We start from the raw sequence: 113264 nt of genomic DNA on the forward strand, positions 1-113264 counted from the left end.
CCCTATGAACCTTTACTATAACTTTGCAGTGGTATTAGAGATCGTTTGTGTAGCATAGGTGGGACGCTTTGAAGTCTGGGCGCTAGCTCGGATGGAGCGATTAGTGAAATACCACCCTAATAATCTTTGATATCTAACCACGCTCGCTGAACCGCGGGCTGGGACCCTGCATGGTGGGTAGTTTGACTGGGGCGGTCGCCTCCCAAAGAGTAACGGAGGCGCGCGATGGTGGGCTCAGGCTGGTCGGAAACCAGCCGTCGAGTGCAATGGCATAAGCCCGCCTGACTGCAAGACGTACATGTCAAGCAGAGACGAAAGTCGGCCATAGTGATCCGGTGGTTTCCATGTGGAAGGGCCATCGCTCAACGGATAAAAGGTACTCTAGGGATAACAGGCTGATGACCCCCAAGCGTCCATAGCGACGGGGTCGTTTGGCACCTCGATGTCGACTCATCACATCCTGGGGCTGGAGCAGGTCCCAAGGGTTTGGCTGTTCGCCAATTAAAGTGGTACGTGAGTTGGGTTCAGAACGTCGTGAGACAGTTTGGTCCCTATCTGCTGTGGGTGTTGGAGTATTGAGAGGATCTGTCCTTAGTACGAGAGGACCAGGATGGATATACCTCTGGTGTACCAGTTATGACGCCAGTCGTAGCGCTGGGTAGCTAAAGTATGGACGGGATAAACGCTGAAAGCATCTAAGCGTGAAACCCACCTCGAAACAATTACTCCCTGAAGAACCGTCGTAGACCACGACGTTGATAGGCTGGATGTGGAAGGGCCGTAAGGTCTGTAGCTAACCAGTACTAATCGTTCGTTCGGCTTGATCCTTATCAGAGGCCAGATACCATCTGGCACTTAAACTCCTGATCTATACTAGACAATGTTTCTGCCGCGACGACCTGGTGGCTTTGGCGGAGGGTGAACACCCGTTCCCATCCCGAACACGGACGTGAAAACCTCCAGCGCCGATGGTACTATGGCTTAAGTCCTGGGAGAGTAGGTCGCCGCCAGGTCTTCACGGCAGAAACAAATCACAACCGTATTACAGTCATAAAAAGCCCCGCCTTATGGCGGGGCTTTTTACTTCCAGAACTGCTAAACTTGCCAAATGGTTAGTTGGGTAGTATGAAGTGCCCTCTTATCTTTCGGGTCGCCAAATCGGCCCTCTGAATTGTCGCGGGATGGAGCAGCCCGCCACAGCAAAGGCCGCAAGGCCGGAGCGTCTATATTAGGCTACCGGGCTCCATACGGTAGCATCGTGTCGCGGGATGGAGCAGCCCGCCACAGCAAAGGCCGCAAGGCCGGAGCGTCTATATTAGGCTACCGGGCTCCATACGGTAGCATCGTGTCGCGGGATGGAGCAGCCCGGTAGCTCGTCAGGCTCATAACCTGAAGGTCGTTGGTTCAAATCCAACTCCCGCAACCAATCTTGCAAGGCAGCGCCTATGCCTGGTTACAAGACGATCCAAGCCAACGAAATTACAAGCCTGAAGCCATGCGATGGTGTCATTCTTGATGTCCGCACAAGCATGGAGCATGACGAAAAACAGCTTGGCTGCCGCCACGCCCACATACCACTCGATCAGCTCAATCCAACCGATTTCATGCTGCGGCATGGGCTAGACAAAGATGCACACGTTTACATTCTTTGCCGCACCGGCAAAAGAGCCGCTCAGGCGGCCGAGCAATTTGCCGCCAAGGGATATGGCAACACGCATGTTATCGAAGGCGGCATCGTCGCTTGCGAAGACTGCGGGCAAAGGGTGGCGGGCCATGCGGTCAGCGCTACAGCCGGGCCGCGACACAAAAGCCGCATTTCTCTGGAACGACAAGTGCGCATCGCAGCCGGGTTCCTTGCGTTTACAGGCGCCCTCCTCGCCCTGACGATTAACCCGCTCCTTGCGCTTGTTCCCCTGTTCGTTGGCGGAGGGCTGGTATTTGCCGGCGTTACGGATATTTGCGGCATGGCTCTTATTCTAACCAAAGCCCCGTGGAATAAAGTGGACGAAGATAAATGACCACACAGAAGCCCGACGTAAGAGGATTCTACGATACCACGACCGCGACCTGGACTTATGTGGTCTGGGCCGATGGAAACGCCGACAAACGCTGCGCCGTGATCGATAGCGTGCTGGACTACGATATCCATTCCGGCCGCAGCACGACCGTTTCCGCCGACCGCGTCATTGATTTCATCAAGGGCAAAGGACTTGAGGTTCAGTGGATCCTCGAAACCCACGTGCATGCCGACCATCTGACGGCCGCAGCCTATATCAAGGAAAAGCTCGGCGGCACAACCGGCATCAGCCGCCACATCCTTAAAGTTCTCGAGACATGGCAACCGATTTTCCATAACGAGGATGATACGCCGATCGATGGCAGCCAGTTCGGCCACCTGTTCGCCGATGACGAAGCCTTCTCCATCGGCCCGGTCGAAGCACAGATCATCCATACGCCCGGCCATACGCCGGCGGATACAACATATATTATCGGCGATGCTGCGTTTGTAGGTGATGCCATGTTCCTGCCGGATATCGGAACGGGCCGCTGTGATTTTCCCGGCGGCAGCGCGGAAGATTCGTTCCGGTCCACACGCAAACTGCTTGCCTTGCCCGGCGCCGTTCGCATGTATGTGGGGCATGATTATCCGCCCGAAGGCAAGCGCGATGCCGCATGCATGGCAACAGTGGCGGAGCAAAAGAAAGCGAACATGCGCGTGCATGAAGGTATAAGCCGGGAAGATTTCGTCGCCAGACGCAAACGCGATGATGATGGCAAGCCGGTGCCTAAACTCCTTCTCCCCTCGCTGCAGGTCAATTTGCGCGCCGGCAGTTTTGGCAAGGCTTTGCACGGAGTTCAGTACATCAAAATCCCCCTTAACAAGATCTGATTTTCACCAAAGATTTATTTGATAATCATTCTTATTGGCTATTGACATACCTTATAACTAGTTATAAATACTTGCCTCCTATTGAGAATAATTCTTATTAGAGGAAATACCATGACGAAGCTGCTCTATCTCGCCCTGCCCGCCGGCATTGTGCTTGCCGCCAATCCCGCCCTTGCTGAAGAGCCGGTTTCATACCCGCAATTCTCGGGCGAAGCAGTCTTTGAACTGCAAAGCGAAAGCGGCGTCAGCTCCGACGACCCGGATAACGAACGTCACAATATTTTCATGCGATCGGAAGTCGCTCCGCGCTTGCAATTCAACGAGAACTTTTTCATCGATGGCGTAGCGGTGCTGGAACCGACCCGCACCAGCAGCCCGGGTGATGACACATTTTTCGAAAACGAGGGCGTCTTCATCGAGGAAATCAAACTAAACTATGAAAACGGCCCGTTCGCGGCGTTCGGCGGCAAGTTCAACCCGGGCTTTGGCATAGCATGGGATTACGGCCGCGGTATCTGGAGCGAAGAATTTGCGGAAGATTATGAAATCACCGAGAAAATCGGCTTCGGTCTTGCCTACACCCTGGAAACCGAAAGTTTCGGCAGCTACACCCTGACCGGCAGCACGTTCTTTGCCGACACCAGCTTCCTTGCCGAATCCGGCATCACCGGGCGTGACCAGCTGCATTTGTCGGACGGCGGCGCAAGCAATACGGAAGATCTTTCTTCCTTCGTTCTCTCGTTGGACAGCGAAAGCCTGGCTGGTATCGAAAACCTTTCATACCATTTCGCTTTCCGCCATCTGGCCGAAGGCAGTGCGAGTTCGGGCGGCGCGGATGAACAGGGTTTTGCCACCAACCTGCGCTATGTCATACCGTTCAGCGATGCGCTGCAAAGCGATGTGTTGCTCGAATATGCCGGCCTGTGCAATGTCGATGGCGGCACAGAAGATTCACGCTATTACACGGCAAGCGTGGTCAACAAGATCTATGAAAACTGGAACCTAACAGTCGGCTTCACCAACCGGATCATGACGATGGCGGGCTCACCGGACATCGACGATCATCTGCTGCAACTGACCGCAGGCTATGATTTTGGCAACGGCCTGACGCTGGAAGCCGGGTGGCGCAACAGCAACGAAGCCGGCACCGCCAACAACATCCTTGGCGGGCTGGCCCGTTATACCTTCGAATTCTAGGCGTTTTGGGGCATATGTTTGACGGAAATGGCCGCCTACCCTATACAGGCGGCTCTTTTCCTGCGGCGGTCGGGGCAGCACCGGTCGCCCCAAACATGCCGGCCCGCTCATGCCCATTTCCATCCCCGACAAAAGCTTTTGGTCGCAGCGTGAAATAACTTTTGTCACCCTGTTCGGAATGCTCGCATCGGCAATTTTTTCCCTCGTTCTCGGGGAAGATTTTGGCCCGGATTTTTTAAATTATCACAGCTATAGCGGCTACTTGGCCTTCAATCCTGATCGCCTCGTCACCGATATTTTCCCCTCGAACATTCAAGGCTATCTCAACCCCTACGCCTACGCACCGCAATATATTTTGAACAAACATTTACCTTCCATGGCCGCAGGCTTCATCATTGGTGCAGTACATGGCCTTTGCCTACTGGCGGCCTATATTCCTTCCCGGCTGCTGTTGGCACACTGGCCGGCAAATTTATCGCGGCGAGCAGCTTTCGCCTGTGCTCTGTTCGGCACGATTAGCCCATTCTTTTTGTCCGGCGTTGGCTCTTCATTCTCCGATAACCTAACGCCAATCCTCGTGCTACTGCCAGTTGCGATCATTATGGCATTGCGTTTCCGTGACACAGCCACACCACCCGCAAACGCCGTCGCTTATTACGGCTTGCTGTTGCTAGCTGGTGCGCTTCTGGGCGCGAGCATCGGTCTAAAGCTAACCAACCTGCTGTTTTTTATAGGGACGGGCGTAGCTTGGTTCTGGCGCCCCGGCTTTAGCTGGCGGTTTTTCCTTGGCGGCTTTGCGGTTTTTCTTGGCATTGTGCTTGGGTTTTTGGTTGTCGATGGCTGGTGGGCATGGCGATTGTGGATCGAATTCCATAACCCGACATTCCCGTTCCATAATGAACTTTTTAAGTCGGAAATGATCGGCCCCATTTTCACGAACATGCCGGCATGGGCGGCAGCCGACAATTTGTGGGAGGTCATAGCCTACCCATTCCGCTGGATGCGCGGCATTCCGCCGGAAACCGAATGGCATTTCCGCGATTATCGCTATGCGTATCTTTATATCCTTGCCGCTGCGTTGGTTGCTCAACAGCTCTATCTTCTGCTTTCCTCGAAAGTCAGAGCCCTGCCCCGGCTCCCCACCCCGCAAACTCCAACGCCTGGCTACATCCGGGATCGTTTGTGGTTCGTTTCCGTCTGGGTGCTGGTATCCTACGCACTATGGATCGGCGTGTTTGGCGCCATGCGTTACATCATCCCTCTCACGCTTCTCACGGGTATTCTGGGACTATGTTATGCGCTTGTTCTTGTGCCGAAGCGCCGGGCCGTTTTTGTTGCCACAGGCATGATGGCTATTGTGGCACTGGTCACGCTCCAGCGCCCACCTTTTGCCCGCGAAAAATGGGAAAAAAGCTGGAACCCCGTTACGGTACCCGAAGCGCTGAAGCAACCCAACACACTTTATATGATCGAAGGCCTGTCATTCGTGGAACCGTTCTTTGCCGATGACGCGCGCTTCATCGGCTTTCCCTATGTGGCGGGGCCGAGCGGGCTGCATGACCGGGCACAAAAAGTCATCAAGGACCACACAGGACCGATCAGAACGCTCAGCATGGTTCCCTGGAGCGAGGCAACCAAGGGCACGTTGGCGATTTTTGGCCTGCGCCGAAACCCGGCAGATTGTATACTCTTTCCTGTTGTTTACTACACATTCCAAAGCTGCAAGGCGGAACGCATTACTGAAAACAACGAACCAGGACCGTTGCAACTTCCGGTGATGCTTGATTTCAGAACGGTAGATAACCCCGCGCTTGATTTCACCAATGGCTTCAACCCTCCGGAAACCTATGGTTCATGGACAAATGGACAAGATGCGAAGATGACCTTGTTTGGTACGTTGCCACAAAAATTCGTACTGAAGATTACCGCCTACGCTTTCGGACCTAATGTTGAGCAACTGGTAGAGATTACAATCGGCGGCACGGAACGCAAGACCTCCTTCTCCGATCAAATGCAAACCATGCTCCTGCCCTTCGATTTTCCGCACGAAGGTGCGGCTGGTCAAACCATAAAAATCCATATTCCACAGCCCACGAGCCCGCACGATCTTGATCCAAGCTCGGGCGATTTACGCAAGCTCGGCCTGCATATACAATCAATCGAAATCGAACCTGCGGCAGGGGAATAACGCGGCCATGACGGCACCGGCTTATCTAAAGGGTAAATTCTCCATCATCACCGGAGCTTCTAGTGGCATCGGCTATGCTATCGCCGAACGTATGGCACCGCATGTCGCCACCCTTGTTATGCTCAGCCATGATAGCGACAGACTTTTGCCGGCAGCTAAAAAAATCAGGGAACTTGCACCGCAAACAACGATAGAACCAATCACCGCTGACATCACCGATAATGACGGGCTAACCCAGATCGCCAAGATTCTGACCGGAAAATACGGCGCGCCCGATATCATCGTGAACAATGCCGGTTATGCGCATTACAATATGTTTCATGAAATGACATTGGCCGAGGTCGTGCGCCACGCCAATGTCAACCTTATCGGCGCAATGCGCGTCGCGCATGTGTTCCTGCCTTCCATGCGAGCGGCAAAGTGCGGACAGATCGTGAATGTCGCCTCGGTCGCCGGAGAGTTCCTGATCACTCCCAACCTGGTTTATAGCGCGGCAAAGCACGGTATGGTTGCATGGAGCGAAGGGCTCGCACTTGAGCTGGAGCCCGATAATATTGCCGTGCAGGTTATCTCTCCCGGCCGGGTAGAAACCGATTTCTTCCGCCACCATACTTTCACAGAACGCTTGGCTGGTGCCGAAACCCGCATGACCGTGCCGTTGGGCCGGGTAGCCGATGCCTGCGTCACAGCCATTATAAAACGCAAAAAATATCTCGTGATTCCAGCATATTGGGCGGTCTTTGCATGGGCCTTGCGTGCTTGCCCTTGGCTTTTTAAGCCCCTATATTACGGCATCTTGCGTAGCCGGTTGCGCCGCTTGCGCTAAATTTTACTTTTAGTTCAACGTGTTAATATGAATCACGCAAGCCCAAAGCACGCCCCTGTCGCTTGCCCCGTTACGGGCCAAAGCGCCGATTTCTATTGCCGCAAGGAGCAGGCTGACTATTTCGTAAACCGCCAGGACGGGATCATCTTCCTCGGCACCATGCCCGACATCAAGGCGATGTCTGAATACGCCAACAGCAATTACGAGGCCGGCGCCTACCGCGATTATGTGCAGGCAAAACCCCTCAAGCTTCTGACCGCGAACATACGTCTTGACCAAATTGCATGGCTCAACCCGGGCAAGACCTTGCTCGATGTCGGTTGTTCCGCCGGCTTCTTCCTTGAAGCCGCACAAAAACGCCAATATGAAGTTCAGGGTGTCGAATTCGCTGCCGCCGCCATCGCGCAAGCCGATCCCTCGGTACGCGCAAAGATTATTCATGGTGACGTGCATAAAGAAATCAGCCGCTGGGAAAACAACTTCGATGTCGTAAGCGCATTTGACATCATCGAACACACGCACGACCCGGCTAAGTTCGTCGCCGATATCAAGAATATGTTGAAACCTGACGGTCTTCTGGTAATGAGCACACCTGATACAGGCCATTTCCTGCGCCACCTGATGGGTGCGCGCTGGTCGATGCTGCAACCGTTGCAGCATACCGTGTTGTTTTCGCGCAAGGCTATGCGCGACATGCTGGAAAAGTCGGGCTTTAAAAATATTGAGATCAGTGCGACCTACAAATATCTAACCTTCGAATATTTAGCAGTGCAGTTGAAAGAAACCAACCGCCTTATGGCAAACATCATGGGTAATATTCTGAAGATTATGCCAAAAAAACTGGCGCAGCACCCCTTCCGCATCAATATCGGCGAGTTCATCGTCTTCGCAAGGAAGGCCTGATGCCACAGGCGGCCAAGGAACCCACGCCCGGCTGTCTGGCGGATTTTCCGGCCGCTTGCCCTGTATGCCAGAACGCGCAACGCGCCTATGCCTTCACGGTCGGCAAGCGCGCTTTCACCCGATGCCAAAATTGCCGCGCCATCATGCCGGCGAACCTGCCTGTCGATCCGTTCCGTGAAAACGATGAAGCCGGTTATGTTGATCGCAACCTTCACAGTCTGTTTGATGCACTGCTCAATACCGTGCGGGAACGCAAGACAGATGGCCCCTATCTTATCATCGCCAGCGAAGATGACCCGATCGCCGGGCAAATCCGGCAAACCATGCAACCAGGCACCGCACGCAAAACCATGCGGGAATTTCTCTCCACACAAGATCATGGACAACACTTCGGCACCATTATGCTACTCACGCCAATTTCTTTTGCACCGAATACAAGAAAATGCCTGCAGCATCTTGTAAACGCGCTGAAGCCAAACGGACATCTAATTTTCATGCAGCCCATGATGGACAGCTGGCGCGCAAAGCTTTTGCGGCAAGAATGGCCGGAATGGCAAGCCCCGCACAGCTTCTACCCGACGCGGGATTCACTTCACATCACACTGCTCAATAGCGGGCTCGACCGGGTCTGGTTCTGCCGCGCACATCATTATTGCAGTCTCGAATATCTGCATCATCGTCTGAAACAGCTTCGCGTAGGCGCCATTCTACGTACGCTCGCTACCGTCACATCATGGTTGCCACGCTTTGCGCGCCAAATGCGGCTCAAGCTGCCAGCAGGGCACGTTATCTGTTCCTGCCAGCCTGCGGTACCGCGGTTACAGCCCATACTTTCTGTCATCGTGCCAGTCTATAATGAAAAAAATACCTTCAAGGAAGCAATGGATGCTCTGCTGGCCAAGCAAGTACCGGGGCTGCGCAAGCAAATCGTGATCATTGAAAGCAATTCGACGGACGGAACGCGCGACCTTGTGCGCGCCTATGAAAGCCATGCGGACGTTAAGGTGATCTACCAACCTATACCGCGTGGCAAGGGCGCCGCGGTGCGCGAAGGGCTTGAAGCGGCCACGGGCGACTACATCCTGATACAGGATGCCGATCTTGAATATGATCTTGATGATTACGATGCGCTGCTCGAGCCGCTACGTAACAATCAGGCGATGTTCGTGCTCGGCTCACGCCATCGTGGCAACTGGAAGATGCGTGAATTCAACGATGCGCCGGTTGCGGCCGCCGTATTCAACTTCGGCCATCTGTTCTTCACGTGGTTCATCAATCTGCTGCCCAGCCAGAGCATGAGCGACCCCTTCACCATGTTCAAAGTTCTGCGCCGCGATGCCTTCTTCGGTATCGAATTTATCTGTCGGCGCTTCGATTTTGATCATGAAATGGTTATCAAACTGGTGCGCAAAGGCTATCAGCCGCTGGAACTTCCGGTCAATTACAAGGCTCGCTCGTTCGCCGAAGGCAAGAAGGTCAGCTTCGTCAAGGACGGCCTTACGTGGGTCACGACTGATCTGAAGCTGCGCTATGGCCGGCTTGGTGCGTGGCGTGACTAAGGCAACGCTCGAAACGCCCAGCGGACCCACCTCATCCGTCGCCACAACCTTTTTCAAACGCTGCCTGTCCCTGCTCATCAGCGCCGGTCTGCTTGGGCTTCTGGCCGCCGGTGTCTTCAGCGCCATCGATTGGAGCCATGTGCAAGCCAAACTGATGACGGCCGAACCAGCCTGGCTCGCGGCCACTTTTGCTCTTTTACTGCTTGGCTACCCGCTTAACACCTATCGCTTTGCCGTCATTGTGGAATGGCTGACCGGCAAGCCCCCGGCCTTCATGCAAGCCATGCGCATCACATGGCTCGGCAGCTTCCTGACCCTCAGTGCGCCTTTCGCGGCGCTCGGTGACATGGCGCGCGCGGGCCTTGTCAAATGGCTGATGAAACTGCCGCTTGGCCAGGCCGTGCAAAGCATTCTGTTTGATCGCGGCCTTAGCATGCTGTGCCTGATCGTGCTCGCGCTTTTTGGCGCGGTGGGAGAATTCAATCGCGCGCTTCCGGAAAACTTTATGCTGGTGCAGGTTGCCGTTCTGATCGGCTGTCTTGCCGTTATGGCGCTTGTACTTGGCGGCTACCGCCATGTGCCGTGGCCGCAAAACCGCATCGGCCTCTTTATCCATGGCACGTTGCAAAGCCTGTCTGCCATCGTGCTTGAACCGCGGCGCTTTCTTGTGCAAATGGCGATCAGCTTCGTGAACGTTATCGGCTATGTCCTTGCCATGACCTGCCTCGCGCGCGCGTTCGATTTCTCGTTCGATATACTCAACCTTATTCTGTTCGCACCGCTGATCCTGCTCGCGATCAACCTGCCGATTTTCTATTACGGCTGGGGCGGGCGCGAAACCGTGATGCTTATGCTGCTTGCGGTGCTGGCCCCCACGGCAACCAGCGAGGCGGTCCTTGCCGCTTCCTTTGCCTACGGGATATTATTGATCTTCTGCGCCCTGCCGGGCGGGCTTTTCCTGTTCGGCGTCAGCCCCAAGATCCGGAAAGACATAGGAACATCATGAGTACCATGTTTATCACCGGCGCCGCCGGCTTTATCGGCAGCAACCTTGCCGATCGCCTTTTGCGCGATGGGCATAGGGTTGTCGGCTACGATAACCTTTCGACCGGCATGCCAGAATTCATCGCCCAAGCGCGCAAGCACCCGCATTTCACGCTTGTGGAAGGCGACGTACTCGATTTGCCGAAACTGACGCAGGCCATGGCGGGGGCGGAAGCCGTGTTCCATCTCGCGGCCAATGCTGATGTGCGCTTCGGCACGGAACACCCAAAAAAAGACCTCGAACAAAACACCATAGCGACCTTCAACGTGCTCGAAGCCATGCGCGCGAACGATATCAAGCGTATCGGCTTTTCCTCCACCGGATCGGTCTATGGCGAAGCGGCCGTTATCCCCACGCCCGAAGATGCCCCCTTCCCGGTCCAAACCTCGCTTTACGGCGCATCGAAGGTCGCGGGCGAAAGCATGATCGCAGCCTATTGCGAAGGCTTCGGCTTCCGGGCTTGCATCTTCCGCTTCGTATCCATCCTCGGCCCGCGCTATAGTCACGGCCATGTGTTCGATTTTTACAAGCAGCTGCGCGAACACCCCGGCCACCTCGATGTGCTCGGCAACGGCAAGCAGCGCAAATCATACCTGCATGTCGATGATTGCATCTCCGCGATACTTACCGCCATGGAAAAGGCGCCGGGTAAAGTGAACATCTACAATCTCGGCACCGACGAATATTGCCAGGTGACGGATTCAATCGGCTGGATAGCGGATGAACTGAAGATCGCCCCCAAGCTGAACTTTACCGGCGGGGACCGCGGCTGGATCGGCGACAACCCTTTTATTTTCCTCGATTGCAGCCGCATCAAAAGTCTCGGCTGGAAAGCGAGCCACACAATTCAATCCGGCGTCCGCAACACTCTGCGCTGGATGGCCGCCAACCCGTGGGTATTGGAGAAGCGCCCGTGAAGCTTTGCGTTTACGGTCTTTGGCATCTCGGTAGCGTTACCGCCGCCTGCTGCGCCGGCGCGGGCGTGGAAACCGTCGGCCTCGACCCGGATACAGCCGTGATCGCCAATCTCGCGAAGGGCAAACCCCCGCTGCTTGAACCCGGCCTGCGGGAACTGGTGCAAAAAGGCCTGAAGGCCGGGAAGCTTTCCTTCACGGCCGATACTGCGGCGGCTGTCAGCAAAGCCGATATCATCTGGGTCGCGTTCGATACGCCGGTCGATAGCAACGACAAGGCCGATGTCGATTACGTCGCGAACGCGGTCCGCGCCATCTTCCCCCATCTGCAGAACGGGGCGGCCGTGCTTGTGTCGTCGCAGATGCCTGTGGGAAGTGTGCGCAAGCTGGCGGCTGAATTTGCAGCACAAGCAAAAGGCAGGGTTGTCGATTTTGCCTGTAGCCCGGAAAATCTACGGCTCGGCAAGGCGATCAACGTTTTTACGCAACCCGAACGTATCGTTGTGGGCACCGACAGCGCAAGCGCGCGGCAAAAACTTGAACCGTTGCTCGGAAAGTTTTGCAAAAACCTTATCTGGGTTTCGGTCCCGGCGGCGGAAATGACGAAACATGCCGTCAATGCCTTTTTGGCCACCAGCGTCACCTTCGCCAACGAAATCGCCAATCTGTGCGAACTTGTGGGCGCCGACGCGCGGGAAGTTGAACGTGGCTTGCGCTCCGAACCGCGCATCGGCGAAAAGGCCTATATCCGGCCCGGCGCTGCCTTCGCGGGCGGCACGCTTGCGCGCGATGTGCAATTCCTCCAAGCCGTCGCGGCGGGCCGCGATCTTTCCACGCCGCTTCTACAAAGCATCATCAACAGCAACCACGCTCACAAACAATGGCCGCTGCGGCAGCTTGCCCGCATCTTCGGGCCTGACTGGAACAACCTGAAAATTGCCCTGCTGGGCCTTACCTATAAACCCGGCACCGATACGCTGCGCCGTTCGCAGGCGGTCGAAATCGGCGTTGCCATCGCACAAAAGGGCGCGAAAGTCATTGCCTTCGATCCCGGCCTGCGCGCGGCCCCGGCCGATCTGCCGCACGCAATCACACTCGGCGGCGACATTGAAGCAACCCTGAAAGGCAGCGATGCCGTTATCCTTGCGACCGAATGGCCAGAATTCAGGGCGGTTTCGCCCGACATGCTGGCGCAAGGCATGGCAAAGCCACGCCTGATTGACGCGAACGGCATGCTGGCCGAAACTTGCAAGGCCGATCCCCGTATCGCCTATTATATGGTTGGAACCGCAGCATGAGCGATAAACCCCTTTCAGGCCGCAACGCCATCATCACGGGCGCCAGCCAGGGCCTTGGCGCCGAAATCGCGCGGCATTATGTGCGCACGGGCGCCTCCGTCATGCTGTGCGCGCGCACCGCGCAAGACCTTGCGGCGATGCATGAACGGCTCGCACCGTTCTGCAGCGGCACGCAGCGCGTTCTTACCATGGCCGCCGACGTGGCCGATACCAAGGCGGTTGACCGGCTCGTGGCCGATACGCTGGCACAACTCGGCAGCATCGATATCCTTGTAAACAACGCGGGCGTTTATGGCCCCATGGGCCGGCTGGAAGAGCTGGATTGGCAAGCATGGGCCGATGCGGTTTCCATCAACCTGATCGGCACGGTCTATCCCTGCCGCGCGGTGCTGCCGCATATGCGTTCAAACAAACGCGGCAAGATCGTGAACCTTTCAGGCGGCGGCGCGACCAACCCCCTGCCCCGCATTACATCCTATGCCGCCACCAAGGCCGCCGTGGTCCGCTTCACCGAAAGCCTCGCGCTTGAAGTGAAGGCGGATGGGATCGATGTCAACGCCATCGCCCCCGGCGCGCTGGCAACCCGTTTGCTCGATGAAGTGCTGGCGGCGGGGCCTGCAGCGGTGGGCGAGGCGTTCCATAAGAAAATGATCGAAACCAAAGCAAAAGGCGGCACGCCGCTGAATGTAGGGGCGGAACTCGCGGTCTTTCTCGGTTCCGCCGCAAGCGATGGCGTCACCGGCAAGCTGATCAGCGCGGTCTGGGACCCGTGGCGCAAATTCGATGACCATAAAAAGGATCTCGAGGAAACCGATATCTACACGCTGCGCCGCATTGTCCCCGCCGACCGCGGCAAGGATTGGGGCTAACCCATGAAGGTCGGCATTATCGGCTGCGGCCTGATCGGCAAGAAGCGCGCGCAAGCGTTGCAGACGCTTGGCGCGGAAATCGCTTGCGTACACGATATTTCCGGCGACGCCGCGCAGGCGCTGGCGGCAAGAACGGGCGCGAAGGTTGCCAAAAACGCGCAGGAAGCATTCGGCAAGGGCGTTGATGCCGTCATCGTCGCGACCCGTCACGGCGATCTCGCGCCGCTTTCGCTCGAAGCCGTCAGGGCGGGCAAACATGTTCTGGTGGAAAAGCCCGCCGGCAAAAGCGGGCATGAAATCGCCGCGCTCGCGGCTGCGGCGCGCGAACACAAGCGCGTCGTGAAGGTGGGCTACAACCACCGCTTCCATCCCGGGCTTCAGGCTGCACAAAACATCCTGCGCGCGGGCACCGTCGGGCCAATTATGTTCATTCGCGGGCGCTATGGTCATGGCGCGCGGCTTGGGTACGAAAAGGAATGGCGCTGCCAAAAGGCCGTTTCGGGCGGCGGGGAGCTGATCGATCAAGGCTCCCACCTTATCGATCTCGCGCAATGGCTGATGGGCCCGCTCCGGCTCGATTACGCGGCAACGCCCGCCATGTTCTGGCAAGCGGATGTGGAAGACAATTGCTTTATCGCGCTGAAGGGCGAGGCGCAGCAAATGGCGTGGCTACACGCATCATGGACGGAATGGAAGAACCTGTTCTGTTTCGAAATCATGGGCCGTGACGGCAAGCTGACGATCGACGGCCTCGGCGGCAGCTATGGCACGGAGCGCCTCACATTGCACCGCATGCTGCCGCAATTCGGCCCGCCCGAAACCAGCGTATGGGAATATCCGGGCCCCGACCGTTCGTGGGAACTGGAATTGCAGGATTTTTTTGCCGCCATAGCGCAGGGCAGCCGCGCTTGTGGCGATATCGAAGACGCGCTATGTAATGCAACACTGATTGATGAAATCTACCGAAAGACAGGCCGATGATCATTGCCCGCGCACCCCTTCGCATCACATTCGGCGGCGGCGGCACCGACCTCCCCTCCTACTACAACGATCACGAAGGTTTTCTGATCTCGGCCGCGATCGATAAATACGTCTATATCACCATCCACGAAACCTTCGTGCCCGATTTTATCCTGAAATATTCGGAGATCGAGCGTGTGGACAAGGCCGATAACGTCCGCCACCCGCTCGTGCGCGAAGCCCTGAAGCTTCTGGATATAGAAATCGGCGGGCTTGAGATCGCCAGCATGGCCGATATTCATGCCGGGACGGGGCTCGGTTCAAGTGGCAGCTTCACGGTCGCGCTGCTGCGCGCGCTGCACGCCCACAAGCATCAGACCGTGACGCCGGAAAAGCTGGCCGAAGAAGCCTGCCATATCGAGATCGATCTTCTGAAGGAGCCGGTGGGCAAGCAGGATCAATATATCGCGGCCTTCGGCGGCATCAGCTGCATGAAATTCAACAAGGGCGGCAAGGTCGATGTCAGCCCGCTGAACATCGATAGGGACACGCGCCACAATCTTGAAGACAACCTCATCCTTTTCTTCACCGGCTACAGCCGCAGCGCTGGCGCGGTCCTGAAGGACCAGGACCAGAAAACCAGGCAATCCGATCGCGCGATGATCGAGAATTTGCACCAGGTCAAGCAGCTTGGTTTGCGCAGCAAGGCCGCGCTCGAGCTGGGCGATCTGCGCGCCTTCGCCGCGCTGATGCACGAACAATGGGAGCAGAAAAAGCAGCGCTCGGGCGGCATGTCCAACCCCGATATCGACAAATGGTACAATATGGCGCGCGAAAACGGCGCCCTTGGCGGCAAGCTGATCGGCGCAGGCGGCGGCGGCTTCCTGCTGTTCTATACCGAAGACAAGGTGCGCCTTCGCTACGCCATGATGGAAGCGGGCCTGCGCGAGGTGCGCTGGCGCTTCGATTTCGAAGGCTGCAAAATCGTTCATTCATGACAGCCTCCCTCCCCCCCGTCGCGATCCTTGCGGGCGGGCTCGCGACCCGCATGAGGCCGCTGACGGAAACCGTGCCCAAGGCCATGCTGGAGGTGGGGGGAGAGCCCTTTATCGCTCACCAGCTTCGCCTTTTGGCCGCACAGGGCATCCCCAAGGCGGTTATCTGCGCCGGGTTCCTGGCCGAACAAATTCAGGGCTTTGTTGGAAATGGCGAGAAATTCGGCCTGCAGGTGGAATTCGTGCTCGATGGGCCGGTGCTGCTCGGCACCGGTGGCGCCATTCGTAACGCCCTACCCCATCTGGGTAACCGCTTCTATATAACTTATGGCGATGCCTACCTCGATGACGATTACCGCGCCTTCGATACTGCGTGGCGGGAAAGCGGGCGTGAAGCGCTGATGGTGGTTTACCGCAACTTCGGCAAGGGCGATACCAGCAACGCACGCTTTGATGGCAAGTTGGTGCAATACGATAAAAAGATCGCCGACCCCGATATCGATTATATCGATTGGGGCGTCAGCATGTTGCAGGCAAGCGCGTTCAACGGTCGCAAGGAAGGTGAAAAGTTTGATATATCCGAAGTGCTGGCGGGTCTTTCGCGGCGCGGCGAACTGGCCGGGTTTGAAACCAAGAACAGATTTTATGAAATCGGCTCCCCGCAAGGGCTGGCCGACACCGAAGCAGTCCTAGCGGCTATGCGCAATCAAATTCGATGAAAGCCAGCCAAGCCCAAGGCCAACGGCCCGCATCTTGAACGGGTGATCTTCGGGCATCAGTGCTGCAAACTGCCATGGAAACATAAGGTGCAGGTTTTGCATGCTCGCCCAATAATCCCATTTCGTGCCCTTCAAAAGCCGCCACATCACCGGCATCGGCAGGTAATGCACAAAAGGCAGTGCCGTATGATGTTCGACCGGGAAAAGCCGGTTGGGAATGACAACAAAAACGCGTTTCGAAACGCGGCAAAGCTCACGCAAAAAATCACGCTGTTGTTCGCGCGTTCCTACATGCTCAAGCACCGCATTGCTGTAGCCAACATCGAAGGCCTTGTCGGCAAACGGCAACCGCGCATGCGGCTCGATCCGCACATAGCGTGTGCCCTGGAATGCCGCTTCGAAACCCGGGCATTCCTCGATACCGGCGCAGGTCATCTGCGCGGGGTGCGGATATAACCGCTCGAACATGTTGGATAAGGCGGAGGAATTTTCAAGCGAAACGCCGAGATCCAGAACCTTATCAGCGGCCACCGGCTGCATAACTTTCATGAAATAATCGAAAACGCTTGTGCGGGCGCGATGCGCCACGCGCGGAACCAGCGGAAGATTGTGGGAATAGGCATAATACTGCTGGTCAGCGGTCATGACGGGTGCGGCAACCATACGGAGCAAAGCACGTCAGGCAACGCCAAGCTTGAAGCCCGCCGCGGTCGCATCGTCATAGAACATCTTGACGGTCTCGAGCGAGTATTGATCGAGATCCTTGCCGATCAAAGCCAGCTTTTTCAGAATGTCGTTGGTGACCGTAATCACCTGGCATCCAATATCATCGGCCTGGAAGATGTTCAAAAGCTCGCGCGGGCTGGCCCAAATCAGCTCGGCCTTCGGCGCGGCCTTCAGCATCTCCACCGCCGCCGCCATCAGCGGAACGGGGTCAATACCGGTATCGGCGATACGCCCGGCAAAAACAGAAATATAGCATTCCGCCCCGCCGCGCACGCCGTTCACCGTGCTTTTCACCTGTTCAAGCGTGGTCAGCGCCGTAATGTTCAGCTTCACGCCTTCTTGCGAAAGCTTGCGCACAAGCGCGGTCGCGGTTTCGCCCTTGGTATTGGTGATCGGAATTTTCACATAAACGTTTTCACCCCAACCTGCGATCAGGCGGGCCTGATGTTCCATATCGCCAAAATCGTCCGAGAAAACCTCAAACGAGATCGGACGGTCGGGGATCGCTTCCAGAATTTCCTTGGCGAAAGCGGCATAATTCGAAATGCCGGCCTTGCGCATCAGCGTCGGGTTGGTGGTAAAGCCCTTGATGTAGGGCTTGGCGTACATGTCCAGCATGCCCGCCTTGTCGGCTCCGTCTGCGAAAATCTTGGTCTGCAGGCGTGCGAGGCGCGGGTGCATGCCGCCATCGCTTGCGGGTTTGCCTTGCTGCTTGCCGGTGGCGTCGTGGGCGACAACGAGATGGGGCTTGGCCATGGTTCGTTCCTTAAGCTGTTGATTATCGTGCTCATTACACAGGAAGGTGAATAATCGCTTCCGCCGCTTCAGCGAGCGAAGAATAACGGAAATCGGGTTCGGATCGCAAGCCCTCTTTGTACCCGGGGCCCACGAGGATCGTCCTGCAACCCGCTGCAATTCCTGCATCTATATCGCGCCAGCGGTCGCCCACCATAAAACTGGCGGCAAGGTTAACGTTAAAACGGGCGGCGGCGTTACGAATCATGCCCGGCCTGGGCTTACGGCAAGCACAGCCGTCGGCGTCGTCATGAATACAGGCCTCAATGGCATCGAGCGATAAAAGACGGCGCATTTCGGCATGGATGCTTTCAAGCACCTCGTTCTTCAAAATGCCGCGCGCGACATCCGGCTGGTTGGTTGTAACGATAAGCTTGAAGCCCGCAGCGCGCAGTTTCTCAAGCGCTTCGGGCACGCCATCAATGATTTTAAGGTCGGCAAGGCTGCGCGGCGGTACCGGCGTTTCGCCTTCAAGCCGCGCCACGTTCAGCACGCCATCGCGGTCGAGGAAAACGGCGCGGGCCGTGCTCCCGCTCATGCGGCACTAGCTGGCAGCGGCAACAGATTCCCACTTCGTCTGCTGCGCCTTGAGCTTGGGGTGCGAAACCAGCAAATGCCACACCACACACTGGAACGCTTCCGTATGCGGCGTAATGGTATCGCCATTCACGGTCGGCACCACGACGCAGGCATCGGCCACCTGCGCTGTAAAGCCGCCGTCGCGGCCGATAACACCGACGATGCTGGCATCCACCGCCTTCGCGAGCTGGAGCGCCGTCACGAGGTTCGGGCTGACATTCTTTTCAAGGCTGCCGCCGCCGACCGAGAAGATAAAAAGCGCATCCTTCGCGTTCAGCCTGCTGGTTTTCAGCCATTCCACGAAAACGGTTTGCCAGCCTTCATCGTTGGTGCGGGCGGTCAGCTCGGAAACATTGTCGCTCGGGGCATAGCATTCCATGTGGCACAGCTTGCGAAAATCGCACACGGCGTGTGAACTGTTGCCCGCACCGCCACCGACGCCGAGAAAGAAAACCCGCCCGCCGCGCGAACGGACGGAAGCCAGAATATCGGCCATCTTTTCGATCGCGGCGGTATCGATGCTCTCGCAAATCTTGGTCGCGTCCGCCATATGCTGGCTGGCATAGCTGCTTGTGCCGGCATCGAGTTTCGCGGCGGTGGCTGTCGGCATTGGCTGACTCCCTGAAATGATTAGGTATATGGCATAGGGATAGCACATCCGCGCTACGCGTGGGAAGTGTGCGGTGCGGGTTTTCCTTATGGTTTTTCAGCTATTTATGCCACCAAGCAGCGCCAGCACATCGTCCGGGTTATCGGTGATGGTTAAAAGATCGAGGTCTTTTTCCTCGTTCAAAAGATGGGCCCGCTTGTGGTCCGCAATGAACAGCCAATTACGCAGCCCGTTCCAGTAATCGCTGCCCACGCACACAACCGGCACACGGTCCGTGATATTGGTCTGGATCAACGTGATATATTCGAACAGCTCGCTCAGCGTGCCATAGCCGCCGGGGTAGAACACCAAGGCCCTGCTCTTGATCGCAAGCAAAAAGCGCCGCACGAAAATGAACGAGAGATCGAGCTTGTGGCTGTAAATCCTGTCCTCCACCTTCTCCTGCTCGAGGAGGCTGGCCCACAGACCGAGCGAAATGCCGCCTGCATCGAATGCACCTTTGTTGGCGGCATGCATGATCCCGGTGCCGCCGCCCGTCAAAACGGCACAACCGCGAGCCGCCACCTTGGCGGCAAGCGCGTGGCAACTTTTGTAATCCGCGCTTTCCGGCAGCGCGGAATGGGATCCGAAGAAACTGATGATGGGTTGCGTAACGCCGCCCAGCAGCGCAAGCCCGCTTTCGATCTCGGTCGCCACCTGCCCGGCGGTCCAGTCGCGGTTGCCGAAATACTGCTGGTTACGGAGAAACGCCTTTATTTTGTCGGGGGCTTCCTGCATGTTCCTGCACTGGTTATTGGCATGGCCTCATGCCATAATATCCGCAATATACAAGGTCCGTTGCATCCGGAAAAGGCAAGCCATGAAGGCCCAGAAAACAGCGCCGCAAGCGGCCAAAGACACGCTCGCAACCGCCCGCACCGTACTGGGAGCGGAAGCCGATGCGCTGCGCGCGCTGGCTGAAACGCTTGGCGATAATTTCCGCAACGCAGTCGATATCCTGCTCGGCGTGAAGGGCCGCGTGGTCGTCTCCGGCATGGGAAAAAGCGGCCATATCGCGCGCAAGATCGCGGCCACGCTCGCGTCAACAGGCACGCCCGCGCTGTTCGTGCATCCGGGCGAAGCCAGCCATGGCGATCTGGGCATGATCGTGAAGGAAGATGCCGTGCTCGCGCTTTCCAATTCCGGCGAAACGGCGGAACTAAGCGATCTGATTGCCTACACCCGCCGCTTCGGCATTCCGCTGATCGGCATCACACGCGGCGGCGCCAGCACGCTGGCCGAGCAAGCCGATTGCGCACTGATCCTCCCGCCGGTGCCCGAAGTGTGCCCCATGGGCCTTGCGCCCACCACATCCACAACCATGTCGCTGGCCTTGGGCGATGCGCTGGCGGTCGCGGTGATGGAATGCAAGGGTTTCAAGGCGGACGATTACCGCAACTTCCACCCCGGCGGCAAGCTGGGCGACAGCCTGAAGCGCGTGGAAGATATCATGCACAAAGGCGCGGCGCTGCCGCTTGCGAAGCCGCAAGATACGATGGCCGAGGTTATGGTCACGATCACGGAAAAGCGTTTCGGCTGCGTCGGTGTCGTCGGCAACGATGGCAAGCTGGCCGGTATCATCACCGACGGCGATTTGCGACGCCATATGAGCCCCGATCTGCTCGCGCGCAAGGCGGAAACGATCATGACGCGGGATCCCATGACCATCGGCCCGCGCATGCTGGCCGTGGAAGCGCTGAATGTTTTGAACGAACACAAGCGCACCAACGTCTTCGTGGTGGATGACGGCGGCAAGCCGCTCGGCATCATCCACATCCACGATCTTCTCAGGATCGGCGTGGCTTAACAACCAACCCGATTTATTGTTTGGCTTTTGCAACCCTATCAAACGCCATCAGCGTTTCGAGCAAAGCGGGCAACTGTTTCAACGGCACCATGTTGGGGCCGTCGGACGGCGCCTTGTCCGGGTTTTCGTGAGTTTCGATGAACACCGCGGCGACGCCAACGGCCACGGCCGCGCGCGCCAGCACGGGCACGAATTCGCGCTGCCCGCCGCTTGTGGTTCCCTGCCCGCCCGGCTGCTGCACCGAATGGGTAGCGTCGAACACGATGGGATAGCCCGTTTCTGCCATGATCGGCAGCGAACGCATGTCCGATACAAGCGTGTTGTAGCCAAAGCTCGCGCCACGCTCGGTCAGCAAAATGTTTTCGTTGCCGGTGGATGCCAGCTTGGCGGCTACGTTCTTCATGTCCCACGGCGCCAGAAACTGTCCCTTCTTCACGTTCACGACCTTGCCCGTATTCGCTGCCGCGATCAGCAAATCGGTCTGCCGGCAAAGAAAGGCGGGAATTTGCAGAACGTCCACCGCCTCGGCGGCTTCGGCGCATTGCGGAATTTCGTGCACGTCGGTCAAAACCGGCAAGCCTCTTTTTTCCCGCACCTCGGCCAGAATGGGCAGCGCGGCTTCAAGCCCGATGCCGCGCGCGCTGTTGCTTGATGTGCGGTTGGCCTTGTCGAACGAAGTTTTATAAATCAGGTTGATACCGAGTTTGGCGGCAAGCTCGGCCAGCGCCGCGCTCATTTCCAATGCATGCGCGCGCGATTCAAGCGCGCAAGGGCCTGCGATGACGGTCAGCGGCAAATCGTTGCCGATCGTGATCGCCCCGCCCGGTTTCGGCACCTTCACATGAATGGGCTTGGTCATAGCTTTTCCTGCTGCGCGTCTTCGGTCTGGCGGTATTGCCACCAGCTTACCGGCAAACTTACGGCATAGGCAATGCCGAGCAGCCCGAGCGTCACCCACGTGTTGCTGACAAGCGCGGCCGCCACCAGCGCGGCGGCGAACATAATGGGCACGATCCAGCTGCGCGGCACCCGTCTGCCCTTCAGCGCATAGGTCGGCAAGCGGCTTACCATCAGCCCGCCGATCAGTATGGTCCAGGCCGCAATAACGATGGGCGCATGCATCCATTCATCGCCCAGCACGAAGCTCCAGGCCAGCGGCAAAAGCGCAAGCGAAGCGCCCGCCGGCGTCGGCACGCCCACGAAATAGGCTTTCTTCCACACCTCGGTTTCCTTGTCTTCCAGCATGGTGTTGAAGCGCGCGAGCCGCATGGCGGCGCAAACGACGAAAATCAGCACGGCGATCCAGCCGAGCCCGCCGCTTGGCTCCAGCGCCCATAAATACATGATCAGCGCGGGCGCGATGCCAAAGCTTACAAGATCGGAAAGGCTGTCCAGCTCGGCGCCGAACTTGCTTGAAGTATTGAGCATGCGCGCGACCCGGCCATCGAGCACATCGAAAATAGCCGCGATAACCACGGCGATGATCGCCGCCTGCCAGCGTTCGTTCAACGCAAAGCGTATCGCGCTTAGCCCCGCGCAAAGCGAAAGCAAAGTCAGAATGTTCGGGATCAGCCGCGTTAACGGCAATTCCGGCAACGGCTTGCGCGGCGGTTTCTGAAATGAATCGGACATCAGCGTTCCTCTGCCATGCGGGCCGGTTCCGTGCCAGCGCAATCGGCCAATACGGTTTCGCCGCCCAACACATATTGCCCCACCGCAACCAGCGGCGCCATCCCTTGCGGCAGGTATAAATCGACCCGGCTGCCGAAACGGATAAGGCCGTAACGCTCCCCCGCCTTCACCGCCTGCCCCACCTTCACGTCACATACGATGCGGCGCGCGATGTAACCGGCGATCTGCACGACCGCGATATCGCGGCCCGCCCCGGCATGGTCGCCCGCAAGCGTGATACGCAGCGCGTTGCGTTCGTTATCTTCGCTGGCTTTATCATGCGCGGCATGCAGGAACTTGCCGAAATGATAATCCTCCGCCTCCACCGTGCCATCGGCGGGGATGCGGTTGATATGGACGTCGAAAACGCTCAGAAAAATGCTGATCCGCGCCCGCTCCCCCTCCATGCCAAGCGCAGCGGGTGGCCTGGCGGGTTCGATCTTCACCACGCGGCCATCGCCGGGGCTGACAAGCAGCCCCGCGCGCACAGGCGTATGCCGCGCCGGGTCGCGGAAGAAATATGCACACCACAGCGTGAACACGCTGCCGAACACGAAGAACGGCCAGCCCAGAAATGAAATCAAGCCGGTAGCCGCCGCGAATCCGGCGATAAAAACCCAGCCCGCGCGATGGATCGGAGGTATAGGAAAAAAGCTGTTCATCAAGAAAGCGCTCCAATGCTTTGATTTATAAGAATATTGGTTAAAATGTCCAGCGGCAAATAACCTTAATTTAAACAAGAAATCTTATAGTTACCTGTAGGCAACCTCATTCCGTATCCGTTTAGTCATGCAGCAGATCGATCTCAAAGCCATCGACCAGTTTATCGAAGCCTTCCCGCCGGGCATCCAGCTGCGCGACGGCATGTTCGAAATCGAAGGCGTTTATTTCCACTTCACGCGCGAAGCTGTGGGCGAAGACACGGCACTGTGTTTTACCGCCACGCTCGGCTACCTGCCCTTCACGATTGAATCGCTAAGCAAGCGCATGGAGCTGCAAGCCATTTTTCTGGCCGCCAATCTGCTGGAGCGCGCCCGTTTCTGGATCGATACGCAACAATTCCTGCAAGTTGAATACAAGGTCACCACGCAGCAACCGGCGGATAACGAAGAGATCCTTTATCAGTTCCTTACATTCTATCAACAGGCGCAGCCATTCTTGCGGCTGGTCGGTGAGCGCCTGTAGCCCCGAGCGTCCCGACATCCGGCAGCATCTGCCCCGGTAACAATTTTTCCGTCGCGCCCTCATAATATTTCAAGCCCTGCATCGCTTCCAGCACATGCGCCGCCGTCCCGTCCGTGAAATGCACGGCATAATTTCCGCGGTCACCCGTGATGCCGCCGGTGATACGTGGCGGCATCATCACCTTAACGCCTTTCGGCGGTGCGAGCCGCAACCCGAAATGATCACGCATCACCAGCTTGGCCCCGTCATCCAGAAGATCGATCCGCGCCTCCTTTCCCTTTTCCCACGCATCCAGCGCGGGCGCGATATGCCAATAACCTTCCCTGTCCACGGCGGCGGCACCGGCAAGCTGCCCTTCCACATAAAATTGCACCCAGCGTCCCAGCGGCGCGCGTCCGAAAACATCGCGCACTTTACCGCCCGCGACATGAATGAAATCGATGACCGGGCGTTCGGCCTGCTTCGCGTTGCCGCGCACGCCGCGCAGCCCGTGGCCACGGTCATGGATAAAACAGGTGGGCACCGCCTCCGTCTTCAGGCAAATCAAATGCTGCTCATACGGCACGGCCGCGGCTTCGCCCGCATCGCGCCATTGCAACGAAAGCAAAAACGGCCATTCCTTTGGCGCATCCACATGCAAGCTCCAATGGCTGCTGTAAATGACGTTGACGGAAGCCAGAACATCTTTGCCGCGTTGCAACGTAACCACGGTGCCGGGGGAAGATGTGCCGGAAAGCGCCATCCCTTCAGCCGTCAGCGCAATGCGTGTCAGGGCGTTGGCGGCGGCGGGGCCATCCTCGCCCTCATCTGGCCGGGCAAACAGGATCAGGGCGGCCAAAAGCGCAACCAAAGCGGCGGCGGCAAGCAGGAATTTCGGTTCAGGTGTTTTCATGCGGTATCCAAAGATCTGGCCGGACGATAGAATATTTTAACTTTTTTTGACATATCCTTTATGATCGTCCCGTTTCCATCCCATTAGGCCAGCGCTGTGTCCGTTCTGAATCTTTGCGTCTATTGCGGGTCCGCCAACCGCATCGCCGAAAAATACAAGCTCGGCGTGGCCGATGTCGGTAAGCTGCTCGCGGAACAGAATATTCGCGTTATCTATGGCGGCGCGCGCACCGGGCTTATGGGCATCCTTGCGGATTCGGTGCTCGAAGCCGGCGGAAAGGTCATGGGCATCATCCCGCAAGCGGTGGCCGAACATGAAATGCAGCACACCGGCCTGACCGAACTTGAAGTGGTCGATACGCTTCACACACGCAAGCAAGCGATGTTCGACCGCAGCGATGCATTCCTGATCCTGCCAGGCGGGCTCGGCACGCTCGATGAGCTGTTCGAAATCATGACGTGGAAGCAGCTCGGTATGCACAACAAGCATATCATCATCTACAACATGCACGGTTTCTGGAAACCGCTGCAGGCGATGGTCGATCATATCGTCGCCCACAACTTCGCGCCCGTCAGCCACCGCACGCTGTACTGCATGGTCAGCAGCATGGGCGAACTGTTAACGGAACTGGGGCGCGATCGCGACCCGTTCCTTGACCCGAACAAGAAGTGGTTGTAGCTCATTAAGTCCGTCCTGCGCCCGCCCAACACCACCCCCGGAAGGATGCTCCCATGGCCAAGATCAAGGTAAAGAACCCGCTTGTCGAGATCGACGGTGATGAAATGACCCGCATCATCTGGCAGATGATCAAGGATTGGCTGATCCTCCCCTACCTCGATATCGACCTGAAGTATTTCGATCTCGGCATCGAAAAGCGCGATGCAACCGACGACAAAATCACGATCGAAGCGGCGGAAGCCATCAAGCAGCACGGTGTCGGCGTCAAATGCGCCACCATTACGCCGGACGAAGGGCGGGTGAAGGAATTCGGCCTTAAAAAGATGTGGAAATCGCCCAACGGCACGATCCGCAACATCCTCAACGGCACCGTGTTCCGCGAACCTATCCTCGCCAAGAACGTGCCGCATTACGTGCCGGGCTGGACCAAGCCCATCGTCATCGCCCGCCACGCCTTCGGCGATCAATACAAGGCCACCGATTTCAAGGTTCCCGGCCCCGGCACGCTGACCATGACCTACGCGCCCGATGGCGGCGGTGAAGCCGTGACGTACGATGTGCATACATTCAAATCCGGCGGCGGCGTCGCGCTCGGCATGTACAACGAAGATGCGTCAATCCGCGGCTTCGCCAGTTCCTGCTTCACCTACGGGCTCATGCGCGGCCTGTCTGTCTATCTTTCCACCAAAAACACCATCCTTAAGGCCTATGACGGCCGCTTCAAGGATCTGTTCGCGGAAGTCTATGAAAAAGACTTCAAGGCAAAATACGAAGCCGCCGGGCTGGCCTATGAACATCGCCTGATCGACGATATGGTGGCGCAGGCGCTGCGCGGCGATGGCGGCTATCTATGGGCCTGCAAGAACTACGACGGCGACGTGCAATCGGATTCCGTGGCGCAGGGTTTCGGCTCGCTCGGCCTCATGACCTCCGTGCTGCTCTCGCCCGATGGCAAATATGTGGAAACCGAAGCGGCGCACGGCACCGTCACCCGCCATTTCCGCGAACATCAGAAGGGCAACGAAACATCGACCAACCCGATCGCATCCATCTTCGCATGGACACAGGGCCTGATCTATCGCGGCCGGTTCGATAACACGCCTGATTTGGTAAAGTTCGCGGAAACGCTGGAACGCGTCTGCATCGAAACCGTTGAAGCCGGCTTCATGACCAAGGATCTCGCGCTGCTGGTCGGCCCCGGCCAAAAGTGGATGAACACCAAGGCTTTCCTTGAGAAAATCAGCACAAACCTGAAGGCCGCGCTCTAAGCCCGGCGCCGCGAAGCCGCCTTACGTGCCTTGAGGGCGGAGTAAGCCTATGCGTCCGTTTCTTCGCCGTCACGGCGGCGCAGACGGCTGAAATTCTGGTAGGCGGCACGGGCATGGTCCGTGCAGTAAGGCAACCCTTCATAGGCGGCGCAGCCGCAAAAACGAAAATCGGGCGAACGCGGGTCGCCGATCGGCCAGCGGCACTGCCGCTCCCCGGATTTCAGCGGCGTCACGGATGTCGCCGGGCGCTTTTCCTGATCGATCGAAACCCGGTTGATGGCGGAAGGCTGGTTCGCCTTGTTCGGCGGCGCGGGCGGCATCGGCAGCGCGCGCAGCATCACCTTTTTCGGCATGGTGCGGGCAGCGGGCGATTTGGCATTTACGGCCTTGTCGTCACGCTTGATGGGCGAAGGGCGGCCGGAAAGCTTTAGGCGGTGCGCCTTGCCGATCACGGCGTTGCGCGTCAGGCCACCAAGGCGCTTGGCAATTTCGCTGGCGCTATAGCCGTTGCCCCACATGTCTTTGAGCATCTGAATCTTTTGCTCGGTCCATGTCATCGAATACGCTCCCCCAGAAATAGGCCCCAAGGATATGGGGCATGATGGCTTGCCGGAACCGGCTGTGAAAGGTACGAAAACGGCGCCCGTCATAACCGGATATGCCGAATCGTAGCGATTCTATTCATTTCGAGCCCAAGATGTTGTGCCCGAAGCCAAGGTTAATACCAGATGAGCGGAAGACGTTCCAGTCCCGTTTCGAAGTTATCCACTGAAATTATTGGGTCTTTTGTGACACTTTCCGACGCAGCGGCAACGCAGATCATCCAGCTGCATTCATGGTTAAGCATAGCCACAGAAATACATGGAAAATCTGGAAGTTTTTTGCCGGAAACATTGCTTTCACCCCGGCTATATGAGAGTTTCCGCGCGCAAAACATTTTATTGATTCATAAGAAAAATGCGTATTGGCATCAAAAGTCTTTTCAAAATTTATAGCAACTGGGTGACCGGTTGCCGCATCAGCAAAGCCATCGATGATGCCAATCTCGATGGCGATCAAAGCTGGTTGCAGTACCCTGAAAACAAAATCCTGCTCAATCTGTTGATTGTCGGCTTCGGCGACAAGCGCAGAAAGTTCAGGCCCAGCGAACATGTCGTCACGCACATGATCGTTGTCGCCAACCGTGTATGGAACAGCAATTACCCTGAGAATATCAGCCCGATAGAACGGCGTATGATGGTTTTTGCCGCACTCGCGCATGATGCAGCGGAAGATTCGAAAAGGCTTCTGGAAAGGGGCACGCCCAATGATACGCAAAAAGAAACCTTGCAACTTTTGGCCGATTATAAAAGAACCACCAATATTTTCGTGGAAACGCTTTTACCGAATTTAACACCGTCAGATATTGTCGAATATGAAAGAAAGCTCCCAATTCTTCTGGAAAATCTGGATAATCCGGCAGACCTCAATAACATAGCGCATCTGCAATACAAAATTGAACAGATGGCCAATCTGAATCCGCACAAAAAGGATACGTGGATTTTTGCGGCCATCAAATGGGCCGATAAAATGGCCAACCTCGTCGACTCCGATCTGAGGGACATTCTGGCGGACAGGCAGATTTTCGACAGCATGGACCCGGCCGATATCCGTGAACGGGTACAAAAAATCATGCTCAACCGCCAGATCATCGACCTGGCCCCGATCCCACAGGCCATGAAGGATGAATTTTTCTATTTTTCCCATGTTCTGGATACCAAAATTCGCGAGCAGTACGGACAGGAACTGCGCAAAGCCTACGCCACGGATGCTGAATATCGTGCCGAAATATGCCCCAAACCCGTGGTGTCCGATACTGACCGTGCCAAGTGGGATGCCCGGCTGATGTCCACCAAGCGCAACAGCCCGCGGCGCTCCTGCTGGCTTTGCAAACTACCCATCTTTTCAAACCGCATATGAATCATGCTATAAGCCCGCTCCGTAAGGAGTGAGCCCGCATGGCCGATCTGTTCGCCGCCCGCAAGAAAGACAAGAAGGAATACAGCGCCCGCGATATCGAGGTGCTGGAAGGGCTTGAGCCCGTGCGCCGCCGTCCCGGCATGTATATCGGCGGCACCGACGAACGCGCGATGCACCACCTCGTCGCCGAAGTACTCGATAACGCGATGGACGAAGCGGTCGCCGGCCACGCCAGCAAGATCGAGCTGCATCTCGGGAAAGACGATACCGTCACGGTCCGCGATAACGGACGCGGTATTCCCGTCGATAAGCATCCGAAGTATCCGGGCAAAAGCGCGCTCGAGGTCATTCTTACAACCCTGCATTCCGGCGGCAAGTTTTCCGGAAAGGTCTATGAAACGTCCGGCGGGCTGCACGGCGTTGGCATTTCCGTCGTCAACGCGCTGGCCGAGGAATTGACGGTCGAGGTCGCACGCGACAAACAGCTTTATGTGCAAAGCTACAGCCGCGGCACGCCAACGACCAAACTAAAAGCCGCCGGCAAGGCCAACTGGCGCGGCACCAGCGTCACGTTCCGGCCCGATGTGAACATCTTCAGCAGCAAGGCGCATTTCAGCCCGGAAACGCTTTATCGTTTGGCGCGCTCAAAGGCTTATCTTTTCAGCGGCGTTGAAATCCGCTGGTCATGCGAACCGGGCTTGCTGAAAAAAGATGACGAAACCCCTGCGGAAGCGGTTTTGCATTTCCCCGGCGGCCTCGGTGATTTTCTGGCCGGTGCGCTGGAAGGGCGCGATATGCTGACCGCCAAAATGTTCGCCGAAGGCGCCGAGTTGCCGGGCAAGGCCGGCAAGCTCGAATGGGCGATCGCTTGGCCCGAAGATGGCGAAGGCTTTTGCAATTCATACTGCAACACCATCCCGACGCCGCAAGGCGGCACGCACGAAGCGGGGCTGCGCAGCGCGCTGCTCAAGGGCCTGCGCGCCTATGGGGATATGGTCGGCAACAAGCGTGCAAGCGCCGTCACGGGCGACGAAGCGTTTTCCGATGCCGCCATCATGCTTTCCCTTTTCATCCGCGACCCGCAATTTCAGGGCCAGACCAAGGAAAAGCTGGCGACCGCCGAAGCCACGCGCCTGGTCGAACAGGTTGTAAAGGATCATTTCGATCACTGGCTTTCCGCCGATAAGGCAGCGGGCGCGCAATTGCTCGAAACGCTGATCGCGCGCGCCGAAGATCGCGCGCGCACGGCGCAACAAAAAGATTTCGCGCGCAAGACCGCGACCCGCAAACTGCGGCTGCCCGGCAAGCTTGCCGATTGTTCGCGCAGCACGCCGGAAGGCACCGAACTTTTCCTGGTCGAAGGTGATTCCGCCGGCGGTTCGGCCAAACAGGCGCGCAACCGTGAAACGCAGGCGATTTTGCCGCTGCGCGGTAAAATCCTGAACGTCGCCAGCGCCACCGCCGACAAAATGCGCGCCAATCAGGAAATCAGCGATCTGTTGCTCGCACTCGGTTGCGGCACCGGCCCTGCCTTCATGCCCGACAAATTGCGCTATGAACGCATCATCATCATGACGGACGCGGATGTGGACGGCGCGCATATCGCTTCCCTGCTCATGACGTTCTTTTACAAGGAAATTCCCGGCCTGATTCAGGCGGGCAAGCTCTATCTGGCGCAGCCGCCGCTCTATCGCCTCAGCCACGGCGGCAAGACCTTTTATGCGCGCGACGATGCGCACCGCGACGAGCTGGTTAAATCCGAATTCGGCGGGCGCAAGGTGGAAACCAGCCGCTTCAAGGGGCTTGGTGAAATGCTGCCCGCGCAGTTGCGCGAAACCACGATGGACCCGTCGAAGCGCAACCTGCTGCGTGTCGTCGTACCGCAAACCGGCACGCCCGAAGGCACGAAGGAAGGCAAGGCAACCGACAAGCTTGTCGAAAGCCTGATGGGCCGCAAGGCGGAATTACGCTTCCAGTTTATTCAGGATAACGCCCAGTTCGTGCGCGAGCTGGACGTCTAAGAAATCAGGCAAACGCCGCATCGGCAATCTGCAGCTGTACGCGCTCCACGCCCTGCCATTCATCCAGCTTCAGCGTACCGGCAAGGTGCATCATGCGGCCGCGTGATTCCAGCAAGGCCTTGCCGAGCGGGTTATCGAGCGCGCGGAACGCGATCCCGCCCAGCCGCGCGGGCCCGGCCATGATGATGCAGCGCACATGGTTTTCCCCAACCACGTCGGCCTTCACGATTTTGCAATCGGGCACGGCAAAGCGCGGCTCCGGGTTGCCGGTGCCGAAGGGCTCGAGCACGCCGAGGCGCTGCGCGAACCCGGCGCTCGCGCCCGGCCCGGCCAGCAGCCCGTCGATTGTCAGCGACGGCACCAGTGGTGACGCCTCGATCAGCTTTTTAACCCTATCGGTCAGAAATTGCTTCAGCTTTTCCAATGTTTCACGTGAAACAGTAAAGCCCGCCGCCATCGCGTGCCCGCCGCCGTTAAGCAAAAGCCCTTCCTGCCGCGCGGCGATAACCACGGAACCGAGATCGAGCCCGCGTACCGAGCGGCCCGAAGCCTTGCCGGTATCGCCGTCAAGCGCCACGACGATGGTCGGGCGGTGATAACGTTCCTTCAGGCGCGCGGCAACGATGCCGATCACGCCCGGGTGCCACCCTTCCCCGGCCGCGAACACCAGCGGCGCATCCGCATCGTGCTGCAAACTGTGTTCGGCCGCACCCAGCACTTCCTGTTCCAGGCGCTTGCGTTCGGTATTGAATTGATCGAGCCGTAACGCAAGCGCGTTCGCTTCCGCCACATCGTCGGTCGCCAGCAGCCGCGCGCCGAGATCGGATTGCCCGACACGTCCGCCCGCATTGACGCGCGGTCCGAACACGAAACCGGCGGAAAACGTATCGGGCGGCCTGTTCATACGCGCCGACTGCCGCATCGCGCGCAGGCCCGCATTTTCCCCGCGCGCCATCACACGCAGCCCCTGCGCCACATAGGCACGATTGAGCCCGGTGAGCGGCACGACATCGCACACGGTGCCGAGCGCAACGAGATCGAGCCATTGCATCAGATCCGGTTCCGTCCGTTCAGCCGTAAACCAGCCCGCCTGCCGCAGCGCACGGTTAACGGCGACGACAAAAAGGAACGTCACGCCCACGGCGGCAAGGTTGCCATAGGGGTTGTCTTCGTCCAGCCTGTTGGGGTTCACGAGCGCAACGCAGGGCGGCAGCGCGGGTTCGGCCGTATGATGATCGATCACAATTACATCAAGCCCGGCATCCCGCGCCGCCGCGAGCGGTTCATGCGCAGTGGTACCGCAATCGACGCAAACGGCAAGCTTGAAGCCTTCCGCTGCCAGCTTCCGCATGGCCGCAACGTTGGGCCCATAGCCTTCGGTAGAACGATCGGGGATATACAGGCGCAACGTAACGCCAAGTGCGCGCGTGAAGCGCAGCAGAAGCGCGGAGGATGTGCCGCCATCGACATCGTAATCGCCGAACACCGCCGCCGCTTCGCCTTGCATAACGGCCTGCGCGAACCGCGCGGCGGCCTTGTCCATATCCCGGAAACGGGACGGATCGGGCATCAGTGCGCGCAAGGTGGGGTTGAGATAATCTTCGGCTTCGTCCGCGCCGATACCACGGGCGGAAAGACAACGCGCGATCAGATCGGGCAGCTCAAACCGCTGCTGCAAGGTTTGCGCGACGCGATCATCATGCACGCGCGGCAGCCATACCTTGCCGGTGACGGATTCCGTGACGCCGAGAACGGCTTCAGGCATGGCGACCCCTTCACTTTGTTGCGCCGCTGCCCGCACCGCCATCAGAACAGCATCGGTTTGCGGCGGAAGTTATGATGCGCTTCGATGAAGCGTACGGTGCCGGTTTTGGCGCGCATCACCACCGTGTGGGTTTGCGCGCCGCCGGCAAAGCGCCGCACGCCGCGCAGCATAGCGCCGTTGGTCACGCCCGTGGCGGCAAACATCACATCGCCGTGCGCGAGATCGTCCATCGTATATTTGCGCTTCAGATCCGTAATGCCGAGGCGCTTGGCGCGCGCAACCTCGTCGTCATTGCGGAAAACCAGCCTGCCCTGCATCTGGCCATCGATACATTGCAGCGCCGCGGCCGCGAGCACGCCTTCGGGCGCGCCACCGGTGCCGATATACATATCGACGCCGGTTTCGGGCTGCGACGTCGCCATCACGCCGGAAACGTCGCCGTCCGCGATCAACATAATGCGCGCGCCGGTTTCGCGCACCTTGGCGATCAGCTCTTCATGGCGCGGACGGTCGAGAATACAGACCAGCAGATCGGATATCTCGGCCTTCTTGGCCTTGGCGAGGTTTTTAAGGTTCACCGAAACCGCGTAATCGAGATCGACCACATCGTGGGGCAACCCGCCGCCGACGGCGATTTTTTCCATGTAGGTATCGGGCGCGTTGAGGAAGCCGCCCGCCTGCGCCATCGCGATCACGGCCAGCGCATTGCTGCCGCCCTTGGCGGTAATGGTGGTGCCTTCAAGGGGGTCGAGCGCGATATCGACCTTCGGTCCCTTGGTGGTGCCGACTTTTTCGCCGATGTACAGCATCGGCGCTTCATCGCGTTCGCCCTCGCCGATTACAACCGTGCCGTCGATATCCAGACCGCCGAGCGACTGGCGCATGGCGTTGACGGCCGCCTGATCAGCCTGCTTCTCATCGCCCCTGCCGACAAGCAGCGAGGCGGAAAGCGCTGCCGCTTCGGTGACGCGCGCCATTTCCAGCGCGAGGTTACGGTCCATGGTTTTGTCTGGCATTGTCTTCTCCGGGTTTTGTTAGCCTTGTTCTATACGCATGACGCAGGGCGGTTCAAGCACAATAGGAAGCGCCGCAATGCCCGCCATGGCGGTTTGCATTTCCGCCAGCGTGGTTTCGTGGGTCGCGATCGCAATCGGCACCGCATCGCCCGAAGGGCTGCCGTGCTGCACCATGGATTCCATGGAAACCGCATGATCGCGCAAAATGGCGGCAATATCGGCCACCACGCCCGGTTTATCCTTAACGGTAAGACGGATGTAAAAGCAGCCGCGCGATTTTTCCGCCCCCATCGGCTGCGGCTTTTCGAGCGTGCCGACGGGCCGCCCAAGCGGCAGCGCCGTGCGCGCGGCGGCTAAATCGATCAGATCGGCAACCACGGCCGAGGCCGTTGCTTCCGCGCCCGCGCCCGCGCCCACAAGCATCATTTTGCCCGCATAATCGCCATGCAGCTGGATACCGTTCAGGACATCTTCGATGCCCGCAAGCGGCTTGCCCAGCGGCACCATGCAGGGCCCGACGCGCTGTTCGATGCCGTCCCCCGTCATACGCGCGACGCCAAGCAGCTTGATGCGGTAGCCAAGTTCGTCGGCATAGCCGATATCGGCAAGCGTCACATGGCGGATACCTTCGGTGACGATATGCGCCATCCGCAATTCCGTACCGAAGGCGATGCAGGAAAGAATGCCAAGCTTATGCGCGCTATCGTGGCCATCGACATCGGCGGCCGGATCGGCTTCCGCATAGCCGCGCGCCTGCGCTTCTTCCAGAACCTGTTCAAAGGATACGCGGCGCAGCCGCATTTGCGTCAGGATATAATTGCAGGTGCCGTTGAGGATGCCGTGAATTTCCGTGACCCGGTTGGCCGCCAGCGCTTCGCGCACCGTCTTGATGATGGGAATGCCGCCCGCCACCGCCGCTTCATACGCGAAAACCGTCTTGGCGCGTTCGGCTATGCCTGCAAGCGCCATGCCGTGTGCGGCAATCAACGCCTTGTTGGCGGTCACAACCGGCCTGCCCGCGCCAAGCGCCGCTTCAGCCAGCTTGCGCGCGGCGCCTTCGGCCCCGCCCATCAATTCGGCCACCACATCGATATCCGGGTGCCCGGCCAGACTGACGGGGTCATCGACCCAAACGGCATCGCCGGTATCGACCTTGCGCTTCTTGCTTTTGTCGCGCGCCGAAACGGCGACGACCTTGAGAGCCCGGCCGCAACGCGTTTCGATCAGGTTCGCGTTTTGCGCAAGCAAGCGCAGAACGCCCGACCCTACGGTGCCGAGACCGGCAACGCCTATACGGAGGGGTTTCACGCTCATTCTACGCCGGCGCCCGTGTTTTGCTTTTGCATGCGCTGCTGCAGATCAATGTAACGCTGCTGGATTTCCTTGGCATTGTCGTAATTCGCCTCAAGCGCCTGCTTTTCATCATCAAACGAGCCGGGGGGCGGGATATTGCCGGGCCGCTCCGGCACCATGCCCAGATGGGGCCATTCTTCGCCCTGCTGGCCGATGCGTTCGATGCCCGGATAGCTGGCCGCATCGCCGGTCACATCCTCGTCCGGCTCACCGGTCAGCCAGCTCGCTTCGACATCCGCACATGCCGTTAAACCAATACAGGCATAAAGCACCATAATTACTTGCAGAACAAGGTGTTTTTGCCGTAGTTTCATGGGGACGTTTCCTGGGCTATAGCAAGGGGCGGCTGGCCCCTGGGATCACTTCATCCCGCAAGCTAGCCGCAGAATCTGGCCGGTACAAGCAGGCATGGCAAAAGCATCTTCACCACCACCGGACGACAAGACCGCCGCCCATCTTGAGGCGATCCGGGCCTATGTCACACGGCAGGCGGGTAAGGACAAACCGCCGGAGCCGGAACCGCCACAGGCGGCACATGCCGCGCCGCAGCAACCGGAACAGCACACCGAACAGCCGGACCCCGCCGCCAAGCCGCGCGTACGCGTGAAGGCGCAAAGCGCGCCGCCGCACGCACAGGATGGCGCAAAAATGAAAGCGCGAGCGGACGACGTAAAAGTTCCGGACCCCGTCGCGATCACGCAGGCGCTTTTGCACCTGGCCGAGCGCAGCCAGCCGATCATCAAGGATTTCATGGATCGCGTGAAGCTCAAACCGCCCGAGCTGGACACCGTCGATCCAAGTTATTACGGCACCATGTGGCTCGAGATGATGACCAACATGTTTTCGCAGCCCAAGAAGATGGCCGAGGCACAGATAAATTTCTGGCAGGATTACGCCAAGCTGGTCGAGAACACATCCCGCCGCATGCTGGGCAAGACCTATGAGCAGGTGATCAACACTCCGGCGCACGACCGGCGCTTCCATGATCCGGCGTGGAACGAAAACACGCTTTTCGATTACCTCAAGCAATCTTACCTGCTCGCATCGAAATGGACCCAAAGCACGGTGCATGACGTGCAGGGCATGGACCCGAAAACCAAGCAGAAGATCGATTTCTACACCAAGCAATTCGTGGATGCGATTTCGCCAAGCAACTACCTGATGACCAACCCCGAAGTGTTGCGCCGCACCGCGGAAACCGGCGGCGAGAACCTTGTGAAAGGCCTGCAGAACCTTGTGCAGGACCTCGAGCGCGGCCAAGGCGAGCTGCGCATCAGCATGACGGACATGGGCGCCTTCCGCCTCGGCGACAATGTGGCGACCACGCCGGGCAAGGTGATTTACCAGAACGATTTGATCCAGCTTATTCAGTATGCGCCCGTCACCGAAACCGTGCGCAAAACGCCGCTTCTGATCATCCCGCCATGGATCAACAAATATTACGTGCTCGATCTGCGGCCGGGCAATTCGCTCGTGCGCTATTGCGTCGAACAGGGCCATACCGTTTTCATGATTTCATGGGTCAACCCGGACGAACGCCACCGCGACAAGAATTTCGATGATTACATGACGGAAGGCGCGCTCGCGGCCATGGCACAAGCCAAGCGCGCGACCGGCGAGGCAGATATCAACGTGATCGGCTATTGCCTTGGCGGCACGCTGCTGGCGGGCACGCTGGCCTACCTTGCCCGCGCGCCGCAACCGCAGCTGCCGCGCGTAAAATCCGCGACCTATTTCGTTGCGCTGGTCGATTTCAGCAACCCGGGCGATATCGGCGTCTTTATCGACGAAGAGCAAGTCGAAGTGATGGAAGCGGGCATGGCCAAAAAGGGTTATATGGACGCGCACGCCATGGCCACCACCTTCAACATGCTGCGCGCCAACGACCTGATCTGGAATTTCGTAGTCAACAACTACCTGCTTGGCAAGGAACCGTTCCCGTTCGACCTGCTTTACTGGAATTCCGATTCGACCCGCATGGCGGCGGCCATGCACAGCTTCTATCTGCGCAAGATGTATCTTGAGAACAAAATGATCGAGCCGGACGGGATCAGCTTCAAAGGCGTACCGCTTGATATGCGCATGATCGATACGCCCAGCTTTATCCTCGGCACCCGCGACGACCACATCACCCCGTGGCGCACCGTATATAGCGCCACCCAGCTTTACAAGGGGCCGGTGCGGTTCGTGCTTTCCGGTTCGGGCCATATCGCCGGCGTCATCAACCCGCCCGAAGCGAAGAAGTACGATTACATGGTCAACGACAATTTGCCGCCCGACCCGGAAAAATGGCTTGAAGGCACGGAACACCGCCCCGGTTCATGGTGGCCGGAATGGAACGCATGGATGGAACAGTATCGCGGCGGGGAAGCACCCGCGCGCCAGCCCGGTGAAAACACGGAAATTATCGAAGACGCGCCCGGAAGTTACGTGAAGGTGCGGGCGATTTAGGAACGCACACGCTAGTTCAATGCATTTCTTATAATGCTTGCCGGAAAAACGACCGTACTTTTTGTCGATCTGGGATTGAGATCCCAAGATCCAATGTGAGTTCCTCTCTCATTTCTTACGTAGTACAGATCAACCCCGTAAGTGCCGAGATTGTAGGCCAGGGTAATCGTGCATACATCCTTCAACGTCAGGTTACCTGCCTTGTATTCTTTGTGATAAACAACAAACGACATATCGCCCTTCACGCTGGCGACAACTTCATTTGCTGCATTTTTATAATTCGCTAATATATGGCCTTCCATTATACCCGCTCTTCTATACCCACTCTTCAGCCGCTAAAAATTCTATCTTTTTAAAACAATGCAGCCAACATGAGCGCCACGTCGAATTGCAAGGCCGGCCGCCTTGTTAACCATGAGTATGGATTATGCCGGGAAGTTATGTGAAAACGCGGGCGCTTCAGGGGGCCTACGCGGCCAAATATTCCTGCGCCAACGCGACATATTGCGCAGCACGCACCGTAAATTCTTTTTGGTCGTTCGGCGTAATATCGCGCAAATGCTTGGCCGGGCTGCCCGCCCATATCTGCCCCGGCGGCACGATTTTACCGCGCGTCAGCATCGCACCAGACCCAAGCATCGCGCCGCTGCTTACCTTCGCGCCATCGAAGGCGCTGGCGCGCATGCCGACAAAGCTGTCATCTTCAAGCGTACAGGCATGCAGCAAGGCGCAATGGCCTATCGTGCAATTCGCGCCGATGAAAGTGCCCTGCCCTTCGGACGCGACATGGACGATGGTCCCGTCCTGCAGATTGCTGCGCGGGCCTACGCGGATCACGTTCACGTCGCCGCGCAGCACGCAACCGAACCAGACCGAGGCTTCGGCCGCGATTTCGACATCCCCGATCACGACAGCCCCCGGCGCGATGAAGGCGCGCGGATCGATTTTCGGCAGCATGCCGCGATAGGGAAGAATGATGGGGCCGGGTTTCGCGCTCATGGGAACAGCGGCGGCTGTTCCAGCGCCGTGGTTTCGGGCCAGCCGAACATGGCATTCATGTTCTGCACCGCCTGCCCCGACGCGCCCTTCACCAGATTATCGATCACCGAAATAATGATCGCCCGGCCGGGCACGCGATCGGCGAACACGCCGATAACGCAATGGTTTGAGCCGCGCAGATTGCGCGTGGACGCGCTCGCGCCCGCAGGAAGCACATGCACGAAGGGTTCTTTCGCATAGGCCGCATTCAGCGTGTCGCGCAACCCGTTCGCGCTCGTGCCATCCGCATGCTTGACATAAATGCTGGCAAGAATGCCCCGGCTCATGGGCACGAGGTGAGGCGTGAAGTTAATGGTGACCGGCTTGCCGAAGGCTTCGGACAGGCCTTGCTCGATTTCCGGCGTATGGCGGTGGGATGCAACGCCATAGGCGCGCATGCCGTCGGTCACTTCGCAATACTGATAATCCGGCTTTGCATCGCGGCCTGCGCCGGAAACGCCGGATTTTGCATCGACAATAATATCGCCGGGCTCGATCTGCTTTTTCCGCAAAAGCGGGATCAGCGGCAATTGCGCCGCCGTGGGGTAACAGCCAGGGTTCGCGACCAGCCGCGCAGCCCGAACGGCATCGCGGTTGATTTCCGTCAAACCATACACGGCGGTTTTCTGCAGATCCGGCGCGTGATGTTCATGGCCATACCACTGGGCATAGGCGGCGGTATCCTTCAGGCGGAAATCGGCGGAAAGATCGATCACCTTCAGGTTAGCGGGCAAAGCGGCAATGACCTTTTGCGTCGTGGCATGCGGCAGACAGCAGAACACAAGATCAATCTTGCTGAAATCGATCGCATCGATCTTCACCATATCGGGCAGCGCGACGCCCGCAAGATGCGGATAGACAGCCCAAACCGGCTGTCCCGCGCTGCGTTCCGCCGCCAGCGCGGTGATGGCAACATGCGGATGCAGCGCGAGCAGGCGCATCAGCTCCGCGCCCGTATAGCCGCTGGCGCCCAATATCGCGATTTTCTTTTTGTCGGTCATGGTTTTGCTCCGTCCGTAATGTTAGCGCGAACCCGCAGGCGCACAAACAAAAAAGGCGCCCAGCCCGGGCGCCTTGATTGCCGGGAATGCCCGGGATATCAGCGCTTGCTGAACTGGAAGCTGCGGCGCGCCTTGGGGTGGCCGTACTTCTTGCGTTCGACCACGCGGCTATCGCGGCGCAGGAACTTGGCCTTCTTCAGCGCCGGGCGAAGTTCGGGCTCGAAGTAGGTCAGCGCCTTGGAGATGCCGTGCTTGACCGCGCCGGCCTGGCCCGAAAGGCCGCCGCCGACAACGGTGCATTCCGCATCGAACTGGGTCGCGCGATCGACCAGCGCGAGCGGCTGGCGGACCATCATTTGCAGCACCGGGCGGGCGAAGTAAATCGCCACATCCTTGCCGTTCACGCGGATCACGCCCTTGCCGGGCTTGATCCAGACGCGCGCGATGGCGTTCTTGCGCTTGCCGGTGGCATAGGAGCGGCCCTGTTCATCAACCTTCTTCACATGCTCGATCGGCTGCGGTTCCGGCTTCGCGGCCGGCATCGGCTTCGCGGCTTCGGCCTGCTTCACGACCGTCTTCAGCTCCTCGAGGCCCGCGGCCTTGGGCGCTGCCTTCGGGGCGGCACGCGACGGCTTGGTGACCTTCACAACCGCCGGCTTTTTGGCGGGCGACTTGGTGGTTTTGTCTGATTTCTTCTCGGTCATGATTATCTCTTGTTCTTCGGGTTCTGGGCGGCGAAATCGAACGTCACCGGTTGCTGGGCGGCGTGCGGATGGTCCGTGCCCTTGTAAACGCGCAGGTTGGTCATTTGCTTGCGGCCAAGCGGGCCGCGCGGAAGCATACGCTGCACCGCGAGCGTGATCACGCGTTCCGGATGCTTGCCTTCCAGCATCTTGCCGCGGGTGCGGGTTTTGATGCCGCCGACGAAACCCGTGTAGTAGTAATAGGGCTTGGCCATCTTGTTGCCGGTCAGGCGGATTTTTTCCGCGTTGATGACAACGACGTTATCGCCGCAATCGACAGACGGGGTGAAAGCAGGCTTGGTCTTGCCGCGCAGGATCAGCGCGATCTGCGACGCGAGGCGGCCGAGGATGACGCCTTCGGCATCGATCAGCACCCAGCGCTTCTTGATCGCCTGCGACTTCAGCATGGTCGTGCTGGTCACGAGCTTCTTGGGAAGCTGCACGCGGGTTTCGGCGGCCTTGGGCGCGCCTTCGGCCGTTTCATTCGATGCCGTTTCCTTCATCGCCTTCGCGAGCGAGGGTTTTTTCTTCGCGGCGGGTTTGGCGGCCGCGGACGTGGTCTTGGTTGTCATTTTTTGCTCCTTCAATGCCGGTGGGTTGTACGAACAAGCGCCCCCGCATGTCAACTTAATTCAAGCACGGCAGGCATTTTCCGCAATGGGGTATCAAAATACCCCATTTTATCCGGATGCCAATAAAACTCCGGTATTTTTTAATAATTCCGGCCTAGGCTGGCTTCATGATGCTTAAGCACGGCCTGCATATCGGTCTTATCCTTGGCGCGCTGGCGCTCAGCTACCTGCTGCCGTTCGAGCTGCTGGTGCTTTCCTATGCCATTCTCGGCCCCGCCCATTATATGACCGAAATTTCATGGCTGCACGACCGCGCCTATTTCATGCGCGACAAAGGCTGGGCCTACGGCCTCGCGCTGCTGACCATGCTGGCGCTGATGATGGGCGCGCTGCCGCTGGCGGCCTCGGCCGTCTTCATCGCCGTCATCATCGGCGTGTGGCAAACATCGCACTTCAGCCAGCACGGCACCAACCTTTTGGCCGGGGCGATGTTCGGCGGGCTCGCGCTCATCTGGCTGCACCCGGACGTGACAGGCCTGTTCGCCGTGCTGCTGCCCACGATCATCCATGTCTGTCTGTTCACGTTCGTATTCATGGTTTCGGGCGCGCTGCGCGCGCGCAGCCGGGCGCAAGGCGCGATCGTGCTTCTATACGTTCTGTGCCTGATGTGCATCATCGCGCTGCCGCCGGGCGACCGCACCGTGATCGCGCCGCTGGCGGAATTCAGCCAGCGCAATTTCGGGGCCATCATACCCGTGCTCGGTCGCGTGCTTGGGCAGGAAGGCTGGAGCATCGATCCGCGTTTCGGCGGGCTGCTTTCGTTCGTTTACACCTATCATTACCTGAACTGGTTCATCAAAGCCGATATCATCCATTGGGCCGACGTGCCGAAAAAGCGGCTGGCCACGATCGCCGCGTTCAGCTTCGGCGCGACCGCGCTTTATTTCTATGATTACGCGCTCGGTTTCGCCGTGCTGCTCGCGATCAGTCTTTTGCATGTGCTGCTTGAACTGCCGCTCAACGCGCTCAGCATCAAGCAGTTGCCCGCACTGCTCAGGACGTTGCGCGCCTGACCCAATCGAGGAAGGCGGCATCGCCCGCCGCGACGGGAAGCGCGACGATGCAGGGCGTTTCATAGGAATGCAGCGCCCGCACGCGCGCCGCCACTTTTTCGAACAATCCGGCGCGGGTTTTCGCGACCATCGCAACCTCGGCCCCCTTCTCCACCTTGCCCTGCCATTCATAGATGGACGTGATGGGCGGCAGGATGTTGACGCAGGCCGCAAGCTTTTCGCCCACGAGCGCGGCGGCAATTTTCTCCGCCTCGGCGGCATCCTTGCAAGTGATGTAAGTGAAGAGAATGCCGGTCATGGTTTACCGAAACAATTGGTCGGGACGACAGGATTTGAACCTGCGACCCCCAGTCCCCCAGACTGATGCGCTACCAGGCTGCGCTACGTCCCGACCGTGGGGAGCGCGGACTATAGCCACACGAAACCAAATCGGCAACAAAAGCGCGCAAGCGCCCTTCGGCGCTGATTTTATTGGCTGGAAGGGATCAGACGCCGGCGGCCTTGAGCATGGCGCGGAGCGATTTCAGCTCGTCGCGCAGCGCTTCGATTTCCTTGCGGACCTCGACCGGCAAACGTTCGCGCGGCGGCGCCTGCAGCGGGGTGACGGGCGTCACATCATCTTCCACCTCGGCAGCCGCATTGGCGGCGGAGATGCTGACGATCTGTTGCTGCTGCGAGATGCGCTGGATCGGCACCCGGTTCTCACGCAGCACCTTTTGCACGCCGCGGATGGTATAGCCCTGGCTGTAGAGCAAATTCTGGATCTGCCTGAGCAGCGATATATCTTCCGGCCGGTAATAGCGGCGGCCGCCGCCGCGCTTCAGCGGGCGGACTTGCGGAAACTTGCTTTCCCAGAAACGCAGCACATGCTGCGGCACTTCAAGTTCACCCGCCACTTCGCTGATTGTGCGGAAAGCACTGGGTGCCTTGCTGGCGGCATTGGCCGACTGGCCCTGCTGGGGCGGAACGCCGGTGGAAGCCGCCGGTTGCGGCGGCACAGGCGCCTGGCGGGAGGGCTGGGAAGAAGATTGGGATGAGGATTGCGAGGTTGCCGGGCGCTGCCCGACAATGGGTTCGCCGAAAAGATTGCCGCTGCTCATGTTGCGCCTCCGCCCTGCTCGCCGCCAAGGCCTTTACCGGTAAGCGAGCGGTTGATTTTATCCTTGAGCACGTGGCTGGCGCGGAACACAAGGACGCGGCGGGGAAGAATCGGAACTTCTTCGCCGGTCTTGGGGTTACGGCCAACACGCTGGCCCTTGCTGCGAACCTGGAAGCTGCCGAAGGATGACAGCTTCACCATTTCGCCGCGGATCAGAGCCTGGCTGACTTCTTCGAGGATGATATCGACCAGATCAGCCGATTCATTGCGCGACAGACCGACTTCCTGATAGACGGCTTCGGCCAGCTGTGCGCGGGTGACGGTGTTTTCGGTCATCATACGCTCCTCGTAAAGCCGCAGGATTGCGGCCCGTGACTCACCTGATGGTTAAAGCCTAATACGAATAACCGGGCGCGTCAAAGAGAAAGCGCGAATTTGGTTAATGAAACCATGACCTTATGGACGGTTCTTAAATATGGCCTGAGTCGGGTGCCCGAGCAGCGTTCTACCAGCGGATAACCGCCGCGCCCCAGCTAAGGCCAGCGCCCATGGCATCGAGCAAAACCACCTGTCCCTGCTTGATGCGCCCATCATTCGCGGCCACCGCAAGCGCAAGCGGTATTGAAGCGGCTGAAGTATTGGCGTGTTCGGCAATAGTTAGCACCACTCGTTCAGACGGCAGTTTAAGTTTCTTGCCCGTACCTTCGATGATTCGTTTGTTGGCCTGGTGGGGTACAAGCCAGTCGATTTCATCGGGCTGCATACCGTTCGCCGCCAGCGCCTCATCCACCACATCGGCAAGGCAGGTCACGGCATGGCGAAACACTTCCTGCCCCTTCATGCGGGTTTTGCCGACCTTGCCGTTCGAGCCCGGTCCGCCATCGGCATACAAAAGATCGTAATGCGCACCGTCGCTGTGCAGGTGGGTGGAAAGCACGCCGCGATCGGTTTTATCGCCCTTGCCCTCGCCCGCCTTCAAAATCATGGCCCCGGCGCCATCGCCGAACAGAACGCAGGTGCCGCGATCTTCCCAATCCAGCAAACGCGAAAAGGTTTCGGCCCCGATCACCAGCGCGGTTTCAACCTGCCCCGCGCGAATAAAATTATCGGCCACCGCCAGCGCATAAACGAAGCCCGAACAAACCGCCTGCACATCGAACGCAAAGCCGCCCTTCATGCCAAGCCCCGCCTGCACGCGCGTGGCGGTGGCGGGGAAGGTGTTGTCGGGCGTGGTGGTCGCGACGATCACGGCACCGAGCGCAGCGCCATCGATGCCCGCATTTTCCAAAGCCTTGCGCGCGGCCCTGAGCGCGAGATCGGAAGTTTTTTCCCCTTCCGCCGCGATATGGCGGGCGTGGATGCCGGTGCGCTGGCGGATCCATTCGTCGGTGGTATCGACGCGGCCGGCCAGATCGGCATTGGTGACGGTTTGTGCAGGCAGATAGTGGCCGCACCCGGCGACGAGCGACCGACGCGGCATCAGACGCTCGCCGCGCCGCCGGCAATATCGCCGTTACCGTTCGCGTCGGGCGCAAATTCGGCAACGCCGTAATGCCGGGCGCATTCGGTCTTGATTTTGTCGTTGAACTTCTGTTGCGCGAGATCGGCAGCGACCGAAATGGCATTGGCGAAGCCTTCGGCATCCGTGCCGCCATGGCTTTTGACGCACACGCCCTGAAGCCCCAGGAACATCGCGCCGTTATAGCGGCGCGGATCCATCCGCATCTTCATGCGCCCCATCGCGCCGCGCGCCAGCAGGTAGCCAAGCTTGGCCAGAATGGACGATGCAAAGGTTTCGCGGATGAAATGCGCCATCAGCTTGGCGGTGCCTTCGACGGTTTTGAGCGCGACATTGCCGGTAAAACCATCGGTGACCACCACATCGACCGTGCCGGTGGGGATATCATCGCCTTCGACAAAACCGTGGAACGTGCCGGGCAGCGTGCGTCCGCGCAAAAGCTGCGCCGCGCTTTTAATCTCGTCATGGCCCTTGATTTCCTCGGCCCCGATATTCAGCAAGCCGATGCTGGGCCGCTCGATACCAAGAATGGTGCGCGCGAAGATTGCGCCCATCAGCGCAAATTGCACCAGATTTTCGGCGTCGCATTCGATGTTGGCGCCGAGATCGAGCAGCACGCATTCGCCCTTGCAGGTGGGAATGAAAGACGCGATCGCCGGACGATCGATGCCGGGCAGCGTTTTAAGCACGAACTTGGCCACCGCCATCAGCGCACCGGTGTTGCCCGCTGAAACAACGCACGAAGCTTCGCCCTGCGCCACCGCGTTGATGGCGAGCCGCATGCTGGTATCACGGCCCTGCCGCAGCGCGACCGAAGGCCTGATATCGCTGCTGATGACTTCGGTGGTATGGCGGATGGTGCAGATTTTCGCGAGTTCCGGGTGCTTCGCGAGCAGCGGTTCGACCTGCGCGCTATCACCGAACAGAATATACTGGACGCCGGGGTGACGTTCGCGCGCAAGCTCTGCGCCGCCGATCACGCATTCGGGCGCGTGATCGCCGCCCATCGCATCGAGAGCGATGACGATGGGAGCCTGCATCTCTTACCCCTGACGAACTAGGTTATGAAACGATCTTAAGCCGCGGTGCGGGCGCGCGTAACTTCACGGCCATGATAGTGGCCGCAGGATGCACAAACATGGTGCGGACGCTTGGGTTCGCCACAGTTCGGGCATTCGTTGTTGGCGGTCGCTTTCACGGAGTGGTGCGAACGGCGCATGTCGCGCTTGGACTTTGAGGTTTTGCGTTTGGGTACAGCCATTGTCTTACCTGTCTAACAAAATGATGGGGCTTTTTAGGCAAGAACGGCCGATTAAGCAAGGTAAAACAATGCACAAGCCTTCCCGGCCGGGATTTCCGAGTGAAAACAAAGAGGTAGAAAAATCAACGGGTTCGCTTTAGCCGCCGGGCGTCAAAACCGGAAATTTAAGAAACCCCATGACTGGATCGGTGGCAATCATAGCCGCGCCAACACCAATGAGCATGCCGCCAAGCCCCTTGCCGCCCGGCACCATAAGCATAAATACGTAGCCTGCGGCGCAGGTAAGCATGCCCGCACCCGCTTGCGTCCTCAATATGGGAAGGGCTGCCGCGCCAGCACCTGTACCTACCCACACAGCACATGCAGCAATAGCCGCCAGTGTCACGAGTCCAAGTAACGCTTTGGTTCCACGATCAAGGCTTGCCCATTGATTCAACGCAGATCGACCGGCTTGTGTGACCGATTGACGAAAACCCATAACGGACTGGCTGGCTTGCATGGCTGGCTCCTATGGCTTTTAAAAATGATCGCCTTTTATATAACTACTTAATTCAAATAACAAGGTACCAGAAATAGCGTGAAAGCAATTTGGCAAAGTTGTTAACTATAAATCGCCACTAGCTTTTGTTTTTGCTGGAGAGTTCTGCCAGCTTCGCGAAGGGCGAGGTTCTTTCCGGCTTGTCCGTGGTCATGCCTTCGAACGCCACGCCCGGCTTGCGGGGATAGGGATCAAGCGCGAGCGCAAGGTGTTGGACCACCAGCTCGCCCACATCGATCAGCCCTTCGGGGCCGATGGGTTCGGGCTCTTCCGCCACGCTGTCAATTTCAGCCGGGCCGGAACCGGGGGGCACAAGATGCGCGGGCGCGAACAGGCCGGCGACCGGCGAAGCCGTGATGGCGCTTTCGACCGGCTCAAGCGTCACCACACATTCCTGCGTCACAACCGCATCGAAGCTGCCATCAACCTCGATCATCGTGTTGCCGTGGGTATGGCGCAGCCGCAGCGAAGCGCGCAAAGCGCCCAGCCCGATGATGCCAAGCCGCTTGGCCAGCGCCTTGCATTCCTTTGCTTCGGCTTCGATATCCAGCTCCATGCCTTCGGACGGGATTTTGTCGATTTGCACGGTGCGCGGAAATTCGCCATCAGGGGTTGAGCTATCCATCAAACCGGTCCTTTCAAATTTGTTCCGTCACGGCGCCTGTAAGGCCTGTTCGCCCGCGATAATGCCGGCCGCGGGCATGCCGCAAAGATGCTGCCATTGTCGTTGCACATAGCCCGCCATCAATGCAAGCGCCTTCATATCGGTATCGACCGTGCCGAAAAGGTTGCGATCAAGCGCAGGCAGCAACGCCGCTTCACCGCCCGCCAGTGCGGCACGGTAAGCGCGGGCGCGGCCCGTGAACGCCTCCCCCATCGCGCGCATGCGCTTGCCCACGCCCATATCGCCCGTACCCATTTCGCGCAAATTGCGATCAAGATCGGCCGCCAGATAATCCACCAGAGCCTGCGCCGCCGCGGCCTCGCCGCTATCCTGCAGCCGCAAAACCACCAGCACGACATGCAGCACAAGCAGATCGAACCGGCCGTCGAGCGTATCGGGCACGCCATAATCACGGTAGAAGACCGGATTACGCACTTGCGTAACGATAGCGGCGTGCAGTAACTGAATGTCCGGTACCCGGGGGGCGGGTTTGACGATGCCCAGTATCCGGGCGATCAGGGTCATGGGATCCTGCCATATTGCAATTAGCCAAGAGCTTGGTAGCCTATAGCGCATGACGAAATCTTCATACAGTTTTCGCGCCGCCCTGATGGCCGGTATGGTTGGCTGCACGCTTCTGGCCGCCGCCTGCACGCCCGTGGTCGCGAATCGCGGCAACATGGTGGACGCCGACCGGCTGGCCGAGATCAAGGCCGGCGTAAGCACGCGCGAGGAAGTGGCGGTGAAGCTTGGTTCGCCTTCGCACATCGCCGCGCTTGATGAAAACACCTGGTATTATATCGGTCGCCGCACCGAGCAATACGCCTTCTTCGACCCCGAAGTGACGGAGCAACAGGTCGTGCTCGTGACCTTCGACGATGCCGGTATCGTGAAGGATATCGAGAAGATCGATACATCCGGCGCCAAGGATATCAGCCCGGTTCAGCGCGCGACGCCGACCTTCGGCCGCGAAACCACGCTTATACAGGATTTGTTCGGGAATGTCGGCCGCCCCGGTGCGCCGAAAAAGGGCGGAAAGTAACCGGCGCTATTCCGCCGCCAGGCGTTCCGGCATCGGTTCGCGCAAAAGCTCGCCGATCAATTTCGTGAAAAATTCGCGCATGCGGTTTTGCAGCTTGGGGAAGTTCGCGGTGCGCGCGACCTTGTCTTCATCCAGATACAGCGCGCGGCTAATTTCAAGCTGTAGCGCATGGAACCCTTCATGCGGCCTGCCATGGCGGCGCAAAATCTCGACGCCCTTATACGGATCGTTGACATCCACGCTATAGCCCAGATCGCGCAGCACATGCGCACAGGAACGCGTGAAAGCCGGGTCACAGCTTTGGCCGTCGCGGTCGCCCACCACAAAATCGGGCCGGCGCTGCGCGCCGCCTTCGGCCGTTGGCCAGCTTGAAGGCATGGAATGCGCGTTGATCAGCCACACATGCCCCGCCTGCTTCGACAGATTGCGCAGCGTGCGTTCGAGCACACGGTGATAGGGCCGGTAAAACTGGTTCAAACGGGTTTCAACCTCGGCCATCGGCAGCGGCTTCTGATACATTGGCACGCCTGCCTTGCACATACGGCGCACGAGCCCGAGACCGTGCAAAGTACGTTCGGTCGGGCGCAGCGGCTTCGACCACTGGCCATCGATCACCATCGGATCGATATCGTCTTCGGCGCGATTGACATCGATATAAGCGCGGGGGAATTGCGCCACGATCACGGTCGCACCCATATCCACGGCGCCGACCACCAGTTCGTCCACATATGCATCTTCGGTCTGGCGCAGCATCGGGAACGGACAGCTATAGGCGAAATCTGCCGGGTAGGTGCGCCCGCTATGCGGCACATCGATCACCAGCGGAATGCGCGGCTTGCCGAAATCGGGTTCGAACACCTTTATGAGGCCGGGAATATCAAGCGCCATTTATACAACCATCAACGTTTGCGGGGTTTGCTTTTGGCCATAGATTTATTCCCTGCCGCGCGCTTTGTCGAGGCCACAGTTGCGGAAGCCGCTTTTGCTGGCGCAGCAGCGCCGCCCATTTCAAGTTCCATCGCCTCCAGCCGCCGGACTTCGTCGCGCAGCCGGCCCGCTTCCTCGAACTCCAGATCGCCCGCCGCCTGCTTCATGCGCTTTTCCAGATCGCGGATATGCGCGCGCAAATTCTTGCCGATCAGATGCGGCGCATCGCTGCCGGTTTCGATCGTAAGGTGATCGCGCTCGTACACCGATTGCAAAATATCGGAAATGGATTTCTTCACGCTTGCGGGCGTGATGCCGTGTTCGCGGTTGAATTCTTCCTGCTTCGCGCGGCGGCGCGAAGTTTCAGAAAGCGCGTATTTGATGCTTTCGGTTTCCCTGTCGGCATACAAAATTGCCTTGCCTTCAATATTGCGCGCGGCACGTCCGATCGTTTGCACCAACGCGGTGCGCGAACGCAGATAGCCTTCCTTGTCGGCATCGAGGATGGCAACAAGCCCGCATTCGGGGATATCAAGCCCTTCGCGCAGCAGGTTGATGCCGATCAGCACGTCATATACGCCTAGCCGCAGATCGCGGATAATTTCGATACGCTCCAACGTTTCGACATCCGAATGGATATAACGGACCTTGATGCCCGCCTCGCCCATATATTCGGTCAACGCCTCGGCCATTTTTTTCGTCAGCGTGGTGACAAGCACGCGCATGCCCTTGCCCACCACTTCGCGCACTTCCGCGAGCAGATCATCGACCTGATGTTCGGTCGGGCGCAAAATCACCGGCGGGTCGGTTAGCCCGGTCGGGCGGACAACCTGTTCGGTAAACACGCCTTGCGTGCGTTCAAGTTCCCACGGGCCGGGCGTGGCCGAAACAAAAACGGTTTGCGGGCGCATCGCATCCCATTCTTCGAACTTCAGCGGGCGGTTATCGGCGCAGGAAGGCAGGCGGAAGCCGTATTCCGAAAGCGTGGTCTTGCGCGCAAAGTCGCCGCGATACATGGCGTTAAGCTGCGGCACCATGGCATGACATTCATCGACGAACAGCAGCGTGTTTTCCGGCAGATATTCGAACAGGGTCGGCGGCGCCTCGCCCGGCTTGCGGCCTGTAAGAAAGCGGCTGTAATTTTCGATGCCCGCGCAGCTACCGGTCGCAAGCATCATTTCCACATCGAACTGCGTGCGCTCGCGCAGACGCTGCTCTTCCAGCAATTTCCCGGTTTCGATCAGGTACTGCAGCCGCTCCTTCAACTCGGCCTTGATCAGCGTCACCGCCTGCTGCAATGTCGGCTTGGGCGTGACGTAGTGGCTGTTGGCATAGATGCGCACGCCCTTCAGCTTGCGGCCCTTGGCGCCCGTGAGCGGGTCTATCTCCGCAATCTCCTCGATATCGTCGCCGAACATATTGATGCGCCACGCGCAATCTTCAAGATGCGCCGGGAAAATTTCGACCACATCGCCGCGCACGCGGAAATCGCCGCGGCCGAAGCCGATATCGTTGCGGCGGTATTGCAGCTCGACCAGCCGCGCGAGCAACGCTTGGCGCGAAAGCGTTTGCCCGACCTTCACATCAAGCACCATTTCGGAATAGGTTTCGACCGAACCGATGCCATAGATGCAGGATACGGACGCGACGATAATCACATCGTCCCGCTCAAGCAGCGCCCGCGTCGCGCTATGGCGCATGCGGTCGATCTGCTCATTCACCATTGCTTCTTTTTCGATATAGGTATCGGTGCGCGGCACGTAAGCTTCGGGCTGGTAATAATCGTAGTAGCTGACGAAATATTCGACCGCGTTATCCGGGAAAAACCCCTTCATTTCGCCGTACAGCTGCGCCGCCAGAGTTTTGTTTGGCGCGAGGATGATGGAGGGGCGCTGCAGCCTTTGGATCACATGCGCGACCGTAAAGGTTTTGCCCGAACCCGTAACGCCGAGCAAAACCTGGTCGCGCTCCCCCGCTTCAATACCTTTGCACAATTCGGCGATCGCCTCCGGCTGGTCACCGGCGGGCGTATAATCCGATTGCAGGGCGAATTTCTTGCCCGCTTCGGGGCGGTGCGTAGGCCGCACGACATCGGCCATTGCCGGAAAAACCTTCATCGCTTCCACATCAATTGATTGCAACGCCAGTGTAGCGAATTGCGGGCCGCGATGCAGGGGTTTTTATGCGGGCTTACGAACCCGGGCCGCCTTCGGGCGTGCCGGGCGTTTTACCCTTTGGCTTGAAGGCCAGTACCGTTGCCGGTGTGGCGGCGCTCATCTGCTGCGTACCGGGACGCGCCGGAATATTCAGCATGGGCGCGTTCAGCCTCATCACATTGTGCCCCTCGGGCAGCATACTTATGAAAGCTACGCGCGCAGCTTCGATAAAACCCGCAGGGGAACGTTTCAGGGGAAGCGCATCGATAAGATCGTCGCAGGCAGCCCGAACCTGCCGAAGATTCGGCCGCTCGCCATCTTCGAAAAGACCCACAATTTTTGGCCGTGCGATAGCCGCTGCCCCGGGCCCTTCGCAAAAATCCTTAATCGCCTTTGCGTGGTTCGGGGCAAAAAAACCCGCCGAAGTTCTTTCCAGCCCCCAATCCGCCAGCACCAGACCGATCCCGTAGGCAGCCGTATTATGCGCCTCGATCGCGGCAATCGCACCTTCAGGCTTTACCGCGACAATGATATCCTTTTCAGATATCCCCGCAGCCATCAAAGCCGTTTTGTAAGGTTGCGCGGATATAAGATTGCGCATTGAAATCAAGACTTGCGACAAAAATGCCCCCATACGAAAAATCAAGCTTGGAAATAATCAGCCTTGTTTCGGATTTTGCTGGGGTGCGAAGAGAGTAACGACCTTGGCTAAAGATTCAATCTGTCCAGCAAGAAGTTCGCGCTTGGCTTCCATGGAAAGGCCCCTGAATTCCACGACATGGTTGTATAATGCCGGGTTATCACTGTGATGCGCCACAATATCCGGATCGCCGATCGCGACAAGACGCGGACGTATAATATTGTTCGGCTCGCGGCGCAAGGCAAAGCCGATTTCCTCGGCCAGATTCGGCGGCGGGTTAATGTTATATGAAGCCGGATCCGATGAATGAGCCTGCGGCCGCACAGCCCAATCAGCAAGGATCACGGGTACGCCGCACGCCCTGTTGTTGTGGTTTCTTACGACTTGGATAGCCTGACTGGCGTTGCTGACCCCCATAACCTCATGCTCGGGGAAAACCGCCTGCATCAGCCGGACGTCCATCTCGTGTTTTGTGCAATATAAAATCTTCGCCACAGAAATACCCTCAAAAACCCCTGTAAATTCAGCGGCAATATACAGGTTGGGTATGCTGCAATGAAACCCAAGATTTACTTTCACATCACAAAAAAATCCTGCTAAAACAAGGCCATGTCTGTAAAGGTTCGCATCGCACCTTCCCCCACGGGGCTTTTGCATATCGGCAATATCCGCGCCGTGCTGTTCAACTGGCTGTTCGCGCGCGCGCAGGGCGGAAGCTTTGCGTTGCGCCTTGACGATACCGATCAGGAGCGTTCGACCCCCGCTTTCGCCGAAGCGATCGAGCGCGATCTGAAATGGCTTGGCCTCGGGTGGGACGAATTCTCCCGTCAGTCGGACCGCTATGGCCGCTATGAGGATGTGCTGAACGAATTGAAGGCCAGCGGGCGCGCCTATGATTGCTATGAAACGCCGGAGGAGCTGAGCCTCAAGCGCAAGACGCAACTCGCGCGCGGGCTGCCGCCTATTTATGACCGCGCGGCGCTGAAGCTGACGGATGCGGATCGTGAAAAGTTTGCCCGTGACGGGCGCAAGCCGCACTGGCGTTTCCGGCTCGACGACGAAGATGTGACGTGGGACGATGTAATCCAGGGCACCAAAACCTTCCCCGCCGGCGCGGTTTCCGACCCCGTTATCGTCCGCGAAGACGGCGTGCCGCTTTACACTTTCTGCTCGGTAGTCGATGACGCCGATTTCGGCACCACCCATATTATTCGCGGCGAAGATCATGTCACCAATACCGCCGTGCAGATCAGAATATGGCAAGCGGTGACGCGCGTTGCGCCGCCCGTGTTCGCGCACTTCCCCCTCTTGGTCAGCGCCGACGGCAAGGAAATGAGCAAACGGCTCGGGACCCTGAGCGTCGCCGGGCTGCGCGACGAAATGAAGATAGAAGCGATGGCAATCAACGCACTGCTGGCGCGGCTGGGCACGTCCGACCCCATTACGCCGCACGTATCGCTCGATGAGCTGATCGACGGTTTCGATTTAAAGAAAATTTCGCGCGCCACGCCCAAGTTCGACGTGGAAGAGCTTGGCATGCTGAATGCCAAAATTCTGCATATCACGCCCTATGGCATGATCGCGCCGCGGCTGAAGGTGATGGAACTGGAACAGGTTGACGAGCCGTTCTGGAACGCGGTGCGCACCAATTTGACCAAGCTGGATGACCTGAAGATGTGGTGGGATGTCGTGCACGGCGCGATGAAGCCAACGATCACCGACAGCGAGCTTGCCGCCGCCGCGCTTGATGTGCTGCCCGCCGAGCCGTGGGATCAATCGACCTGGCAAACATGGACCGAAGCCGTGAAGGCCAAGACCGGCAAAAGTGGCAAGCAGCTTTTCATGCCGCTTCGGCTCGCGCTCACGGGCCACGAACAGGGGCCGGAGCTGAAAAACTTCTTGCCCCTTATCGGCGCCGAGCGCGCACGCGCGCGGCTGGCGGGGAAACAGGGATGAAACTTTCGGTTTATAACACCCTTTCCCGCACGCAAGAGCCGTTCGAGCCGATCGATCCCGGCCATGTGAAAATGTATGTGTGCGGACCGACCGTGTACGATCTCGCGCATCTCGGCAATGCACGGCCCGTGGTCGTATTCGATACGCTCTACCGGCTTTTGAAGCGCCATTACCCGCGCGTGACCTATGTGCGCAACATCACCGACGTGGATGACAAGATCATCGCCAAGCACAAGGAAAGCGGTGAGCCGATCGAAAGCATCACGGCGCGCACGACCAAGGCATACCACGACGACATGGCGGCGCTGAACGCGCTTTCGCCCGATATCGAGCCGCGCGCGACCGCACATATCGCGGAAATGATCGCGATGATCAAGGCGCTGATGGATAAGGGCCACGCCTATGCCGCCGAAGGGCACGTGATGTTCAACGTGCCTTCGATGAAGAATTACGGCGAACTTTCCCGCCGTTCGCGCGACGAGCTGATCGCGGGCGCGCGTGTCGATGTCGCGCCCTACAAGAAAGACCCGGCCGATTTCGTTTTGTGGAAGCCGAGCGCGGCGGACGTGCCCGGATGGGAAAGTCCGTGGGGCCGCGGCCGCCCCGGCTGGCATATAGAATGTTCGGCCATGGCCGGCGCTCATTTGGGCGAAAGCTTTGATATCCATGGCGGCGGGCTCGATTTGATTTTCCCGCACCATGAAAATGAAATTGCGCAAAGCTGCTGCGCCAGCGGCAACAAGGTGTTCGCGAAATACTGGGTTCACAACGGCTTTCTGACGATCAACAGCGACAAGATGTCGAAGTCATTGGGCAATTTCTTTACCGTGCGCGATTTGCTTGCACGATACCCGGGCGAAGTTATTCGCTTCGCGCTGCTTTCCGCGCATTACCGCCAGCCGCTGGATTTTAGCGAGGAAGGGCTGCAGAATGCCAAAGCGACACTTGATAAATGGTATGGCGCGCTGCGCAACGAAACCGTTATCCAGGCCGACAAAACCGGCGCGCCTGCGGAGGCCGTTGAAGCCGCACTGCTCGATGACCTCAATACCCCGCTCGCGATCGCACATATGCACGAGCTTGTCGGCGCGTTGAACCGCGAAGCCATCCCGGCCGAACAGGCGCAGATAAAGGGCAGGTTGCTGGCAAGCGGCGCTACGCTCGGGCTTTTGCAACAGGACCCGGAAGCATGGTTCCGCTGGACGCCCGCGGGCCGGGGCAGTCTGAGCGACGACGAGATTGAGAAGCTGATCGAAAAACGCAATGCCGCACGAGCAGCCAAGGATTTTGGCACATCAGATACAATTCGTGTTTTAATGGCTAATGACGGCATTATTCTCGAAGATAACGCAGGCAAGACCACATGGCGACGCGGCTAGGCATGGATGGTATGACCACCCCCGCCATCATCCTCGTGCGTCCGCAGATGGTCGAGAATATCGGCATGAGCGCCCGCGCCATGATGAATTGCGGGCTTTCCGAAATGCGCATCGTGGAGCCGCGCGATCCGTGGCCTTTGGAAAGCTGGCTCGATGAGCGGTTGCACGCCGCTTCATCGGGCGCCGACGCGGTGCTGGACGATGCCAAGGTTTTTCCCACGCTTGAAGCGGCAACCGCCGATCTGCAACACATCTATGCCACCACCGCGCGCAACGACCGTGCCGTGGTCAAAAACTGGTTTACCGGCCGCGCCGCCGCTGCCGATATGCGGGCGCGCACCGGCACCGGGCAACGCATAGGCATTTTATTCGGGCCCGAACGCACGGGGCTGACGAACGACGATCTGACGCTGGCCAACGATGCCATCACCATACCGCTCAACCCGGCCTTTTCATCGCTCAACCTCGCGCAGGGCGTGTTGCTTGCGGGATATGAATGGTATCAGGCGGGTGACAGCACGGCGGATGTGTATTTGCACGATACCGAAAGCCACCCCGCCACCAAGGAAGAGCTAACCAACCTTTTTGGCCGGCTTGAGACCGAGCTTGAAACCGCCGGCTTTTTCACAACCGCCGAGCTGCGCCCCATTATGCAGCGCAACTTGCGCAACACCTTGCAACGTGCACAAATGACGGAACAGGAAGTACGGACCTGGCACGGAGTTCTGTCCGCGCTTGTGGACGGGCCAAAACGGGCAAAGAAGGCATCATGACCAACAGCAAACATAGCGCCGAGATTATCCCCCTGCCCCGCGAAGATACGGGCGTAAAAGAGGATACGATTTGCATCTTCCTGCGCGATATCGAAGTGCCGCTGCGCGTCGGCGTCTATGATAGAGAAATGCAGCGGCCTCAAACCGTGCGCATCAATATCGAGATGCATATGCGGCTAAACCACCACTTTGCCGAGCGCAGTGCAGCCGATATCAGGCACAGCATCAATTATGCCGGCCTGCACGGCTATATATTCAACGAACTGGCGGCCGCACCGCACATCCCCTTGCTTGAAACGGTGGCTGAGATGATCCTTTCCCGCTGCCTAGCCGATCCGCGGGTCGATAGGGCCGAGGTTCGGCTCGAGAAGCCGGCCGTGTTGGCGGGCACGGCGGGCGCCGGCGTGGTTATGACAAGGCATCGCCGGCCCTAGTTTTATAAACCGCAAACAATATAATGGGTTGCATGGGCAACCCGACACGCAGCCATAAAAGCTTTGAAGCCGGCGCGGTGATCATTCGCGCGCATTTGAAAACGCTGCCCGCCAGCCCAGGCGTGTACCGCATGATGAACGCGGACGGCAAGGTGCTTTATGTCGGCAAGGCCAAGAAACTGAGCCACCGCGTAGCCGCCTATACCCAGCGCGGGCGGCTGCCCACCCGGCTACAACGCATGGTAGCGCAAACGCGGGGGATGGAATTCGTCGTCACCCGCACCGAAGCGGAAGCGCTTTTGCTTGAAGCCAACCTCGTGCGCGAATACCAGCCGCATTTTAACATCCTGTTGCGCGACGACAAAAGTTTCCCCTATATCGTGATCCCGCGCGGGCACAAATTTCCGGGCCTTTACAAGCATCGCGGCCCGCGCACGCGCAAGGGCTGGTATTTCGGGCCCTTCGCCTCCGCGCTCGCGGTCAACGAAACCATGATCGCGCTGCAGCGCGGCTTTCTTTTGCGCAACTGCACCGACAATATTTTCGCCGCTCGCAATCGCCCGTGCCTGCAATATCATATCAAGCGCTGCACCGCGCCGTGCGTGAACAAGGTAAGCGAAGCCGCTTACGGCCAGCAGGTGCGGGAAGCGCGGGATTTTCTGGGCGGCAAGAGCAGCACGATCCAGCAAGCGCTGGCGGAACGCATGCAGGAAGCCAGCGATGCGCGGGATTACGAAACTGCCGCCAGCCTGCGCGACCGCATCAAGGTTCTGACCATCATTCAATCGCGGCAGGATGTGAACGTGGCGGGCACGGGCGACGCCGATATCATCGCCGCACATCAGCAAGCGGGACAAACCGCGATCCAGATTTTCTTTTTCCGCAACGATCGCAACTTCGGCACGCATACCCACTTCCCCGCACACGACAAGGAACAGCCGGCGGGGGAGGTTTTGGCCGCCTTTCTTGCGCAGTTCTATACCGACAAGCCTGCGCCGCCGCATTTGTTGCTTAGCCACACGCCGGATGGCGCAAAGCTGCTCGCGACTGCGCTTACCAGCCATGCGGGGCACAAGGTAACGATCAGCGTGCCGCACAAGGGCGAAAAGAAGCGGCTTATCGCACATGCGCTTTTAAACGCCAGGGAAGCGCTGGCGCGGCGCATGGCCGACAAAGCCAGCCAGAACAGGCTTTTGCACGGGGTGGCCGAAAATTTCGGGCTGCCCGAACCGCCGCAGCGGATCGAGGTTTACGACAATTCGCATATTCAGGGCACCAACGCCGTGGGCGCCATGATTGTGGCCGGACCGGAAGGCTTTATCAAAAAGGGCTACCGCAAGTTCAACATCCGCGATTTGCCGCCGGGCGCTGCGCATGACGATTACGCGATGATGGAGGAAGTATTTACCCGCCGCTTCCGCCGTTTGACCGAAGAAGACCCGGAACACAAAAGCGGCACATGGCCCGATCTCGTGCTTATCGACGGTGGCATGGGGCAGCTGAACCGCGTGCGCGCCGTGATGGCCGAACTTGGCCTTGGCGAAATACCGTTGGTTGCCATAGCCAAGGGCCCCGACCGTAACGCCGGGCGCGAGCGATTCTTTATGACCGGGCGCGCGCCCTTCTCGCTTGAGCCCCGCGACCCGGTGCTTTATTACCTACAGCGGCTGCGCGACGAGGCGCACCGCTTCGTGATCGGCGCGCATCGCGGCAAGCGCGCCAAGCAGATAAGCCAGACCGGGATCGACGAGATTCCCGGCATTGGCGCGGCGCGCAAACGTTCGCTGTTGCACCATTTTGGCTCGGGCCGCGCGGTGGCGCAGGCAGGGATTGACGATCTGCAACAGGTGGCCGGGATCAGCGCTTCCATGGCCAAGAAAATTTATGACTATTTCCACAATGCGCGCTAGACTGGCGGCATGTTCCGCAGCCTCCCCAACCAGCTGACGCTGGGCCGCATTCTTGTCATTCCGCTGATCGTGATCCTGCTCGCCTTTGCCGCGCAGGCATGGGCAGCCTGGGCCGCGCTCGTGCTGTTCGTCGCCGCCGCGCTGACCGACATGCTTGATGGCTGGGTGGCGCGCCGTTATGGGCAGGTTTCGCGCATCGGCGCTTTCCTCGATCCCATTGCCGACAAATTGCTGGTGGCGGCCGTGATTTTGCTGCTTGTGAATATAGGCAGCATCGCCGGGCTTTCCATTCTGCCCGCCGTGATCATTTTGCTGCGCGAGGTCGCGGTTTCGGGCTTGCGCGAATTTCTGGCCGAAGTGCGCGTGGGCGTGCCGGTAAGCCAGCTCGCAAAATGGAAAACCACGATCCAGTTTTTTGCGCTCGCGTTCCTGATCATCGGAAACCACGCGCCGGATTTTATTCCCGCGCACGCGATCGGCATACTGCTGCTATGGGCCGCCGGCGTGCTGACCGTGATCACGGGATGGGATTACTGGCGCGCCAGCATCAGGCATTTCGAGCAGGACTGAGCCCGCGCCAAGACAGAATACGCTTGAAGATAACCATGCCGAGAATCCACGGAATTTCGCCTATCACCATAATCACTCCGGCCTCGCCCGGCAGAAACATAAATGCCAATGCAATGGCCAACGCGATATTCGGCGCGCCAGAGGCCAGCGCATATGTAATCTTGACATCAGGCATTTTTGCAAAAGCAAAATACCATCCGATTGCATAAAAAAACGCCTGCAAGACGCCAAGCAGCAATACATAGCCAACAACCATGGCCGGGTCGGCCATTAAATACTCGTTCTTGCGGGCAATAACAATTGCCACCACAAGGAACATGAGTATCACGGTTACAAAACTCGTATGGTCCTTGATAAAAGCATGTCCCTGCGGCCAGCGACGAAAAAGCGCCATATACAGGCCGAGCGGCAGCACAACCATGATCAAGAGATTGACGAACATGCCGACCGTGTCGATCGCCACATGCTGGCCGACAACGAGCTCAAATATTCCGGGTATTGCCACAGGCGCAAATATGCTGGAAAGAAGCACAAGCCCCATCGCCAGCCCGGCATGGCCGCCAAGCATACCGGCCCATGCCGGTATCGTCACGCCGGCAGGCGCTAGCGTAAACAATAGAATAACCTGCCCGAGATCGGGCCAGAAGGCCATAAAAGCAAAGTAAATCATAACCGGCAGCAGAAGAAACCGGATGACATAAAAGACCGTTCCCTGCCTGAGATTGGCGAGGTTGAAATCCTGCACCGCCACCTTGGAGCTTGCGCAGAATATCGTGATCGCTATCGCAAGGGTAATAAACCAATCGGGCATGGCGCCGAATTGCGGAAACAGAAGCCCGGCCCCGAGAGAGGAGAGCATGGCTATCCCGAAATGTTTCTCAACAAAGGCTTTGGTTTTCCGCCACATGCAATATCAATAAACCTCGACAGACGCGGGCATACGAGCCGCGAGACCGGGGCTGAACACGCCCGTAAATACCTGCATCGCGCGGTCCAGCCGCACCGCCACGTCAGACATCGCGCCAACGGCGCCGACCTGCTTGTTGATCTGTTCGATGATTTTCATAATGCGCTCGGCAGGGCTAAGCGGCTTGGGGAACGGTTGCACCAGCACCGGCGCATCGGCAGCCAGCGCAAGCTTTGCGCGCACATACTGCATGGCGGTATCGAAACCGCCCAATTCATCCACCAGTCCGTTCTTCAGCGCTTGCGCGCCCGTGAACACGCGGCCCTTGGCGACATCGGACATGCGTTCAGGCGGTATCTTGCGCGCTTCCGCCACGTGATCGACGAAATTTTTGTAGATATCGTCGATCAGCATGTTGGCGCGTTCCTGCTCGGCCGGGGTGTAATCGCTGAGGAACGACCACATGCCGCCATGTTCACCCTGCTGCAAAATGCCCCAGTTGATGCCAAGTTTCTTCCACATATCTTCGGTTACATATTTACCGCCGACAACGCCGATCGAACCCGTGAGCGTTCCCGGCTGCGCGACGATATAATCGGCGTTCATAGCGATCCAGTAGCCGCCGGAACCGGCGACGTTTGCCATTGATACAACCACGACCTTGCCCTTTTCCTTTGCCCGCACCACCGCACGGCGAATGGTTTCGGCCGCGATGGGCGAACCGCCTGGGCTGTCGATGCGGAAAATAATCGCTTGCACGTTTTCATCTTCCCCCGCCAGCGCGATGGCGCGCGCAATCTCCTCGGACCCCGCGATGCCGCCGCCGAAGCGCCCGGCCGGGCCGCCGCCCTGCACGATCATGCCGTCAGCATGCACGAGCGCGACCTTGGCTTTCGGTTCCTCGCTTTGATGGGCGAAGCCGATATACTGGGCGGGCGATACGAACGCGGCGTCATCGCCATATTCGCTGTCGATCAACGCATCCAGCTCATCGGTATAGCCGATTTTATCGACCAGCTTCAGTTGCAGCGCCGCTTCAGCCGTATAAGGGCCGTTTTCGATCAGCCATTGCGCATCCTTCAGCCCCAGCCCGCGGCCCGCCGCGACGCCTTCGGCCATTTGCTGCGCAACATCCTGCATCAGCGCCTGCATCATCGCGCGCGCGGGTTCGCTGAAATCATCCCGGGTCAGGCTTTCCATCGCATTCTTGTATTCTTCGCGCTGCATAAAGTTTGCGCGCACGCCGATATCGGCCAGGGCGGTTTTCGCGAACGGCACTTCGGCGCGCAGCCCCGTCAACCCGACAATGCCGACAGGCTGCAGCCAAATTTGTTCGAACGCGGACGCAAGGTAATAGGCGCGGCTGCCGGAGCTGAATTCCCCGAAGCTGGGGGCGAAGGCGTACGAAAATTTTCCGCTTTCACGGAAACGCCTGAGCGCGGCCATGATTTCCTGCGCCTGCGCCATCGGCGGCAAATTGGCGCCAAAACGCGCCACGACACCAAGCACGCGCGGATCCTTGCGCGCGCGATCGAGTGCGCGCACGACATCCTGCAAAACGGTTTCCTGTTCGCGTACCGCAAAATCAAGCGGGCCGGAACTTTCCTGTTCCACCAACGGCTTGTTGAAATCGAGCGCGAGGACGATCTTTTCCGGCTCCGGCGCGGGCGCATGCCGCAGATTGGCGGCAATAAAACCGGCGGTGATGACAAGCCCCGTCGCCAACAGGCCGATAGCGGCGAAAATACGGATCACGATCTTTTTCATGACACCCCTGTAACAGCCCGATTGCGACCGGACCGTTATAACAGTATCACTGGATGAAAACCAGCGGCAGGATGCCCGATGACGGTAACCTCTACACCCATAATATATTGGCACAGGCAAGATCTGCGCCTGCGCGATAACCCGGCGCTTTGCTGGGCGGCGGAACGCGGCCCCGTCATTCCGGTTTATATATTGTGCGACGATGATGCCGGCCGGTGGCCGCTTGGCGGCGCTTCGCGCTGGTGGCTTCACCATTCCCTCGACCATTTGCGGCAAACATATGCAAAACGCGGCATCACGCTTGTATTTCGTCGCGGGATGGCGCTTGAAGCCCTGCACGCGCTGGCGAAGGAAACCGGCGCCAAGTCCGTGACATGGAATCGTTGCTACGAACCGCACGCGACCGAGCGCGATACGCAGATCAAAAACGCGCTGCATAAAAACGGCATAACGGTCACCAGCCACAATGCCGCGCTTTTGCATGAGCCGTGGGATATTGAAACAGTAGGCGGCGGGCCATACAGGGTTTTCACGCCCTTTCACAAGGCCTGCATGGCGGCGCCGAACCCGCCGCGCACGCTGGAAGCCCCGGCGCTTATGGCGGCGCCGGCCACACCTGTGCCGGGCGACGATTTGCACGCGTGGCGATTGCTGCCGAACACGCCGGATTGGGCAAGCGGTTTGCGCAAAAGCTGGGAGCCGGGCGAAGCAAACGCATACGAGGTTGCACGCGATTTCACCGAAGACGCTTCGGGCGGTTACAAGGCCGACCGCGACCGGCCGGATAAACCGGGCACATCGCGCCTTTCTCCTCACCTCCATTTTGGGGAAATAAGCCCGCAGCAGATATGGGAACTGGCGGAATCCGCAATTGCGGAAGGCAAGACACACGCAGCCGGGGCGGAGGCGTTTCTACGGCAGCTCATTTGGCGGGAATTCAGCTATCACCTGCTTTACCATTTTCCCGCCACTGCCGAAAAACCGCTGCAACCGAGCTTCGCGCATTTTCCATGGGATACGGATGAAGTGACGTTGCGTGCATGGCAACGCGGCCGGACCGGGTTCCCTATCGTGGATGCGGGCATGCGGCAATTGTGGCAGACGGGCTGGATGCATAACCGCGTGCGGATGATCGTCGCTTCGTTCCTCGTGAAAGATCTTCTAATCCCGTGGCAAGAAGGCGCGCGGTGGTTTTGGGATACGCTGGTCGATGCCGATCTTGCGAACAACACAGCGGGCTGGCAATGGATTGCGGGTTGCGGCGCCGATGCCGCACCCTACTTCCGTATCTTCAACCCCGTGTTGCAGGGCAAGAAATTCGACCCGCGGGGCGATTACGTGCGCCGCTTTGTGCCGGAACTGGCGAAGCTGCCGGATGCCCATATCCATGCCCCGTGGCTTGCTCCACCCGAAACGCTTGGCAAAGCCGGGGTTATACTTGGCAAAAACTACCCCGAACCGATCGTTAACCACGCGGCGGCGCGCTTGCGCGCGCTCGATGCCTACCGGCAAACCCGGAAAGCCTAGGGCTTACAGATAGTTATGGGCGACCGCGCGCACGATTTCGGCATGGTTGACAAGCGAAGGCGTTTCCACGATCTTGCAGCCCTGAATTTGCAGGCATTACAGAGATAAACAAGGATCAGTCATGGCCAAGGTAAAGACCGCCGTTAAGATGGAAAGCACGGAAGGCACCGGCACGATTTACGTGACGAAGAAGAACCCGCGCAACCAGAAGAAGCTTGAGCTTCGCAAGTACGACCCGAAGCTGCGCAAGCACGTGATGTTCAAGGAAGGCAAGCTGAAGTAATCACTTCCTTGCCACAAACATCGTGCCGACAACCGGCAGGCCGGATTCAAGCCGCAACGTAAAATCTTCACATACCAGAACTTCGTAGCCGTGCCGGGTCGCCAGCCTGCGCAGATAGCTTTGCTTGTGCGCGAAACGCTTCACAAGATTGAGCGCGTAATCCACCCCGGCATTTTCGCTCAGCATTTCGGTGGTCAGCGCAAACAGGCCGCCGGGGCGCAGCGCGCCATGCACGGCTTCGAACAAACGTTCGAGCGGCCCGATATAAGGCAGCACATCGACCACGACCGCGATATCGGTCTCAAGGCCGTTTTCCTTCATCACATCGACAATGTCGCCGGTGTAAAGCTTGTCATAAAGGCGGCGCTGGCGCGCCTGATTGAGCATGGCTGGCGAAAGGTCGATCCCCACCAGGCTTTTCGCGCATGACTTGAACACAAGCCCCGGCAGCCCCGTGCCGCAACCGAGATCGAGAACGTCATAGCGCCTGCCCGCTTCAAGAAACGGCCCCAGCGCTTCCCGCATCACCGTTGGCGCCTTGTACCCAAGCACGCTGATGAGCTTGTCATCGAAATGTTCCGCGATCATGTTGAACAGGCCCCGCACATATTCGCTCCCGAGCCCGCTCGGCCCCGTATATTCCGCCAGTTCGACCATGCCGCGCATATTGTCGTCCGGTTTCAGCGCCATGTAATGATCGAAGGCTTTTCTGGCCTTCTCGATCGCGCCGATGGTCGCGTAAGCGCGCCCGAGATGAAGCCACGTATCGGCATGATCGGCGTTATGCCATGCCAGATTTTCAAGCAAAGCGACGGCTTCGGTATGGCGCTGCAGCCATATCAGCGCCATGCTGAACTTGATGGAAAAATCGACACCCGGGCTGGCGCCAAGCAGAAAAATTTCCTGCGCCACCTCGGCCGCTTCCCGCCAGCGTTCCTGCGCGGCCAGCAGATGACATAGCTCGCACATGCCCGGCACATTGCCGGGCACGCGTTCGATGAAGGCGCGGAGCATTTCTTCCGCCTCCCCATCCTTGCCATGCCAACGGTACAGGCGCGCGAGATCACCCGCCACGCCGCTGCGCGCTGGTGCAAGCGCATGCGCACGCTGCATCGCTTCCAGCGCTTCGTCCTTCAGGCCAAGCTTGATCAACACCCGCCCAAGCGCAACCCAGCCTTCCGCTTCGCACGGGGCATGCTTGAGCGCCTTTTTGAAGCAGGCGACGGCTGCAAAAAATTCATCCCGCGCGGTGCAGCCATAGCCTTCGATCATCTGCGAGGCAAAGTCATTGCCCACCGGGCTGTCTTCAGTCATACCTGTTCCCATGAACTACCGTCACGCCTACCATGCTGGCAATATTTGCGATGTTGTCAAACACGCCGTCCTTACCATGCTGCTCGGGCACATGGCGCAAAAGGACACGCCCTTCGCCGTGCTTGATACCCATGCGGGAACCGGGCGTTATAACCTGACCGACGAACGCGCCCAGAAAACCGGCGAGGCCGATGGCGGCATCCGCACCCTGATCAAGGCCGACCCCATCCCCGAACTTGAGGATTACTACAAGATCATCCAGAAGCTGAACGGCGGTTATATTGTCAATATATATCCGGGTTCGCCGCTTGTCGCGGCGGAGATGCTGCGCCCGCAAGACAGGCTTGCCGCCTGCGAATTGCACGAAGAAGATTGCAGCGCGCTGAAAACCTTGTTCCGGCATAACAAGCAGGCACATGTGCACGCACGCGACGGCTATGAAGCGATGGGCGCGCTGTTGCCGCCGCCCGAAAAGCGCGGCCTTGTGCTGATCGACCCGCCCTACGAACAGCCGGATGAATTCGGCAAGGTCGCCGCCATGGTCGGCAAGGCCATGACACGCTTTCCGTCCGGCATCTATATGATTTGGTACCCGATCAAGGACCGCGCCGCCATCTGGCGGTTTCAGGAACATATGGCACAAACCGCCATCCCCAAACAGTTGATCGTGGAATATATTTACGGGCGCGAAGAACGCGGAGACCGGTTGAACGGCAGCGGGCTGCACATCATCAACCCGCCCTGGAAACTTGATGAAAAGCTCGCGGCGCTGATGCCAAAGCTGCATGCGGCGATGCCAACCGGCTTTTCGGAAACCCGGATCAAGTGGCTGACGGCCTGAACCGGTCAACCGGCGGTTTTGACGCTGAATTTCTTGGCAAGGCCGATCACGGCATCAATGCCCTCTTCGCTCAGGCCATGATACATCGGCAGACGCACAAGCCTATCGACGATATCCTCGGTCACCGGGCACGGCGCCGATATATTGGCGAAACGTTTGCCATATTCCGACGTATTGAGCGCGTGGTAATGAAAGACCGGATGGATGCTTTCCTTCTTCATCATTTCGATAAATGCGCTGCGGGCTTCCAGTGACGGCATCAGCATATAGAAAAGATGGTAGCTCGGCTCGCATTCGGGCGGGACGGTGGGAAGCTTGATATCCTGCTCGCTCGCCCATTCCAGCAGCCCGTTGTTATATGCGTTCCAGATATCGCGCCGCTTGGCTTGTATCGCCTTGCGCGATTCAAGCTGCGCCCACAGAAAGGCCGCAAGCAGATCGGCCATCGTGTAGTTCGAACCGATATCGACCCATGTGTATTTATCAACCTCGCCGCGCAGGAAGCGGTCACGGTTCGTACCCTTGGTGCGGATCACTTCGGCCCGCGGCACCAGGCTCATATCGTTGATCAGCAGTGCGCCGCCTTCGCCGCAGCTGATGTTCTTGGTTTCATGGAAGCTTTGCGTCGCCATCACGCCAAAGGTGCCGAGCGTCTTGCCCTTGTAGCGGGCGAACAGGCCGTGGGCGTTATCTTCGACCACAGGAATGTTGTGGCGCGCGGCAATTTCGCAGATCGCTCCCATTTCCGCGCCAATGCCGGCATAATGCACCACCACGATCGCCTTGGTGCTTGGCCGGATCAGACTTTCCAGCTTGCTTTCATCGAGATTAAGCGTATCGGGCCGGATATCCGCGAACACAATGTTGGCACCGCGTATGGCGAAGGCGTTTGCCGTGGAAACGAAAGTGAAGGAAGGAACGATCACTTCGTCCCCCGGGCCTATATTGAGCAACAGGCCGGAAAGTTCCAGCGCATGGGTGCAGGACGTTGTGAGCAGAACATGTCCCGCGCCGGTTTCCTGTTTCAGCAGCTCTTCACATTTTTCCGTGAACGGGCCATTGCCGGCGACATGCTTGTTTTCGATCGCTTCGCGAATGTAATCGAGCTCGTGCCCGATCAGCGGCGTTTTGTTAAACGGTATTTTGAAGTTCGCAAAGACCATGGGCGCGCCTTGAGAAGCTGCAGAAAGGCAATGACAGTGATACTGTCAGCCTAGGTAAGAGATGTTAAGAATTAATCAAGATTTTCCAATAGTGTTTTTCCTATAAACCGCAACCAAATCGCTCCGGAGCTGGGTTTTTGCATATTTGCAACAAAGTTGCCTGCGGGGCGCGCCGATGTTAGCTTGCCGGCATTGTCAATATGACCGGGAGCCCGCCATGGCCTTCATGATTTTTGTGATTACACTGCTGATTTTCGCCGTTCTTCTTGTTGCTTTGACGGTCAAGACCGTGCCGCAGGGCTATCAGTACACAATCGAACGTTTCGGACGCTTTACAACCAGCCTGACGCCGGGTTTGCACTTCATCGTGCCAATTATCGATATTGTGGGCAAGAAAATCAACATGATGGAACAGGTGCTTGACGTTCCTTCACAGGAAGCGATTACACGCGACAACGCGATGGTGACGATCGACGGAGTCGTGTTCTTCCAGATTCTGGATGCAGCCAAGGCAGCCTATGAGGTCACAACGCTTGAGATCGCCATCCTGAACCTGACCATGACCAACCTGCGCACCGTCATCGGGAGTATGGATCTCGACGAACTGCTCTCCCAGCGCAACAAGATCAACGTCCAGCTTTTGCATGTGGTGGACGAAGCGACCACCCCCTGGGGCGTCAAGATCACCCGTATCGAGATCAGGGATATCCAGCCCCCGGATGACATGCTGCACAGCATGGCCCGCGTGATGACGGCAGAGCGCGAACGCCGCGCCGTGGTGACCGAGGCGGAAGGTATCCGCGAAGCCGCGATCAAGAAAGCCGAGGGCCAGAAGCAAGCCGCGATCCTTGAAGCCGAAGGCCGCCGCGAAGCCGCATACCGCGATGCCGAGGGGCGCGAGCGCAGCGCCGAGGCGGAAGCCAAGGCAACGCAGGTGGTTTCGCAGGCCATCGCCAGCGGCGACGTGAACGCGATCAACTATTTCGTCGCGCAGCAATATATGGGCGCGTTGAAAAGCTTCGCGGCATCGCCGAACCAAAAGCTGGTTTTCATGCCGCTGGAATCTTCAAGCGTCATCGGCGCGCTTGGCGGCATTGCCGAGCTGGCCAAGGATGCGATAAGCCAGAACGCAACCGCGAGCGCGGCCAAGCGTTCGTCCGTCCCCCCGTCAAGATAGGGCTCGCCCATGTTTGAAGAAATTGTGTTCTGGCACTGGTTCGGGGTTGCGGCCGTGCTGATGGCCATGGAAATGCTGGCGCCCGGGGCTTTTCTGCTTTGGATCGGCATTGCTTCCGCAATTACCGGGGTTGTGCTTTTGGCGCTGCCCGAACTGAGCCTGCAATGGCAGCTGCTTGCTTTCAGCGTTCTTGCCGTGCTTGCCGTTGTGCTTTCCCGCAAATTCATCAAGCGCAGCGATAGCGGCACGACCGACCCGGCGTTGAACCAGCGCACCATGCGCTATGTAGGGCAGACGGTGACGCTGGAAACCGCGATCGAGGGCGGCAGGGGCCGCGCGACGGTGGGCGATAGCAGCTGGATTGTCAGCGGGCCTGATCTGCCCATAGGCAGCAAGGTGAAGATCGTCGGCAGCGACGGCGCCGTGCTGCGCGTCGAAAAGGCGTAAGCGCCTTACCTTTTCCTGTAGCCCTGCGCGACCAAATAGGTTTCAGCCGATTCCTTGCGGCTTGACGGGGGTTTGACGTATTTGACCGTGCGGAAATCCCGCCGCAACTGCTGCTGCAATTCCTTTTCCGCTCCGCCCAAAAACAATTTGCACACAAACGTACCGCCGGGCGCAAGCACATCGCGCGCGAATTCATAGGCCGCTTCGGCCAGCAACATGATGCGGATGTGGTCCGTGCCGCTGTGGCCCGTAGTCCCCGCCGCCATATCGCTCAGCACCAGATCGGCCGGACCTTCAAGCGCATCCATGAGCCGTTGCGGCGAATCTTCCGCCATAAAATCCGCTTCGAACAAAATGACATCCGGCAACGGATCCATCGGCAGGATATCGAGCGCAACCAGACGGCCGCGCGCGCCGATTTTCGCCGACACCACCTGCGACCATCCGCCCGGCGCGGCACCAAGATCGACCACGCGCATGCCCGGCCGCAAAAGCCTGTGCTTTTCATCAAGCTGCAATATCTTCCACGCCGCGCGCGAACGATACCCTTCGCGCTTCGCCGCCGTGACATACGGGTCATTCAGCTGCCGCTGTAACCAGCGCTGCGAGGAAGGCTTGTGGCTGCGGGCGTTTTTCAGCCGCGTCGCTTCCTGCCGCAAATGCGGCATCGCGGTTTTGCGCGGTTTCTTGCCGCCGGATTTCTTCGATGTCATGGCCGGCCAATCTGTTGCAAAAGATCGGTCAGCATGCCTTCGCGCAGGCCGCGGTCCCCCACCCGGAATTCGGGGATCGGCCAGACATCGAAGATTGCCTGCAAAATGGCGCAGCCCGCGACCATCAGATCCGACCGCTCCTGCCCGATGCTCGGAATGCCGGCACGGCCCGCCAGATCAAGCACGCGCAACTTGTCGATCATCGCGCGCGCGTCCGAAGCCAGCATCGTGCTGCCGTCGATCAAAGAACGTTGATAGCGCACCATGTTGCGATGCGCCGCCGCCAGCGTGGTGATGGTGCCCGAACAGCCCGCCAGCTGCACCTTGCGGTCGCGGATCATGGTGTTGATGCCGTGCTCGTTATCGAATTCGCGCAAAATGCCGCGCACCAGGTTGGTCATGGCGCGGTAATCCTCGTCGCTCACGCGGTCTTGCCCGAATTGCTCGGTCAGGTTCACGACGCCATAGGGCACCGATATGTGATTGATCAGCGCCGGGCGGCCATCGGGCTCCATACGCAGCCAGATGATTTCGGTCGAACCGCCGCCGATATCAAAGATAAGCCCATGTGGCTGCGCCGTTGTAAGCAGGGGCGTACAGCCAAGCATGGCGAGGCGCGCTTCTTCGGCTGTCGTGATGATTTCGAGCGGGATGCCGGCCTGCGTGCGCACCGCATGCATGAAATCCGTGCCGTTATCGGCGCGGCGGCAAGCTTCGGTCGCGACCGCGCGTATATGCGTGACGCGGTTGCGTTCAATTTTCTCGCGGCAGACCTTGAGCGCCTCGATCCCGCGCTGCACCGCTTCGGGGGATATGCTGCCAGTCTTGCCGAACCCTTCGCCCAGCCGCACGATGCGCGAAAAGGCATCGACCACGCGGAAACCCTGCGGCTGGCCCTGCGCGGGCTCCGCCACCAAAAGGCGGCAATTGTTGGTGCCAAGATCAATGGCGGCGAGCACGGGCGCGGGCATGGCTTATCCTTCCACGCTCTCTGGTTAACATAGACGCGGCCCCCGGCAAAAGCATTTTTACAAGTGTTTTCAAATAATTGGCATGGTTGGCAAAAGCGGCCGCTTGGGCTAGAAATGATGCCCTTGCCGCCCGGGCCCATTATGGCCGACAGGCACGGCAAAAACCTGCTGGGGGATCGTCTAACGGTAGGACCCGTGACTCTGACTCACGTTGTCTAGGTTCGAATCCTAGTCCCCCAGCCAAATTTTACAGCCATGCCCGACCCACGCATTACCATCATCATCCCCGCCTATAACCGCAGCGCCGCGCTCGCGCAGGCGCTTGATTGCGCGCTGCGCCAGACCTGCGGCGATTTCGAGCTGTTTGTGGTAGGCGATGACTGCACCGACGAAAGCGAAGCGGTTGCGACCGGGTTCAACGACCCGCGCATTCACTGGCACAATTTGCCGAAGAATTCCGGCGGACCTTCGGCGCCGCGCAATGCCGCGCTGGCACTGGCGCGCGGCGCATACATCGCCTATCTTGATCAACATGATCTGTGGCGCGCCGACCATCTTGAGACATGCCTGCGCACGGCGGAAAGCAGCGGCGCGGACATTACAGTCAGCCGCGCCATAAGCTTTGGCCCGCCTGGATCAGGCGTTATGTATGCAAGCGGCATTCTGCCGCACAGCCGCTACAGCCCCGATTTGCTGTTCCCCGCCTGTTCGTTGTTCCACAAAAAAGACCTGGTCGAGAAAATCAGCCTGTGGGCCGAAGCGCGGGTATGCCGCTTGCCGTGCGAGGGGGATTTCATCCACCGCGCGCATCTTGCAAAATGCAATTTCACGGCCACAGATGCGTTGACCGCCTTCAACTTCCCCGCCGCGTGGCGACGCAACATCTATCTGAAACCAGGCGCCGAGGAACAAAGCGCTTTCGCGGAAAAGATGCAACGCGGCGATGCCGCATGGAGCATACAGCTTGAAGAGGATTTTGGTGCGTTGCGCAGCCAGCCGGCCGGCATGCTTGCCATGCCCGATGGCTGGGCGCTTTTACCGGGCCAGACCGCGAAAACGGAAAGGCAGGGCAAAGGGCTTGGCACTATGCCGGCGAGCGAACCGTTAACGGCGCCGCGCAGCTTTACAATGGAAGAGCAAGTTTGCGTGCTTGAATGGGGCCAGATCGAACCGCACCCGCTTTACGGCACTTACCGCTGGAGCGGACCAAGCCGTACGCCAAGCATCGTACTGCCCGTAACAGTAACGAACGGCGCAAATATACGGATATTCGTGACCGGCACGCTGCACGAGGATGACATGAGCAGCATCCGCCTTAGCTGCAACGGTAAACCGGTCACGCACCGGATTGAACCCGGCGGCCCGGGCACCGCATGGCTAGTTGCCGATTGCGGCGTGGAAACACGGGGCGACAACCTCACCATCACCATACATACCCCGTGCACGAGACGGCCTTGCGATATCGGGCTCAACGCCGATACGCGGCAGCTTGGCGTTGCCGTCAACCGCATTGAGCTACAACCATCCAGCTAACCCATTGAAATATAATGGTTGTGTTTTAGCTGTTTGGCATTATATTACGTGCATATGCAAATCACTGGCAGCAAAACCGACGGAACCCATTTTCCATGTTTCTGATTATTAACGAAGCACGCATTGTCCACGATACGATTGATGGCGAGCTGGTCATGATCAATCTCGATAACGGCAACTATTACACAATGAACGAATGCGGCGCGCTGGCATGGTCGTTGCTGCAACATGGCGCCGATACACAAACCATCACGGGCAAGCTGGCGGAAGCCTATGGCAACAACGCAAGCGTGACTGAAGATGCGTTGCGGGCTTTCTTCCGGAATATTCTGGCAGAAGGGCTGGTAAGCGAAGTTGCCGCGCAAGAAGTAAAAGGCACGCCCGCATGCGCCGCGCCCGCACAGCCCTTCGCCCCGCCACAACTTTCCGTTTTCACCGATATGCAGGAGCTGCTTTTGCTCGATCCGGTGCATGAAACCAGCGAGCAGGGTTGGCCCTACACAAAGCCCGCCGCGCAAGGCTAGCCATGCCGGTTGCCATGAAGGCATGCGGCGATGTCCCTGCCCCGTTTTGCGGGGGCGAATATTTTGTGCAAGCGCGCGAAGCCTTCGGGCAAGCATGCAAGCAGGCCGGGGAAACGCGGCGCTATTTCCGCCTCGGCCTGCAAACCATGTGTCTGCATTTTGCGGGCGACGGGCTGAAAAAAACGCTGCCGCGCGCGATGGCGCATATTGAAACCGCGCAACCCGCTACGTCGCCAGACCTGACCGTGCTTTGCTGGGATAGCGCCAGCACCGGCACCGCCCTGCCCGCGCCGCCATGGCCTGCGGAAGCCTGCCTCGCAAAGGGGTATATTGAAGGGTTCAACGACAGAAATTATCATACCGTATGCCAGCCCGGCACGGGTGTGCTGAACCTGTATGACGCCGCCGCACGAACCGGGATTTACTGGGCCGCCAGCCCGGCCGCGATCCCCTATTGGGAATACAGCTTCCCGATGCGCGGCATCATCCATTGGTGGACCGAACGCAGCGCGCTGCAACTTGTACATGCGGGCGCGCTCGAGCTGCCGGGCAAGGGCGGCGCGCTTCTGGCGGGCAAAAGCGGCAGCGGTAAATCAACCACCACGCTCGCTTGCCTTGGCGGTGCGCTCCGTTTTGTTTCCGACGATTATGTGCTGACCCAACCCGGCGAACCTGCATGCGCATATGGCCCGTACAGCACCGCAAAGCTTGTGCCGGAAAATGTGGCGCGGTTTCCCCACCTTGCGGCCAAGGTCAGTAACCCGGGCAAGCTGGATGCCGAAAAGGCGCTGATATACGTGCACGACCATTTCCCCGCCCAGACCAGCGGCGGGTGCCCCATCAATGCCATCTTGCTGCCGCGCGTCACCGGCGGCGCAGCCACCACGCTTCACCCTGCAGGCGCCGGGCAGGCATTGTTTGCGCTAGCGCCCACCACGGTGCTGCACCTTGAAGGACATAGCAAACTGACGTTCGAGAAGATCAGCAATTTGGTACAAGGCATTCCTTGCTACTGGCTGGACCTCGGCACCGATCTGGCGCAAATTCCAGCCGTGATTACCCGTTTCCTGGAAAGCGGACAACCATGAAGCAGCGCCCCTATGTCAGCGTCATCGTGCCCTACTACAACGCTTCGCGCCATATCGGCGAAGCGCTGGCCAGCATACGCGCGCAGGCTTATGAACCGCTCGAGATTATTGTGGTCGATGACGCATCGGACGAAGAGCACGCCGCTTGCCCGGATCTGATCGCGCCGGACGTAACCCTGTACTGGCTGAACATCAACGGCGGCCCCGCCGCCGCGCGCAACGCCGGGCTGGACCGCGCGCAGGGCGAGCTGATCGCCTTTCTCGATGCCGATGATCTCTGGCCCGAAGGCAAGCTGGCGGCGCAAGTCGCCGCGATGCAGGCCGACCCTTCGATCGATATCGCAACCGGCAAGATCAAATATGTCTGGCTTGATGGCGCGCGCGACCCCAATTATAAATTGCCGGAAGACAACACCATCAACCATGTCAATCTCGGCGCGCTTATTGCGCGGCGCGAGGTCTTCGACCGGATCGGTTGCTTCGATGCCACCAAACGTTTCAGCGAAGACCAAGATTGGTGGCTGCGCGCCCGCGAACACGGCATGAAAGTACATATGGCCGACGAAACCACGCTGATCTACCGCCGCCATGAAGGCAACATGACCCGGCACTGCGAGGTTAAGGCCATGGGCATGCTGGAAACGCTGAAGCAATCGCTTGACCGCCGCCGCGCCAAGGCGGGCGCAGCCGGCAACCTGCCCGCCTTCAAGGCGCCGAAGAAGGCGGTGTAGCGCATGCCCAGCCAGCCTTCCATAAGCGTCGTTATCCCGAGCTACAATCAGGCTCGCTATCTTGGCGAAGCGATCGAAAGCGTGCATGCGCAAACATTGCAGCCGCACGAGATTATTGTTGTCAACGATTGTTCGACCGATAACACGCGCGAGATTCTTGCCCGCTACAGCGATGTGAAGGCCCATCATAAACCGGTAAACGAAGGGCTTGGTGCGGCGCGCAACACGGGCATCAGTCTCGCGCAGCATGAATGGATATCTTTTCTCGATTCGGATGACGTATGGCTGCCGCACAAGCTGGAAAAGCAGGTTGAGGCATTGCGCACCGCACCGGGCGCGGAAATTGCCTTCGGCCTGATCGAACAGTTCCACAGCCCTGAACTTGCACCCGAACGCAAAGCCACGCTGGCGGGGCACGGTAAGGTGCTGAGCGGCGTGAGCGGCAGCGTTATGCTGGCGCACCGCAATGTTTTCAAAAGAGCGGGTTTATTCCATAACGGGTTCAAACTTGGCGAATTCATCGACTGGTTCGCGCGCGCGCAGGAAGCCGGCATCATCCATGTCGGCGTGCCGGAAATCATAGCCCGCCGCAGATTGCACGGCGAGAATATGTCGCTGACCATGAAAAACCGCAGGCAGGAATATCTTGGCGTCCTCAAGACGGCGCTTGATCGCCGCCGCGCCGCTACAAAAGCATGCTGAAGATCGCGCCAATAAGCGGCGGATGCACGCCAAACCCTGAACAAATCACGTTCCTGAAGGCCTGCCTGTTCCCCGCGCCGCAAGCCGTAGCGGCGTGGCAGGAGTGGCAAAACGGGCGCACGCTCGATGTCATTGATGAAGCGCTTTTCCGCCAGATGCCGCTTTTGTACCGGAATTTGCATCAGGCAGGCTATGACGGGAAGGAAATGCCTTTGCTGAAAGGGGTGGCGCGGCGCAGCTGGTATTGCAATCAGATGCTTTCCCGCGCAGTCGCGCAACTTTGCGAAGCTTATGCCGCCGCCGGGGTTCGTCCGCTGTTGCTTAAAGGGTTGGCGCTTTCCCGGCTGTATTACCCCGATCCGTTCGTTCGCCATATGAGCGATTGCGACCTGCTCGTGCGCCCCGAACAGGTAGGCGATGCAATCAAAGCCATGCTGCGCCTTGGATGGAGGCCCAGCCTGCCGCTGCCGGACAATTTCATCGAAAACATGCACGGTGCGACCTTCGAAAACCCGGCCGAGCTATGCGTGGACCTTCATTGGCGCCTGATCGAGGACCGCCCGGTGCAGAATGACGACACGCAATGGGCGCGGGCGCAAAGCATCGCGATAGAAGGCATCGAGATCGGCACGCTGAGTGCAACCGATCACTTGTTGCATGTGTGCCTGCATGGCTATCGCTGGAACCCGCTGCACCCCATGCGATGGGTCGCGGATGCCTGGCATATATTGCAGCATGACCGAGCTTCCATCGACTGGAACATCCTGATTGCGGAAGCGCACAGACGCAAGATGACCTTGCGGCTGCGCAAGGCACTTGGGTTCCTGCGGCAGAAGTTCGGCGCACCCGTGCCGCTATGGGCCATGTTGCGTCTTTATGCCTTCATCCCCCGCTACGACGAGGTCCGCGCCTTCAAGGCTGCGACGCAGCACGCGGCATAAGAAACGCCGCAAATCTTATTCTTGCCAAAATGCCCGGTTATTGGGAGTAAGGTAGCAGATCTTTTAAACCAGCCCGGAAGGCCGCTCCACTGGCTATGCACCCGAACAAAACCAAGTTTCTGGCCGTTTTGCTTACCCTGCTTGCGGTAATTGTGGCCGCTGCCGCCCTGGCACCCTGGAAAACGCTGATCGAAACACGCCTGAAAGGCATGCTTGCGGCACAGGGCTTTACGAATGCGGAGCTGACGGTGGCCGGGCTTGGCCTTCGCGGCATCAAGCTTGAGAATATTTCACTCGGCGGAAATCCGCCGCTGACGCTTGGTAACGTGACGATAGGTTTTGCGCTGCCCGACCTTGTGGCGGGGCGCCTTGGCAGCCTGAACCTTGCAAACCTTTCGTTTGCGGTCGAACAGAAAAGCGATAGTTGGGTGGTTCCCGGGCTGCAGGAATGGCTGGAAAAACAGCCGGCAAGCGATGGGGCCAAAACCACGATCCCGGTAACCGCGGATGCGCTTGCCGCCATACCGCTTGATCGTGCGGCGTTAGCGGACAGCACGATCCATATCGCGGGCAGGCCGTGGCAGATGGATGTTCCGCTTAACATCGCATGGCAAAAAGCGCCCGCGCCTTCCCTGACTTACCGCGCGAACGGTCTGCATTTCGGCATGCCGGGCATAAGCGTATCTTCGGGTGATGCCGGCATTGAAACCGCGCTGGATGAACAGGCCGGGCAATGGAACGGAACATGGAAGATACAGGATGTGGCGATTGATAGCGCCGATCTGCAGATGCCGCCCTTGAACGGCAGCGGCACGATCACAGCCAAGGAAGAGCAGGTTGTGCTGAGCGGCGCGTTTGGCAGCGCGGACGGCAGCCATGCCGCCGCCTTCACGCTCGATTACGCGCTGAATAACAAGGAAAAGTCACAATTCGTCCTCACCCGCGCCAAGATGCCGTGGCAAGGTGGGGAATTGTCGGTGCAAAATGTTGTCGTACCACTCGGGATAACGCGGGCGATTAAGATCAAGCTGGATGTTCATCAGGTGCCGATCGGAATGTTTATGCAAACCTTGACGGGCGAGAAAGCCACCGCAACCGGCGCCGTTTCCGGCACGATCCCGGTTACGATCCATCCCGATGGGAACGTGACGGTTGAAAAAGGCAAACTGGAGGCGGAGGGGCCGGGCACGATCGCAATGGCGCCGGACGCCATCCCCGGCGATAATCAGCAGGTCGCGCTGGTGCGCGATATTTTACAAAATCTGCACTACACGCTTTTGTCGTTCGAGACCAGCAGCGGCCGCGATAACCGCATATCCGTTCGCATGGCGCTGGAAGGCAACAACCCGGATGTGCAGCAAGGCCGTCCGGTAAAATTGAACGTGCATTTGACCGGCGATGTGCTAGACTTCGTGCAGCAAAATATCCTGCTACTCACGGACCCCGAAAAACTCTTGCGACAGGAAGAAAATGCGAACCCTTAGCCTCTCTCTCCTGCCCGTCTTGGCCTTTATTGTGCTTGCCGCCTGCACACCGACCGTACAGGTGCAGGCGCCCGACAAACCGATCGAAATCAACCTGAACGTGAACATCGAACAGCGCGTCAAAATCGAGATTGAAAAGGACGTGAAGCAGGCTATCAGCAAGAACAAAGATATCTTCTAACGGAGGCCATGATGAAACCCCGCTTATTTGCCGCCCTTACACTCGCTTTGACGCTCGCGGCGCTTCCCGCCTTTGCGCTTGATCTGCAGCAGGCGCGCGGCGCCGGGCTGGTTGGCGAAAAGCTGGACGGCTATGTGACTGCGTTGCAGCCTTCGCCCGAGGTGAATGCGCTGGTGGCAGAAGTCAACACCAAGCGCCAGCAGGAATATGCCCGGATATCGCGGGAAAATGGCCAGCCGGCCAATATTGTCGCCAAGCTGGCGGCGGAGCAGATCATCAACAATCTGCCCGCGGGAGCGCGCTACCAGGATGCGGCAGGTAACTGGAAAACGCGCTAGAATTTTGTATTAAAGAACCGCTTCCCATGACCGCGAGAGCCTGAGCGCGGTCTGGATCAAGCCCACCATGGAATAGGTCTGGGGGAAATTGCCCCATAATTCCCCGGTATCCGGGTGGCAACCTTCGGACAACAACCCGAGATGGTTACGGCGCTCCAGTATGTGGGTAAAGACATCGCGCGCTTCTTCGGCGCGGCCCACATTATGCAACGCCTGCGCATACCACAAGCTGCATATCGTGAAAGATGTTTCTGGCGTGCCAAAATCGTCGGCATGTCTATAACGGAACAGAACATGCCCGTGCCTTAGCTGTTGCTCAACAACGGATAGGGTTTTCAGGAAACGTTCGTCATACCAGGGCAACAGGCCGATTTCCGGCAACAACAGAAGGCTGGCGTCCAGGTCATCACCGCCGAAAGTCGATGTGAAAGTCTGGCGCACCGGGTTCCAAGCACGCTCGAGGATCTGTTCCTGAATTGGCACCGCAATAGCCACCCATTTCTTCGCATCTTCAGGCCTGTTCAACTGCTGCGCAATCTTGCCAAGACGGTCACATGCCGCCCAGCACATCGCCGCCGAATAGGTGTGAACGGCCGCGCTGTTGCGGTACTCCCACAACCCGGCATCCGGCTTGTCCCACAGCGCCGCAGCATGATCGCCAAGCCCTTCAAGCAAGGTAAAGAGCTGGTGATCGTCCGCGTGATCAAGCCTTTCGTCGAAAAAGCTTTGCACCAGCGCAAGGATGATGCTGCCGTATGAATCGTTCTGCGTCTGGTGGAAAGCTTGGTTACCGAAGCGTACCGGACCGTTATCCCGGTAGCCGCGCAGATGCCCGATAATATTTTCCGGCACATCGTTCTCATAGCAAAGGCCGTAGAGCGGTTGCAGCAACTGGCCTTGCGCCATCACCACAATATTTTTCACATAGCCGATATAGCTTTCCATGGTCTTGATCGCGCTAAGCCGGTTCAACGTCTGCACAACGAAAAAGGCATCACGCAACCAGCAGAACCGGTAATCCCAGTTGCGCGAGGTGCCCGCATATTCCGGAATCGACGTGGTAAGCGCCGCCACCACACCGCCGGTTTCTTCATAGCTGCATAGTTTAAGCGTAATGGCGGCGCGCACCACCACATCCTGCCATTCAAACGGCAGAGCAAGGTTGCGGACCCAATCGCGCCAATAATAAAGGGTTTCATCAAGGAATTTTTTGCTAACGCGTGCCGGCGAATCCTGTAACGGTTCATCCGGTCCCAGGATGAGCGTCAGTTCTCCCTGCAACACAAACGGCGTTTCCTGATGGATCAGGTTTGCGTAGCCGCCCGCGGTCAGGCGCAAGGTCTGTTCGCCTGTAGCAAAGCGAATGTGATTGCTGCCAAGAACCCTGTCAGCGGCCCCGGCGCCTTTGTTGACGGCGGGCCTTAGCCGTACGGTTATCCGCGGCATGCCGCTGATACATTCCAGGCGCCGCACCAGCATGCTTGGATGAAAGATGCGCCCATAATGGCGATAGCGCGGCGCGAAATCCGTGATCTTCACGGCGCCGCCATGCTTGTCATACAGCACGGTTTCAAGAATGGCGGTGTTACGCAGATACTGTTGCTCGGAACGAACCTGATCGACAAGTTCAATGGAGAAAAATCCGTATTTATGGGCATCCGACCCCATGATCAACGAGCAAAAGGCCGGATCGGAATCGAAACGGGGGAAACAGCCCCAGACGATGTTGGCCTTTTGATCGATCAGGGCGGCGATGGCCGAGTTGCCAATGACGCCGAGGTTAAGGTTTTGTTCCGAAGGACTTGTTTGCATGCATTATTTCATACACAAAACGCGCGCGCCCGCAAGAAGTATCCCCTACTGCCAGCCTGTTCAGCCACCGAAGGTGAAGGCATAGGCCTGCAGACCCGGCGCATCCGCCTGTAATTCGAGCAGACCGTTGCCTGCCTTACCGAGATCAACAAGCTCATACAAAGATTCGTTATCCACCGCCACAATGCCGCCCGGCGCATCTTTTCCTGCCGCATCGCCAACAGGCTTGCCGTTCAGCAGAACGCGCACATTGACCGGCTTGCCGTCCGTATTTCCCATCACAAGGAATACCTTGCGGGCATAAAAATTAAACCTGAGCGCTGATCCTTCCTTTTCCGCAACGATATGTTCCGGCGTAAATCGCCACGCGCCTTCAAGCGCCCAGCCATTCAGACCAAGAAAAGACGGAAAACCGTACTGCGATGCAGCATCGCGCTTCACACCCTCCGGGCTTGCAAAATGCTCGGTCCGCAGGTGACCAAGATAGGTTTCCGGTGATTGCAGGAACGACCCGCGCGCGCCGTCATTGCCGCCCACGGGCGCCTCCGCCCGCTCGGCCCCAAGGCCAAGCAGCGCGCGGATGTTGTTTTCGGTCACGTCATACTGGCCTTCGCCGAAATGCTGGTAAACCACCCTGCCATCCTGATCGATCAGATAGTGTGCGGGCCAGTAGCGGTTGCTGAAATTGCGCCAGGTCACAAAATTGTTATCGAGCGCGACAGGATATTGAATTCCGTATTTCTCGGTTGCGTTCCTGACGTTATCCAGCTTCTTTTCGAACGCAAATTCCGGCGTATGCACGCCGATGATCACGAGGCCCTTGTCATGGTATTTCTCATGCCATTTGGTGATGTGGGGCATCGTGCGAATGCAATTGATGCAGGAATAGGTCCAGAAATCGATCAGCACGACCTTGCCGCGCAAATCGGCCAGCCGCAGCGGGTCTGAATTAACCCAGCTTTCGATCCCGCCGATTTCAGGCGCGGGATAGCTGCGCGGCAGCGCATGCTGCAAGGTTGGCGTGCTTTCCGTTTGCGGCGCTTCGCCGTTGCCGGTGGCGGCCAGCAGCGCGACATCGGCACCCGACCAGATCAGCGCCGCCATGGCGATGATAATAACGCCGAGGCCGCGCCGCAGTGCGGCGGCGTGTTTTTTGAAGAAGTTCATGTGGTTCATCGCTTTTCTCCCCATCAAGGCTATGAGCAGCATCGGTATGCCCGCGCCGAGCGCGAACATGGCAATGGTCAGAACGGCCGCCAGATCGGTTTGCGCCTGAATAATCTGCACGACCGCAACGGCCAAGATCGGCCCCGCACAAGGCGTCCAGACAAGGCCGATCAGGCTGCCAATGCCGACACCGCTCCAGAAGCCGTTGCCGCCTTGCCAGCGCGACCCGAAATTTTGCCCGAAATTCGCGAGCCCTTGCGTGGCCGCCATAAGTTTCCCGGAAAGTTTTTCCGAAAACAGCATCAGCCCAAACCCGACAAGCAGCGCGAGCGCGACATCACGCACCACCGCGCCATCAATCTCAAAGAACGCGAACAATTGCCGCGCCAGCAGCGCGAACAACGTAAAGGATAGAATAAAGCCAGCAATGATGCCGAGCGGTCGCGCCTTCCCGCCATCGAGCGAGGAAGCCAGCACGATAGGCAACACCGGCAGAATACAGGGCGAGATAACAAGCCCGATCCCTTCGAGCAACGCGAGCTGAGCCAGATATAATGTTTCCATGCGGTTTTTCCCTTGCCCTGTATTCAGTTATACGCGCCGGAACGCCGGTTGGTTACATGGCACAATATTATTGTCTTATTTTGGCCATGTAGGGTAAATACAAAGCCTCTGATGCAACCTTCCTGGGGATAATGATGGAAAAGGCCGGTCTTTGGCTCAGCATGCTTGCAGCGGTTGCTATGGCGCTGTTTATTCTGCCCGGCGTGGTGGCCATGAACCAGGGCCGCATGCTGCGCAACATAGCTATATGGCTTGCGGTGTTCGCGCTGCTGGGCTGGATTTATAAGGCGTTCGGCCCGTTCGATACGGCGGCGGAAAGCCGCCACGGTGCCATTTCCCCGCCCGCGCAGGAAAGCGAGGGCGATGACAGGGCCGGCCGTAATATCGAAGATGCGCTGGAACAGGAACTTCGCTACAACAACGACGACAGCTTCAGCCCGCCGCAAGAGTAGCTTCGGTATCCTGCTTGCGCACCAGCGCCAGCAATTCTTCCGCCGCCAGTTTAATCGCGCCTTCATCCGTTCCGCGCGCCACAAGCGCGGTGCCGAAGCTGCCGCCCTTGAACCATGGATAGGAACCGATTTCCACCGCAGGGTGGCGCAGCACAATCTCGGTCATTTCATCGGCAATCGTGCTTTCGGCCACGAGCGAATGAATGGTCATGGATTTAATCGCGGGGCCATGCCGCAAGCCAACGACGATGCTATCGAACATCGATTGCATAATGCCGGGAATACCCGCCAGCACAAAAACATTGCCCACCCTGCAGCTCGGGGCGCCGCTGATGGGGTTGTCGATCAGCTCCGCGCCTTCAGGCATCAGCGCCATGCGCAGCCGCGCGGGGGTAATGCGTTCGGCATAATGCTTTTCGATACGCTTGCGCGCTTCCGGTTGCTCGGTAAGTTTCACGCCGAAGGCGGCGGAAACCGAAGCCATGGTGATATCATCATGCGTCGCGCCGATGCCGCCGGTTGTAAACAAATAAGTATGGTTCGCGCGCAGCGTGTTCACAGCCTCCACGATCGCTTCGGTCACATCGGGCACCACCCGCGTTTCCAGCAAGCGTATGCCGCATTTGGTCAGCCCCCTGGCGATGTAATTGAGGTTCAGATCCTGCGTCCTGCCGGACAGGATTTCGTTGCCGATAATAAGGACGGCGGCGGTGGGGGCTTCGGGTGCGTTCATGCCATGCTTATATGACAAACCGGGGCAAAAGAAAAACCCCCGCCGGTTGCCCGGCGGGGGTTTTATTCATTGCCGTTAACCGTACTTTATGATGCCAGCACAGCCAGCAGCAGGATGGCGACGATGTTGATGATCTTGATCATCGGGTTCACGGCGGGGCCGGCGGTGTCCTTGTAGGGGTCACCAACGGTATCGCCGGTCACGGCGGCCTTGTGGGCTTCCGAGCCCTTGCCGCCATGGTTGCCTTCTTCGATGTACTTTTTGGCATTATCCCACGCGCCGCCGCCCGAGGTCATCGAGATAGCAACGAACAGGCCGGTCACGATCGTGCCCAGCAGCATGGCGCCAAGCGCGGTGAAGGCTTGCGCCTGCCCCGCGACCGCGTTGACCGCAAAATACACCACGATGGGCGCAGCCACGGGCAAAAGCGAAGGAACGATCATTTCCTTGATCGCCGCACGGGTCAGCATATCGACCGCCACGCCGTATTCCGGCTTGGCCTTGCCTTCCATGATGCCCTTGATCTCCTTGAACTGGCGACGGACTTCCTGCACCACCGTGCCGGCAGCGCGGCCCACGGCCGTCATGCCCATCGCACCGAACAGGTAAGGCAGAGCACCGCCGATAAAAAGACCAACGACCACATACGGGTTCTGCAGATCGAACGACACCTTCACATCGGGGAAATAATGCTTCAGATCCTCGATATAGGCCGCGAACAGCACAAGCGCCGCGAGGCCGGCCGAGGCGATGGCGTAGCCCTTCGTCACGGCCTTGGTGGTGTTGCCAACGGCATCGAGCGCGTCGGTCGTGACGCGGATGTCCTTCGGCATGTTCGACATTTCGGCGATACCGCCGGCGTTATCCGTGACCGGGCCGTAGGCGTCGAGCGCGACGATCATACCGGCAAGCGCCAGCATGGTGGTCGCGGCGATGCCGATCCCGAACAGGCCAGCCGACGAAAACGCGGCGATGATGCCGATGGAAATCACGATGACCGGAAGGGTGGTCGATTCCATCGAGACCGCAAGGCCCTGGATGATGTTGGTGCCGTGGCCGTTGGCCGAAGCTGCCGCCACGCTCTTTACGGGGCGGAAAGCTGTCGAGGTGTAGTATTCGGTGATCCACACCATCAGCGCCGTCACGACCAGCCCGATGAGCGAACATTCGATCAGGTTCTGGCTGGTGATGGAAAGGCCGGAAGCGGTCTTGAATACCGCATCCATGCCCAGCAGCTTGTCGGTCACGCCATAGATAAGCGCGCCCGATGCGATGCCGGTGACAATAAGCCCCTTATACAGTGCACCCATAATGTTCTTCGAAGCGCCGAGGCGCACGAAGAAGGTACCAACCACGGAAGCAAAGATGCAGACCGCGCCGATCAGCAGCGGGTACATCATAAGCTGGTCCTGCGCGGCGCCGCTGAAGAAGGTAGCGGCCAGCAGCATGGTTGCGACCATCGTCACCGCATAGGTTTCGAACAGGTCGGCGGCCATGCCGGCGCAATCGCCCACGTTATCGCCCACGTTATCGGCAATCACGGCGGGGTTGCGGGGGTCATCTTCCGGGATACCGGCTTCGACCTTACCCACAAGATCGGCGCCCACATCGGCGCCCTTGGTGAAGATGCCGCCGCCGAGGCGCGCGAAGATCGAGATCAGCGATGCGCCGAAGCTGAGCGCAACCAGCGCTTCAATGACCTGCCGCAGTTCGGTCGCGCCGAGCCAGGTGCAGTTCTTGAGCGCAAAATAATAACCGGCGACGCCAAGAATACCGAGGCCGACAACCAGAAGGCCGGTGATCGCGCCTGCCTTAAACGAAATACCGAGCGCGGCCTGAAGGCCCTTTTGCGCCGCGGCGGCCGTGCGCACGTTGGCGCGCACAGAAACGTTCATGCCCACATAACCGGCTATACCCGAAAGCACGGAACCGATGATGAAGCCGATCGCCACATGCTTGCCGAGGAAATAGCCGAGCACGATACACACGGCCACACCGACAATGGCGATGGTTGTGTACTGACGGTTCAGGTAGGCCTTCGCGCCTTCCTGAATGGCGGCGGCGATTTCCTGCATCCGCGCGGTGCCCGCATCGGCAGAAAGAATCTGCTTGGCGGTGACAAGGCCATAGAGCAGTGCCAGCACACCGCAGCCGAAAACGATCTGGAACGCTAAATCCATTGCTTACTCCTTGATATTATTCATCCGGCAGGCATGATTGACAGGCCCGCGCGAGGTCGGCAGCGAGAATGCCTAAATATGCCAAGGCATGCAAGGGGCTGGTTTTTCGGGTAGTGGGTCCGTTTGACGGGCCGAGCCGCTAGACGCCGCACAAATCCCTGCCATAATACAGCATGGCCAAAACACGCATCAAGCGCCCCAGAGACCCCATAGCTCTCGCCAAGTTGATCGGTGACATAGCCACCGGACAACAGTCCGATAGCGTTGAGGACGGTAAAAACCCAGCCGCCGTTGCCCTAGGCAAGCTGGGCGGAAAGAAGGGCGGTAGAGCCAGAGATATTAAGTTAACGGCTCAAAGGAAGCATGAAATAGCTTCGGCAGCAGCCCGGAAGCGTTGGCATAAGACTTAGGGGGCTATCGTCCAAAGCCCCTTTCCAGCCAAGGCAATCTTGCAGTTCTTCTTCTTACGAACCGACTTGTACAAGGTTGTGGCTACGATGACGCGGGTATCCTTGCCCTCAACCTTTTTACCGCCAGCCACTATTTTATCTACAAGTTCGTTTGTGGTAAGTGGCTGATTTTCCTTAGATAAAACCTTAACGGCAGCTTCGTATATGCTAAGGTTTTCATAGTCATTTTGTATATTCGTAGGCACAATATTGGACGTTTGGTTTGCATTTTTAGGTGCCAAACCAGCAGACAAAATCAAGCTGTTACGACCAGCGAAATAGCCGCATTCTAAGATGTTTTCAAAGGCATCTATAGCCTCATCAATTTCAAAAATGGCGTCTTCAAGTTCTTTTCGTTTGGCCTTTAAATCGGCCAAAGAAATCACCTGATCGCCAACATGCGATTGCTCGTTTTTCATTGCAAAAACCTCGGTTTTATGATTCTATATCCCTGCTAGGGAAGGAGCCTTTCGGCTCCCCATTGGCCCATACCGATTACCGCTCAAGCGCCCTTCCAAAAGCCTCAGGGCGGGTCGGGTTAGGGCTTAGCTTCTAAACATCTGAAACTCCAAGTAAAATTGGCTTCCGACTCAGGCATCGCGCCTGAGCCGGTTGCCATTCTATTCCGGCTTCATTCCAAAAATCAATGGCAAAAGTGGCAAGTTGCCTGCAATATTGACAATGCCTATACGCTCAAGCATAATGGTCCGTATGAACAAGCTGCCCCCACAGAAACGCGCTCAAATCCTCGGCATGATGGTCGAAGGTATGTCCATTCGCTCAATCTGCCGTTTGCTTGGTGTGGGCAAGAACACCGTGGCGCGTCTGCTCGTTGATGCTGGCCAAGCGTGCGCTGAATATCAAAACCAAGCGTTCCGTAATCTGCCGTGTAAGAAAGTTCAGGTCGATGAAATTTGGAGTTTTGTTTACGCGAAAGCTAAGAACGTTCCTGATGATAAAGAGGGCATGGCTGGCGATGTTTGGACTTGGACTGCGATTGACGCTGAAACCAAGCTGGTTCCTTCCTTTTTCATGGGTGATCGCAGCGCCAATAGCGCAAACATTTTTATGCAGGATTTGAAAGAACGTCTGGCTGGCCGCACACAGATCACTAGTGACGGCCATAAGGCGTATATCGAAGCTGTGGAAAATGCTTTCGGCAAAGAAGTGGATTTCGCGCAGCTTGTGAAAATTTACGGTAACAGCGGTGAAGGCCACCAGCGTTATAGCAAATCAGAGTGTGTTGGTACGCACAAGGAGGTAATAAGAGGCAAGCCCGATCAGAACCACATAAACACCAGCTTTGTTGAGCGCAGCAACCTAAGTATGCGAATGGGCCTGCGCCGCTTCACGCGCTTGACAAACGCCTTTAGCAAAAAAATGGAAAACCACTATTACGCGATGGCGATTTACTTCATGCACTATAACTTCGTGCGTATTCACCAGACGCTACGTTGCACGCCAGCGATGGCGGCGGGGGTCAGCAAAACCCTGTGGTCAATGGAAGATGTTGTTAAGGTTATTGATGATTTTGAGCAACGATAAGGTCATACAATCTTATGGCAGCTTCGGCAGATGCCGCTTTGCCAATTACGTCTATTCCGGCTTGTGGGTTGTGCAAATCTACTTCATAAATGAAGTACCCGTGGTCACCACCGAGTCCGTGACCGCAGACCTCGCGATAGGTCTGAGACGACAAAGGCGAGATACAAACCATGCGCTTGTCATCTAGCTGAGTGGAAAGGAAAACATCTTCCATGGGAACCTCTTCAAAGAAATATAAGTATCATCCGAACCCACGCCTCTCGGCAAATCAGGTAGCGGAATATCTTACGGCAACCTCGACACGCCGGAAAGGAATTATTCGCGACGCCAAGTTTCCGAAGACAGCAGTGGTCGCCCGATATGACGCTGCCAGAGAAGCCTTAATAAAACATTTATCGGACGACACTCGTTCCCACCACGTTTTGAGTGAGGCTATCATTGGCCTCGACAGGCGTGAGGAGTCAGCAGGGGCAACAAGCTGGATAAAGAATGATTGCCGTCTGTCAAAGGAAGCTATCGTAGCTTTCCAACGGGCATACAATAAACTTGGCGTTAGCAAGCTGGTTTTTCGGTCTGCACCCGGTCGCGTGCTGCAACTCGAAATCGAAGGCGTCAAACTATCCATCGCTTTGGACTTAATTGCTTCTCGTACCGACAGTTCGGGAACCAAAAGAGTCGGCGGAGTGATTTTTATGTTCAACAAGTCGGACTCCTCACCCAAGAGCAAAAAGAACAAAGCCGAAGTTGCAGCTTTGTTGGCGCTTCAATTCATCGAAAAGCACCTCAAGCATTTGGGGCAACCTGACCCCAAGCTGTGCATTGCCATTGATGTCTTTGGAGGCGAGGCTTACCCGGTTAAGGGCAGCAGTCGGCGTCTTAAAGACATCGGTAATTCCTGTGAGGAAGTGGCCCTGTGGTGGCCAAAAGTTAAGCCGCCTGTGGATTATGACGGGCCTCCCGTAACATAATTTCCAAACGGACCCACTACCGTTTTTCGGGCTAAACTTGGGTTTCTGACAGCCAAATCAAATAGTAAAAGGAACCGGGCTGATATTGTGGGAAGGCGTCGATCTCACACGCCATTCGACATGCCTGCCAACTGCTTTGCCTAACAGCCCGACGGTCAGGGCTCCGCCATACGCACCAGCAAAGGTTGCCGCAGCCGTCATCATCCATGCGACCGGCGCCACAGGCAGCATTGGCAGCAAGGCAAAACCGGCAATCGCAAGCGCTACGCTACCAAGCACGGCAAGCCCGTGCGCTTGCGAAAAACCGCCCTTCTCGCTCAGGAATGAATGCGTGTAGCCATACACCGCTGCACCAGCCAGCATAATGCCCGCCGCACCAAGCAGCGCCGGCATAAAGAGCGGGGATGCAGCAATACCTGTGGCCAGTAGCCCGTTGCCGGTCACAAGCCCGGCTGCAACCTGGAACAGGCCATGCCCAACGCCAAGCTTGACCCCGGCCAAGGCGGTGACACCGGCACCAATAGCAAAACCCGATGTTGTGCCAAGTTTCTGACCATATCTTTCAAAAAGCAGCGGACCTTTGGGGTTTTTAAGCGCCCATCTTGCGGAATCCTCGATTTCGGCGCGATGAACCGCGCGCAGATCGCGGTTCACTGTGCCAAAAGCAAGGTTCCCCGCCGTCCAAAGCAGACGCATGGCCTGCACCGCTGCAATGGTTGCCAACGCCCACCCGAGCAGCGGCATAGACGACCAGGCAAGAAAAGCGCCGATAGAAAAACCCGTCACATGGACAAGACGGTCGGTTACCAAGTTCCACGCAGCATTCCGCAGGCCCGTTTCACTGGCTACCGCAGGCGCAACCCGCGCAGCCTCGTCGCCCGGCCGTTCGGTGAAATACAGGTTGCCGAATAACCGGCGATCATCCTCGCCCGGTTCGCCAAGCCGAAGCCTTCCGATGACGGGGGTTTCCTTGAAGGTCATCACTGTCTGCGCAGTAACCCAGCGAACAGCGGCTTTGGCGGCTTCGCGGAACATCCATCCAATTTCTTTACGTGCTACATGTAATTTAAATCTTACAGACATTCCGTCAGCCAAATTTTTTATCCGAAAAACGCGCGGACACTATCATGTAACGCCGCGCCACTACAAGCTTCCCGGTATTCGGATATTTACCATAAGTTCATATGCCGGGCAGCGCCCGGCATAAGTTTTATGAAGAAATATGGTTAAACCGGCCGTTGCGCCACGGCCTGGATCAGCACATCGTCGATGATGCCGCGGCCCATGATCTCTTCGGCCGCCTTGATGATACGGTCCTTGACGAAATCGAGATCGACCATCTCGCCGTGCAGCTTGCTGGCATCGAGATGGCCGTAGATCGAACGCGTAAAGGCATCGATCAGGCGCGGCAGCTTTTCACGCACCTTGTCGGAAGTGGCAAGATCCTTCACCTGTATCGCGACAATCATGCTTACGATCTGCTTCGGCCCTTCATCGGTGATGACAGGAAAGAGCAGCGGGCCGACGTTAATATAAGTAGGCCCGGAATTAAGCAGCCCGCCGACGCCGCCGCTTTTCTTTTTTTCGCCATGCCCGTTGTCGCCAGAACTTTCGGCGGCATGGTCTTCCGCCAGCGCCGCATGCGTGCCCAGCACCAGCCAGCCAAAGGCAAGCGCTATACATAAAGCTAGGGCGGAAAAGCGTTTCATAACCCCATATGGTACGCGGTTATGGTTTACGGAGTGCTAACGGCAAACGGCTTAGTATTCAGGGTGTTGCCACGGGGTCTATTTCAGCGCCCTGGCAACCTTGTCCAGCACGGCATTCACCATGCCCGGCTCCTTGCCTTCGCAAAAAGCGTGGGTGACATCGACATAATCGGTGATGATCAACCCGGGGGCGGTTTTGGGGTTGTTCAGCAGTTCGAACACCCCGGCGCGCAGAATGGCACGCAAAATCGCTTCAAGCCGCTGCAACGGCCAGCCGGCATCGAGCGCGCCCGCGATCAGCGCGTCGATTTTTTCCCGCTCCGCCGCCGCGCCGCGCACGATATCCGCGACAAGCACATTATCGGGTTTCACCAATTCACCTTCCGGCGGTTCGACAGGATCAACCGCCACATCGGTACGGGTCAGAACGGTCTTGAGCGCGTCATCGATCTTTTCCGGACCCAGTTCGAGCCGGTAAAGCGTTTGCGCGGCCACAATGCGGGCGCTACGCCGTGCTGCGCTTTGTCCGCCTGCCTTGCCGCCCGGTGCGGCAGGGTTGGTTGCTGGCGTTTGCACGGTCATGCGCGGCCCGGCACCCAGCGCCGCTTCGCGTTGGTCAGGCGGAAATGCCCCTTCAGCTCGATCATCGCAAGGCAGGCTTCGGCCGCCTCGGCGCCGCGATTCATGCCCGCGGGGTCCGCGCGCTCAACGGCCTGTTCGCGCGTGTTGCAGGTTAGAATGCCGTTGCCGATGGCAAGCGCATAGCGCATCGCCAGCTCCTGAAGGCCACGCGCGCTTTCGGTGCCGACAATCTGGTCATGCATGGTGCCGCCCTTCAGAACGCAGCCGAGCGCAACATAGCCATCGAAGCGGCGGCGCATGGCGTCGAAATCAAGCGACTTGAGCGCATAGACGATAGCCGCCGGAATTTCGAGCGAGCCGGGCACGGTGATCTTTTCATACGTTGCACCGTTGGTTTCCAGCACGGTTGTCACGCCCTGCAGCAACATGTTGGCGATATCGTCGTAGAAACGCGCCTCGACAATCAGCACATGGGGTTTTTGTTCAAAATTGAAACTGCGCGGCGGTTTCTTTTCGGTCAGCATGTTATTTGCTCCGCCTGATAGGTTGCTGGGCCACGATCTTGAGCCCATAGGCTTCAAGCCCGACCACGTTCTTGGGCGCGTTGGAAAGCAGGATCATGTCGCGCACACCGAGATCGAGCAATATCTGTGCGCCCACGCCGTAATCGCGCAGCGCGCGCGGCAGGCCCGCATCACCCTCCTTGCGCTGCTCTATGCGGGTGGAAAGGCTCGTTGGCATGGGTTCGCGCAACAGCACGACAACGCCCCTGCCCGCTTCGGCCACCATACGCATCGCAGCCTGCAATTCGCCGTTGCGGCCCTGCGCCTTGTCGCCCAGCACATCGTCAAGCACGCTTAGCGCATGCATGCGCACAAGCGGCGGTGTATCGCCCGCCGTCAAATCGCCCTTCACCAGCGCGACATGTTCGGCATAAGCCACCTTGTTCACATAGACATGCATGGTAAATTCGCCGCCATCGGCACTATTCAGCGCGGATGTCAGCTTACGCTCCACCACCGTTTCGGTACGGCGGCGATAGGCGATCAGATCGGCGATGGTCCCGACCTTCATGCCGTGTTTTTGCGCAAAGCTAACAAGATCGGGCAGCCGCGCCATCGTGCCGTCTTCATTCATGATCTCGCAGATCACGCCGGCAGCATTAAGCCCTGCCGCACGCGCAAGATCCACCGCCGCTTCGGTATGGCCGGCGCGCACAAGCACGCCGCCTTCGCGCGCCATCACGGGGAATATATGGCCGGGGGTCACAATATCCTGTGCGCCTGCGCCTGCGGCGATCGCGGTCTGAATTGTGTGGGCGCGGTCGGCAGCCGATATGCCGGTCGTGATGCCTTCGCGCGCCTCGATCGAAACCGTAAAAGCGGTCTGGTGACGCGTGCGATTATGCGCGCTCATCATATGCAAGCCGAGCTGCTCGACCTTCTTGCCTTCGAGCGCGAGGCAAATCAGCCCGCGCCCGTGGCGCGCCATGAAATTGATCGCCTCAGGGGTCGCGAATTGCGCGGGAATGACAAGATCGCCTTCGTTTTCGCGGTCTTCGTCGTCGGCGAGGATAAACATCCTGCCCTGACGCGCCTCTTCGATGATCTCTTCGGGCGATGAAATAGCCTTGCCGATATCGCCCATAACGCTCAGCGCTGCCCGGCCGTCTGGGCGTCCAGCAGACGGCCCAGATACCGGGCCATCATGTCCACTTCTATGTTCACGCCGTTGCCGGGCTGCAGAGTGCCGAAATTCGTCCATTGCCGTGTATGGGGTATGATGTTGACGCCAAAAGCGGCTTCCGGCCCCGTTTCTAGCACATCATTTATGGTAAGCGATACACCATCAAGCGTTACTGCACCTTTTGGCGCTATGTATCTGGAAAGGCTGGAAGGAACGGCAATTACAAAACGCAGTGAATCCCCCTCCGGCGTACGGCTTTTGATTGTGCCGGTACCGTCCACATGGCCTTGTACAAGGTGACCGCCAAGCTCGTCCCCCGCGCGCAGGGAACGCTCAAGATTAACCTTCGTGCCTTGCCGCCACCCGCCCGCCGTGGTTTTACCAAGCGTTTCGGCTGAAAGCTGGACCATAAAGGCCGCCGCCTGCTTTTCCACGACGGTCAGGCAAATGCCGTTACAGGCGACGGAAGCACCGAGATCGAGATCAACCAGCGGCAATTTGGTGGCAATGGTCAGCGTGCGGTCACCCGCCTGCTGCACCGCCAGCACTTCACCCACATCCTGTATGATACCGGTAAACATGGCCGCCCTCGTTCAGGCGCTTTCCTTCTTCAACGTATCGACGAATTCGTTGAAATCGCCGGGCGAACGGAAATCCTTGTACACGGACGCATAGCGCACATAGGCAACGTGATCGAGCGCGAGCAGCGTTTCCATGACCAGCTCGCCGATCTTCTTGGTGGCCACTTCGTTATCGCCCAGCGATTCAAGCTGACGCACGATGCTGTTGATCACGCGATCGAGCCGCTCTTCGTCAACCGGGCGCTTGCGCAGCGCGATCCGCATCGACCGCTCAAGCTTCTCGCGGTCGAAAACTTCCTTTTCCCCGTCGGTCTTGAGCACAATAAGGTCGCGCAACTGCACCCGTTCGAACGTGGTGAAGCGCGCCCCGCAATTGCCGCAAAAACGGCGGCGGCGAATGGCCGCGCCATCATCCGTCGGGCGGCTGTCCTTCACCTGCGTATCGCTATGACCACAAAAGGGGCAGTGCATGGCGCTTTATGACCCTTGGTAAATGGGAAAACGCTTACACAAACCGGCAACCTTGGCACGCACCTTTTGTTCGGCGGCGCTGTTGTCATCCGGGTTGGCGGCAAGGCCTTCAAGCACTTCGGCAATCAGATCGCCGATTTGCGTGAATTCGGCCACGCCAAAACCGCGCGTCGTGCTGGCCGGGCTGCCTACACGAATACCGGATGTAACCATCGGCGGCTGCGGATCGAACGGAATGCCGTTCTTGTTACAGGTTATTCCGGCATTATGCAGGGAATGATCGGCTGCCTTTCCGGTTAAGCCCTTCGGACGCAGATCGACAAGCACAAGGTGACTATCGGTGCCGCCGGAAACAATGGCAAAGCCATGCTTGACCAGCGTAGCCGCAAGCACCTTGGCGTTTTCAATAACGTTTTTCGCATACACCTTGAATTCCGGGCGCAGCGCTTCGCCCAGCATTACCGCCTTGGCGGCGATAACGTGCATAAGCGGGCCACCTTGCAGGCCCGGAAACACAGCCGAATTCAGCTTCTTCGCGAGCGCCGGGTCGTTTGTCAGGATCATGCCGCCGCGGGGTCCGCGCAACGTTTTATGCGTGGTCGTGGTCGTCACATGCGCGTGGGGCACCGGGCTCGGATGCACGCCACCGGCCACAAGACCGGCAAAGTGAGCCATATCGACCATGAAGTAAGCGCCAACTTCATCGGCAATTTTGCGGAAGGCTGCAAAGTCCGGCGCACGCGGATAGGCAGAGCCCCCGGCGATGATCATTTTCGGCTTGTGTTCCAGTGCAAGCTTGCGAACTTCATCCATATCGATCAGATGCGTTTCGGGATCAACCTTGTACCCGACGGCCTTGAACCATTTGCCGGAAACGTTGACGGGCGAGCCGTGCGTCAGATGCCCGCCGCACGCAAGATCAAGACCCAGAAACGTATCGCCCGGCTGCAGCAATGCGAGGAACACGGCCTGGTTCGCCTGCGCACCGGAATGGGATTGCACATTGGCGAAAGAACAGCCGAACAGTTTGCAGGCGCGCTCGATCGCAAGGTTCTCGGCGATATCGACGGCCTCGCAGCCCCCGTAGTAACGTTTGCCCGGCAAGCCTTCGGCATATTTATTGGTCAGAACCGAGCCTTGCGCTTCCAGCACGGCGCGCGAAACGATGTTTTCCGAGGCAATCAGTTCGATTTCCGTTTGTTCGCGCTTCAATTCCGCCTGGATGGACGCATAAAGCTCCGGATCGCTTTGCGCGACAGAGCCGTTGAAGAAAGTATCGTACTGCGTTTCGCCCATTGTCTGCGCCTTTGCTGCTGAAGTCATGATTTTCTGTTTCCTTCCTTTTATAATCCGCCGAGTTTTGCAAGTTTCTCGCGCCGCTCGCCATAGCGGCCGCCGAGGAAATCCGTTTTGACGAAAGCATCGAGGCAATCGAGCGCAACTTCGCGCCCGATCACGTGCGCGCCAAGCGCCATCACATTCGCATCGTTATGCTGACGCGCCAGCTTCGCGAGCGTCGAATTGTGGCACACCGCGCAAATGATGCTTTTGTAGCGATTCGCGACCTGCGCGATGCCGTTGCCGGTACCGCATATCAGGATGCCGAGCGCCGCCTTGCCCGCCGCCATCGTTTGCGCCATTTTCAGCGCGTAATCGATACTGTCGCAGCGTTCTTCGCTGTCGGTGCCGAGATCGAGCACGCCATAACCCTGTTTGCCTGCGTAGGCCACAAGCTCGGTCTTCAGGGCAAAGCCGCGATGGTCGGCAGCGAAGGCAATGGTCTGTTGGGCCATGAATATCCCGCATACATGAAAAAGCCGCTGGCAAATTAGCAGAGATGATTGCCTAACTCTAGGGCTTAAAGGCCATTATTTATCAAGATTTTGTGGCCTAGGCCGCGCGGTATTGCCCGGCATCCGCCGCAAGCGCAGCCGCAAGACGGCGAATATCGCCTTCCGCATGCGTGGCCGAGAAGGTCAGGCGCAGACGCGCCGTTCCGCGCGGCACCGTGGGCGGGCGAATGGCGGCGACCAGAAAGCCTTGCGCTTCAAGCCGTTGCGAAGCCGCCAGCGCCGCTTCCTCCGCGCCGTACAAAACCGGCACGACTGTGCTTTGCGGCACGGGTAGGCCAGCGAGGCTGCAAAACAGCTTCGCGTTACCGAGCGCGCGCTGCGCCAGCATCGCGTCCGCTTCGATCAGCTCAAGCGCCTTGATCGCGGCCCCGAGCGTCGCGGGCGGCAACGCAGTCGAATAGATCAGCGAACGCGCCTTGTTCTTTATATAGGCGATAACATCCCCGCCGCCACACACATAGCCGCCATAAGAACCGGCCGCCTTCGACAACGTGCCCATTTGCAAATGCGGTTTCACATTCCAATGCGCCGCCGAACCCCTGCCCCCGCCGAGCACGCCGAAACCATGAGCATCGTCGGTCAGCAACCACGCATCATGCGCCGCCGCCAGCTCCATGATGGCGGGCAGCGGCGCCAGATCGCCATCCATGCTGAACACGCCTTCGGTAATGATCAGCGCGTGCCGCACCGCCGGGCGGTGTTCCGCCAGTTTGCGCGCGAGATCCTGCGTATCGTTATGCGCAAACAAAACGGTTTGCGCGCCGGAAAGCCGCGCGCCACGCTCCATGCATGAATGGTACAGTTCATCGGCAAGAATAATATCGCCCGCCGCGGCAAAACAGGGAATGATGCCTATGTTGGCGAGATAGCCCGAACCGAACACACAGGCGGCTTCCGCGCCTTTCAGCCGCGCGAGTTTTTCTTCAAGCACATCATAAAGCGGGTGATTGCCTGTCACGAGCCGGGAGGCGCCGGCACCCGCGCCATAGCGATCGACCGCCGCCTTGGCCGCGGCGCGCACTTCGGCGTTCTGCGCGAGCCCAAGATAATCGTTGCTGCAAAAACTGATCAGCCGTTCGCCGCCGCGTGTGACGGCCATGCCTTCGGCGCAATCCGTATCCTTGATGGTACGCAAAAGCCCGTGATGCGCAATAGACGCCAGCTTGGCCCGCGCAAAATCGTCAATCGTGCCGCCCATGGGCTAGCGCGCCTTGGCGCGTTCGACCGACGTAACCGCGGTGTTGGCGCGCAGCGCGGCGATGACGGCATTGAGATGCTTGACGTCCTTCACCTCGACATCCACCAGAAGATCGAAGAAATCGGGCGAACGGTTGGTGATCTTCAGGTTGGTGATGTTGCCCTGCGATTTGCCAATGATGGTCGTGACCGTACCGAAGCTGTTGGGCAAATTTGTGATCACCAGCACGAGCCGGCCGACAAGCTTGGCTTCCTTGCTATGGCCATCGTCCCACGCCACATCGATCCAGCGTTCGGGCGCGGCCGCAAAGCTGTCGAGCGTTTCGCAATCGGTCGTATGGACGGTCACGCCCTTGCCGGTGGTGACGATGCCCACGATCGGATCGCCCGGTATCGGGTGGCAACAGCGCGCATAATGCACCGCCATGCCGGGAATAAGCCCCTTCAGCGTCAGCGGCTGATCGCCTTCGCGCGGACGTTGCCGCGCCTGCGCGGTTGCGACCGCCTGTTCGGGCGTTTTTTCCGGCACGCGCAATTTGCGTTCGGGGAACGCGGCATGAAACACATCGCGCGGGGTTTGCAGCGAAGCGCCGATATTTGCGTACAGATCATCAACCGCCTGTGCCTGGAACTGTTTCAGCACCGCTTCGAGCGGTTTTTCGGTGAATTCCAGCCCTTCTTGCTTGAAAAGCTTTTCAAGGATGGAGCGGCCGAGCGTGACATATTCTTCCCGCTGCTGCGTGCGCACAAAGCGGCGCAGACGGGCGCGCGCCTTGCCGCTGACGACGAACCGCTCCCATTGCAGCGAAGGCTGCGAACCTTTTTGCGTGATAATCTCGACCTGATCGCCGTTATGCAGCTGTGTGCGCAACGGCACCATGCGCCCATTTACCTTGGAGCCGACACAGGTATCGCCGATCTGGCTATGCACAGCATAGGCAAAATCGACCGGCGTCGCACCGCGCGGCAGCGCCACCAAATCGCCCTTGGGCGAAAAGCAGAACACCTGATCCTGAAACAGCTCCAGCTTCGTGTGTTCGAGAAATTCTTCGGGCTTTTGCGCATGCTCGACGATATCAAGCAGTTCGCGCAACCAGCGATACTGTTTGCCTTCCGTCTTGCCCGCACCGGATTTGTAGGCCCAGTGCGCCGCAACGCCAAGGTCCGCGACCTCGTTCATATCCTTCGTACGGATCTGCACCTCGATGCGCTGCCGCGCCGGACCGATGATGCCGGTGTGCAGGCTTTGATAATGGTTGGGCTTGGGGGTCGAGATGTAATCCTTGAACCGGCCGGGCACCACGGGGTAGTTGCTGTGCAGAATGCCGAGCACCTGATAGCATTGCTCGATCGCATCCACGACCACGCGGAACGCCATGATGTCCGACAATTGTTCGAACGTCACGTTCTTGCGCTGCATCTTCAGCCAGATCGAATAGGGCGCCTTTTCGCGGCCCGCCACCTCGGCCTTGATCCCCGCCTGCTGCAATTGCTGACGCAGTTCGACGAGAATTTTGTTGATCGCGTCGCTGCCTTCGCTGCGCAGATAGCTAAGGCGCGCCACAATACTGTCGCGCGCGTCGCCGTTCAGTTCGGCGAAAGCAAGGTCTTCCAGCTCGTGCTGCATTTTCTCGATACCGATGCGCTCGGCCAGCGGGGCATAGATATCGAGGGTTTCGCGCGCGATGCGCTTGCGCTTGTCCGCGTTCGGGATGTGATGCAGGGTACGCATATTGTGCAACCTGTCGGCCAGCTTGATCAGCAGCACGCGGATATCTTCCGACATCGCGAGCACGAGCTTGCGGAAATTCTCGGCCTGCTTGGCCTGATCGTTCTGAAATTCGATGCGCGAAAGCTTGGTCACGCCATCGACCAGACGCGCCACTTCCGGCCCGAACAGCTTTTTGATGTCCTCGATCGTCGCGACCGTATCTTCCACCGTATCGTGCATCAGCGCCGTTGCGATGGTCGCGGTATCGAGCTTCATGTCCGTCAGGATGCCCGCAACCTCGAGCGGATGGGAAAAATACGGATCGCCCGAAGCCCGCGTTTGCGTGCCGTGCGCCTTCATGGAAAACACATAAGCCTTATTTAAAAGGTCTTCGTCGATGTTCGGATCATAGGCGCGGACGCGCTCAACCAGCTCATACTGGCGCATCATGCGCGCGGGCTTCGGGTGCGGTTTGGGCACGGCTTCGCCCGCCGCCGCTTCAGCATTCTTGGCGTCGGTCACGAGCGGGAGGGCGGTATCGTCAGGCGCAGTCACGTAAAACCCAAACTTATCAATATGCTGGTTGGCCGATGCAGCCAATCCTATCATAGACCAGTATGGTTAGGGCAACCTTAACCCCATCAAGGGCTTGGCATGCCAAGGAAGCGCCGGGTCCGCCTGTGCTGCGGGTTCATGATGGCTCTTGTAATGTAGCTCGTGCCTTCGGGTGTTCTGGCGCATTTTGCCCATGATGGCGGAACAAACTTCATCGCGCCCTTAACCTGAATTTGCGTACAATTACGCAGCGGCCTGCACAACAACACATGATCCAGACGTTGCCTCCGCCCGCGATTGACCGTGACATATTTCGGCAACGGCTTATTCCCGTAAGCGACGGCCAGAAAATCCACGACGCGCGAGTCGGCGGGCAAATCATAAATCTCGCCGCGGTGATCGACAACACTAATGCCCGTATCTACGACTGTCGGCAGGTCACCCGTACCATTGCCATGGCCCCAAAGCCGCTCACGCACGCTTTGCATGCGCGCACGGTCTTGCTCGCTTGTGACCTGACCGGGAATTTTGTACTGCACGTGGGAAGCAAGGCCGTATTCGGCAAGCCGGTGCATCGCCCAGCTGCGGATCTGCACTTCGAACTTGCGGCCCTTGCCGTCCACCAGCACCGCGTGCAACGCCTGATACCCATTTGGGCTGCGCCGCTTCTGTACGGGGCAGCCCCAGTCATCAACACCGACATAAGGCGCATCCGCATGAATATAGTCAGTTATATCAACAATCTTCAGGCCGCTTTCCTTGAGCGCCTTGAGCGTCTTCCAGCAATCGCGTATGTCACCGGTATGCGTAAGATCCGATGCATTGTCCGCATCACCAACAACAACCCTGTAAGCCGTGCCATCATCCAGGTCCGCGGCACCGTAGTCTGGCTTGTATTTTGGATGAAGAGGATTCCTTCGTTCCTGAATTTTTCCATATGCAGCGGCAACGCGCTTGACCCGGCCGCTAACCTGTGGAGCAAACCTCTGGCCTTTATGGGTACTCCATACATTGCCCTCCAGCGCTTCAAGGATACGCCTTTCGCCGGCTGCAATCATTTTGGCTCCGCCCTTGCCAAACAATTTGCCGCTATACTGATCACCCGTCGGGTTGAAAAGCACCTCCATTTCCTGCTCCGTCCGTTCATAAGCGGACGGATCTCTGTACTTTAAAAGCGAGTCCTTGATTGCGCCAACCGCATCATACCAGCCGATATACTCGGCCATCGGAATGTACAGCTTTTCTGCATACAGAAGCATTTCATCCCGAATTCTTTTGTCCGCAATCTGATCAAGTGCTGAAAGGCGGCGCACCATTTCCGCGATCTTGATCGGAAAAACGCGAACATGCGGCGTGCGCAACATCATGGCCAGGTTCCGCGAAAAGTATTCGTTCTGCTTTTCCGGCTTCAGCTTCATCACATTTTTCAGTGACGGCATGGCGGTCATCAGGGATGCATCCCCGGCGAGCTCCAGCGCCTCGCTCATGGCGCCGGCAAATTGTTGATAGTCTGCGGAATCGCCGCGTGATTTCCGGTATGCCGCCCAGACCTCGCCTTCAATTCTATCTCTTAGATCGGGCCGGAAAGCCAAAATATTCTGGAACAGCGCCGCGATAACCGCTTCTGCTTTTGATTCCGTCCGGCCATCGAGATTAAGACGCGCGACAGAGGCCGCCGAAATAAAATTATGTGTGCGGGAATTAAGGAAGTAAGCCTTCATATCTTTGCGTGAAGTCCAAAGATCCTTGGGCCTTCCAGTCAAGAAGGAACGGACGACATTGCCGCCTCGTCTGATTTCACCATTCAGCCTAAGGGCGACTTTGGCGGCGGCACGCACCAGATCAATATCAATGTCGCGACAATAGTCCTCACAGTCATTGACAAGCTGCGTGATACTTCTGTCGGCACTGCCGGTGACGGACGCCCCGATATCACTGAAATCCAGTGAATCGTTGTGCGCAAAAATGTCATCCGCAATAATCGGTGCGCCGGAGGTATGGTTCATACATCACCTAAAATAACGCAAAATCAAATACAGGCAGGCTTTCGCCAGCTATAAAAAAGGCAAAACAAGCCTCATATGCACATATAGATAGAAACGGGCGGATCAGCGGTCGGTAATGTCCGCGTCTTCAAACGAGGCACCGCCGGAGGCCGGCATATCGCTGGCTACAGTTTCGGTGCCTTCTTCTTCGCCCATTTCCTCTTCGCTGATTTCTTCGTCAGCGCTGTCATCGTTGCCCATGACCCAGCTCTGTTGTTCGCCGGCCATCAGTTCTACAACCTCTTCTTCGGGCTGGTCGGGCTCAACGCGGCGCTGCAGGCCCTTGATGAGGGATTCCTGAAGCGTTTCAAGCTCGAGCTTTTCTTCCGCAATCTCGCGCAGCGCGACGACGGGGTTTTTATCGCGGTCGCGTTCGACCTGCAGCAGCGCGCCGGAACCAATCTCGCGCGCACGGCGCGCGGAAAGAAGAACCAGTTCGAACCGGTTCGGAACCTGCACCACACAATCTTCAACCGTAACGCGCGCCATGTTTTCCTCGTTTGTCAGTCATGCCTTGGAACGATCAGCAAGCTTTGCAGTTAACGTTAACCCGCAACACCTGCTCGTAGCTACCTATAAGCACGAGCAACCTGCCAAAATCAATATCCCGTCTTATGGGCCGGAAGCATACCCGCTTAATCCGGCGCTTGTAAAGCAAAACGGCCCACGAATTGGTTGCAAGCCGGTGCCTTTATTTGGTATGTCTGCCTCTTGTTGCAGTTAATATTTTGCTATAGATTTTTGCAATTGATTCGGGCACTTAGCCTTGCGCGACAGCCCGGATGGCGCTTTAGTGTATTTGGGTGTAGTCTGTAGAGACAGGCGTGTTTTTCAAGCAGGTCGCTATAGTTCAGCCCGTGTTTCAGGATCAGGAAAGGTCTTCGGATGATTTTCTATAAAGAAGAGCGTATGGCCCTTTTTATCGATGGCGCCAATCTGTACGCCGCAGCCCGTGGACTTGGGTTCGATATCGATTACAAGCGCTTGCTTGAACTCTTCGCCAACAAGGGCCGGCTTGTACGCGCCTTCTATTACACCGCGCTGGTGGAAAACGAAGAATACTCCCCGATCCGTCCGCTGGTCGATTGGCTCGATTACAACGGCTACACCATGGTCACGAAACCGACCAAGGAATTTACCGATGCATTCGGGCGCCGCAAGATCAAAGGCAACATGGATATCGAACTCGCGATCGACGTTATGGAAATGTCGGACGAGCTTGAGCATATCGTTATCTTTTCCGGCGACGGGGATTTCCGCCGTCTGGTCGAAGCCGTGCAGCGCAAGGGCGTACGCATCAGCGTCGTCAGCACCATGCGTTCGCAGCCGCCGATGGTGGCCGATGAACTGCGCCGCCAGGCCGATAACTTCATCGAACTCCAGGAACTCGCACCCTTCATCGCCCGCGCCACCCGCGAAGGCGGCCAGCAGGCCCCGGGCCAGCAGCCGATGAAGGAAGTCGCCCAGAACCTCGCCACCTCGCGGCAGGAAATGGAAGACGAAGACGGCGATGTCGAAGAGGTTGCGTAAGCGAACACCCACCCCATCTATAATGAAAAAGCCGCCCCTCGCAGGGCGGCTTTTTTATTATGCGAATTTTCTTAGCCCCGTTCGCGCATCACGCGGCTTTTTTCCCGCTGCCAATCGCGTTGCTTGATGGTTTCGCGCTTGTCACCCTTGGTCTTGCCCTTCGCAAGGCCAATCTCGACCTTCGCAATACCACGCTTGTTGAAATAGAGCGCGAGCGGAACCAACGTCATGCCATCGCGCGCGACCGCGCCCATAAGTTTTCCAATCTCGCGCTTATGCAGAAGCAACGGGCGCGGCCGCCGCGCATCATGCTGTAAATGGTCGCCTGCCTTGCCATAGGGCGCGACATACATATTGAAGATATGCATCTGCCCGCCCTTATCGCCCGCATACGCATCCTCGATGCTCGCCTGCCCCGCACGCAACGATTTGACCTCGGTGCCCGTCAGAATAATCCCGGCTTCGAACGTATCGGCAATGTGGTAATCGAAGCGCGCACGGCGGTTGAGCGCGATCGAGCGCCGCGCCTTCATGCGTTCTTCTTTTTTCTTGTCTGCCGTCATCGTTTCTGCCCGCATTGACTTGACGCGCCCCGCCGCACCCTATACGCACGAGGGAGGCCACGCCGGAACCCGCCCTAACTAACCATGATTGCCCGTTTTTTAACAGCCTGCCGCGCACACGTCATCCTTTTGGCGCTGATCCTGCTGGCTGTGGTATCCGTACCGCATACAGCATCGGCGCAGCAAAGCCTGAGCGATACCGACAAAAAGCATTATAAAGAAGCGTTTCGCGCGCTCGATCGCAAAAAGACCGGCGATGCGCTGGCCTTCGCCCGCCGCGCCAAGGACCAGACCCTGGCCGAGGTGATCAAGGCCGGGGCCCTTGGCCTGCCCGGCAACCCATTCAGTTTCGCCGATACCATCAGCTTCATCGAAACCCATGATGACTGGCCCGGGCTTGATGATATCCGCCGCATGGCCGAAGAAAAAATGCCCGATAGCTGGCCGGCGCAGCAAACGGTCAACTGGTTCACGGCGCACCCCGCCCTGACCATGAACGGTTTCTATCGCCATATGGATGCGCTTTTTGCCACCGGCCAGACCGCACAGGCCGCGTTGCTGATCCGCGGGCGGTGGACCGGCGGCAACTTCACCCGCGACGAATTGCGCGCCTTCCGCGCGCGGTTCAGCAGCACATTGCGCCCGCAAGACCATTGGGCCCGCACCGACCAGCTTATCTGGGATGAAGCCTACGATGCCGCCCGGCGCATGTATGATTTGATATCGACCGACCGGCAGGCGCTGGCCGAAGCACGCATCGCCTATGGAGAAATGGACCGCAATGCCGAGGCGCGCGCCGCACGCGTGCCGGGCAGCCTGCGCGACGACCCCGGATTGCTATACGAACGCTTGCGCTGGCTGCGCAACAAATCGCGCGACGACGAAGCGGTTCAGATACTTTTGCATCCGCCGTCCGATCTTGGCGTGCCGAAAAAATGGTGGGCCGAACGCCACATCATCATGCGCCGCATGATCGAGTTGCGCGATTTGCAAACCGCCTATCAGCTTACCCATAACCATGGGCAGACCGAAGGGCTGGCGCTGCAACAAGCCGAGTTCATGGCCGGGTGGCTCGCCTTGCGCTTCTTCAATAAGCCGGAGCATGCTGCCAAAAGCTTCTTGAACCTGTATAACGGTGTTTCCACGCCGGTTAGCAAATCGCGCGGCGCTTACTGGCTCGGCCGCACCTATGAATCGTTGCGCGATACCGCGACCGCGCGTCACTGGTACGATATCGCGGCAACGATGGGTACCACCTTCTACGGTCAGCTCGCGCTCGCGCGCCTGCATCCCGGCGGCATGCTCAAGATCGCAGAGCCAGACGTGCCGGAAGCCGCGCGCAGCGCCTTCAAGCGCGGCGTCACCGCCACGATTATATGGCAGCTGCAACAAATCGGGCAGAATGACCGTACGGAAAGGTTCATGATCGCGGCCGCATGGCACGCGACCGCACGCAACGATTACGCCCTGCTCGCCGAACTTGCGAAACGCATGGGCAAGCCGGAACTGATGGTCAAGGCGGCCAAGAAGGCGGCGGCCAAGAACTTTATTTTGCCCGTCAGCGGTTTTCCCGTTCTTGATAACAAGCTTCCATCCCGGCCCGAAGCCGCCCTGATCCATGCGATCATCAGGCAGGAAAGCATGTTCAAGGCAGACGCCGTCAGCCCCGCCGGCGCGCGCGGGCTCATGCAACTTATGCCGAGCACGGCGCGCATGGTCGGCAAGAAACAAGGTATCAAGGTTTCAAATACGACGCTGTTCGGCGAAAGCACCAACATACGGCTCGGCAGCGCCTATCTGGCGGAGCGGATCGATGGCTTCGGCGGTTCGCTGCCGCTGGCGATCGCGGCCTATAATGCGGGGCAGACCCGCGCACGCCAGTGGATCGAGACATTCGGCGATCCCCGCAGCCCGCGACTCGACCCCGTTGACTGGATCGAATTGATCCCCATCTATGAAACGCGGAACTATGTGCAGCGCGTGATCGAGAATCTGCAGATATACCGTGCAAGGCTGGGCGGCGGGCAGGCGGCGCTTGGAATCATGGACGATTTAAGACGGTAGCCAAGCCTGCCATAATTTTGCTAGGATTGGCCTGCAAGAGTGGGAGCCTGATATGAACGAGCTGCTGACCACATTAGCGCTGTTTACCACCTTTACCGCCATCGGCGCGGGGGTGATGTGTGTTCTTTGGCTGCAAAAGCTGCGCCGCGCACTCGCCAAAGCCCTGAACGAGGCCACCAACCAACAGATTCGTACAACCCAACGCCTCGCGGATGCCGTGAGCGCTGTGCAGCGCCAGCAAAAAATGTATGAACAACAACTGCACAACCTCGCGCAGGCCAATATGCGGCTGCGGCAGGAAGTTGTGGCGGTCGCACAGCGCGTCGAGCGCGGCGAAAGCGAAAACCGCGCCGACAACGGTTCGGACCGGATCCTGCACTAGGGCTCCGCGTGCAGCCGGGGTCTTGAATTCCCCGCAAACATACCCATATCCATCATACGCGCCGCAGACCAAACCTCCCACAGGCAATGGTGATCGATGCTTACAATCCGCCCCGCCGCTTCGCGCGGCCAAACGACCGCCGGCTGGCTCGATAGCCGGCACAGCTTTTCCTTTGCCGATTATTATGACCCCGATCATATGGGTTACCGCAGCTTGCGCGTCATCAATGACGACAGTATCAAGCCCGGCGCCGGGTTCCCCACGCACGGCCACCGCGATATGGAAATTGTCACCTTCGTGATGCAGGGCGCGCTTGCCCACAAAGACAGCCTCGGCAACGGCGCCAGCATCAGCCCGGGTGAAATCCAGCGCATGAGCGCGGGCACCGGCATTCGCCATAGCGAATTTAACCCAAGCAACGATAACCCCACCCGCCTGCTGCAAATCTGGATCATCCCCGAAGCGCAGGGCACGGAACCGGGCTATGAACAGAAGCATTATGACAAAACCACAACCAGCGGTCGCTTCGGGCTGATCGGTTCCCGCGACGGGCGCGATGGTTCCGTGCAAATCAGACAGGATGTAAACCTGTATTGCGCCCATTTGCCGGCGGGAATCACTGCCAGCTTCGCGCTGCCGAAGGACCGTTTTGGCTGGCTGCAGGTCGCGGAGGGTACAATTTCGGCGAATGAGCAAGAATTAACGGACGGCGATGGCGCATCATGGAATGACCCGGCATCAATTACTTTCAAGGCCAAGAGCGATTCCACTATCCTCTTGTTCGACCTTGCGTAAGTATTTTTTGGAAATAACTGCGCACAATTCCGGTCAAATTTTATCTAAGATTTCTGTAAGTAAAACAATGGGTTAAAGCGGTTTTTTTTAGCCGGAATTCACCTGTTGTTAAGCATGCCAATGCTATTCCTGAATGTACGGAAGGCATTACGACGAAGGCCATTTTTTAAAGATTTGGATAGAACGATGAAACAGGATCGCCTCCTCCAGCTCGCACGCAACGCCCTCATGGTCGCCGGCCATGAAATGGGCAAGGAAGGCGATCATTGGCCCGTGATCAAGGCCACCATCGCCGGCATCACCAAGGATTACGAAGAACTGCAGATCGAGCGCGCCGTGAGCGCCGAGCTTGAAGAACACATGGGCGATATCGTCTGCGAATACGAGGAAATGCTCGCAAGCTGCGACAACCCTGCGCTGCGCGCCGAACTGGAGCCCGTCGTGCGCGAGATGCGCGATGTGTATGAAGCGAATTTTGCCCCCGTCGATCACAGCAAGATCGGCAGCCCCGAAGACAAGGATGCCCCGGGCTTCGTGCCGTGGCGCAGCGCCGGTCATATCATCAAGAGCTTGATGGAGAAGAACTGATGCAGACCCATGAAACGAGCAACGGTTTTCCGACCGAAGTTGATCTTATCAACGAATTGGCCGGGTTCCCCGAAGACGTGGTGAACGAGAAGCGCGCGCGCCGCAAGGGCGGCCGCGATTCACTCGGTCACTTCAGCAAACTCGCCCGTACGGTAGCGGTGATGGCGAAGCGCCACGGCGCCAAGGCGGTGATGGCCAAGGCCAACAACCTGATGAACCGCGTCAGTCAACTGGTCAAGGCCGTGACGCAGCCGACGAAAACCGCAGCCAATGTCGCGTCCGCCCGGCCCGCAGCCGCGGCACGGGCAAGCTTCAATCCATCGCCCCGACCGAATTAGCGCGCAACAGATCCCATCATGTTCCCCTGCATGATGGCACCCCCGAAGCCCGGATGGCCGCAACCATCCGGGCTTTTTTCTGTGGCCCGCACACCGGCCATGGTTGACGCTGGCAGCCGGTTGCGCCTATGCGTTATGGAACCAACCTTTGAACTGACGGTTCCCGCCCGTGCCCGAAATAATCGCCCCGGTCATTAGCGCCCTTCTTGGCCTTCTCAGCGCCTGCTTCGCCGGGCATTGGGGCTGGCGCATGGCCGACCGGCTGCCGGGAGAACCGGCCTGGCCGCAATGCGCCTATTGCCAGCGCGCCGCAAGGTGGTGGGAATTGCTGCCGGTGCTCGGTTGGCTGATCCGGCGCAAGCCGCTCGCGCTTGTTTGCCCCTGCGGCCAGCGCGGCATGCAGTGGATGCAACCGGCGATGGAGATCATGGGCATGCTGCTTGGGCTCTATGCCGGGCTGATGTTCGGCTGGTCGTGGGCGATGGTATGGCTCAGCCTCTGTTTCGGTATTTTGCCCGCGATTGCGCTGATCGACCTTTATTTCGGCATCATCCCCGATATGCTCAACATCGCGCTCGCTGTGCTCGGGCTCGCATGGCTTCTTGCGGGCGGCGGGGAGCTGACGACCGGCCTCGCGATCGCCGGGATCATGCTGATGTTCGCGCTCGCGCTCGCGCTCGGTTACAGCAAGCTGCGCGGCAAGGATATGCTCGGCTTCGGTGACGTGAAGTTCTTCGGCGCCGCCGGGCTTTGGCTGCAGCCCGAATTGCTGCCCTGGTTCCTGATCATCGCGGGCGCGCTCGGCGCCGTGGGCGGCCTGTTGTGGCAGCGTGCGGGCGGCGGGGAGCAATCCCCCTTCGCCCCCGCCATGGTGATTGCCTTCGCCGGGTGCCTGATGCATCAGGTCGCAATGGCCGCTTTTGCCTGAACCCCAGAAAACGCTGGCCTGATTCCCGCGGACGGATTACTCATAGTCCATGCATTTCGCCCGCGCCCTCTTTACCGTGAGCAGCCTGACGATGGGCAGCCGCGTCGCCGGTTTTATCCGCGACGTGGTAACCGCCGCGCTGCTCGGCGCCGGGCCGATGGCGGACGCCTTCTTCGTCGCGCAACGCCTGCCCAACCTGTTCCGCAACCTGTTCGCCGAAGGCGCCTTCAACGCATCCTTCGTACCGCTTTATACATCCGAACAACAAAAGAACGGTGCGTCACAAGCACAGCATTTCGCGGGCGAAGCGCTGGCGATGATGTTGCTGATCCTTATTCCCTTTACCGCCATCGTCATCTTCGGCATGCCATGGATCATGTACGGGCTTGCGCCCGGTTTCGCCGACGATCCGGAAAAATATCACCTCGCGGTCAGTTTCAGCCAGATCACCTTCCCCTACCTGCTGCTGATTTCGTTGACCGCGCTTCAAACCGGCGTGCTGAATGCGGACGGCAAGTTCGCGCCCGGCGCGGCAGCGCCCATTCTCTTCAACATCATTATGGTGATCGGCCTCTTCATGGCCGCGTTGTTTGGCTGGCACCCGGGCTATACGCTGGCAATTTCCGTCACAATCGCAGGCGCGGTGCAGTGCGTGTGGCTTTGGGCGTTTTGCCGCCGCTATAAAACCTTTATCCCGCTTTTGTGGCCGCAATTGTCGCAGCGCGTGCGCTTGCTGTTCAAGCGCATTGGCCCCGGGGCGCTTGGCGCGGGTGCGGCGCAGATCAACCTGCTGGTTTCCACCATCCTCGCTTCGCTGCTGCCTTCGGGCGCGGTTTCATACCTGTTCTATGCCGACCGGCTCAATTCGCTGCCGCAAGGCGTGATCGGCGTCGCGGTCGCGACCGCGCTGCTGCCCATCCTTTCGCGCCATGTCGAAGCGGGCAACGAAGGCGCGGCGCGCCATTATTTCAGCCGCGGAATCGAAATTTCTCTGGCCATCGGCCTGCCCGCCGCCATCGGGCTGATGCTGGCGGCGGAGCCGATCATTCGCACCCTGTTCGAACATGGCGCGTTTTCGGCGGATGATACGCGCGGCACTTCGCAGGCGCTGATGGCATACGCCATCGGCATCCCCGCTTTTCTGCTGGTGAAGGTTTTAAGCGCTTCACTGTTCGCGCGGCACGATACCGCGACGCCGGTGAAGGTCGCGATCGTGGCCGTGATCAGCAACATCGTGCTGACTCTTCTGCTGCTGGAACCGTTGCAGCATGTCGGCATTGCGCTCGCGAACGGCATTGCAACATGGATCAATGCCGTTCTGCTTTATTACTTCCTGCACAAAAGCGGGCGCGTGCTGGCGGACGAACAGCTGAAAAAACGCCTGCCGCGGCTCGTGCTGTGCTCGGCTATCCTGGCGGGAATCGTGTACGGGCTTGATTTTCTGCTGGCGGATTATTTCGTCGCCGACAAGCTGATGCAGGAAGTTGTCGCACTGACCGTTCTGCTGGGCGTTTCCGTGCTGGCTTTCGCGGCACTGGTGCAAGCCACGGGCGCCTGGCGCTGGCAGGATATGGTCACTATCCTGCGCCGCAAAAGCGACAGCCCCGCAGCCGATAGTGACAACCTGCCGCCAGCCTGATATTCAGGGCTATCAATCGCGGAGCCTTCCATGACACGGCGTATCCTTTCCGGCATGCAACCGACCGGCAGCCTGCACCTCGGTAATTACCTTGGCGCGCTGCGCAACTGGGTCGCGCTGCAGGCGGATTTTGAATGCTTCTATTGCGTGGTCGATCTGCACGCAATCACCACGCCGCAAGACCCCGCCGCGCTGCGCGAAGCCATCCATACCACCGCCGCCGCCTATATCGCCGCCGGGGTCGATCCGGCCAAAAGCACGCTGTTCGCGCAAAGCGCCGTGCCCGGCCATGCCGAACTGGCCTGGATTTTATCGAACCATACGCCGCTCGGCTGGCTCGACCGTATGACGCAGTTCAAGGAAAAGAAAAAACGGAACCACGATCAGGAATTGCTCGGGCTCTATTCCTACCCCGTGCTGATGGCGGCGGACATTCTGGTTTACAAAGCCACGCATGTGCCGGTGGGCGAAGACCAGAAACAGCATCTGGAACTGGCGCGCGATCTCGCGGGCGCCTTCAACCGCCAGTACGGCAACGAATACTTCCCGCTGCCGGAACCGCAGATACTGGGCGAAGCGACGCGCGTGATGTCGCTGCGCGACGGCACGAAGAAAATGAGCAAATCGGACGAAAGCGATTATTCGCGCATCACTCTCACCGACGATGCCGATGCCATCGCGCTCAAGATCAAGCGCGCCAAGACCGACCCCGAACCGCTGCCCGCCGACCTGAAAGCGCTTGAGGCACGGCCGGAGGCCGATAACCTCGTGACCATCTATGCCGCACTGGCAGGTGTTACGCGCACCGAAGCCATGGGGCAGTTTGCGGGGCAGCAATTCTCGGCCTTCAAGAACGCGCTGACCGAAACGGCGGTCGCGAAAATTGCCCCCATCACTGCACGTATGCGTGAATTGCTGGCCGACAGAGCGGAGCTTGATAAAATGCTGGCAAAGGGCGCGGAAAAAGCGGGCGCACTGGCCGAAAAACATATCGCCGAGGTTAAGGATATCGTCGGTCTGTGGAAGCCGGGCCGCTAGGCTATTGCACCAAACAAATCGCTGAAATCAGGCTGCCGGTTTTCCCCCCGCCCTGCTGCGTTGTACGGCGGTAGCTGAAGAACCGCTCCGGTTCCTTATGCGTATCGGCGGGCGAAGTGCTGACAATCACCACGCCCAGCGCCCGCAACCGGGCGATACAGAAACCCGGAAGATCGAACATATAGTGGCCCGAGCGAAACGCGGGGCGGAAGAATTTTTCATTTTCTTCACCAAGCGCCATGAAGGGCGCGGGGAATTCCGGGCCCACTTCATAGCTATTCTGCCATATACAGGGGCCGATGGCGCCGACGATGCGCCCCGGCCGCGCGCCAAGCGCGCCCATGGCTTCCACCGTGTTTTCGATCACCCCCGCCACCGCGCCGCGCCAGCCGGCATGCGCCGCGCCGATCACGCCCGCGCCGCTATCGGCCAGCAAAACCGGCACGCAATCCGCCGTAAGGATACCGAGCGCGATGCCCGGTTGCGCCGTTACCATAGCGTCCGCTTCCGGCCGTTCCGCCGGGGCCCATGGTTTTTCGACCGCCACGACCATGGGCGAATGAATCTGGTAGCAGCTAAGAAGCTTTGCGGGCTCAACCCCGAGCGTCGTGGCCACGCGGCGGCGATTTTCTTCCACGCGCGTAACATCATCGCCGCTTTTCCAGCCATTGTTGAGCGAAGCGTAAACCCCTTCGCTCACGCCGCCTTCGCGCGTGAAGAACCCGTGGCGGATATTTTCCAGTGCGGCAAAATCGGGCGAACGGAGCGGCTGCAAGGTCATGAGATCGGATCGAACCCCGGCAAATGCGGCATGGCGGCATCGGCGATGCCCAGAACCTTGAAAAGCACGCCCATCTGCGACGGGCTCACAAGCCGGTGCAGCGCGACCTCTATCTCCTCGCGCTGCTCGTTACTGGCCTGCACCCAAAGCTGCTTGGCGCGCACTTCCACGCCCAATTGGTGCAGGAACATGCCCTGGCTGACCATGCCGCGCACCTGCGCCCCGCCGGCATCGACCGCGCGGCGCAACGCGGCGAAATCCACATGCGCGGTCAGGTCGGCATCGCCCAGCCGCTCGAACGGCGAAATTACCTCGTGATTGGCCTGCGCCTGAAAGGTGTTGCGGCCAGGCGGCTCGCTGTAGCCGTAATCGACGAACAGCCCTGCGCCGCGATGCGTGGCGATATGGTGCGAAAGCTTGCGCAAAACATCCTGGGCAACGGGATTGATCTCGATCACCGTGCCGAGCTTGGTGATCTTGCGGCCCTGAAGCAGCAGCGTGGTCGCCTCGTCCGGCTGCATCAACGCAAAGCAAAGCTCGCCGCCCTCATATGCGATCACGCGTTCGGACCAGCCTTCATCCGTCAGCTCGAATTGGCGGATCGGCAGACTATCAAAGAATTCATTGGCCATCACGCAAAGCGGCAGTGCGGGAATTTCTTCAAGGTCATCGATCCAGCGCGGGTTGTAGCCACCTAGCTTCTCGGTCTGCATCGCGCGCAGCGTTTCGTTGCTATCGAGCAGGAAAAGCTGCATCGCAGCGGCAAAGCCCGGCATACGCGAAGCGGCGCGCAACATGTCTTCCATCATCGTGCCGCGCCCCGGGCCAAGCTCAAGCAGCACGAACGGATCCGGTCGTCCGCACTTTTCCCATGCATTGGCGAACCACAGGCCTATCAGCTCCCCGAACATCTGGCTGATTTCCGGCGCGGTGATGAAATCGCCCCGCTTCCCGATCGGATCGTGCTTGCGGTAATACCCGTATTCAGGATGCTGGAGCACCAGCTCCATGAATTGTGCGATGGTGATATAGCCCTGCGCCGCGATCATGCGCTTGATGATGGGTGCCAGCGCCATTCCTATGCACCCCGGATTTTCCGCGCCGCCTTGCCGCGCGCATAAAGCACAAGCCCTGCCCCGACCACCAGCATCGGCATGCACAGATATTGCCCCATGGTCAGCCCGCCCGCCAGATAGCCCAACTGCACATCGGGTTCGCGGAAGAATTCGACCGAAAAGCGGAACAGCCCGTAGCCGGCAAGGAAAACGCCGCTCAGCGTGCCCGGCCGTTGCCGCACCGCCGGCATGCGCGCAAGAAAGAAAAGAATTGTGAAAAGCAGAACGCCTTCAAGCGCGGCTTCATAAAACTGGCTCGGATGCCTCGGCATATCCCCGCCGCGCGGAAACACAACGCCCCACGGCACATCCGTCACGCGGCCGAACAGCTCGGCATTCACGAAATTGGCAATGCGGCCGAAGAAAAGCCCGATCGGCACCGCGCAGCAGATCAGATCGCCGAACGCAAGGATAGAAAATTTCCGGATACAAGAGAAAATGATGATAGCGGCGATCACGCCCGCCGCGCCGCCATGAAACGACATGCCGCCATGCCATACCTGCAGGATATCAAGCGGGTTCTGCAAAAAATAATCGAATTGGTAAAAAAGCACATAGCCCGCGCGCCCGCCGATGATAACACCGAGCACGGCCCAAACGAGGAAATCATCGTAATCTTGCGGGCCGGGCGGCGCCTTGTTCTTTGCCGCCAGCGCCATGCAATAGCGCCAGCCCAGCAAGAACCCGGCCAGATAGGCCAGTGCATACCAGCGGATCACAATCGGGCCCGCTTCGAAGGCAACGGGGTCTAGTGGCGGAAAAAGAATGGCGAGCATTTGCAAACTTCATGGGCCAAGGTTAAAAACTGATTCCCTAGTCATACGTCATTCCCGCCCATGCGGAAACGAGGAAAAAACCATGCCCAAGCGCGAAATAATCGAAGATATCGGCCAGCTTCTGGCCGGGCTTTTGCAGCGGGATGGGCTGCGCGCCGGTTTGCGCGCAAAAGCGAAGGGCCGTGCCGAACTTCTTGCCAAGCGGCTCGATCTTGTAACGCAGGCGGAATACGCGCCCTTGCGCGCAATGATAGCGGCGGCGCGCACGCGGCAGGAAGAAATTGCGACGCGGCTGGCGCGCGTCGAAAAGCATCTTGGTATCGCTGTCAAGCCCAAGGTTAACAAAAGTAAAGAATCCACAAGCGTTAAAATTCGTAAAAGCAAAAAAACTGCACGCAAACGCCGCGCCTGACGCGGACGATGACTCTGATTTGACTCATAATTTTGAGTCTTTTGAATCACTTATTCATCGCAGCATGAGTCACTTGGCGGTTACGCATAGTGTGACTCAAACAACACGTACTCGTTGCCATAGAGTTTTCTTGAATCGCAATGTCTTGCTTGGGGACTCCTGCGCTGATACTTGAGATAGGGTGTGTTCAAACAAGGGTCATGCAAATGTCGCTGCTCACAACGACCGAAGCCGCAACCTTCCATAATCCGCTCGACGTGATCGAAGAAATCGTGGTCGCCAACGAATGGCTGTTCGAGCGTTCAGGCGATGACGAGATGGTCGTCGAACTCGCGGGCCGCTGGTGCCATTACCGCATGTTCTTTGTGTGGCAGCGGGAAATCTCGGCGCTGCAGTTTTCGTGCCAATTCGATCTCAAGGTGCCGACCAACAAGCGCACCGGCGTCAACGATCTTCTGGCCGCCATGAACACCAAGCTCTGGCTCGGCCATTTCGAGCTGTGCCCGGAAGACGCCAGCCCCATGTTCCGCCACACGCTGCTGTTCCGCGGCGCCAAAAGCTCGAGCGTGGAAATGCTGGAAGACCTTGTTGAAATCGCGCTCACGGAAAGCGAACGCTTCTACCCCGCGTTCCAGTTCGTGATCTGGGGCGGCAAGGATTCGGGCCAGGCGCTCACGGCCGCGATGATCGACACCGCCGGCCAGGCCTAAGAAAAAACCCATAAATTGCCCTTCGCGCAAAGCCGCCAATCCGGCTATCATGCGGGCATGAGCAAACTCCTCCTTGCCGGATGCGGCACCATGGGCGGCGCGCTGTTGAATGGCTGGCTGAAGGCCGGGCTTTCACGCGAAATCGTCGTCATAGAACCCAACAGGGGCGCGCTGGCCGATCATGCCGCCGTCAACTGGCTGGCGGATGCCGCACAAATCCCCGCCGGTTTCACGCCCGAT

Annotated in this window: 119 protein-coding genes, 3 tRNA genes and 2 rRNA genes (1 of these 124 running past the window's edge); 63 read left to right on the plus strand and 61 right to left on the minus strand. The window is 58.5% G+C overall.

What is annotated here, in order from left to right; all coding sequences use genetic code 11:
* The 17 genes from GC131_00115 to GC131_00195 all read left to right on the plus strand — a co-directional run.
* Positions 1-833 (plus strand): 23S ribosomal RNA (locus GC131_00115); the annotation flags it as partial.
* A 65-nt stretch (positions 834-898) separates the two neighbouring features.
* Positions 899-1013, plus strand: a 5S ribosomal RNA gene (gene rrf, locus GC131_00120).
* Positions 1014-1349: 336 nt separating this feature from the next.
* Positions 1350-1426 (plus strand) — tRNA-Met (locus GC131_00125).
* A 19-nt stretch (positions 1427-1445) separates the two neighbouring features.
* Complete coding sequence (locus GC131_00130) at positions 1446-2018, plus strand: DUF2892 domain-containing protein (GenBank protein MBI1272480.1); 573 nt, start codon at positions 1446-1448, stop codon at positions 2016-2018.
* Complete coding sequence (locus tag GC131_00135; GenBank protein ID MBI1272481.1) at positions 2015-2890, plus strand: MBL fold metallo-hydrolase; 876 nt, start codon at positions 2015-2017, stop codon at positions 2888-2890. The genes GC131_00130 and GC131_00135 overlap by 4 nt, the downstream gene beginning before the upstream one ends.
* Before the next feature lie 225 nt (positions 2891-3115).
* Positions 3116-4087: a hypothetical protein gene (locus GC131_00140; GenBank protein ID MBI1272482.1), complete on the plus strand. Its 972-nt coding sequence runs from the start codon at positions 3116-3118 to the stop codon at positions 4085-4087.
* A gap of 109 nt (positions 4088-4196) precedes the next feature.
* Positions 4197-6275 carry a hypothetical protein gene (locus GC131_00145; protein ID MBI1272483.1) on the plus strand — a complete coding sequence of 693 codons (2079 nt, stop codon included), beginning with the start codon at positions 4197-4199 and terminating at the stop codon, positions 6273-6275.
* A gap of 7 nt (positions 6276-6282) precedes the next feature.
* Positions 6283-7101, plus strand: coding sequence for an SDR family NAD(P)-dependent oxidoreductase (locus tag GC131_00150; protein MBI1272484.1), 819 nt, complete (start codon positions 6283-6285; stop codon positions 7099-7101).
* A gap of 27 nt (positions 7102-7128) precedes the next feature.
* Entirely contained in the window at positions 7129-8004 is an 876-nt protein-coding gene (locus GC131_00155; GenBank protein ID MBI1272485.1) for a methyltransferase domain-containing protein, read from the plus strand.
* A 758-nt stretch (positions 8005-8762) separates the two neighbouring features.
* Complete coding sequence (locus GC131_00160; GenBank protein MBI1272486.1) at positions 8763-9563, plus strand: glycosyltransferase; 801 nt, start codon at positions 8763-8765, stop codon at positions 9561-9563.
* Positions 9535-10569, plus strand: a complete 1035-nt coding sequence (locus GC131_00165) for a hypothetical protein (protein ID MBI1272487.1) — start codon at positions 9535-9537, stop codon at positions 10567-10569. The genes GC131_00160 and GC131_00165 overlap by 29 nt, the downstream gene beginning before the upstream one ends.
* Positions 10566-11525, plus strand: coding sequence for an SDR family NAD(P)-dependent oxidoreductase (locus GC131_00170; GenBank protein MBI1272488.1), 960 nt, complete (start codon positions 10566-10568; stop codon positions 11523-11525). Before GC131_00165 ends, GC131_00170 begins: the two co-directional genes overlap by 4 nt.
* Positions 11411-12820, plus strand: a complete 1410-nt coding sequence (locus GC131_00175) for a nucleotide sugar dehydrogenase (protein ID MBI1272489.1) — start codon at positions 11411-11413, stop codon at positions 12818-12820. Before GC131_00170 ends, GC131_00175 begins: the two co-directional genes overlap by 115 nt.
* Positions 12817-13689 carry an SDR family NAD(P)-dependent oxidoreductase gene (locus GC131_00180; protein MBI1272490.1) on the plus strand — a complete coding sequence of 291 codons (873 nt, stop codon included), beginning with the start codon at positions 12817-12819 and terminating at the stop codon, positions 13687-13689. Before GC131_00175 ends, GC131_00180 begins: the two co-directional genes overlap by 4 nt.
* A gap of 3 nt (positions 13690-13692) precedes the next feature.
* On the plus strand, positions 13693-14670 hold the full coding sequence (locus GC131_00185; protein MBI1272491.1) for a gfo/Idh/MocA family oxidoreductase: 978 nt from the start codon (positions 13693-13695) through the stop codon (positions 14668-14670).
* Entirely contained in the window at positions 14667-15647 is a 981-nt protein-coding gene (locus GC131_00190) for a galactokinase (GenBank protein ID MBI1272492.1), read from the plus strand. The genes GC131_00185 and GC131_00190 overlap by 4 nt, the downstream gene beginning before the upstream one ends.
* Entirely contained in the window at positions 15644-16363 is a 720-nt protein-coding gene (locus GC131_00195; GenBank protein ID MBI1272493.1) for an NTP transferase domain-containing protein, read from the plus strand. Before GC131_00190 ends, GC131_00195 begins: the two co-directional genes overlap by 4 nt.
* Here GC131_00195 and GC131_00200 read toward each other — a convergent pair.
* From GC131_00200 to GC131_00220, 5 genes are all read right to left on the minus strand, one after another.
* On the minus strand, positions 16334-17026 hold the full coding sequence (locus tag GC131_00200; protein ID MBI1272494.1) for a methyltransferase domain-containing protein: 693 nt from the start codon (positions 17024-17026) through the stop codon (positions 16334-16336). The two genes, GC131_00195 and GC131_00200, sit on opposite strands and share 30 nt — an antisense overlap.
* Positions 17027-17041: 15 nt before the next feature.
* Complete coding sequence (locus GC131_00205) at positions 17042-17770, minus strand: transaldolase (protein MBI1272495.1); 729 nt, start codon at positions 17768-17770, stop codon at positions 17042-17044.
* A 109-nt stretch (positions 17771-17879) separates the two neighbouring features.
* Entirely contained in the window at positions 17880-18422 is a 543-nt protein-coding gene (locus tag GC131_00210; protein ID MBI1272496.1) for an HAD-IIIA family hydrolase, read from the minus strand.
* A gap of 6 nt (positions 18423-18428) precedes the next feature.
* The gene (locus tag GC131_00215; protein ID MBI1272497.1) at positions 18429-19013 is read right to left on the minus strand and encodes an SIS domain-containing protein; all 585 of its coding nucleotides are present in this window, start codon (positions 19011-19013) and stop codon (positions 18429-18431) included.
* Between the two features lie 156 nt (positions 19014-19169).
* Positions 19170-19850 carry a TIGR00730 family Rossman fold protein gene (locus GC131_00220; protein ID MBI1272498.1) on the minus strand — a complete coding sequence of 227 codons (681 nt, stop codon included), beginning with the start codon at positions 19848-19850 and terminating at the stop codon, positions 19170-19172.
* Between the two features lie 82 nt (positions 19851-19932).
* Here GC131_00220 and GC131_00225 point away from each other — a divergent pair, with 82 nt between their 5' ends.
* Positions 19933-20919 (plus strand): KpsF/GutQ family sugar-phosphate isomerase, encoded by a 987-nt coding sequence (locus tag GC131_00225; protein ID MBI1272499.1) that lies wholly within the window; start codon positions 19933-19935, stop codon positions 20917-20919.
* 13 nt (positions 20920-20932) lie between these two features.
* Here GC131_00225 and kdsA read toward each other — a convergent pair whose 3' ends face one another.
* Genes kdsA through GC131_00240 form a run of 3 tightly spaced genes read right to left on the minus strand, consistent with a single transcriptional unit; the run spans position 20933 to position 23252 of the window.
* Positions 20933-21778 (minus strand): 3-deoxy-8-phosphooctulonate synthase, encoded by an 846-nt coding sequence (kdsA, locus tag GC131_00230; GenBank protein ID MBI1272500.1) that lies wholly within the window; start codon positions 21776-21778, stop codon positions 20933-20935.
* Positions 21775-22551: a CDP-diacylglycerol--serine O-phosphatidyltransferase gene (pssA, locus tag GC131_00235; GenBank protein ID MBI1272501.1), complete on the minus strand. Its 777-nt coding sequence runs from the start codon at positions 22549-22551 to the stop codon at positions 21775-21777. Before pssA ends, kdsA begins: the two co-directional genes overlap by 4 nt.
* Positions 22551-23252: a phosphatidylserine decarboxylase gene (locus GC131_00240; protein ID MBI1272502.1), complete on the minus strand. Its 702-nt coding sequence runs from the start codon at positions 23250-23252 to the stop codon at positions 22551-22553. The genes pssA and GC131_00240 overlap by 1 nt, the downstream gene beginning before the upstream one ends.
* Before the next feature lie 127 nt (positions 23253-23379).
* Between GC131_00240 and GC131_00245 the strand changes: the two genes are divergently transcribed.
* A complete protein-coding gene (locus GC131_00245) occupies positions 23380-23775 on the plus strand; it encodes a hypothetical protein (protein MBI1272503.1) in 396 nt (131 codons plus the stop codon).
* Here the strand turns inward: GC131_00245 and GC131_00250 are convergent.
* On the minus strand, positions 23720-24667 hold the full coding sequence (locus GC131_00250) for a hypothetical protein (GenBank protein MBI1272504.1): 948 nt from the start codon (positions 24665-24667) through the stop codon (positions 23720-23722). The genes GC131_00245 and GC131_00250 overlap by 56 nt on opposite strands.
* Before the next feature lie 105 nt (positions 24668-24772).
* On the opposite strand from GC131_00250, the gene GC131_00255 reads away from it, so the two are divergent.
* Both GC131_00255 and GC131_00260 read left to right on the plus strand, forming a co-directional pair.
* On the plus strand, positions 24773-25345 hold the full coding sequence (locus tag GC131_00255; GenBank protein ID MBI1272505.1) for a TIGR00730 family Rossman fold protein: 573 nt from the start codon (positions 24773-24775) through the stop codon (positions 25343-25345).
* A gap of 53 nt (positions 25346-25398) precedes the next feature.
* Complete coding sequence (locus tag GC131_00260) at positions 25399-26613, plus strand: NADP-dependent isocitrate dehydrogenase (protein ID MBI1272506.1); 1215 nt, start codon at positions 25399-25401, stop codon at positions 26611-26613.
* Positions 26614-26660: 47 nt separating this feature from the next.
* Here GC131_00260 and GC131_00265 read toward each other — a convergent pair whose 3' ends face one another.
* Positions 26661-27263, minus strand: a complete 603-nt coding sequence (locus GC131_00265) for a gcrA cell cycle regulator family protein (GenBank protein MBI1272507.1) — start codon at positions 27261-27263, stop codon at positions 26661-26663.
* A 307-nt stretch (positions 27264-27570) separates the two neighbouring features.
* Between GC131_00265 and GC131_00270 the strand changes: the two genes are divergently transcribed.
* Both GC131_00270 and parE read left to right on the plus strand, forming a co-directional pair.
* Positions 27571-28572, plus strand: a complete 1002-nt coding sequence (locus tag GC131_00270; protein MBI1272508.1) for a hypothetical protein — start codon at positions 27571-27573, stop codon at positions 28570-28572.
* A gap of 38 nt (positions 28573-28610) precedes the next feature.
* Complete coding sequence (gene parE, locus GC131_00275; protein MBI1272509.1) at positions 28611-30593, plus strand: DNA topoisomerase IV subunit B; 1983 nt, start codon at positions 28611-28613, stop codon at positions 30591-30593.
* Positions 30594-30597: 4 nt separating this feature from the next.
* On the opposite strand, the gene recJ is transcribed toward parE, so the two are convergent.
* Genes recJ through GC131_00295 form a run of 4 tightly spaced genes read right to left on the minus strand, consistent with a single transcriptional unit; the run spans position 30598 to position 35041 of the window.
* On the minus strand, positions 30598-32358 hold the full coding sequence (gene recJ, locus GC131_00280) for a single-stranded-DNA-specific exonuclease RecJ (GenBank protein MBI1272510.1): 1761 nt from the start codon (positions 32356-32358) through the stop codon (positions 30598-30600).
* 41 nt (positions 32359-32399) lie between these two features.
* Positions 32400-33359: a class II fructose-bisphosphatase gene (glpX, locus tag GC131_00285; protein ID MBI1272511.1), complete on the minus strand. Its 960-nt coding sequence runs from the start codon at positions 33357-33359 to the stop codon at positions 32400-32402.
* 33 nt (positions 33360-33392) lie between these two features.
* Positions 33393-34688: a homoserine dehydrogenase gene (locus GC131_00290; GenBank protein ID MBI1272512.1), complete on the minus strand. Its 1296-nt coding sequence runs from the start codon at positions 34686-34688 to the stop codon at positions 33393-33395.
* Positions 34685-35041, minus strand: coding sequence for a hypothetical protein (locus GC131_00295; GenBank protein MBI1272513.1), 357 nt, complete (start codon positions 35039-35041; stop codon positions 34685-34687). The genes GC131_00290 and GC131_00295 overlap by 4 nt, the downstream gene beginning before the upstream one ends.
* A gap of 334 nt (positions 35042-35375) precedes the next feature.
* Between GC131_00295 and phaC the strand changes: the two genes are divergently transcribed.
* A complete protein-coding gene (gene phaC, locus GC131_00300; protein MBI1272514.1) occupies positions 35376-37178 on the plus strand; it encodes a class I poly(R)-hydroxyalkanoic acid synthase in 1803 nt (600 codons plus the stop codon).
* 468 nt (positions 37179-37646) lie between these two features.
* Here the strand turns inward: phaC and GC131_00305 are convergent, their stop codons facing one another.
* From GC131_00305 to rplM, 4 genes are all read right to left on the minus strand, one after another.
* Positions 37647-38177: a gamma carbonic anhydrase family protein gene (locus tag GC131_00305; protein MBI1272515.1), complete on the minus strand. Its 531-nt coding sequence runs from the start codon at positions 38175-38177 to the stop codon at positions 37647-37649.
* Positions 38174-39217 carry an N-acetyl-gamma-glutamyl-phosphate reductase gene (locus GC131_00310; protein MBI1272516.1) on the minus strand — a complete coding sequence of 348 codons (1044 nt, stop codon included), beginning with the start codon at positions 39215-39217 and terminating at the stop codon, positions 38174-38176. Before GC131_00310 ends, GC131_00305 begins: the two co-directional genes overlap by 4 nt.
* 98 nt (positions 39218-39315) lie before the next feature.
* A complete protein-coding gene (gene rpsI, locus GC131_00315) occupies positions 39316-39759 on the minus strand; it encodes a 30S ribosomal protein S9 (GenBank protein MBI1272517.1) in 444 nt (147 codons plus the stop codon).
* Between the two features lie 164 nt (positions 39760-39923).
* Positions 39924-40367, minus strand: coding sequence for a 50S ribosomal protein L13 (gene rplM, locus GC131_00320; GenBank protein MBI1272518.1), 444 nt, complete (start codon positions 40365-40367; stop codon positions 39924-39926).
* A 332-nt stretch (positions 40368-40699) separates the two neighbouring features.
* On the opposite strand from rplM, the gene GC131_00325 reads away from it, so the two are divergent.
* Complete coding sequence (locus GC131_00325; GenBank protein ID MBI1272519.1) at positions 40700-41605, plus strand: hypothetical protein; 906 nt, start codon at positions 40700-40702, stop codon at positions 41603-41605.
* Here GC131_00325 and GC131_00330 read toward each other — a convergent pair.
* The 10 genes from GC131_00330 to GC131_00375 form a co-directional block, all read right to left on the minus strand.
* Complete coding sequence (locus tag GC131_00330) at positions 41586-41903, minus strand: divalent cation tolerance protein CutA (GenBank protein MBI1272520.1); 318 nt, start codon at positions 41901-41903, stop codon at positions 41586-41588. The two genes, GC131_00325 and GC131_00330, sit on opposite strands and share 20 nt — an antisense overlap.
* A gap of 16 nt (positions 41904-41919) precedes the next feature.
* Positions 41920-41996, minus strand: a tRNA-Pro gene (locus tag GC131_00335).
* A 94-nt stretch (positions 41997-42090) separates the two neighbouring features.
* The gene (locus GC131_00340; protein MBI1272521.1) at positions 42091-42705 is read right to left on the minus strand and encodes a MerR family transcriptional regulator; all 615 of its coding nucleotides are present in this window, start codon (positions 42703-42705) and stop codon (positions 42091-42093) included.
* Positions 42702-43040, minus strand: a complete 339-nt coding sequence (locus GC131_00345; GenBank protein ID MBI1272522.1) for an integration host factor subunit alpha — start codon at positions 43038-43040, stop codon at positions 42702-42704. Before GC131_00345 ends, GC131_00340 begins: the two co-directional genes overlap by 4 nt.
* Before the next feature lie 169 nt (positions 43041-43209).
* Positions 43210-44184, minus strand: a complete 975-nt coding sequence (gene fabH / locus GC131_00350) for a beta-ketoacyl-ACP synthase III (protein ID MBI1272523.1) — start codon at positions 44182-44184, stop codon at positions 43210-43212.
* Complete coding sequence (plsX, locus tag GC131_00355) at positions 44184-45263, minus strand: phosphate acyltransferase PlsX (protein MBI1272524.1); 1080 nt, start codon at positions 45261-45263, stop codon at positions 44184-44186. The genes fabH and plsX overlap by 1 nt, the downstream gene beginning before the upstream one ends.
* A 35-nt stretch (positions 45264-45298) precedes the next feature.
* A complete protein-coding gene (locus GC131_00360; protein ID MBI1272525.1) occupies positions 45299-45484 on the minus strand; it encodes a 50S ribosomal protein L32 in 186 nt (61 codons plus the stop codon).
* A gap of 136 nt (positions 45485-45620) precedes the next feature.
* Complete coding sequence (locus GC131_00365; protein ID MBI1272526.1) at positions 45621-45983, minus strand: hypothetical protein; 363 nt, start codon at positions 45981-45983, stop codon at positions 45621-45623.
* A gap of 118 nt (positions 45984-46101) precedes the next feature.
* Positions 46102-46647, minus strand: coding sequence for a DUF177 domain-containing protein (locus GC131_00370; GenBank protein MBI1272527.1), 546 nt, complete (start codon positions 46645-46647; stop codon positions 46102-46104).
* A 27-nt stretch (positions 46648-46674) separates the two neighbouring features.
* On the minus strand, positions 46675-47367 hold the full coding sequence (locus GC131_00375; protein MBI1272528.1) for a ubiquinol-cytochrome C chaperone: 693 nt from the start codon (positions 47365-47367) through the stop codon (positions 46675-46677).
* On the opposite strand from GC131_00375, the gene bamE reads away from it, so the two are divergent.
* The gene (gene bamE / locus GC131_00380; protein ID MBI1272529.1) at positions 47297-47728 is read left to right on the plus strand and encodes an outer membrane protein assembly factor BamE; all 432 of its coding nucleotides are present in this window, start codon (positions 47297-47299) and stop codon (positions 47726-47728) included. The two genes, GC131_00375 and bamE, sit on opposite strands and share 71 nt — an antisense overlap.
* Before the next feature lie 6 nt (positions 47729-47734).
* Here the strand turns inward: bamE and GC131_00385 are convergent, their stop codons facing one another.
* From GC131_00385 to GC131_00400, 4 genes are all read right to left on the minus strand, one after another.
* Positions 47735-48616: an N-formylglutamate amidohydrolase gene (locus GC131_00385; GenBank protein MBI1272530.1), complete on the minus strand. Its 882-nt coding sequence runs from the start codon at positions 48614-48616 to the stop codon at positions 47735-47737.
* Between the two features lie 11 nt (positions 48617-48627).
* A complete protein-coding gene (gene uvrB / locus GC131_00390) occupies positions 48628-50754 on the minus strand; it encodes an excinuclease ABC subunit UvrB (GenBank protein MBI1272531.1) in 2127 nt (708 codons plus the stop codon).
* A 91-nt stretch (positions 50755-50845) separates the two neighbouring features.
* Positions 50846-51370 carry a hypothetical protein gene (locus GC131_00395; GenBank protein MBI1272532.1) on the minus strand — a complete coding sequence of 175 codons (525 nt, stop codon included), beginning with the start codon at positions 51368-51370 and terminating at the stop codon, positions 50846-50848.
* 99 nt (positions 51371-51469) lie between these two features.
* Positions 51470-52030, minus strand: coding sequence for a hypothetical protein (locus tag GC131_00400; GenBank protein ID MBI1272533.1), 561 nt, complete (start codon positions 52028-52030; stop codon positions 51470-51472).
* Positions 52031-52060: 30 nt separating this feature from the next.
* On the opposite strand from GC131_00400, the gene GC131_00405 reads away from it, so the two are divergent.
* The 6 genes from GC131_00405 to pgsA are packed head-to-tail and all read left to right on the plus strand — an operon-like array spanning position 52061 to position 58473.
* On the plus strand, positions 52061-53407 hold the full coding sequence (locus GC131_00405) for a glutamate--tRNA ligase (protein ID MBI1272534.1): 1347 nt from the start codon (positions 52061-52063) through the stop codon (positions 53405-53407).
* On the plus strand, positions 53404-54786 hold the full coding sequence (locus GC131_00410) for a cysteine--tRNA ligase (GenBank protein MBI1272535.1): 1383 nt from the start codon (positions 53404-53406) through the stop codon (positions 54784-54786). Before GC131_00405 ends, GC131_00410 begins: the two co-directional genes overlap by 4 nt.
* Positions 54787-54797: 11 nt before the next feature.
* Positions 54798-55559, plus strand: coding sequence for an RNA methyltransferase (locus GC131_00415; protein ID MBI1272536.1), 762 nt, complete (start codon positions 54798-54800; stop codon positions 55557-55559).
* Complete coding sequence (locus GC131_00420; protein ID MBI1272537.1) at positions 55556-55993, plus strand: FolB domain-containing protein; 438 nt, start codon at positions 55556-55558, stop codon at positions 55991-55993. The genes GC131_00415 and GC131_00420 overlap by 4 nt, the downstream gene beginning before the upstream one ends.
* Before the next feature lie 23 nt (positions 55994-56016).
* Positions 56017-57903 (plus strand): excinuclease ABC subunit UvrC, encoded by a 1887-nt coding sequence (gene uvrC / locus GC131_00425; protein ID MBI1272538.1) that lies wholly within the window; start codon positions 56017-56019, stop codon positions 57901-57903.
* 9 nt (positions 57904-57912) lie between these two features.
* Positions 57913-58473, plus strand: coding sequence for a CDP-diacylglycerol--glycerol-3-phosphate 3-phosphatidyltransferase (gene pgsA / locus GC131_00430; GenBank protein MBI1272539.1), 561 nt, complete (start codon positions 57913-57915; stop codon positions 58471-58473).
* On the opposite strand, the gene GC131_00435 is transcribed toward pgsA, so the two are convergent.
* On the minus strand, positions 58451-59380 hold the full coding sequence (locus tag GC131_00435; GenBank protein MBI1272540.1) for a hypothetical protein: 930 nt from the start codon (positions 59378-59380) through the stop codon (positions 58451-58453). The genes pgsA and GC131_00435 overlap by 23 nt on opposite strands.
* A gap of 6 nt (positions 59381-59386) precedes the next feature.
* Positions 59387-61147 carry a signal peptide peptidase SppA gene (sppA, locus tag GC131_00440; GenBank protein ID MBI1272541.1) on the minus strand — a complete coding sequence of 587 codons (1761 nt, stop codon included), beginning with the start codon at positions 61145-61147 and terminating at the stop codon, positions 59387-59389.
* Positions 61148-61225: 78 nt separating this feature from the next.
* Here sppA and GC131_00445 point away from each other — a divergent pair, with 78 nt between their 5' ends.
* Entirely contained in the window at positions 61226-62674 is a 1449-nt protein-coding gene (locus tag GC131_00445; GenBank protein ID MBI1272542.1) for a deoxyribodipyrimidine photo-lyase, read from the plus strand.
* A 121-nt stretch (positions 62675-62795) separates the two neighbouring features.
* The gene (gene rpmG, locus GC131_00450; GenBank protein MBI1272543.1) at positions 62796-62957 is read left to right on the plus strand and encodes a 50S ribosomal protein L33; all 162 of its coding nucleotides are present in this window, start codon (positions 62796-62798) and stop codon (positions 62955-62957) included.
* Here the strand turns inward: rpmG and GC131_00455 are convergent, their stop codons facing one another.
* Positions 62958-64283: a tetratricopeptide repeat protein gene (locus GC131_00455; protein ID MBI1272544.1), complete on the minus strand. Its 1326-nt coding sequence runs from the start codon at positions 64281-64283 to the stop codon at positions 62958-62960.
* On the opposite strand from GC131_00455, the gene rlmJ reads away from it, so the two are divergent.
* Positions 64282-65112, plus strand: a complete 831-nt coding sequence (gene rlmJ / locus GC131_00460; protein MBI1272545.1) for a 23S rRNA (adenine(2030)-N(6))-methyltransferase RlmJ — start codon at positions 64282-64284, stop codon at positions 65110-65112. The genes GC131_00455 and rlmJ overlap by 2 nt on opposite strands.
* Positions 65113-65117: 5 nt before the next feature.
* On the opposite strand, the gene rffA is transcribed toward rlmJ, so the two are convergent.
* The gene (gene rffA, locus GC131_00465) at positions 65118-66275 is read right to left on the minus strand and encodes a dTDP-4-amino-4,6-dideoxygalactose transaminase (GenBank protein ID MBI1272546.1); all 1158 of its coding nucleotides are present in this window, start codon (positions 66273-66275) and stop codon (positions 65118-65120) included.
* A 217-nt stretch (positions 66276-66492) separates the two neighbouring features.
* Between rffA and GC131_00470 the strand changes: the two genes are divergently transcribed.
* Both GC131_00470 and GC131_00475 read left to right on the plus strand, forming a co-directional pair.
* A complete protein-coding gene (locus tag GC131_00470) occupies positions 66493-67452 on the plus strand; it encodes an SPFH/Band 7/PHB domain protein (protein MBI1272547.1) in 960 nt (319 codons plus the stop codon).
* A gap of 9 nt (positions 67453-67461) precedes the next feature.
* Positions 67462-67899, plus strand: a complete 438-nt coding sequence (locus GC131_00475) for an NfeD family protein (protein ID MBI1272548.1) — start codon at positions 67462-67464, stop codon at positions 67897-67899.
* 5 nt (positions 67900-67904) lie between these two features.
* Here the strand turns inward: GC131_00475 and GC131_00480 are convergent, their stop codons facing one another.
* Both GC131_00480 and GC131_00485 read right to left on the minus strand, forming a co-directional pair.
* A complete protein-coding gene (locus GC131_00480; GenBank protein ID MBI1272549.1) occupies positions 67905-68567 on the minus strand; it encodes an rRNA methyltransferase in 663 nt (220 codons plus the stop codon).
* Positions 68568-68608: 41 nt separating this feature from the next.
* Positions 68609-69583 carry a Ppx/GppA family phosphatase gene (locus GC131_00485; GenBank protein ID MBI1272550.1) on the minus strand — a complete coding sequence of 325 codons (975 nt, stop codon included), beginning with the start codon at positions 69581-69583 and terminating at the stop codon, positions 68609-68611.
* A gap of 169 nt (positions 69584-69752) precedes the next feature.
* Between GC131_00485 and GC131_00490 the strand changes: the two genes are divergently transcribed.
* From GC131_00490 to GC131_00535, 10 genes are all read left to right on the plus strand, one after another.
* Positions 69753-69826, plus strand: a tRNA-Gln gene (locus GC131_00490).
* 12 nt (positions 69827-69838) lie between these two features.
* The gene (locus tag GC131_00495; GenBank protein ID MBI1272551.1) at positions 69839-71116 is read left to right on the plus strand and encodes a glycosyltransferase; all 1278 of its coding nucleotides are present in this window, start codon (positions 69839-69841) and stop codon (positions 71114-71116) included.
* A gap of 95 nt (positions 71117-71211) precedes the next feature.
* On the plus strand, positions 71212-71640 hold the full coding sequence (locus tag GC131_00500) for a PqqD family peptide modification chaperone (protein MBI1272552.1): 429 nt from the start codon (positions 71212-71214) through the stop codon (positions 71638-71640).
* A gap of 2 nt (positions 71641-71642) precedes the next feature.
* Positions 71643-72728: a serine kinase gene (locus tag GC131_00505; protein ID MBI1272553.1), complete on the plus strand. Its 1086-nt coding sequence runs from the start codon at positions 71643-71645 to the stop codon at positions 72726-72728.
* Positions 72725-73459, plus strand: coding sequence for a glycosyltransferase (locus GC131_00510; GenBank protein MBI1272554.1), 735 nt, complete (start codon positions 72725-72727; stop codon positions 73457-73459). Before GC131_00505 ends, GC131_00510 begins: the two co-directional genes overlap by 4 nt.
* A gap of 3 nt (positions 73460-73462) precedes the next feature.
* Positions 73463-74161: a glycosyltransferase gene (locus GC131_00515; GenBank protein ID MBI1272555.1), complete on the plus strand. Its 699-nt coding sequence runs from the start codon at positions 73463-73465 to the stop codon at positions 74159-74161.
* On the plus strand, positions 74155-75102 hold the full coding sequence (locus GC131_00520; GenBank protein ID MBI1272556.1) for a hypothetical protein: 948 nt from the start codon (positions 74155-74157) through the stop codon (positions 75100-75102). Before GC131_00515 ends, GC131_00520 begins: the two co-directional genes overlap by 7 nt.
* Before the next feature lie 95 nt (positions 75103-75197).
* On the plus strand, positions 75198-76586 hold the full coding sequence (locus GC131_00525; GenBank protein ID MBI1272557.1) for a hypothetical protein: 1389 nt from the start codon (positions 75198-75200) through the stop codon (positions 76584-76586).
* Positions 76573-76767 (plus strand): YnbE family lipoprotein, encoded by a 195-nt coding sequence (locus tag GC131_00530; GenBank protein ID MBI1272558.1) that lies wholly within the window; start codon positions 76573-76575, stop codon positions 76765-76767. The genes GC131_00525 and GC131_00530 overlap by 14 nt, the downstream gene beginning before the upstream one ends.
* A gap of 8 nt (positions 76768-76775) precedes the next feature.
* Positions 76776-77105, plus strand: a complete 330-nt coding sequence (locus GC131_00535) for a DUF1318 domain-containing protein (protein ID MBI1272559.1) — start codon at positions 76776-76778, stop codon at positions 77103-77105.
* 9 nt (positions 77106-77114) lie between these two features.
* On the opposite strand, the gene GC131_00540 is transcribed toward GC131_00535, so the two are convergent.
* Complete coding sequence (locus GC131_00540; GenBank protein MBI1272560.1) at positions 77115-78917, minus strand: glycoside hydrolase family 15 protein; 1803 nt, start codon at positions 78915-78917, stop codon at positions 77115-77117.
* Positions 78918-78977: 60 nt separating this feature from the next.
* On the minus strand, positions 78978-80648 hold the full coding sequence (locus GC131_00545; GenBank protein MBI1272561.1) for a redoxin domain-containing protein: 1671 nt from the start codon (positions 80646-80648) through the stop codon (positions 78978-78980).
* Between the two features lie 134 nt (positions 80649-80782).
* Between GC131_00545 and GC131_00550 the strand changes: the two genes are divergently transcribed.
* Positions 80783-81100 carry a hypothetical protein gene (locus tag GC131_00550; protein MBI1272562.1) on the plus strand — a complete coding sequence of 106 codons (318 nt, stop codon included), beginning with the start codon at positions 80783-80785 and terminating at the stop codon, positions 81098-81100.
* Here the strand turns inward: GC131_00550 and GC131_00555 are convergent.
* Together GC131_00555 and GC131_00560 are read right to left on the minus strand one after the other, a co-directional pair.
* On the minus strand, positions 81081-81833 hold the full coding sequence (locus tag GC131_00555; GenBank protein ID MBI1272563.1) for a competence/damage-inducible protein A: 753 nt from the start codon (positions 81831-81833) through the stop codon (positions 81081-81083). The genes GC131_00550 and GC131_00555 overlap by 20 nt on opposite strands.
* An 86-nt stretch (positions 81834-81919) precedes the next feature.
* Positions 81920-84013, minus strand: coding sequence for a sodium-translocating pyrophosphatase (locus tag GC131_00560; protein ID MBI1272564.1), 2094 nt, complete (start codon positions 84011-84013; stop codon positions 81920-81922).
* 173 nt (positions 84014-84186) lie between these two features.
* Here GC131_00560 and GC131_00565 point away from each other — a divergent pair, with 173 nt between their 5' ends.
* The gene (locus GC131_00565) at positions 84187-84423 is read left to right on the plus strand and encodes an RNA-binding protein (GenBank protein MBI1272565.1); all 237 of its coding nucleotides are present in this window, start codon (positions 84187-84189) and stop codon (positions 84421-84423) included.
* Here the strand turns inward: GC131_00565 and GC131_00570 are convergent.
* Positions 84420-84881 (minus strand): hypothetical protein, encoded by a 462-nt coding sequence (locus GC131_00570; GenBank protein ID MBI1272566.1) that lies wholly within the window; start codon positions 84879-84881, stop codon positions 84420-84422. The genes GC131_00565 and GC131_00570 overlap by 4 nt on opposite strands.
* Before the next feature lie 262 nt (positions 84882-85143).
* On the opposite strand from GC131_00570, the gene GC131_00575 reads away from it, so the two are divergent.
* Complete coding sequence (locus tag GC131_00575) at positions 85144-86007, plus strand: IS1 family transposase (protein ID MBI1272567.1); 864 nt, start codon at positions 85144-85146, stop codon at positions 86005-86007.
* On the opposite strand, the gene GC131_00580 is transcribed toward GC131_00575, so the two are convergent.
* Positions 85982-86221: a hypothetical protein gene (locus tag GC131_00580; protein ID MBI1272568.1), complete on the minus strand. Its 240-nt coding sequence runs from the start codon at positions 86219-86221 to the stop codon at positions 85982-85984. The genes GC131_00575 and GC131_00580 overlap by 26 nt on opposite strands.
* Here GC131_00580 and GC131_00585 point away from each other — a divergent pair.
* Positions 86220-86975 (plus strand): hypothetical protein, encoded by a 756-nt coding sequence (locus GC131_00585; GenBank protein ID MBI1272569.1) that lies wholly within the window; start codon positions 86220-86222, stop codon positions 86973-86975. The genes GC131_00580 and GC131_00585 overlap by 2 nt on opposite strands.
* Positions 86976-87032: 57 nt before the next feature.
* Here GC131_00585 and GC131_00590 read toward each other — a convergent pair whose 3' ends face one another.
* The 13 genes from GC131_00590 to GC131_00650 all read right to left on the minus strand — a co-directional run bounded on the left by GC131_00590 (position 87033) and on the right by GC131_00650 (position 99854).
* Positions 87033-88010, minus strand: a complete 978-nt coding sequence (locus GC131_00590; GenBank protein ID MBI1272570.1) for a hypothetical protein — start codon at positions 88008-88010, stop codon at positions 87033-87035.
* 191 nt (positions 88011-88201) lie between these two features.
* A complete protein-coding gene (locus GC131_00595; protein ID MBI1272571.1) occupies positions 88202-88684 on the minus strand; it encodes a hypothetical protein in 483 nt (160 codons plus the stop codon).
* A gap of 78 nt (positions 88685-88762) precedes the next feature.
* On the minus strand, positions 88763-89266 hold the full coding sequence (gene nusB, locus GC131_00600; protein MBI1272572.1) for a transcription antitermination factor NusB: 504 nt from the start codon (positions 89264-89266) through the stop codon (positions 88763-88765).
* Positions 89263-89790: a 6,7-dimethyl-8-ribityllumazine synthase gene (gene ribH / locus GC131_00605; protein MBI1272573.1), complete on the minus strand. Its 528-nt coding sequence runs from the start codon at positions 89788-89790 to the stop codon at positions 89263-89265. The genes nusB and ribH overlap by 4 nt, the downstream gene beginning before the upstream one ends.
* 1 nt (position 89791) lies before the next feature.
* Positions 89792-90913: a 3,4-dihydroxy-2-butanone-4-phosphate synthase gene (ribB, locus tag GC131_00610; protein MBI1272574.1), complete on the minus strand. Its 1122-nt coding sequence runs from the start codon at positions 90911-90913 to the stop codon at positions 89792-89794.
* A 5-nt stretch (positions 90914-90918) separates the two neighbouring features.
* Positions 90919-91533: a riboflavin synthase gene (locus GC131_00615; GenBank protein MBI1272575.1), complete on the minus strand. Its 615-nt coding sequence runs from the start codon at positions 91531-91533 to the stop codon at positions 90919-90921.
* 12 nt (positions 91534-91545) lie between these two features.
* Complete coding sequence (gene nrdR / locus GC131_00620) at positions 91546-92004, minus strand: transcriptional repressor NrdR (protein MBI1272576.1); 459 nt, start codon at positions 92002-92004, stop codon at positions 91546-91548.
* Between the two features lie 6 nt (positions 92005-92010).
* Positions 92011-93300: a serine hydroxymethyltransferase gene (locus GC131_00625; GenBank protein MBI1272577.1), complete on the minus strand. Its 1290-nt coding sequence runs from the start codon at positions 93298-93300 to the stop codon at positions 92011-92013.
* Between the two features lie 47 nt (positions 93301-93347).
* Positions 93348-93797 carry an RpiB/LacA/LacB family sugar-phosphate isomerase gene (locus GC131_00630; protein ID MBI1272578.1) on the minus strand — a complete coding sequence of 150 codons (450 nt, stop codon included), beginning with the start codon at positions 93795-93797 and terminating at the stop codon, positions 93348-93350.
* 97 nt (positions 93798-93894) lie between these two features.
* The gene (gene bioF, locus GC131_00635) at positions 93895-95055 is read right to left on the minus strand and encodes an 8-amino-7-oxononanoate synthase (protein MBI1272579.1); all 1161 of its coding nucleotides are present in this window, start codon (positions 95053-95055) and stop codon (positions 93895-93897) included.
* Positions 95056-95058: 3 nt separating this feature from the next.
* Positions 95059-97215, minus strand: a complete 2157-nt coding sequence (locus GC131_00640; protein MBI1272580.1) for a RelA/SpoT family protein — start codon at positions 97213-97215, stop codon at positions 95059-95061.
* 191 nt (positions 97216-97406) lie between these two features.
* Positions 97407-99326: a hypothetical protein gene (locus GC131_00645; GenBank protein MBI1272581.1), complete on the minus strand. Its 1920-nt coding sequence runs from the start codon at positions 99324-99326 to the stop codon at positions 97407-97409.
* Between the two features lie 102 nt (positions 99327-99428).
* Positions 99429-99854 (minus strand): DNA-directed RNA polymerase subunit omega, encoded by a 426-nt coding sequence (locus GC131_00650; GenBank protein ID MBI1272582.1) that lies wholly within the window; start codon positions 99852-99854, stop codon positions 99429-99431.
* A gap of 396 nt (positions 99855-100250) precedes the next feature.
* Here GC131_00650 and GC131_00655 point away from each other — a divergent pair, with 396 nt between their 5' ends.
* On the plus strand, positions 100251-100895 hold the full coding sequence (locus GC131_00655) for an NYN domain-containing protein (GenBank protein MBI1272583.1): 645 nt from the start codon (positions 100251-100253) through the stop codon (positions 100893-100895).
* A gap of 71 nt (positions 100896-100966) precedes the next feature.
* Here GC131_00655 and smpB read toward each other — a convergent pair whose 3' ends face one another.
* Complete coding sequence (gene smpB / locus GC131_00660) at positions 100967-101458, minus strand: SsrA-binding protein SmpB (protein MBI1272584.1); 492 nt, start codon at positions 101456-101458, stop codon at positions 100967-100969.
* An 84-nt stretch (positions 101459-101542) separates the two neighbouring features.
* On the opposite strand from smpB, the gene GC131_00665 reads away from it, so the two are divergent.
* From GC131_00665 to trpS, 8 genes are all read left to right on the plus strand, one after another.
* Complete coding sequence (locus tag GC131_00665; GenBank protein MBI1272585.1) at positions 101543-103522, plus strand: transglycosylase SLT domain-containing protein; 1980 nt, start codon at positions 101543-101545, stop codon at positions 103520-103522.
* 52 nt (positions 103523-103574) lie between these two features.
* The gene (locus tag GC131_00670) at positions 103575-103904 is read left to right on the plus strand and encodes a hypothetical protein (GenBank protein MBI1272586.1); all 330 of its coding nucleotides are present in this window, start codon (positions 103575-103577) and stop codon (positions 103902-103904) included.
* A gap of 96 nt (positions 103905-104000) precedes the next feature.
* On the plus strand, positions 104001-104699 hold the full coding sequence (locus tag GC131_00675) for a pirin family protein (protein MBI1272587.1): 699 nt from the start codon (positions 104001-104003) through the stop codon (positions 104697-104699).
* 186 nt (positions 104700-104885) lie between these two features.
* A complete protein-coding gene (locus tag GC131_00680; protein ID MBI1272588.1) occupies positions 104886-105287 on the plus strand; it encodes a hypothetical protein in 402 nt (133 codons plus the stop codon).
* Complete coding sequence (locus GC131_00685) at positions 105287-105625, plus strand: hypothetical protein (protein MBI1272589.1); 339 nt, start codon at positions 105287-105289, stop codon at positions 105623-105625. The genes GC131_00680 and GC131_00685 overlap by 1 nt, the downstream gene beginning before the upstream one ends.
* A 169-nt stretch (positions 105626-105794) precedes the next feature.
* Complete coding sequence (locus tag GC131_00690) at positions 105795-106553, plus strand: hypothetical protein (GenBank protein MBI1272590.1); 759 nt, start codon at positions 105795-105797, stop codon at positions 106551-106553.
* Positions 106554-106602: 49 nt separating this feature from the next.
* Complete coding sequence (gene murJ / locus GC131_00695; GenBank protein ID MBI1272591.1) at positions 106603-108192, plus strand: murein biosynthesis integral membrane protein MurJ; 1590 nt, start codon at positions 106603-106605, stop codon at positions 108190-108192.
* Positions 108193-108222: 30 nt separating this feature from the next.
* On the plus strand, positions 108223-109230 hold the full coding sequence (gene trpS / locus GC131_00700; GenBank protein MBI1272592.1) for a tryptophan--tRNA ligase: 1008 nt from the start codon (positions 108223-108225) through the stop codon (positions 109228-109230).
* A gap of 1 nt (position 109231) precedes the next feature.
* On the opposite strand, the gene pgeF is transcribed toward trpS, so the two are convergent.
* Genes pgeF through GC131_00715 form a run of 3 tightly spaced genes read right to left on the minus strand, consistent with a single transcriptional unit; the run spans position 109232 to position 111902 of the window.
* On the minus strand, positions 109232-110011 hold the full coding sequence (pgeF, locus tag GC131_00705; protein MBI1272593.1) for a peptidoglycan editing factor PgeF: 780 nt from the start codon (positions 110009-110011) through the stop codon (positions 109232-109234).
* Positions 110008-111087, minus strand: a complete 1080-nt coding sequence (locus GC131_00710) for a class I SAM-dependent methyltransferase (protein ID MBI1272594.1) — start codon at positions 111085-111087, stop codon at positions 110008-110010. Before GC131_00710 ends, pgeF begins: the two co-directional genes overlap by 4 nt.
* A 2-nt stretch (positions 111088-111089) precedes the next feature.
* On the minus strand, positions 111090-111902 hold the full coding sequence (locus GC131_00715; GenBank protein ID MBI1272595.1) for a prolipoprotein diacylglyceryl transferase: 813 nt from the start codon (positions 111900-111902) through the stop codon (positions 111090-111092).
* Positions 111903-111984: 82 nt separating this feature from the next.
* Between GC131_00715 and GC131_00720 the strand changes: the two genes are divergently transcribed.
* The 3 genes from GC131_00720 to GC131_00730 all read left to right on the plus strand — a co-directional run.
* Positions 111985-112314, plus strand: coding sequence for a hypothetical protein (locus GC131_00720; protein MBI1272596.1), 330 nt, complete (start codon positions 111985-111987; stop codon positions 112312-112314).
* 206 nt (positions 112315-112520) lie between these two features.
* Complete coding sequence (locus tag GC131_00725; GenBank protein ID MBI1272597.1) at positions 112521-113024, plus strand: hypothetical protein; 504 nt, start codon at positions 112521-112523, stop codon at positions 113022-113024.
* A gap of 57 nt (positions 113025-113081) precedes the next feature.
* Positions 113082-113264, plus strand: the start of a protein-coding gene (locus GC131_00730) for a pyrroline-5-carboxylate reductase (protein ID MBI1272598.1). 615 nt of this gene lie beyond the right edge of the window; the window shows 183 of its 798 coding nt (coding positions 1-183); the start codon lies at positions 113082-113084; the stop codon falls past the right edge of the window.

This window comes from Alphaproteobacteria bacterium, from assembly GCA_016124955.1.
Lineage (GTDB): Bacteria > Pseudomonadota > Alphaproteobacteria > UBA9219 > RFNS01 > RI-461.

Bases quoted from the DNA above. Each gene is read 5' to 3' on its own strand.
- GC131_00130 (MBI1272480.1), top strand. From the start codon at position 1,446: ATGCCTGGTTACAAGACGATCCAAGCCAACGAAATTACAAGCCTGAAG.
- GC131_00135 (MBI1272481.1), top strand. From the start codon at position 2,015: ATGACCACACAGAAGCCCGACGTAAGAGGATTCTACGATACCACGACC.
- GC131_00145 (MBI1272483.1), top strand. From the start codon at position 4,197: ATGCCCATTTCCATCCCCGACAAAAGCTTTTGGTCGCAGCGTGAAATA.
- GC131_00150 (MBI1272484.1), top strand. From the start codon at position 6,283: ATGACGGCACCGGCTTATCTAAAGGGTAAATTCTCCATCATCACCGGA.
- GC131_00155 (MBI1272485.1), top strand. From the start codon at position 7,129: ATGAATCACGCAAGCCCAAAGCACGCCCCTGTCGCTTGCCCCGTTACG.
- GC131_00160 (MBI1272486.1), top strand. From the start codon at position 8,763: ATGCGGCTCAAGCTGCCAGCAGGGCACGTTATCTGTTCCTGCCAGCCT.
- GC131_00165 (MBI1272487.1), top strand. From the start codon at position 9,535: ATGGCCGGCTTGGTGCGTGGCGTGACTAAGGCAACGCTCGAAACGCCC.
- GC131_00170 (MBI1272488.1), top strand. From the start codon at position 10,566: ATGAGTACCATGTTTATCACCGGCGCCGCCGGCTTTATCGGCAGCAAC.
- GC131_00180 (MBI1272490.1), top strand. From the start codon at position 12,817: ATGAGCGATAAACCCCTTTCAGGCCGCAACGCCATCATCACGGGCGCC.
- GC131_00185 (MBI1272491.1), top strand. From the start codon at position 13,693: ATGAAGGTCGGCATTATCGGCTGCGGCCTGATCGGCAAGAAGCGCGCG.
- GC131_00190 (MBI1272492.1), top strand. From the start codon at position 14,667: ATGATCATTGCCCGCGCACCCCTTCGCATCACATTCGGCGGCGGCGGC.
- GC131_00195 (MBI1272493.1), top strand. From the start codon at position 15,644: ATGACAGCCTCCCTCCCCCCCGTCGCGATCCTTGCGGGCGGGCTCGCG.
- GC131_00200 (MBI1272494.1), bottom strand. From the start codon at position 17,026: ATGGTTGCCGCACCCGTCATGACCGCTGACCAGCAGTATTATGCCTAT.
- GC131_00205 (MBI1272495.1), bottom strand. From the start codon at position 17,770: ATGCACCCGCGCCTCGCACGCCTGCAGACCAAGATTTTCGCAGACGGA.
- GC131_00210 (MBI1272496.1), bottom strand. From the start codon at position 18,422: ATGAGCGGGAGCACGGCCCGCGCCGTTTTCCTCGACCGCGATGGCGTG.
- GC131_00215 (MBI1272497.1), bottom strand. From the start codon at position 19,013: ATGGCGGACGCGACCAAGATTTGCGAGAGCATCGATACCGCCGCGATC.
- GC131_00220 (MBI1272498.1), bottom strand. From the start codon at position 19,850: ATGCAGGAAGCCCCCGACAAAATAAAGGCGTTTCTCCGTAACCAGCAG.
- GC131_00225 (MBI1272499.1), top strand. From the start codon at position 19,933: ATGAAGGCCCAGAAAACAGCGCCGCAAGCGGCCAAAGACACGCTCGCA.
- kdsA (MBI1272500.1), bottom strand. From the start codon at position 21,778: ATGACCAAGCCCATTCATGTGAAGGTGCCGAAACCGGGCGGGGCGATC.
- pssA (MBI1272501.1), bottom strand. From the start codon at position 22,551: ATGTCCGATTCATTTCAGAAACCGCCGCGCAAGCCGTTGCCGGAATTG.
- GC131_00240 (MBI1272502.1), bottom strand. From the start codon at position 23,252: ATGAACAGCTTTTTTCCTATACCTCCGATCCATCGCGCGGGCTGGGTT.
- GC131_00245 (MBI1272503.1), top strand. From the start codon at position 23,380: ATGCAGCAGATCGATCTCAAAGCCATCGACCAGTTTATCGAAGCCTTC.
- GC131_00250 (MBI1272504.1), bottom strand. From the start codon at position 24,667: ATGAAAACACCTGAACCGAAATTCCTGCTTGCCGCCGCCGCTTTGGTT.
- GC131_00260 (MBI1272506.1), top strand. From the start codon at position 25,399: ATGGCCAAGATCAAGGTAAAGAACCCGCTTGTCGAGATCGACGGTGAT.
- GC131_00265 (MBI1272507.1), bottom strand. From the start codon at position 27,263: ATGACGGGCGCCGTTTTCGTACCTTTCACAGCCGGTTCCGGCAAGCCA.
- GC131_00270 (MBI1272508.1), top strand. From the start codon at position 27,571: ATGCGTATTGGCATCAAAAGTCTTTTCAAAATTTATAGCAACTGGGTG.
- parE (MBI1272509.1), top strand. From the start codon at position 28,611: ATGGCCGATCTGTTCGCCGCCCGCAAGAAAGACAAGAAGGAATACAGC.
- recJ (MBI1272510.1), bottom strand. From the start codon at position 32,358: ATGCCTGAAGCCGTTCTCGGCGTCACGGAATCCGTCACCGGCAAGGTA.
- glpX (MBI1272511.1), bottom strand. From the start codon at position 33,359: ATGGACCGTAACCTCGCGCTGGAAATGGCGCGCGTCACCGAAGCGGCA.
- GC131_00290 (MBI1272512.1), bottom strand. From the start codon at position 34,688: ATGAGCGTGAAACCCCTCCGTATAGGCGTTGCCGGTCTCGGCACCGTA.
- GC131_00295 (MBI1272513.1), bottom strand. From the start codon at position 35,041: ATGAAACTACGGCAAAAACACCTTGTTCTGCAAGTAATTATGGTGCTT.
- phaC (MBI1272514.1), top strand. From the start codon at position 35,376: ATGAAAGCGCGAGCGGACGACGTAAAAGTTCCGGACCCCGTCGCGATC.
- GC131_00305 (MBI1272515.1), bottom strand. From the start codon at position 38,177: ATGAGCGCGAAACCCGGCCCCATCATTCTTCCCTATCGCGGCATGCTG.
- GC131_00310 (MBI1272516.1), bottom strand. From the start codon at position 39,217: ATGACCGACAAAAAGAAAATCGCGATATTGGGCGCCAGCGGCTATACG.
- rpsI (MBI1272517.1), bottom strand. From the start codon at position 39,759: ATGCCGGCCGCGAAGCCGGAACCGCAGCCGATCGAGCATGTGAAGAAG.
- rplM (MBI1272518.1), bottom strand. From the start codon at position 40,367: ATGCTGAAGTCGCAGGCGATCAAGAAGCGCTGGGTGCTGATCGATGCC.
- GC131_00325 (MBI1272519.1), top strand. From the start codon at position 40,700: ATGATGCTTAAGCACGGCCTGCATATCGGTCTTATCCTTGGCGCGCTG.
- GC131_00330 (MBI1272520.1), bottom strand. From the start codon at position 41,903: ATGACCGGCATTCTCTTCACTTACATCACTTGCAAGGATGCCGCCGAG.
- GC131_00340 (MBI1272521.1), bottom strand. From the start codon at position 42,705: ATGAGCAGCGGCAATCTTTTCGGCGAACCCATTGTCGGGCAGCGCCCG.
- GC131_00345 (MBI1272522.1), bottom strand. From the start codon at position 43,040: ATGACCGAAAACACCGTCACCCGCGCACAGCTGGCCGAAGCCGTCTAT.
- fabH (MBI1272523.1), bottom strand. From the start codon at position 44,184: ATGCCGCGTCGGTCGCTCGTCGCCGGGTGCGGCCACTATCTGCCTGCA.
- plsX (MBI1272524.1), bottom strand. From the start codon at position 45,263: ATGCAGGCTCCCATCGTCATCGCTCTCGATGCGATGGGCGGCGATCAC.
- GC131_00360 (MBI1272525.1), bottom strand. From the start codon at position 45,484: ATGGCTGTACCCAAACGCAAAACCTCAAAGTCCAAGCGCGACATGCGC.
- GC131_00365 (MBI1272526.1), bottom strand. From the start codon at position 45,983: ATGCAAGCCAGCCAGTCCGTTATGGGTTTTCGTCAATCGGTCACACAA.
- GC131_00370 (MBI1272527.1), bottom strand. From the start codon at position 46,647: ATGGATAGCTCAACCCCTGATGGCGAATTTCCGCGCACCGTGCAAATC.
- bamE (MBI1272529.1), top strand. From the start codon at position 47,297: ATGGCCGGTATGGTTGGCTGCACGCTTCTGGCCGCCGCCTGCACGCCC.
- GC131_00375 (MBI1272528.1), bottom strand. From the start codon at position 47,367: ATGTTGCCGCGATTCGCGACCACGGGCGTGCAGGCGGCGGCCAGAAGC.
- GC131_00385 (MBI1272530.1), bottom strand. From the start codon at position 48,616: ATGGCGCTTGATATTCCCGGCCTCATAAAGGTGTTCGAACCCGATTTC.
- uvrB (MBI1272531.1), bottom strand. From the start codon at position 50,754: ATGGCCGATGTCGTGCGGCCTACGCACCGCCCCGAAGCGGGCAAGAAA.
- GC131_00395 (MBI1272532.1), bottom strand. From the start codon at position 51,370: ATGGCTGCGGGGATATCTGAAAAGGATATCATTGTCGCGGTAAAGCCT.
- GC131_00405 (MBI1272534.1), top strand. From the start codon at position 52,061: ATGTCTGTAAAGGTTCGCATCGCACCTTCCCCCACGGGGCTTTTGCAT.
- GC131_00410 (MBI1272535.1), top strand. From the start codon at position 53,404: ATGAAACTTTCGGTTTATAACACCCTTTCCCGCACGCAAGAGCCGTTC.
- GC131_00415 (MBI1272536.1), top strand. From the start codon at position 54,798: ATGACCACCCCCGCCATCATCCTCGTGCGTCCGCAGATGGTCGAGAAT.
- GC131_00420 (MBI1272537.1), top strand. From the start codon at position 55,556: ATGACCAACAGCAAACATAGCGCCGAGATTATCCCCCTGCCCCGCGAA.
- uvrC (MBI1272538.1), top strand. From the start codon at position 56,017: ATGGGTTGCATGGGCAACCCGACACGCAGCCATAAAAGCTTTGAAGCC.
- pgsA (MBI1272539.1), top strand. From the start codon at position 57,913: ATGTTCCGCAGCCTCCCCAACCAGCTGACGCTGGGCCGCATTCTTGTC.
- GC131_00435 (MBI1272540.1), bottom strand. From the start codon at position 59,380: ATGTGGCGGAAAACCAAAGCCTTTGTTGAGAAACATTTCGGGATAGCC.
- sppA (MBI1272541.1), bottom strand. From the start codon at position 61,147: ATGAAAAAGATCGTGATCCGTATTTTCGCCGCTATCGGCCTGTTGGCG.
- GC131_00445 (MBI1272542.1), top strand. From the start codon at position 61,226: ATGACGGTAACCTCTACACCCATAATATATTGGCACAGGCAAGATCTG.
- rpmG (MBI1272543.1), top strand. From the start codon at position 62,796: ATGGCCAAGGTAAAGACCGCCGTTAAGATGGAAAGCACGGAAGGCACC.
- rlmJ (MBI1272545.1), top strand. From the start codon at position 64,282: ATGAACTACCGTCACGCCTACCATGCTGGCAATATTTGCGATGTTGTC.
- GC131_00455 (MBI1272544.1), bottom strand. From the start codon at position 64,283: ATGGGAACAGGTATGACTGAAGACAGCCCGGTGGGCAATGACTTTGCC.
- rffA (MBI1272546.1), bottom strand. From the start codon at position 66,275: ATGGTCTTTGCGAACTTCAAAATACCGTTTAACAAAACGCCGCTGATC.
- GC131_00470 (MBI1272547.1), top strand. From the start codon at position 66,493: ATGGCCTTCATGATTTTTGTGATTACACTGCTGATTTTCGCCGTTCTT.
- GC131_00475 (MBI1272548.1), top strand. From the start codon at position 67,462: ATGTTTGAAGAAATTGTGTTCTGGCACTGGTTCGGGGTTGCGGCCGTG.
- GC131_00480 (MBI1272549.1), bottom strand. From the start codon at position 68,567: ATGCCGCATTTGCGGCAGGAAGCGACGCGGCTGAAAAACGCCCGCAGC.
- GC131_00485 (MBI1272550.1), bottom strand. From the start codon at position 69,583: ATGCCCGCGCCCGTGCTCGCCGCCATTGATCTTGGCACCAACAATTGC.
- GC131_00495 (MBI1272551.1), top strand. From the start codon at position 69,839: ATGCCCGACCCACGCATTACCATCATCATCCCCGCCTATAACCGCAGC.
- GC131_00500 (MBI1272552.1), top strand. From the start codon at position 71,212: ATGTTTCTGATTATTAACGAAGCACGCATTGTCCACGATACGATTGAT.
- GC131_00505 (MBI1272553.1), top strand. From the start codon at position 71,643: ATGCCGGTTGCCATGAAGGCATGCGGCGATGTCCCTGCCCCGTTTTGC.
- GC131_00510 (MBI1272554.1), top strand. From the start codon at position 72,725: ATGAAGCAGCGCCCCTATGTCAGCGTCATCGTGCCCTACTACAACGCT.
- GC131_00515 (MBI1272555.1), top strand. From the start codon at position 73,463: ATGCCCAGCCAGCCTTCCATAAGCGTCGTTATCCCGAGCTACAATCAG.
- GC131_00520 (MBI1272556.1), top strand. From the start codon at position 74,155: ATGCTGAAGATCGCGCCAATAAGCGGCGGATGCACGCCAAACCCTGAA.
- GC131_00525 (MBI1272557.1), top strand. From the start codon at position 75,198: ATGCACCCGAACAAAACCAAGTTTCTGGCCGTTTTGCTTACCCTGCTT.
- GC131_00530 (MBI1272558.1), top strand. From the start codon at position 76,573: ATGCGAACCCTTAGCCTCTCTCTCCTGCCCGTCTTGGCCTTTATTGTG.
- GC131_00535 (MBI1272559.1), top strand. From the start codon at position 76,776: ATGATGAAACCCCGCTTATTTGCCGCCCTTACACTCGCTTTGACGCTC.
- GC131_00540 (MBI1272560.1), bottom strand. From the start codon at position 78,917: ATGCAAACAAGTCCTTCGGAACAAAACCTTAACCTCGGCGTCATTGGC.
- GC131_00545 (MBI1272561.1), bottom strand. From the start codon at position 80,648: ATGGAAACATTATATCTGGCTCAGCTCGCGTTGCTCGAAGGGATCGGG.
- GC131_00550 (MBI1272562.1), top strand. From the start codon at position 80,783: ATGGAAAAGGCCGGTCTTTGGCTCAGCATGCTTGCAGCGGTTGCTATG.
- GC131_00555 (MBI1272563.1), bottom strand. From the start codon at position 81,833: ATGAACGCACCCGAAGCCCCCACCGCCGCCGTCCTTATTATCGGCAAC.
- GC131_00560 (MBI1272564.1), bottom strand. From the start codon at position 84,013: ATGGATTTAGCGTTCCAGATCGTTTTCGGCTGCGGTGTGCTGGCACTG.
- GC131_00565 (MBI1272565.1), top strand. From the start codon at position 84,187: ATGGCCAAAACACGCATCAAGCGCCCCAGAGACCCCATAGCTCTCGCC.
- GC131_00570 (MBI1272566.1), bottom strand. From the start codon at position 84,881: ATGAAAAACGAGCAATCGCATGTTGGCGATCAGGTGATTTCTTTGGCC.
- GC131_00575 (MBI1272567.1), top strand. From the start codon at position 85,144: ATGCCTATACGCTCAAGCATAATGGTCCGTATGAACAAGCTGCCCCCA.
- GC131_00585 (MBI1272569.1), top strand. From the start codon at position 86,220: ATGGGAACCTCTTCAAAGAAATATAAGTATCATCCGAACCCACGCCTC.
- GC131_00580 (MBI1272568.1), bottom strand. From the start codon at position 86,221: ATGGAAGATGTTTTCCTTTCCACTCAGCTAGATGACAAGCGCATGGTT.
- GC131_00590 (MBI1272570.1), bottom strand. From the start codon at position 88,010: ATGTTCCGCGAAGCCGCCAAAGCCGCTGTTCGCTGGGTTACTGCGCAG.
- GC131_00595 (MBI1272571.1), bottom strand. From the start codon at position 88,684: ATGAAACGCTTTTCCGCCCTAGCTTTATGTATAGCGCTTGCCTTTGGC.
- nusB (MBI1272572.1), bottom strand. From the start codon at position 89,266: ATGACCGTGCAAACGCCAGCAACCAACCCTGCCGCACCGGGCGGCAAG.
- ribH (MBI1272573.1), bottom strand. From the start codon at position 89,790: ATGCTGACCGAAAAGAAACCGCCGCGCAGTTTCAATTTTGAACAAAAA.
- ribB (MBI1272574.1), bottom strand. From the start codon at position 90,913: ATGGGCGATATCGGCAAGGCTATTTCATCGCCCGAAGAGATCATCGAA.
- GC131_00615 (MBI1272575.1), bottom strand. From the start codon at position 91,533: ATGTTTACCGGTATCATACAGGATGTGGGTGAAGTGCTGGCGGTGCAG.
- nrdR (MBI1272576.1), bottom strand. From the start codon at position 92,004: ATGCACTGCCCCTTTTGTGGTCATAGCGATACGCAGGTGAAGGACAGC.
- GC131_00625 (MBI1272577.1), bottom strand. From the start codon at position 93,300: ATGGGCGAAACGCAGTACGATACTTTCTTCAACGGCTCTGTCGCGCAA.
- GC131_00630 (MBI1272578.1), bottom strand. From the start codon at position 93,797: ATGGCCCAACAGACCATTGCCTTCGCTGCCGACCATCGCGGCTTTGCC.
- bioF (MBI1272579.1), bottom strand. From the start codon at position 95,055: ATGGGCGGCACGATTGACGATTTTGCGCGGGCCAAGCTGGCGTCTATT.
- GC131_00640 (MBI1272580.1), bottom strand. From the start codon at position 97,215: ATGATGCGCCAGTATGAGCTGGTTGAGCGCGTCCGCGCCTATGATCCG.
- GC131_00645 (MBI1272581.1), bottom strand. From the start codon at position 99,326: ATGAACCATACCTCCGGCGCACCGATTATTGCGGATGACATTTTTGCG.
- GC131_00650 (MBI1272582.1), bottom strand. From the start codon at position 99,854: ATGGCGCGCGTTACGGTTGAAGATTGTGTGGTGCAGGTTCCGAACCGG.
- GC131_00655 (MBI1272583.1), top strand. From the start codon at position 100,251: ATGATTTTCTATAAAGAAGAGCGTATGGCCCTTTTTATCGATGGCGCC.
- smpB (MBI1272584.1), bottom strand. From the start codon at position 101,458: ATGACGGCAGACAAGAAAAAAGAAGAACGCATGAAGGCGCGGCGCTCG.
- GC131_00665 (MBI1272585.1), top strand. From the start codon at position 101,543: ATGATTGCCCGTTTTTTAACAGCCTGCCGCGCACACGTCATCCTTTTG.
- GC131_00670 (MBI1272586.1), top strand. From the start codon at position 103,575: ATGAACGAGCTGCTGACCACATTAGCGCTGTTTACCACCTTTACCGCC.
- GC131_00675 (MBI1272587.1), top strand. From the start codon at position 104,001: ATGCTTACAATCCGCCCCGCCGCTTCGCGCGGCCAAACGACCGCCGGC.
- GC131_00680 (MBI1272588.1), top strand. From the start codon at position 104,886: ATGAAACAGGATCGCCTCCTCCAGCTCGCACGCAACGCCCTCATGGTC.
- GC131_00685 (MBI1272589.1), top strand. From the start codon at position 105,287: ATGCAGACCCATGAAACGAGCAACGGTTTTCCGACCGAAGTTGATCTT.
- murJ (MBI1272591.1), top strand. From the start codon at position 106,603: ATGCATTTCGCCCGCGCCCTCTTTACCGTGAGCAGCCTGACGATGGGC.
- trpS (MBI1272592.1), top strand. From the start codon at position 108,223: ATGACACGGCGTATCCTTTCCGGCATGCAACCGACCGGCAGCCTGCAC.
- pgeF (MBI1272593.1), bottom strand. From the start codon at position 110,011: ATGACCTTGCAGCCGCTCCGTTCGCCCGATTTTGCCGCACTGGAAAAT.
- GC131_00710 (MBI1272594.1), bottom strand. From the start codon at position 111,087: ATGGCGCTGGCACCCATCATCAAGCGCATGATCGCGGCGCAGGGCTAT.
- GC131_00715 (MBI1272595.1), bottom strand. From the start codon at position 111,902: ATGCTCGCCATTCTTTTTCCGCCACTAGACCCCGTTGCCTTCGAAGCG.
- GC131_00720 (MBI1272596.1), top strand. From the start codon at position 111,985: ATGCCCAAGCGCGAAATAATCGAAGATATCGGCCAGCTTCTGGCCGGG.
- GC131_00725 (MBI1272597.1), top strand. From the start codon at position 112,521: ATGTCGCTGCTCACAACGACCGAAGCCGCAACCTTCCATAATCCGCTC.